This is a genomic window from Pseudocolwellia antarctica, from assembly GCF_049933045.1.
GTDB lineage: Bacteria > Pseudomonadota > Gammaproteobacteria > Enterobacterales > Alteromonadaceae > Pseudocolwellia.
This window is the reverse complement of sequence record NZ_CP187926.1, coordinates 461,371-576,713: the sequence shown is the minus strand read 5'-3', so window position 1 is coordinate 576,713 and position 115,343 is coordinate 461,371. Positions and strand designations below refer to the sequence as shown.

Below are 115,343 nucleotides of genomic sequence, written 5' to 3'. Positions count from 1 at the left end.
ATAATCGTTATCATTTAGGTGTGCAACATATACTTTGTTTTAATTTTATTAGGTAAATACTCATGAATGGACTGTGGAATTATTGTTGGTTTAAATGTGAAGTTAAGTGATGATTTATTGGGTTATGGTATTACGTCATGATATTGGGGAATAGGGTTATTTCTTTTAGGTCTTATATCTAGTGCTATGGTATTTAATTTAATAAGTGGCTTTCTAGGAGCAAAAGTAACATTGATAATTAATGCTCTAGGTTTTATAGCTATACCTCTAAGTATCATTTATTTATTTATATTGAGTTAGCAATGTGTTGTGGATATTAATACGTACCCGTCCACTGCTTGTATTTAAAACAGGTTTCACTACCCTACTAGCATTAACTAAAAAGCACCCGAAGGTGCTTTTAAAATTTTCAAAGAGACATTATAAATTTAGTAAATAAGACTCTATAAACTGGCTTTGGTTTGGTGCTTTAGGCGCAGTTTTAAATGTTAACGTTTTACTGTTCTGACGCAGTTTTAACTTATCAGTAAATTGACATTCAATTGTATTAATATGGTCTATATCACTTTTAAAGCTTTTATCGCTTTTACACATAGAAGCTATTTCATTAGCAACTTGTGCGCAAAATGAACCTACAGCGTACTTTTGTAATGTTTTATCATCAATAGCTTTCCAATCAACAGTAGTTTCTATTTTTAATCCACACTGTTTATCTATTTCGCTATTAGCAGCCGTTATTTTTTTCTTTTGAAAGTCTAAATGCTTTTCACGATTAAACTTAGCTAATTTAGCTTGAGCACCGTTACTTAATTTTTGCTCATATTCAGCTTTTAATTCAGCAACTACCGAAGGGTTAGACTCTTCTTTCTTTGCTAAATAAGTACCATCTCGTGTCTCTGGTATATAAAGCGTATAAGTACAACAACGATATCCTTCACTAACACTTACTAAGCTACGTTCTGAGCCGTCGTAAGTATATTTATAAGCATTATTACTGCCATGAGGTTTGTAATCAGTTAAAAATGTAATTCCATCAATTTCATGGTTAATACCTGTTACTTTTACTAACGCTTGTTTTTTATCTGTTGTTGGGGCAATAACAACATGAACACCATCACCAGAACTGAGTTCGATTGGGTATTTGGCAAGCTCTAAAGCAGAGCTATTAAATGATAGAAGCACACAGGCCATAAAAATATTTTTTTCACAATAAGTCCTTTTAAGTATTTTGAATTTAAATTTTATCAGTTTGATTATAATGGATTAACAAGGCTATGTACTATGTGATTTTAAAGATTTAACATCATAAAACACAAAGTTACCCAGTAAACTATAAGTTAAACGGTTTATGGCTATCTTCAACTTTGTATCAATTCATTACGGCTAAATTATCTCAGCAATAAAACTCACTTTTTTTATGCCTGCTATTCAGGTAAATTACACAGTTATATAACTCAGGAAAGAATAATAGCGAATGGAATATTATATTGATGCTTTAAAAAAGTATACTGACTTTACGGGTAGAACGCCCCGTAAAGCTTATTGGATGTATATATTATTTTATTTTCTGATCATGCTTGTTTTAAGCCTTATTGATTATGCTTTAGGAACCATAGTTCTTGCTAATCTATTCAGCTTCGCCATGCTTATTCCATCAATAAGTATTACCGCAAGGCGCTTGCACGACACAACTCGTTCAGGTCGGTGGCAACTGTTATTTTTACTACCATTTATTGGTACTATCATTATGTTGTATTTTTTAATTCAAGACAGCCATGATGCAAATGACTATGGTCAAAACCCCAAGTTTAGTATTGATAAATAACCAGGGCCTGTTGATCTTTCAGGGTTAAATTTTATTCAATTTAAAACGGATTTAATCGCGATGTGAGCTTTGTCTAATAGTCATTCTCGGCTTTGTCTCCTGAGTCGCCCTACCTTCTGCATCCATGCAGTCTTATTAAAAAAGCGAACACGGGTTATACGTTCCAACATAACCCAAGTACGGACTCCATGTAGGCAGCAATGAGTAAATTCGTTTTAAATGAACCCAAAGGGCAGCCTGTGTTTGAAATTTATACCACGTTATCGTCTGTTCGAGTAGCCAGCTACACGTCACATACTCTGCCTTGTCTAAATATCAAACACCTTGCTGTAAAAACAATCTCGAAAGATCAACAGGCCCTAAACTCTGAATAAATAAGTTTCACCCTCTTTTGAGATTTCTATTGGTTTTTTTACTGACGATAAAGCGCTAAAAAATCACTTTTTAGCGTTAAATTCGAAAATCACTTTACCAAAGATTTTTTTGCTTGAGATCCATCCCATTTTCTCTGATGACACACTAGCTGAATTATTACCTGACAAAAGTACACCCTGCTCGGCTGATACTTGCACTATACGTTTAATAATAGATTTATATTCAGGATGTTCCGCAACAATAAGGTCACCCACCTTTAATGATTTATAAAACTTACTCACAATAACAAAATCACCATGAGCAAGTTCGGGTAGCATACTGTCGCCTTTCACCCGTATTAAATGAATCACAACACTATAATTAAGAAACAGCTTCTAGAGTAGGGTATACAACAGCTTGGCTTGGTGGATATGGGCAAATAGCAGTGTGAACAGCAACCCCTTTAGTTTCCCAAAATATAGTGGCAAATTCGTTAACTAAAGCAAGTAATTTAAGCCCCTCTGCCTGACTTACACCCTGCTTAACTTTAGAGCCTTGCATCATAATATTATGAACTAAACGATGAATATCAGGGTATTTGTCTATTTTCGGCTGTTTAAAGTAATCGCCCCAAATGATTCTAATTTCTTCTTTCAATTTAACGCCATGAGATTCTTTCTCAGCAATTAAGCGGACTAACTGAAAGCGATCTTCTACAGTGGCTTTTTCTTTAGCATTAATTTCTTCAATTAAATCTACCATGCGGATCATGGTTAATGCGCAGATTTGAGCTGTGCTTGGATCATAAATCTTACAAGGAATATCACAATGCGCTGAAGCAGTTTTAAAATGCATTTTTTTGTCTAGTGACGTTAATAATGAATGGATCATTTTATTCTCCTTTCTTAAATTTATTTTTACGACGTAATAAATACACACCTAAAGCAACAATGCTAACAGTAGATAAAGCTAAAATAAGGTGAGTTAAGTTACTCGACCAATGGCTATGGTCATGCCCACTATGAGCTAATGAAGCATTAGAGAATAAAACGATAAAAGTGGCTAAGAATATTTTTAACATATTGTTTCCTTGTTTAATAATGGACTAATGCACAACAGCAGACGGGCTTGTTAGTGTGTGTAAATTGGTTTGAAATGCGTTACCTAATATTGGATTTAATTCTGTTATTTTGTCTTGATGATCTTTAACGAATAAGCTCCACTCAATTTTTAGATGTGATATTCCATGAGATACAGCTCTGCTTATGACTAATTCTTCAGAATGTTCTTGATTTAGGGTTTGCAGAAAACTAAAGCTGAGTTGATACATGTTGTAAGCTTGTTTGAAATCTCGGATCGCAATATACGAGTCTGCCAAGCTGAAATAACTCACCATAACGGAAGCTACGGCTTTTTCTGCATCGCTGACCACATTCTCATTGAATCCTGATATGGCGATATCAACCGCATGCTTATTTAGAAAAATAGCCGCACTAAACACTTTGTCGTTAAAAGCTTGTTTAGCTTCAATCATTGTACTTTCCCATTCTTTCATAAAACACCAATACAAATAAGAATAATTATCACTTAGATTTATATTAAGGCGTTTGTGCAGAAAGATCTAGTATTAAAATGAAATTTTATTAATCATAAAAATAACCATAAATAATTATCACAAAAAGTTATCTAAAATAATTTGGCTTTAACGGTCGCTTAACGCTTTCAATGATAACTGAGTCATTATGAGAAACTACGTGTGAATAATGTTAACCATCTTAAGTTTGTTTTAAGTTTCATCTCATAAACTCTACTTTATTACTAATATGGAGAGACATATGAGCTTTATACCTATGGCTAAAAAGTTAAACATCAGCTTGATATTACTTTTGGTTTCAACGGTTTTTTCATCTATGGCTTACAGTGAAGAAAACGATTCAGCTAAATACAACGAATTCACCGCCTTGCTTGAACAACATAAAGGTAAAGTGATTTATATAGATTTTTGGGCATCATGGTGTGTGCCCTGCAGAAAGTCATTTCCTTGGATGAACAAGATCCAAAACAACTACAGCCCAGAAAAATTTACAGTGATTAGTATTAATCTTGATAGCGATAAAACCTTAGCCAACGAGTTTTTACAAACCTTACCAGCTAGCTTTCCTGTTATTTATGATCCTAAAGGCGAGCTCGCGAAGAAGTTCCATGTAAAAGGTATGCCGAGTAGTTACTTAGCTGATCAGCAAGGGAAAATAGTCAGTCACCAAACGGGATTTTTTACTGAAGAAAGTTCGATGTACGAAGCAGAAATAATGCAATTACTAAACTCTGCAGACCTTATAGAAAATATAGCGATGATAAGATCAAATAAAACATCTGGCTCTAAAGGCAACGATTTAACATCATCAGTTTTAACTAAAAAACATTAATAACTTAGGGGTTAACATGAAAAAGTATAAACAAGCCGTCATATTAATAAGCCTTGTGGCATTAACCTCGGCGTGCAGCAGTTTAGGTGTTCAGCCATGGGAAAGAGATTTATTAGCTAAAGACGAAATGGCACTTAATTCGTCACCTATCGATGCTTCGCTTGATGATCATATTTATTTTAGTAAAGAGTCTTCAAGCGGCGGTAGAGGTTTTGCTGGTGGAGGTTGCGGATGCAATTAATTGATAATAAAAAATCCAATAAAAATAAAGTAAATGTCGCGAAACTACTCACGTTAGCAACCTGTACGTTATTAGGAACAACAGCTCAAGCTGAAGAAGAAAAGCCATGGGAGTTTGATACCGCGTTAATGTATTACGGTGAAACCGATCGTGTAACAGCTTCTGAATTTATTCTTGCAGCAAGCAAAGAGTTTGAAGATGAACATGTTTTAAATTTAAAGGTTACGGTTGATGTTTTAACCGGAGCTTCAGCTAACGGTGCTGTACCACAACCTGAAGTACAAACATTTACACGCCCTTCTGGTAATGGTTCATTCCAAACGCCAGCAAAAGAAACACCTTTGGATGATACCTTTCACGATACCCGTGTTCAACTTAACGCCCAGTGGACTCAGCCAATTGCAAAAGATTATAGAGTCAGTGGCGGAGTACATTTATCAAAAGAATATGATTACTTATCGTTAGGTGTAAATGGCAATATTGCGCGTGATTTCAATTTAAAAAACACAACATTATCTGCTGGTTTTGCTTATACAAACGACACAATTAGCCCTGAAGGTGGAATTCCAATTGCATTCGAACCAATGCTTCCTCCTGTTGACGAAATCGGTGGCGGTTTAAATCGTGATAGCAATGATGAAGACAAAACCACAATAGATTTATTACTTGGTTTAACTCAAGTCATTAGTCGACAAACGATTATGCAGTTTAATTATTCATACTCGCAGGTTGATGGTTATCAAACTGACCCATTCAAAGTGGTAAGTGTTGTAGATGATAATGGTATTGCTCAACAACAGCTTTATGAAAATCGACCTGATACGCGTGAGAAAAATAGTATTTATTGGCAAACCAAGCATCACTTTTTGTCAGATTCGATTGTAGACTTTTCTTATCGCTATTTCTGGGATGATTGGGATATAAGCTCTCATACGGTTGATGCACGATATAGAATCCCTTTAGGTAACCACTACATCGAACCACATATTCGATTTTACACACAAGAAGCGGCTAACTTTTATCAGCCGTTTCAAAAAAGTGGCAATGCCTTACCTGAATACATGAGTGCCGATTATCGTGTAGGGAAAATGGATGGTATTACTTTAGGTGTGAAATATGGAATACCAATAAAAAACAATACTGAGCTATCATTCAGGTTAGAGTTTTTTCAACAATCGTCTAAAAGTAATGGTGACGAATTACCTGGCGTGCTGAACGAACTCGACTTATATCCGAGTGTAGATGCTATTATTGCTCAGGTTAACTACTCGTTTTAGTGAGTATTATTAACAACGGCTTTAACTAGGTTATTTTTTATAAAACAAGCCATCGTTTGCTAAAATACGATGGCTTGTTTACAAATACTATAAGATATAAAACATCAGCACCTCAAAGGCTTAAGGCTAAAGGCTAAAAATGAAAATTTTATTAGTAGAGGACGACATTCCTCTTGCTCAAGGTTTGAAAAAATCTTTACATAATGAAAGCTATACCATTGATTGGGTTGATAAAGGTAAAGACGCATTAACCGCGATACTCAGTAATGAGTTTGATGTAGTTATTTTAGATTTAGGCTTACCTGATATCGATGGCTTAGATGTATTGCGAGACATTAAAGAAAAGCACAAACAAGTACCTGTTCTAATTTTAACGGCAAGAGATGGCGTAGAAAACAAAGTAAAAGGTTTAGATCTTGGCGCTGAAGATTACCTCGCTAAACCATTTGATATTGCTGAACTTCTCGCTAGACTTAGAGTAATAGAAAGACGCTTAGGCACTAGCCAAGATAACCTCATTGTTATTAACAATATAAAATTAGACAGCAAAGCCCAGCTAGTTTCGTTAGATGATAAGCGTATTGATTTCTCTCGAAGAGAATACATGATAGTTAAAGCGCTGATGGAAAATGCAGGTAGGATAAATTCGAAAGCTTTACTTGAAAACAAACTCTACGAATGGGGAGATGAAGTGAGTAGCAATACCATAGAAGTGCACATCCATAACATTCGTAAAAAGCTGCCTAAAACATTTATTAGCACAGTAAGAGGTGTCGGCTATATTGTGAGAAAGGATTAAATGTCGATAAAAAAACAACTCATTACTCTGATTATTTCAGCAGTGGTGTTAGCTTCGTTTTTTTCTGCACTTTATGGCTATAAAAGCACAACAAAACAGCTCGATATTATATTCGATCAAGAATTACATTCAGTGGCGACCTTCGTTCTTGCCATGAGTAAATCGAACCAAACATTACCTTCTACCATTGATAACACATTTGCTTTTCAGGTATTTAAAAATGGTGTTCTCGTCAGTAAAAGTGTACAAATGCCTTCATCTAGATTTACCGCACCATCGCAATATAACAACGAAATATTCTTTAACGGTAAAAGATGGCGCACCCACTATTTAGTTGAAAAAGTGACACAAGATACTAACGAGCAAATCACGATTGAAGTACTAGTTGCACAACCTATGTCAGACAGAATAAAGTCTGCAGAATCTATCTTATTTGTTATTACCACTCCCCTACTTTTTGCCTTACCTTTTATTGGTTTACTCATCTTTTATATTATTAATAAAAGCTTAAAACCTTTGGTAACACTATCGCGCGAAATTAAAAACAAGAACACTGACGATTTATCAGAAATAAGTCTAAGTAAACAAACGGTGGAACTAGCGCCTGTTGTTAATCGCCTTAATCAATTGTTTGCCCGTTTATCTGACTCATTCGACCGAGAAAAACAACTTACCGCCAATACAGCCCACGAGCTTCGCACCCCAATTAGCGTACTAAAACTTAATGCCCATAACATTCAAAAGTCCTTTGAAAATAACAACCTAACAACTACAGAGTTTAAAGAGCTTCAACAAAATGTTGATCGTATGGCTCATGTTATTGAGCAAATTATTGCCCTTTACCGCTTTACCCCTGAAAATTTTAATCAAAAAACCAAGCTAGTTAATCTAGAAACCGTACTGCAAGATGTGATCAGTAATAACTTCGATAACCTTTTAGTTAACCAACAAAATATATCTTTAGAACCCGCTAATGAAAATACGCTATTAGGTGATTATTTTGCGCTATACACTCTTTTCGAAAACTTACTTAAAAACGCCATAAAGTACAGTGGTGATAAAGCTGAAATAAAAATATCGATAATCACTAACCCGCATTTAGAAGTTGTCTTTGAAGATTCAGGACCTGGAATAAGTGATGAAGAGTTACCACGAATTTATGAACGTTTTTATCGTGTAGATCCACAGCAGTCACGTATAAAAGGTTCGGGATTAGGTTTATCAATTGTTAAGCACATTACCACTTTACATAATGGTGAAATAAGTTGCTCGCGTTCATCGCTAGGTGGCTTATGTGTTGCGGTTAAATTTCCTTTAACACAAGTTGTTAACTCTTAATGTATTCACAATACAAAGGCTTATTAAACCAACTCAAAAAAGTATTAGTAAAAATACTAACCGCTTCGCTGTACGGCTTATTATTAATAGTAAGCACATGGGTAAATCTAGCAAATGCTAACGACGATAAAAAAATCTATTATCTCACCATTAAACATCATATTTTTATGCCGACAACACTCACGATACCAGCAAACGAGAAAGTTAAAATAATCATAGAGAATCATGACGATGTAGCTGAAGAATTTGAAAGTTTTGATCTGAATCGAGAAAAAGTAATTTTTGCAGGCAGAAAAGCCACCATTTATGTTGGTCCTCTTCCTGAGGGCACTTATGAATACTTTGGCGAATTTCATCCTAACACTGCCCGAGGAAAGATAATTGTTGTGGAGATGAAGCCATGATAATTAACACTATCATTCTATTTCTGCGTGATTTACTCCCCATTTTTATACTGTTTGGTTATTTACACGTATTTATAAAAAGAAATGAAATAGCCTTTTCATACCTATCGCCAGCACTTACTTTAGGTGTAATCAGCAGCTTATTATTTTTTGGCATTGTGCCCCATGTTAGTGAATTATTTGAAGGCACTGGCATAGAAAGAACCTACGTTGCTTTACTTTTGATAACTTACAGCGGCCTATTTTTTATCAATTCAACTACGTCAAAAAGCATATTCACATCAGTTAAAAGTAAAAGCCTTATTTTAGTCGCTGCTGGTACTTTTATTGTATTTAAAGCCAGTGCGTTTTTAATATTTTTTGATGTTTATTTTCAGCAGCAAGGAAATTCAACCAATATATTGATCGGCTGCATTATTGGTTTAGGCATATGTGCAAGTTTTACTACCCTATTCACCTTTATTTTAACTGAACTTTTAGAATCAAATAAAACCTTGGTGGTTAACATCTGTTGGGCTTTATTTTTGGCTGGACAGCTCAGCCAAATCACCATTTATTTATCTCAAGTTGACTTGATTAATATAGGTCCTGCCGTTATCAACTTTAGTACTTATATTAAAGACCAATCAGAATATGGACATGTTTTAAAAGCACTTATCGGCTTTGAAGAGTCACCTTCAAAACTCTTTATTTTTATTTATAGCTTAGCTTTTACTTTGCCGTTTTTGGCGCAACTCATTAACACCTTTTTACAGAGAATAAATCATGATGAATAAACCCATGATCACAATAAAACACCTACTCGCATTTATTATCATGTTGAGTAACGTTAACGTATTTGCCGACGGCATGGTGGTAGATAAGGTTTACCATCCCTATGTGATCGCCAACGAGCAAGAGTTTGAATGGCGTTTTATGTCGAGCCAAACACCCGACAGCAATGTGTTAGCGCAACGTTTAGGTTATGGACAATCGATACTAGAAAACTTCGCCGTTGAACTTTATGTGATTGGCGAAAGAGACGAAACAGGTGACTTTAAATTACAAGCTACTGAAGTAGAAGCCCGTTGGATGTTAACAGAGCAAGGTCAATATTGGGCTGATTGGGGAGTAGTTTTTGAATTTGAAAAACAACGAAATATAAGTCAATACGAAGCATCCGCAGGCTTAATAGTAGAAAAAGAGTTTAATAAAAATAGCTTAACCGTAAACCTTTTTGTCATTAAAGAGTGGGGAAATAATATAGAAAATGAATGGGAAGCAGAATTCAGGCTGCAATACCGTTATCGCTACTTACCGTCTCTACAACCTTCAATTGAAATTTACACAGGTGAAGATTTTATCGGCATAGGTCCAGGATTTATGGGTGTTAAACGCTTTGATGGGCAAAAACAATTAAAATGGGAAGCTGGATTTATTACCGAAGTGGCTCATTCAGGTAAAAACCATACTCTAAGATTTTCAATCGAATATGAATTTTAGTTTTGTATTACAGGCTATTCGTTATAGGTTAGCTACTATAGAGTAAATGAGTATTACTATGGCAGAATAATGACATACATTGACCAGGTGATTACATACTAACCTGAGATCGGCTTAATAGATTCTTCTCTAACAGCTACTTTTACTTGCTTCATCGTTAAATTTACTTGCAATAGACTAGCTATTGACGCGAAATTTGTCTTGAAGAAAGAAAAACTATCAAGCTAGCGTATAAGTTAAATTTTATTAGTCATAATTTCTATGAATTTAAAGCATCTTAAACCGTATATGGACTCCACCTGTTTAGCAACTGCTTTTACAAAAAGATTAGATGCGCACGTATATACGGTTTTTAATTGAAGAAGCTATCTTCTAACCAGTGATCTATTCGCACCCTCTGTCCTAATCGAAATAGTAGCGTTATTAACGCTGTCGGTTTAAACAGGTTTTCAGAAGGTTGGTCTTACTATTTGTTAATACATTTTGCTGAACTTTTTTGAAACTTTAACTTATACTGCTTGGATTTTATATTCTGTACCGTAATTGAGTAATGCCCACGCTGTGCGCACCGTTTTATTCATAAACGCAACACAGGCTCGTTTAATACCTACTCGCTTAACTAAAGCAATGAGCCATTGTTGTTTATACGTTTTGGGTTCGGATGGTAACCTGGAAATCACCGAAAGTGCACCTTGGTAGAGGATTGAACGAAGCAGTTTATCTCCCCCCATGTTTGTCTATGCCAACCATGACGACCTTACCACCACTACTATGTTGTTTTGGTGTCAAGCCAACATAAACTGAGGCATGACGACCCTTTTTGAAACTTTTACCATCACCTAAGCATGAAATTAAACCAGCAGCACCTATATAACTAACACCTTCGAGCTTCATCAATCGCTTACATGGCTCAGATTGATTAACTAATTGCTTTAGTTGTAATGTGATTGCTTGATAATGATTTTCTGTTGTTTGATATTGCTGCCACAAAATCATGAGTAATTGTTTTATAGGTATGGGTAAATGACTAGATTCTGGAGAGATAAAATAACTAATAGATTCTCTCAATGATTTTTTACCAAAAGGAATTGTTGCTCCGTATTCAAAGCATAAAGCTCGAATATGATTTCCTAGTGACGTTGTTGCTCGGTCAAACCATTTTCGACTAGTCTGAATTGCCTGAATGTTTTGTTGCGATAATGTTTTTACTTGGCAAAAGGTCATACCTAATTGAGCTGAGGCTACAGCAATTCCAACGGCATCATTGGCATCCGTCTTTTGATTGCTGATATAAGGTTTTACTTTTTTAGGGGCCATTCCTTTAACTTCGTGACCAAAAGACTCTGCTGTTCTGGCCCAATAGTGAAAACTAGCACAACCTTCCATTGCTACTACGCAGGGTAGTGAGTTAGCGAGTAGTTCTTTAGTCTTTTGCGGCGACATGACTTTATTGAATAAGATCTCACCGTGCTTGTTTACTTTACATACTTGAATTACTTTTTTGCTAAGTCGAGTGATATTATTGTACGCTTACTCATGTATGGACTCCTTTTGTTTTAGTCGACACCAATCTATAACTGTAGAGTGGTGGAGTCCATACATCGAGTTCAGGTTAACCAATAACACCAAAGTCATTCGATACTACATAATCAACATCATGGTTTTGAACCACAGTTAATATGAAATATTCGACTACTTCCCTCCTAAATCAGACATAAACTTATCGTATAGTTAACGTTCAATACAACTTTAAGATGAGATAAGAAAATACTTATAAATGCAGAAATACATCGACCTAAATTCAAATTAATTGAACCTTTTTAATAATCCGTATAAAACTATTTTTAGTAAACTTCCCCCATTTCATGGAAAATGTCTCATCAGTGCCACCGAATTACATTCAACTGTACCAACAATATTTTGACCTTATTAGAACTACCATCTTTGAATATATTGAACACTAATAAGGCACAACTTCACCACAAAACCGATAAAATTTAGATACGTATTTGTCACAATTAATAGTCGGTTTTACCACCAAAGCGGTCGTTGAGGTAATACCTAAATTGAAAAAGATTATATCGTTTGATTAATCTCAAAAGTATGTCTAAAAAAATTTTTTTGTTATTTCAGGAATAATATAAATAAGTTATTGATATTCATTTTTTTCAGACTTATAAACCCTCTATAGTGGATTCATAAATACGGAGCTATTTTTAAATTCTGTGCTTCTTAGATAATTTGGGCTTTAGCTATTCTAGTTGCATTAAGTTCTTACCGAGACTGATATGATTTTAAAACCTGAGATTACAAGCCTTTATCATTATCAAACCTTAACCTTAAATACTTCAATCCAAAAAGAAATCGACTCAAGAGCTATACGCTTAACTGATAACATTATCCTTGATAACTACAAAATTGATCCAATAAAAGAACGTACAGTGTTCTATTCATCTCCATGTGATTTTAACGACCTCTATGAGGGAGGCTACAAATTCATTATTAGTGATGATAGTGATAACAAAGCTTCACAGTTGTTTTTTGAACTAATTGATATGGGAAAACAATTGGGTCTTATGAATAATGAAATCCTTGAAAAGCTTAATACCCCATTTATCACTGCGGATACCTTTAAGCCTAGATGGCCTCAATTCGCCAGTGGTCTCATGGTCATGATGAAGAATATTATAGGTGTTTACTGCCTAACCCCATCTGCAAAAAACGCTACTATGTGGGCACATTACGCTGATAACAATCAAGGAGTTGTATTAGAATTTGAACGTAATGAAACAAACATCTGTGGATTAGAATCTTTTGAAATTAACTACTCTCAAACTCATCCGACAATTGACTTATGTACTTCCCTTAATGAAATGCTAATCATAGGCAGAGCAGAAGCAGATTTTGATCGAATGAATAAACTTAAAAGTAGTGAGTTTAGGAGGTTCATTTATTCAAAATCAACTGATTGGAAATACGAAGACGAATGGCGAACAGTTCATGGAAGTTCTGGCTTACACAAGATGCCCGGTAAACTAAAAAGTATAATATTTGGGTACAATACCCCACCAGAAGTTATTGAATACATAAAACAACATATTAAAGATGTAGAATTCAAATATATTAAATTTGATAAAGAAAAGTACGAGCTAAACGTGTGTACTGAAAAAGAATATGAGTGGCATAAATATTTAAATAACATTCAAAGTATAAATGTCCCTGATGTTGAAAAAGTAAAAAGCTTAATGACGAACCCCGCCAGATTGTAGTGGCATAGTGATTTTGGCCACTAGTTTGTAGAATAACTAATAATACTTTCTAGGGGGCTCAAACGAGATAGACCAATAAATATTTTTAATGACTAATAGGCTAATTATTAGAGTTCATAACATGATATGAATGTCAGCAATGAGTTTAAAGCAGACTAATCACTTGATGGCTCAGTGAAAGTTCACTGTCCTCTTTAGGTCAGAAGAAGCCCTTTCGTTTATAGCTTTCGCTTAACACACAAGGTAACCATATTTACCAATGGCAAACCTAATGTTATCTGATCTACGTTAAAAACCAATCATCACTTGCATTAAAAGCTAACCATGAACTACACTAAAAGCTAACAATCGACTTCAGCAAAAGCTAACGGTGTTAAGATGAATCAAGTATCAGATAAACTTGCACATTCGCTACAGCAATTAAAGCTATTACAAGATAGCGGGATTATTGCAGTGCAATCAAAAATGCTTGAACGCACCGATAGAGAGCGCTTGACCAAGCATGGCTTCATCAAGGAAGTGATGCGAGGTTGGTATATTTCTTCAAGCCCAGATGAACAACAAGGTGATAGTACCGCTTGGTATACGTCTTTTTGGGATTTTTGTGGTGCGTATTTAGATGAGCGTCTTGAACAAAACTGGTGTTTATCACCAGAGCAATCAATACAAATTCACATTGGTGATAAAACTGTTCCGCCTCAGTTATTAGTACGCTCACCTAAAGGTCGAAATAAACCAACGGCTTTACTTCATAATACTTCGGTATTCGATATTCGCTCTGCTATGTCAGAGCAAGCACAGTTAACTATAGTTGATGGTTTGAGAGTATATAGCTTGGCAGCAAGTTTAGTGCATTGTGCTAAAACTGCCTTTGCACAAAAGCCAATTCAAATGAGGACACTGCTTTCAATGGTGACAGATGCCTCAGAAGTGCTAAGTGTTTTACTTGATGGTGGCCATGTTGCCAGCGCAGGCCGTTTGGCTGGGGCATTTCGTAATATTGGCAGAGACTTAATTGCTAATAACATTATCAAAGGAATGATTGCTGCCGATTTTAAAGTAAAAGAAGTTGACCCATTTGAAGATGTAACTCAGATAACCTTTGGTCGCCGTGAGGTTTCACCCTATGTAAATCGACTGCGTTTATTGTGGCAAAGCATGCGAACAGATGTTATTACCCATTTTCCTGATGTACCTGACATTAAAATAAATGTTCAAGGCTACTTAAATGAAGTAGAAGACAAGTTTGTTACTGATGCTTATCACTCGCTATCGATTGAAGGCTACCGAGTAACACATGAGCTAATTGAACACGTGCGCTCAGGTAACTGGAACCCTGAACAACCTGATGATAGTAAAAAGCATTTAGATTCAATGGCGGCAAAAGGTTATTGGGATGCCTTTCAACAAGTAAAGCTAGCCGTTGAGCGTGTACTTAATGGTGAAAATGCTGGTGAAGTATTCGAATCTGCTCATGCTGATTGGTACTTAGCTTTATTCGGCCCAAGTGTTGCTGCTGGTATTATTAAACAATCTGATTTAGCAGGTTATCGAACAGGGCCCGTTTATATTAGAAAATCAAAACATACACCACCAACCAGAGCGTCAGTTAGAGATATGATGCCTGCACTTTTTGATTTGTTAATGGAAGAAGAAAGCCCTGCGGTTCGAGTGGTATTAGGTCATTTTATTTTTGTTTATATTCACCCTTATTTTGATGGTAATGGCCGTATGGGGCGTTTCATCATGAACTTGATGATGGCCGCAGGTGGTTATTCGTGGACGGTTGTACCAGTTGAGCGAAGAAGTGAGTACATGGAAGCATTAGAAGCGGCAAGTGTAGAGCAAAATATTGTCCCTTTTACAAAATTTTTAGCTTCGTTATTATAGCTATAGCTCTGAATAATTTATTGTTCAAACTATGGCTAATTTTACTCATTTTTATACTTTATGACTTACTCAATAGGCAATAAATTAACAAGGCACATTGTTACCTATACTTGGAACAAAAAAATTGGCAAACGATAGAAGTTTAATGGCGTTATATAGGATGTCTGATGAAAGTAATATTATTCAGTTTAATTATATGTTTATGGAGTACTGTTTCTATGTCTAAAGAGTGTGTGGTATTACTACATGGGATGGCTCGTTCCGATAACTCTATGAATAAAATGGAGAAGAAGCTTAATGAAGCAGGTTATTTTGTCATTAATTTTGATTACCCATCAACGCAGCATAATATAGAGAGTATAGCCAAAGATTACCTTCCTAACGCTATAGCTCAATGCAAACCTAACACGATCATAAATTTTGTAACTCATTCTCTTGGTGGAATTGTATTACGTAAATATTTAAAAGATAACAAGTTAGAACTCTTAGGTCGCGTGGTAATGTTAGGTCCACCAAATAAAGGCAGTGAGATAGTTGATAAACTTAAGAATGTTCCAGGATTTAAACTCATTAATGGCCCTGCGGGAATGGAGTTAGGTACGGATAAAGCAAGTGTTCCAAATTTACTTGGGGCTGTTACCTACCCTGTCGGAATAATCGCAGGCACCTCAACTATAAACCCAATACTTTCTCAAATGCTTCCAAATCCTGATGATGGTAAAGTTTCAGTCGAAAACACTAAGGTTGAAGGAATGACTGATCACATCATCTTACCTGTTTCTCATACATTTTTAATGCGAAATGACGAAGTGATAAAACACGTTATAAAGTTCTTAAAAACAGGAAAGTTTCAGCATAGTAACGCTTCTTTATAATAAAAACGAGATTAGTCGTTTCGGGTATTTTCACTTATATAGCTGTGTTCTTTTACTGCAATTTGGGCTGTTTATCCTAGCTCTAGGCTACTTGCGCCAGAAGTTAGAGGCTTTATTGATTACTTCGCTGAATATTTTGGCGATACTCCTTACTAGGAATAAAGTACCTATGAATCATCAAATAAAACATCAAGTTATAATTAAATACATGATAAGACTTTAGCGCATAAATTAAAAGATTTCATTGCGTACACAATAGTTCCTCAGTAGAATCCTCTTCGCGGTAATTAACCGCATACATAATGTTTTAATCTCAGGGCGGGGCGAAATTCCCCACCGGCGGTAACTTAACTTGTAAGTCAGTCCCGATTTACTTTAAGGTAGCCCGCGAGCGCTCTTATTTGTGTGATTTAGCAATAAGAGGTCAGCAGATCTGGTGTAACTCCAGAGCCGACGGTTAGAGTCCGGATGAGAGAGTTTAAAACAATAATTTTTTTAGTGCGCAGTTTATACGGCCTTTCGTATAACTGTGGCTAAACGAATCTTTTGTTTACAGGAATTTTTTCCTGTATCTCTTTACGCCCTGATTCTGGTAACTAAAGAGGAATTTACCATGAGTCAGTCACTACTTAGTCAATTTGGAACAGCCTTTCAAAGGGTCGAATCTGCAATACACGCAATTCAATCTGGCAAAGGAGTCTTGTTAGTTGACGATGAAGATCGCGAAAACGAAGGCGATCTTATATTTTCAACACAACATATTACTCAACAACAAATGGCAATGCTGATCCGTGAATGTAGCGGTATTATTTGTTTGGTTTTAGAGGATGATGATGTGCAGCGGCTTAAACTACCGCAAATGGTTCCTGTTAATACGAGCCGTAATAAAACAGCTTATACGGTTACAATTGAAGCGAAAGAAGGTGTTACAACAGGAGTTTCAGCTGCCGATAGGCTTCACACAGTTCAAACTGCTGCCAACCCAAATAGTACTTCAGATGATCTTAATACTCCTGGTCATGTATTTCCTTTACTAGCTGCCCCTGGTGGCGTGCTTGAAAGAAGAGGACATACAGAAGGAACTATAGATTTGATCAAACTTGCTGGTTTACATTCGAAAGGCGTTTTATGTGAGTTGACCAATCAAGATGGAACAATGGCAAGACTACCTGAAATATGTAAATTTGCTGTAGCGCATGAAATGATAGTTTTGAGTATTGAAGATATCGTTATGTATCGTACTGAGAACCTAAACTAGTAATGATGAATCAAGCCACTATTCAAGTGGCTTGATTGATTTAAGCTATCAATAACATGAATTTAAATATCTATATTTTCAGTAAATATTGAGTACAGTATTTAAATAAAAACGCCCTTAAAAACTCTTTCATAAAATTAATTTGCATAAAGACTTGACCAAAGTGAAAAATACAACCACTATAAATGATAATGATTACCATTTAGATATGAGGTGTTTTATGTTTTGTTCAACTTTCGCTGCTATGGAAACAGCAGTGAGAAGCGGTAATAGCCCATACCAATCAAATATTATTAACTTTTACATTGTAGCCGGACTCGACCGTGCAAAAGCGATGGATGATATTGAAGACACCAAGAGTGTACATTTAAGAATTTATAACACTTTACTTAATACCATGTGTGATACTTTTCTCCCTCTTTCTTGGCGTGAAAAGTGTCATATTTATCTCAAAAAAATGCTGCCGCTACTCAGCGCTATTTATTGTCCTAAAGAGTTTAATAGGCATAAAGATGAGCTTAATGTACTGCACCAATACTTCTGCGCCCCGCCACTACATAAAGTAAACACTTGTTATACCTTTGAAATAAAAAACGCACAGTGATGAGCTCAGTTTCAGCTTAACTTCAATTTAACGTTAACTTGGCTTTGGCTTTAAATAAAAAAGCAGCATCGAATTTATCGATACTGCTTTGATTATTTAATACATTATAAATGAGTTCTATAAACTAACGTCTATAAATTAACGGCTATAGGTTATCTACTACAAAAACCGTTACCATTACCTGCTGAAGCTACGTCGCCTTGTAATTGCATAGTCATGTGATCTACACGGTAATCCATAAACTCCGTTAATCCCCAGAAGTTACTAACACTTGAAGTTAAGTTCGTTTCAAAGTTAGATGCACCGTAAAAGCCTGATGGATCATTTTCTACATGTTCACGAATAAGGTCTGCAATGCTATTAACTCTGTCAGCAAAAGTTGTTGATACTAATGAACCGTTTATTAATTCCCATAAGTAATCATGGTATGTCGCTAAATAAGTGTCGTTACTGAAAACAGCATTAACAAGAGGTCTGTCTGCCATAGCGCCCATTACAGGTTCATCAATGTAAAGTTCTCTTACATCGTTACTACAGCCCATAGTAAACGTACCAAAAGATTCGTTAAAGTCCCAAGGTAACAAGCTGAAAGTGCCATCTTGCTCATATAAATAATAGTTATGAGCCAGTGTACCGTGATAGCTGTCTAGGTTAGACAACGCTACACTTACCGACATATATCTTAGCAGTAAATCAACATCTACAACGTCAGTTGAACCTTGATCTAGTTGCTCAACAAAGTTGATAAATGCGCCATTGTCTGTGCTGTCTTCATTGGTTTTTAGGTTTACTTCACTGTAACTACTAATGTCTGAATCTACATAAATTAAGTCACTACCTTCACCATCAGGCTTATATAAATCGCCATTAGCATTGTCAAAATGGTTTTCTACAAACTCACTATCTATAGTTTCTACCATTAAGTAAAAACCAAATAATTCATCGTTTATATAAAAATTAACATAAGAATGCTCAGGTGTTGGTACGCCCATTTCCTTAAGTAAGTCGTATGCAATAACCTCACGCATATAAGACGGATCGTTATATGAGTTTTGTAAAGTAAACTTCTTCAAACCAAAGAATTTTTGTCCATCAACATATTCGTTAATATCAACTTTAAAGCTGTAACGATCGCTAGACGATCTTGCCACGCTACTTAAGCTTGAACCGCCTTTGGTTCGAATAGCTACGCTGTCTAGCTCTACACCATTAAAGCTGATGCTTGCTTCGTGGTATTCTTCATCTAATGGGTTGTCTAAAATGTCTTGCCAATTTTCATCTGTAATTGTTATTGATAATGTTTTTACAACACTTGAGTCGAATGCACTAGCTAATACGTTTTCAGTACCAAAAGTTGGCGTAAGAAAGTCTTTATCCCAGCTACGTGTGTCGCTCGTTACTGAACTCAAACCATAACTGAAGCCAGAAATAACATCGCTTTCTTCCCAATCGATATAGTCCACAGTTTCATCGTCTAAACTCAAGGTTAGCTCGTCGCTTTTACCTAGTTTAAATGGTACATAGTAGTCACTGGGATTAGAGTCTGTTGCGTAAATACCAATATATTCGCCCGGTGATAATGAAACGTCAGGTAAAGTAACGGGATCAATATCGTCGCTCGCATCAATTATTTGATAATCAGATAGTTGAATATTTGTACTGCCATTGTTGTACAACTCAAACCAATCATTGCCGCCATCAATATCGCTAGCAACCACTTCATTAATCACTAAAGCACCGTGTTGGCCGATAACATTTGTAGCCAGTGGCGAAGGCGTTAATATTTGAGTTCCATCGCTACCATCAGGAAAACGACCATAACTAAAACCAATTAAAGCATCACCATTGCTCCATTCAAGCTTATCGACCAAATCGTCACCTAAAAATAAGCTAACTTCATCGCTAGAGCCTAACTTAAAAGCTACAGACTCAGCACTAGTATCACCCTCAACATCACCTGTTGTTGCATAAATTCGATAAAATTCGCCAGCGGCAAGCGTAATATCAGGTAATGAAATAAGCTCGCTATCTTCATCTTTTATAGTGTAATAACTTAAATTAACGGCTGATGAACCAGCGACATAAAATTCGATCCAGTCTGAATTTCCAGCAATGTCTTTTGCTACCACCTCATTAATGCGTAATGGGGCTTTTTCATTGAGAATTTCGTCATATGCAACAATCCCTTCTGCGACTTCGTTTGCTTCTCCTGGAGTTGGAGATAACAGTTGTGCATCACCGCTGCCATCAACAAACAAACCATAACTAAAACCTTCTGGAGCTTCACCGTCTAACCAAGCTAATTGATCAACTTGTACATCATTTTCAAATAGAGTTACCGAATCTTCACTGCCTAGTTTAAATGTAACGTAGTAGCCCGTTTCTGGCGGTGTATCGTCTTCGTCTATCGCTTGAATAACAATAAATTCGCCTTCAGCTAAGGTCACCTCTGGTAATGGTTGCGCTTCATGCTCATCATCGTCATCTACAATACTAAAGTTTGATAAGTCGACACTTCCATCAGTTGCATAAAGTTCTATCCAATCATTTCCACCATCACTTGCTTTAGCAACAATTTCATTAATAACTAAGTTTGAGGTTGCAGCAGGTGTTGATTCGGTAACTTCGGTGCTTCCAGTTTCTTCTTCTCCACTGTCGCTAGCTGATGTGTCTGAACTACCACAGCCATAAAGTGCTGTACTGCTGAGTATTAATAACGATGATAAAATATGATTTTTATACATAAAGCATTCTCAAATATATATGTAAAAGATAAAGTTATATTAAGAATATAAAGTGTAAACAATGTGCAAAAAATATGACTATTCTTCGTTGTTATATTCGTATTGAGGATATTTGAGGTGCTAACAAGGAGGTTCAGTTAAGTCGAAAATGAGTGAAAAAATGAGTGAATATAAAATGAAAAAAACATCAGCAATACTCTTACCGATGTTTTTATAAAGACCTAAAGTCGCGCTAAACTAAAATTAAGCTTTTAAGTCGATAATAGAATCATCGCTGTCAAAACCAAACTTTTCATTTATTTGTGCGTATATCGACTCTTTGTCTTCATCACTTAAAGAATCGTCAGCACTTTCAGCTAATTTCTCTTCAAGTAGTGTTGTTACAAAATCAACTAAATCACTAATTTCTTCAGTGCTTTGTTGCGGTGGTGGAGGCGGCGGTGGACGACTACCTTCAGATTCACTCACACCTGCTAATTCACCAATACTTTTAGCGTCGAAGCCTAATTCAGATAAGGCACTTTCGAGCCCTTGACCAGATTGAATACCCGCTTCTGATAAAGTTTCAATAATACTTAAGGCATCAGCTTCAGTTAAGTTTTCAGAATCAAATTGAGAGAGTGTGTCTGAAATAAGCTGTTGATTTTCTTCTGTTAACGCTTGCTCTGTTCGAGAATCGTTACGAGGCATACTCATTTGTACGCCTGAACTTACACCACTAATCATAATATTTCCTTAATGTTTATCTTCTACGAGGAGGTTTATGGCTATCAAATTCGTCTTCATCAATAGCGTTGTTACCATCGCTATCCATTTCTTCGAAAATAGTTTCATGATCGCCCATTGGAAGTTCGTGTTCTTTGAACTCATCCAAGCTGATCTCTCCGTCTTCATTTGTATCTATTGAAGAAAATGATGGACGTTGAGGTCTTTCACCTCTTTGATCTCCTTTAGCATAAACTTGGCCAATGGAAGTAAGAAGTAAAGTTGCGATAATAATTTTATGCGGTAAAAATTTCATAGCTAAATTCCTATTGTGGTTACAAGGTCTGACGCTCTTAATAGAAGCTAATATCAGTTAAGTTAAACAAAGAATAACAACGGAAAATGCAAACAATGTGCAAATAAAGAGAATTTTAGAGGGGGATTTAAAAAGAAGTGAGTAAAATAAGGAAAACAATAGTTAACGTTTTTAGCCCACTAAACAGCATTGTTTGCATCGTTAATTTAATGAGCTAAAACTATATTACGCTAAATAAGTTTATTGAGTACTATTATAGCTCTAGCTTTAAACCTTCAACGGCAATATTAAATCCTTGAGATTTAACAAATTTACTTTCTTTGCTTTGAAGGTCAAGTAATGGATTACTATGGTTCATATGAATAAACCACACTTTGTTTTTCTCAGACATGCTTACATGTTCAAGCTCTTTCATTGATTCAACAGCAAAAGGGTGTGGTATTTTAGACATATCTCTACCAGGTAATTCACCGTAATCATAAAATGCCGCATCAATAATAGCGTAATCAACCCCTTTAACTGCATCCTCAAGTTTTATTTCCCATTGTGGCCACTTGTTAATGTCAGGAATAAATAATGCCGATTTACTTGGCCCTTTGATTATGTAGCCTACCGTTTCAGAATATTCATCACGGTGAGGCACTAAAAAAGGCTTTATTTCAACTTGCCCTAAAACTTCTGGTTTATTGTGCTTTAGTGGCATTAGTTTAATGTTTTTATATCGAACTAATTGGTCCCAAGGGCCATTAGTTTTTAAGAACTCTGCCATTTTAGGCATTGCGTAAACAGGCATATCTTTCGCGCCAGCTGATTCATGCCCTAAAAACATTAAGCCCGTATAGTGACCGATATGTGCGTGCGTTAAAAAAATACCACTTAAAGAATAACGTGAAGACGGCGCCTCTTTTTCTAGTCGGTAAAGCTGATCAGGAAAGTTTGGTGTTGCATCAAACATGTATTTTTTATTATTACTTGGGTCGATTAAACCCAATGATACCGCACCACGTCTTAATAAAGGGTCTTCCCAACCAGGCATACAATGTTTTTCGTAACACCCCGTTTGAGGGTAACCTGCATCTTGTGCAACCCCTAAAACATAAATGTATGGTTTTTCTTCCGCAGCATTTGCAAACGAAAAAATTGATGAAAATAAAAGAGTAAAAATAACAGTTAATTTTTTCATATGAACAACTTAATTTAATAAAAATAAAATGAAGGAGTGTAGAGATAAAAATAGTTACTATCTCTACACTAAGGATTTAACGATTAAAATGAAAACCCTACACGAGCATAATAACTCATACCATCAAACCCATAAGGAACTGCACGTAAAGGGTATTGGAATGCTCCATTACTAATAAACTCAAGCGGTTCATCAGCTGTTAGTTCATCAGGTGTTACATCAAAAATATTATTAATACCTACTGATAAACTAAATGTAGAACTTAATTGATAATCAAAATTCAAATCAACTAACACTGCAGATTCAACAACACTTGTGTCTTGAAACTCCCCTGTAGGCGATAAGGAATCCGGTAAACCAATATGGTCATTACCAAAAATAGCAACTTCGGTTTCAGAAAAGTAGTTACCTTTAAGTGTAGCTTTCCAGTTATCTTTCGAGTAATTAAATGTTAGCGTACCACGTTCATGTGGCTGCCCATCAAGTAAGAGACTTTCTGATAAAGAACTTAATGCTACGCTTTCAGGTATAGCATCATTAGGTGTATTGATCTTATCAATTTCGGTATCATTAAAGTTAGCCGCAAAAGTTATTCCAAAATCACCTTCAGCGATTTCTGTGTTGTAGGTAACAATTAAGTCGACACCTTTTGTTGTCATATCGACTGCATTAGAGAAGTAATTAGCACTTACAGCTCCAGTCGCAGCAAGAGCTGCACTTGCTTCTGCATTAAAAGTAAGATCACTAGCTTCCAAGCCATTACCTAGCGTAATACGGTCTTTCATTTCAATATGGTAAGCATCAAGTGTGATTGTGATTTCTTCTGTTACATCAAAAACAAAACCAAGGCTTAGGTTATCTGACGTTTCAAGTGTTAACCCATCAACACCTAAAGCAGTTGGAAATTCAGACCCAACAGACGCTGTAAAGGATTGTACCAATACTCCTCCAGCTCCGACATTCGTAGTAAATGCTGTATAACCGCTTTGCTGTAATGACGGTGCTCTAAAGCCTGATGAAATTGCACCACGTATAGAGAAGTTATCAGTCACATTGAAACGAGATGATAACTTACCAACAAGATCGTTACCCGCATCAGAGTAATCTTCATACCTAAATGCAACACCCACTAACCAGTCTTCGGTAATTTGGTTTTCTAAATCAAGGTAGAGCGCATAACTATCACGACTAGTTGTACCAGCAGCTTCAGGCTGTAAACCGTTATAAGCTTGAAAGCCACACTCAGCAAAAACACTTGAGTCAATAACTGACGGGAATGAACTCCCACTATCAGAAGCACCACAAGCATAAGAAGCTAACTCACCAGCTACAATCTCATAGTTTTCTTTTCTATATTCTGCACCAAATGCAACATATAAAGTATCAGGAAGGCCAACGTCAAGTGCACCAGAAATATCAGCATTAAATGTTAGCTGGTCAAATCTAAAACCACCTGAATAGCCACCAGTAGGTCCAGCATTTGCCGCAATTTCGCTGTCTGAAGCGCTAGGGTTATTACTTAAATATTCAGCGGCATATGAGGCATTAATTGTATTTTCCGAATCAAAGTCATAAGTATTCTCACCATATACGGCTGATAGGTCGTATGACCAATCGTCATTAAAATCTCCACGTATTCCTAGAGAAGTTGAGATATCTTGAGCTTCATTATCGATTCGAGGTAGGAAACCATCAGCATATACCTGTTGAACATTTCTCTCTGCTTTATCATAGTCACGATAAAAACCATTACCTAATGCTGTACGGTTTGAGATCCCACCAAATGAATATAACTCGGCTTCTCCAACAGGGATCATCATGTTATAAAATAACGTAGTAAACTCTGACTCTGCGTTACCCTGACTCCAACGAATGTCTTCAGATAACGAACCATCGTCTAGAGCCGACGAACCACCTGTGTCACGTTGAGCTCGGTTAGTACCATCTGCATCTCGTAATTCTAATGTTAGGTTTAGGAAACCACCCTCATCACCTAAATCAATACCACCATTTATGCCAAAAGCAACAAAGTCACCATCACCCTCACCTGTACTACCCGCCTGTAAAAAGCCTGTCACTTTATCGGTTGTATTTTTTAATGATAAATTAATAACACCTGCTATGGCGTCTGAGCCATATTGTGCTGCAGCTCCGTCACGTAATACTTGTACATCTTGCAATGCCGTTAATGGTATAGCATTCATATCTGTACCGGCGGCCCCACCTCCAACAGTTGTACTAATACCAAAAATAGATTGTGTGTGCCTACGTTTACCGTTGACTAGCACTAAGGTTTGATCTGGCTGTAAACCACGTAAAGTAGCAGGTCGAAATAAATCAGCACCATCCGATACTTGCGTTCGGCTAAAGTTAAATGATGGTGCAGTTGCTTGAAGGCTTTGGCCTAACTCAGTAAAGCCCCCTTTGGTGAGTGACTCTGCAGTTATAATATCTACAGGTACCGCTGAGTCAGTAGCCGTACGGCTTGATACACGAGAGCCAAGTATACTTATTTTTTCAACATCTTGATTTGCATGAGTATCTGTTGAGTTGTTTTCTTCAGCTTGTACAGAAAAAACTGATGTTCCTAAAGCTAAGCCTATTGCTAGCGTTATTTTACAAAATTGATGTTTTTTTAGCATGTGTTCTCCCCTCAGTATTTTCATTTAAATTATAACGTTAACTCGTTATTCTTGTTGTTATTTATATTTAATTCACCCATTATTTAGTAACATATGTTACAAAACTCAACTTACACTAGTATTTTTTTTTGTTAATGTAAAGAAAAAATTGTTCATACTTCAACCTGTAATACTCATAAGTTTTAATTAACAGTTAGCTATTATAAGACGATTTTCATCTTGATTTTTACTGTATTGTAGTTTCATTTTTACGATCATAAAAATAAAACATTCATATGAATTAAAGTATCAATTAATAAAATTTTGATTAACTTTGACATTAGTAACTAATGATACTAACATAGTAAAAATATAGTAACCATTGTTACTAATTGCGTTAATAATTAATTTCCGGAGAGAAAAAATGTTCTGATTTATTCGAAAATCCTATGGGACTAGATGGCTTTGAATTTGTAGAGTTTACTGCACCTGAAAAAGGTATTTTAGAGCCAGCTTTTACAGCAATGGGTTTTACCATGGTTGCTACACATAAATCTAAAGATGTAGCGTTATGGAGACAAGGCGACATTAGTTTAATTACTAATTACGAAAAAAATAGTCATGCTTATCATTATGCTAGAGAACATGGTCCTTCGGCATGTGGGCTTGCTTTTCGTGTTAAAGATGCCCAGTTTGCCTATACTGAAGCATTAAAAAAAGGTGCTCAAGCAATAGATATTCCTACAGCTCCAATGGAGTTACGTTTACCAGCAATTAAAGGTATAGGTGGCGCAACACTATATTTAATTGATCGTTATGCTGAAGGTCAAACAATATATGACATCGACTTTAATTGGATTGAAGGCGTAGATAAACATCCTGAAGGTTGTGGTTTTCATACATTAGACCACCTTACACATAATGTGTATCGTGGCAGAATGGAGCATTGGGCTAAATATTATGAAGAACTTTTCAACTTCCGTGAAGTTCGTTACTTCGATATTAAAGGTGAATATACAGGTTTATTATCAAAAGCGATGTCTGCACCAGATGGAAAAATTCGTATTCCATTAAATGAAGAATCAAGTGCCGGTGGCGGTCAAATTGAAGAGTTTTTAATGCAATACAATGGTGAAGGTATTCAGCATATTGCTTTTTCTTGTGATGACTTGATTAGCTGTTGGGATCGCTTGAAAAAATCTGGCGTTAAGTTTATGAAAGCTCCTCCAGCAACTTATTACGCTATGCTAGAAGAGCGTTTACCTGGTCATGGTGAGCCGGTAGATCAACTTCAACCCCGTGGTATTTTATTAGACGGTACCACTGAAGGTGGAACACCTCGATTATTATTACAAATATTCTCAGAAACAACGTTAGGCCCTGTCTTTTTTGAATTTATTCAACGTAAAGAAGATGATGGCTTTGGTGAAGGTAACTTTAAAGCATTATTTGAATCTATAGAACGTGAACAGCTTGAACGTGGTGTTATCGGTAACGATTAATAGGCATATATTATAAGGGGATTATTTATCCCCATTATTTACCCCCTTATACACCATTACCTTAACCTTTGTTAAACACTAGGAAGTTATTGCGATGATAAAAGTAGATAGAATTCATCATGTTGCATATCGATGTATAGACGCAAAAGAAACAGCACAATGGTACAAAGATAAACTGAATATGGATCTTGTACTATCCATTGCAGAAAACGAGGTCCCTTCTACTAAAGAACCGGATCCTTACATGCACATATTTTTAAATGCAGGTAATGAGAATGTTTTAGCCTTTTTTGAAATACCAAACTCTCCCGATATGGGGCGAGATGAAAATACCCCTGAGTGGGTTCAACACCTTGCATTAAGAGTGAATAGTGTTGAAGACTTGCTTGAGGCTAAAGCTGAGCTTGAAAGTAAAGGTGTTGATGTATTAGGTCCTACGGATCATACAATTTTCAAATCTATTTACTTCTTTGATCCTAATGGACACCGTTTAGAGCTTGCTGCAAATACAGGTACGCCTGAACAATATAAAAAATTACATAATGTGGCTCAACTCATGATCGACGAGTGGGCAGAAACAAAAGTAGCTCCTAGCCATGCTGATTGGCTACATAAATAAGCACATAAATAATACATATTAATTATGGATATATATCATGACGTTAATAAATGAAACACACGACATTACTTTAAGTAGCTGGGTAACATCGGCGAATAATAACAGCGATTTCCCTATTCAAAATTTACCTTTTGCAACATTTCGCAAAACATATTCTGAAGAAGCAAACAGAGGTGCTGTTGCAATAGGCGACTATGTATTAGATATGGCAGCAGTTGCACAGCTAAACATATTTACAGGTGTTACCCAACAAGCAGCAGAAGCCGCTGCAAAACCTACCTTAAATACACTAATGGCATTAGGCAAAGAAGCTAATTCTGCATTACGTTTAGCCTTATCAAAAGCGTTACGAAGTGGTTCATCAACAGAAGAAAAACTTAAAGATTGTTTAGTTTTACAAAGTGAAGTTACCTATGGCATGCCTTGTCAAATTGGTGATTACACAGATTTTTACACATCTATACACCATGCTACGGCTGTTGGTTCTTTATTTCGACCAGACAACCCTTTACTTCCTAACTATAAATGGGTGCCGATCGGATACCACGGTAGATCTTCTACTATTGACGTATCAGGCCAAGAATTTCCACGTCCATACGGACAACTTAAAGCGCCAGATGCCGAAACACCTGTTTTAGCACCCTGTAAACGCTTAGATTATGAAGTAGAAATGGGAATTTTTATTGGCGAAAGCACTGGGCTAGGCGAACGAATAGACATTGAAAATGCTGAAGATCATATCTTTGGAATGTGTTTATTTAATGATTGGTCTGCAAGAGATATTCAAGCATGGGAATACCAACCATTAGGCCCTTTTTTGGCTAAAAACTTTGCTTCAACTATCTCACCTTGGATTGTTACTACAGAGGCACTAGCACCATACAGAATTAATTTTTCTCGACCAGAAGCTGACCCTCAACCTTTACCGTATTTAAGTAGTGATAAAAACAATGAATTGGGTGGTTTAGACATTAAGCTTGAATGTTTAATTCAAACCCAGCAAATGAAAAGTGCTAATGAAGAAGCCGTTAAAATTAGCGATTCTAACTTCAAATACTCTTATTGGACTATTGCTCAATTAGTGACGCATCACAGTGTAAATGGTTGCGCAATGCAAGCAGGAGATCTTTTAGGATCGGGAACACAATCAGGCCCTGATCACGAACAAGCGGGTTCAATGTTAGAGTTATCTCGTGGTGGTAAAGAAGCATTTACATTAACTAACGGAGAAAAACGCACTTTCTTAGAAGACGGTGATACCGTTGTAATGCGTGGCTATTGTGAAAAAGAAGGCGCTGCTCGAATTGGTTTTGGTGAAGTATTAGGTACTGTACTTTCGGCAGTTTAGTCAAATTTAGGTTTAAACCATGGAACTTTATACTTATTTTCGTTCATCAGCAGCATATCGAGTGCGCATAGCGCTTAATATTAAAGAGATAAAACACACGTTAACACCCGTTAATTTATTAACGGGTGATCACCTCCAATCAAATCATATGAAGATAAATCCTCAAGGGTTGGTGCCTAGCTTAGCCTTTAACGATGGCAGAATAATTAATCAATCAACGGCAATTATAGAATACCTTGAAGCAAAATATAGAAGTATTCCGCTATTGCCAAGCGACCACTTCGATGCTGCTATCATAAGAAATTGGTGTAATATTATTGCATGCGATATTCACCCTCTGGATAATTTACGTGTTTTAAAGTATCTGGTGAATGAACTTGAAGTTGAAGATGATGACAAGATGCAATGGTATCATCATTGGATTATTGAGGGATTTAAAGCCTTAGAGCCTCAACTATTAGCAAGCCCATACTGCTTTGGGAACATGATTACATTAGCTGATATTTACCTGATACCTATGGTATATAACGCTTTACGCTTTAATGTACCTATGGATAAGTTTCCTAAAATATTAAGTATTTATGAGGCGTGTAATACATTAAGTGCTTTTGATAAGGCTAAGCCAGAAAAGCAAATAGATTCAACAATATAAGAATAAGGTAATACCTTTAACTTTATACTGTTTATCAATCAAAAAACGCTACTATTATTAGTAGCGTTTTTTAGTTATTAGCGCTTACTTTTAAGGGCGACTTTATTATAAATAGCAGATTATTAGTTTTCAGCTTCCGCTAACTGGCTACTTAGTTTTACGGTTAACACTTTTAGTTGCTCACGTTCTTTAGCTGTTAAACCTTTAAGTAATTCTTTCTCTTGTTCTTTAACTAATGGGATGATTTTTTGATACAGTTCATCACCTTTTTCGGTTAAGTTCAGTAAGTTTTGTCTTCTATCTTCAGCGCTTGTTTGCTGAATTAAAAATTCAGATTTAATCAGTTTATTAATGGCTCGACTCACCTGCATTTTATCTAAATGCGTAAATTTGCATATATCTCGTGCTGATATTTCGTGATGATAACCAATAGTCGCTAAAACACGCCACTCCATTTTAGTAAGCCCAAACCTTTTATATATTTGTGCAATAAACCCTGTAACTTGTTGAGCTAATACCGAAAATTGATATGGAAAAAAAGTATTTAAATTTAACGCTGCATTGTCATCTTTATTTTTTATATTCATAAGTTTAAATAATCACCTCATAATCCTGTACTTTTCTATCATACCTATTATTGACCTTGGTAACAAATGATACTAGTATGCACTTAGTATCATTTGTTACTAATTAATTATACCAGTATAATAGGATTTGCCATGAATAAAAATAAAACATTAGGCAGTATGCTAATAATAGCAGGTACGTCAATAGGTGCAGGCATGTTAGCACTGCCAATAGCATCTGCAGGGATTGGTTTTTCTACTACTTTAGTCATTCTTTTAGCTGTATGGTTTTTAATGACATACACGGCTTTATTAATGTTAGAAGTACATCAATATGCAAATGCAGAAGCCACATTGAATACGTTAGCAAAGTCCCTTTTAGGTAAAAAAGGTCAATATGTTGCTAACTTTGCAGTACTCTTTTTATTCTATTCTTTATGTTCTGCCTATATTGCAGGAGGTGGATCTCAGTTACAAAGCAAAATAGTAAACCTAATAGACATTCAAGTAGCACCTCAAGTAGGTGCAATTATATTTGCTGTTATTATTGGCGGGATAGTAGCACTTGGAACAGAAGCTGTAGATAAGGTTAATCGTGTTTTATTTACCGTAAAAATAACTGTTCTTATAGCTGTTTTTTATCTACTAACACCAAGTATTCAATCTGGAAATTTACTTGCTATGCCATTAGAGCAAGGGTTAATTATTTCGGCCATCCCTATTATTTTTACGGCGTTTGGCTTTCATGGTTCCATACCATCAGTTGTTAGATATGTTGGGATTGATATTCAATCTTTACGTAAAGTTATGATTATTGGCGCTGCTTTGCCGTTATGTATTTATCTTTTGTGGCAAACATTAAGCCAAGGAGTTGTTAACCAAGAAACATTGAAAGACGTTGGTGGCTTAAGTCAATTTATTCATATTATTTCAATTAAGTTAAATAGCCCCAACTTTAGTCGCTTTATAAATACCTTTGCAGACTTAGCTTTAGCCACCTCATTTCTTGGCGTTAGTTTGGGCTTATTTGATTTTCTTAGAGACTCCCTCAAACGTGGTTTTTCTAAAAAAGATAGATTTGTTACCGCGTTAATCACCTTTGTACCTCCTCTTTGTTTTGCTATCTTTTACCCTAAGGGTTTTATATTGGCGCTAGGATTTGCTGCTATTGCTTTAGTTATTTTAGCCTTATTTCTTCCCGTTTCGATGGTTTGGAAACAGCGTAAAAATAACTTACAAAATCAAAAGGGCTATAAAGTAATAGGTGGTAAGCCGGCATTAATTATTGTTGTTACTTGTGGGACAATAATTATAACGGCTCAACTCATGCAGTTATTAGGTGTTGTACCTAAAATTGGATAAGTGAATAATTGGATTGAAATTTAGGTAGGGAAATAAAATATATAATTAAAGTTACCCAACACTTATTTTTAGGTAACTTTAATCAACTTTAAAAGTCATTATTTAACCAGCCGGTATCCCACGCCGTAAACAGATTCAATCCAGTCTTTATCGTCACTAATTTCGGCAAGTTTTTTACGTAATTTTTTAATATGGCTATCAATTGTTCGGTGATTAACAATTCGGCTGTCGTTATACATGTTCTGCATCAGTTGATCTCGAGAGAAAATACGATCAGGTTTATCTGCAAGCATTTTCAATAATTGAAATTCAACCGACGTTAAAACCGTATTTTGCTGCTGAAAACTCACCATAATTCTATGTTCATCAAGAACAAGTGCATGGCTTACATTAGTTACTGTTTGTGTACGTCTTAGTACCGCCCCTACTCTGGCAACAACTTCTCGCGCGCTGAAAGGTTTACAAATATAGTCATCAGCACCTAGCTCTAGCCCAAGCACCCTATCAATTTCATCTACTTTGGCGGTTATCATCAAAATAGGTACATTGGAAAATTGGCGAATTTCTTTACAAAGCTCAATACCATTTTTACCCGGTAGCATAATATCTAATAAAATAGCTTTTGGTTGATGCTCTTTAACCCATGAAATAACTTCATCACCGTGATTAATTTGATGAGGTGCATAATCAGACGCTTTAAAATAATCAACTAATAAGGTCGCAAGTTTAACTTCATCTTCTACGATTAATATTGAATGGGGCATTTACTTTCTCTTATTTTTAATATGAGTTTGTTATTTATTTTTACGTGTTTTACTTACAATTATGATGAATTACAACAAGTAAGCATTTAAGCTAAAGGTAGTTTAATTTTAATCGCTAAGCCACCTAAGTTTGATCTCACTGCGACAATCTCACCTTGATGCGCTATCACAATATTATTACAGATAGACAAACCTAAGCCTGCGCCACCTGTTTTTCGATTTCTCGATTCGTCTGTTCGGTAAAGATATTCAAACAAATGATCTAAATGCTCGTCATCAACACCCACACCGTCATCTTCAAAAGTTAATTCGACTAATGCTTTATCTTCGTGCTTTAACAAACGCGAACTAATTTTTACAGTAGAAGCTTCAGAATACTTAATACTGTTATTCAGTATATTTTCAAAAAGCTGTAACAAGCGTGTTTTATCGCTATAAATATTAATAGGATCGCTTATCAAATCTAACACTAACGTTATGCCTGCATCAGCCAAATAGCTTTGATATTTATTTTGTTCGCTAATTAATAGCAAGGTCAAATTTTCATTCTGCTTGCTGTATTGCATTCCATCTACATCAGCGACGGTAAGTTGATGTAAATCGTCTATCAACTTGGCTAAATGCTTTAACTCGTCGCTAGCAGAAGTTATATTTTCTTTTGTCATGGGTCTAATACCATCAAGCATAGCTTCAAGTTCTAAGCTTAAAATAGCGACGGGCGTACGTAGTTCGTGAGAAATATTAGCTAACCAGCGTTTTCGTGCACTCTCGTTTTCAGCCAACGTTAACGCAAGTTCATTATAATCACGACTTAACTCACCAAACTCATCGTTACGGCGAGAATCAATACTTTGTTTATAATCACCTTGAGTTAATCGATGCATGCCATTGGCAATTAATTTAATCGGTTCAACCACATGCCGAGCTAAAGGCAAAGTAATAAGCACAACAAATAGCATCATCACAAGTGCAATAACCCACAAGTATTCTTGTTGTTTTTCAATATAATCTAGCTCGTAACCTTCAGTTAATCTATTACGCTTTGAAACAGCAAAATAGCCAACAATCTCTTTGTTTACTAATATAGGTACTTTACTGTAAGTTAAATCTTCTACATATTTTCCAACAAGGTAGTTTTGCTTCACATCAAACAGCGCATAATAAACTTCAGGTACACCAATAGGCGGTCGCGAATTAGATGGAAAATCATCTTTTGGTCCAAATTCTGAACCGAAGTGATCGGATGGTGGAGGTCTGCGTAGACCACGCGGTGGCTTGTTACGATTTGGCTCTGAATGTCGAGGAACAAAGCTGTCGCTCGTTAATTGTGTTTGCAGCAGACGAATAAATCGCCCTTGATTGTCTTCAAAATCCGACCAATTCCCTGATCTTTTATATTCTTTTGAAAGCTCGGTTATAACAGGCGATAAGCTTTCAACTTCTTTACTATTTACATAATCAACCATGCCATTACGAATACTCCATTGTATAAGTAACACCAAAGTTGTTAGCAATACTAAGCTAAAGCAACACTGTATTAGAAAGAATTTTTGTTGGATCTTCATAGTTAATCTCTGAGCTGAACCTTGCAATGTCGGTCTGCGAATTAAAAGTGTTTGTAATACCCAAAGCACTTCTTATTCAAATGGATATAAGGTCATAATAACGTATGAATGTGCACTAAACGTGCAAAAGTAAAGAATCTTTATAAACAAAACATATCTGCTCATTACAATAAGAAAATTATTCATGCTTAAATGCTTTATCAACTGCTATGAATACACTAAACAACTGATCGTTAATAAAATTAAAAATAGAGGTATTTACACTTTAGCTAAATATTAGCTATTACCTTATGTGTTCTTAGCTCCATATTTTTTAAAGAGTTTTTTAATCTCTAAAATTCGTTCTTCATTTTCATTGTCGTGATGAATAGCACTAAATATCTCTCGTTCAAATACGGGTAAATTTTCCATAACATGCAACAGCCCTTTTTCAACAAAAGGTTTGATTAACATATCGGGTAAATAAGCACTGCCTCCACATTCAAGCATTAAGTCTAACGCTATCCGTGCAGTACTTGTTCGCATTGCTGGAATTGAAATACCTTTAAGTTCTTTAGCATGCCAATGAATAAAACTCGTGCCCCAATCAATCATCATATAACGTTTAACATCGGCTGGAGTTTCAACTTTACCTTTAAATGTAGTGACAGGAATTAAGGTAAACATATGTAAAGGATGTACTTTTAATTCTTTAACTTTTGGCGGGTCAAATAAAATAGCAACATCTAAGGTTCGCTCAAGTAACTGACGCGTTAATTGCTCTCTAGATAATATTTCAGCCACTAAGCTGATATGTGGTTGATTGTTATAAATTTTAGAAATGACATCATGTACGTAAACATCCCAAGTATTGGGAGTCCCTGCTATAGAAATTTGCGAAATTTGCTCTGACGACAACGAGACTTCTTGCTTTGCAACACGCATCGTATTAATAAGCATTTCAGCATGAGGAACTAACTTCTCGCCAGCTAATGTCAGCTGAATATTATTTCGGGTGCGCTCTAATAAAGACACGCCAAAATAACTCTCTAGCTGACGTATTCTAGTGCTTACAGCTGCTTGAGTAAGATATAAGTTTTCAGCCGCCTTACCAAAATGACGACACTTTTTAACTTCTAAAAAGGTTTTAAATAATTCGATATCCATTCAATATCTCTTATCGAAACGATAATTATTTTTTATTTTACAGGGTAATGAGTTAGTCGCATAATCTGCGAAAAGATGTCTACTGTCAACAAAGGTTATTATGACTTTAATGCACGGTTTTATTCAGGAAGGTTTATTTTACGATGACGTTAATTTTCCACGTGGGTTTAGGAAATCTGGCGACTTCAATATTTCAGAATCAGAGATGCTTACTGATATAGGAAGACGGTTATCAGCGTTAGAATCAGGCAGAAGTACTCCGCAGAATGAAACGGAGGAAGCATTTGTAGAAATGTGTCAATTTCAAACTCAAGCACAAACACGCGTTGAGATGTTATGGCAAAAATATAAAAAGCTTACCACTTATCGACCTTTCCATAGCTTAAACGGGAGCGCAAAAGTGCATCGTGTTGAACTTGCGATGGAAGAAGAGGAAGAGGAAGAAATAGTAGTAGAAGAAGAGTTAGACGGAACATTAATCATAGACGACGAATGACCGTAATCAGTCGTCTATATAAATTAGCCTGTAAATTAACTCTTCTTTATAAAAACTCGTTCCAAATAGTGCTAGAAACTGGACCCAAGGTATATTGCTTTCTTTTGATGATGCGGATCTCACCACTGATAGCGTATTCCAACGCGTCTGGTTTTAGCCTAACTAACTTACCTGTTTTGAGTTCGTCTGCAATAAAAAATTCGGGAATATAACCCCAACCTAAACCTTCAACCAGCATATTTTTTAGGGTGTAAGCGTCTTTTGTACGCCACTGTCTGCAACCTTTTAATAGCATAAGGTCGTGAGTATCAAAACTTAAGTCACTCTCTTTTATATTAAGGTGTACGGCTTTTTTTAAATCAGTGATATTGATGTTTTTATAGTTAGGAAATAAATCAGGTGTCGCCACTAAAATAATATTAAAATCAGTTATCGGTAACGATTCTAAATCACCCAAAGCATAAAGGGTTGGCCACCAAGGGTTAATCGCTAAATCAATTTCTTCTTTTGTGAGTAGCTCTAAAGCACCAAATCGTGTGGCGCCAATCAACTCAATTTCAGTGAACGGAAATTGCTCTTGGCATTGTTTTAATACTCTTAATATATGAGAGATTGGACAAGTAACATCGTAACCTATGCGAATTTTAGCTTCGTTACCTTTACCTAAATGTTCACCTAACGAGCTCAATTGTGATGCGGATTGTAGTAATTCTTTAGCTTTGTAATAAAAAGACTTTCCACCTTCTGTAAGTGTTAATCTATAGTTATCACGTGTGAGTAGTTGAAAGCCATATTCATCTTCTAACTTCTTTAACGACATAGATAGTGCAGGCTGAGTTTTATGGAGCTTTTCTGCGGCTTTTTTTAATGTGCCGCATTCAACAATGCAGCACAATGTTCTAATTTGATCTAATGTCATATTCTCTACCTAAATGATTGCTGTAGTGCTGTGCCTAACGCTGTGTTGACCTTAGCATTAATTGATTAAACTATATAAATTTAATTTAACAAGTTAATTAATTTATATAAATATTTTTATTTACTTACAGCGACTATAATTTAAAGATTGAGAATAACTTTATACTCGCTTAATCCTTGAGGTACCTATGTTTTTTACAGTTCATAAATCGCCCTTTATACTATTAACAATGGCTATTACGCTACTAGCAGGTTGTGATAATGCAGTGTCTGTTGAAAAGTCAGCAGATTTGATACGCCCAGCAAAAATTTTTACAGTAGAAGACCCTTCAACACAAGCTATTCGACACTTCCCTGGAGAAGTAGAGGCGAATGCTGATTCTAAATTAGCGTTCAGAGTGAGTGGGCAAGTTATCGACTTTAAAGTTAAACCTGGAACAAGCGTGAAAAAAGGCGATGTGATCGCACGCTTAGATCCTAAAGATTTCGAGCTACAAATTGATGATAAACAAGCAAGATACGACTTAGCTAAATCAAAGTTTAATCAAGCTAAGTTATTGTTAGATCGCCAGCTAGGTTCTCAATCAGGATACGACGAAGCAAAAGCTAACTTAGGGGTTGCCCTTTCGTCATTAAAAGTGGCTAAAAGCGATTTAGAATATACAAATTTACGTGCACCATTTACAGGTAACGTTTCAAAAGTATTTATCGAAAACTTTGATCATATTCAAGCCAAGCAAGCTATCGTGCATTTACAAACACGCGATTTAGTTGATATATCTATTCAAATACCTGAAAACATTTTTTCACGTATTGATAGAGATGCGACTCATAACCCTACCGTTATTTTTGACTCTCATCCTGATGAGGAGTTTTTAGCAACAATTAAAGAGTTTGATACGCAAGCAGACCCTTCTACTCTTACTTACAAAGTAGTTTTTACTTTACCAACACCTGAAAGCTTTAATGTATTGCCTGGTATGTCAGCCAACATTCGAATTGACCTATCTAAAATTATAAAATTTAGCGTAAAACAGTATCTAGTTCCTGTGAGCTCAGTATTCTCCCCAGAAGATAAAACCTTAGAAAGCCATAAAAAGTTTGTTTGGAGACTCGACCCAAATACCAATAAAGTAACCCGTATAGAAGTTGAAGTGGGTGAATTGAAAAGCCATGGCATTCAAGTACTTTCAGGCATAACTTCAGGCGACCAAATAGTTTCAGCAGGTAGTCACTTTTTAACTGAAGGCATGGAAGTTCGCCCTTGGAATCGTGAAAAGGGCTTATAAATGAAACTTACAGAGTATTCTATAAACAATAGTGTAACCAGTTGGATGTTTGCCATTATTCTGCTTTTTGGCGGAATTGTTGCTTATAACGGTTTAGGACGTTTAGAAGATCCTGAATTTACCTTAAAAATGGCAATGGTAACAACCACCTATCCTGGAGCCTCGCCAAGCCAAGTAGAAGAAGAAGTTAGCTACCCTATCGAAAATGCGATTCAGCAGCTGCCTTATGTGAAATATGTTACCTCGATTTCAAGTGCTGGTTTTTCTCAAATCGTTGTTGAAATGAAACCCAATTATCGAAAAGACGATTTAAAACAGATTTGGGATGAATTAAGACGAAAAATTAATGACCTTAAACCACAACTGCCACCAGGCGTAAACACACCCACCGTAATCGATGACTTTGGTGATGTATTTGGTGTGTTACTCGCCATAAGCGGTGATGGTTATACCTATGAAGAGTTGAAAGATTATTCTGATTATTTACGCCGTGAACTGGTGTTAATGAAAGGCGTAGGTAAAGTTAGTGTTGCTGGTGAACAACAAGAACAAATTGTGGTTGAAATTACCCGCAACAAACTTGCTGCTTTAGGTATTTCATCAAGCCGAATATATCAATTATTACAAACTCAAAACCAAGTATCTAATTCCGGTCGCGTTAAAATTGGCACTGAATATATTCGCTTGCACCCTACTGGCGAGTTTCAAACAGTAAAAGAATTAGAAGGTTTGATCATCTCGAATCCTGGCGCATCTGAGCTAGTGTATTTAGGTGATGTGGCCACCATTAGTCGTGACTATGCCGAAGTTCCATACAACATAACTAATTACAATAATAAGCAAGCTTTACTGCTAGGCGTATCTTTTGCTTCAGGTGTGAATGTGGTTGAAATAGGTCAACACATTGAAGAGCGTATTAAAGAGTTAGAAAGCTTTCGCCCTATTGGATTAGAAGTGGCTAACGTTTATAACCAACCCGCTGAAGTTGATAATTCAATGCAAAACTTCATGATAAGTTTGGTAGAAGCTATTGCTATTGTTATAGCGGTTTTACTTATCTTTATGGGTGTAAAAACAGGTTTATTAATCGGTATTATATTATTACTGACGGTATTAGGTACGTTCATTTTTATGAACTTATTCGGTATCGATTTACAACGAATATCATTAGGTGCGTTAATTATTGCGCTGGGGATGCTGGTGGATAATGCCATTGTTGTAACCGAAGGTATTCTCATCGGCATGAAAAAAGGCCAAACCAAGCTCCAAGCTTCGTTAAGTATTACTTCGCAAACCAACTTACCGCTTTTAGGCGCTACAGTTATTGCCATTGCAGCTTTTGCACCAATTGGTTTATCGTCTGACGCGACAGGTGAATTTGCTGGTAGCCTATTCTGGGTTCTGCTTATTTCGTTGTTATTAAGTTGGGTAACCGCTATTACCCTTACCCCTTTCTTTGCCAACATCATGTTTAAAGAAACGGTGCAAAAGAATAACAATACTGATTCTACATCTGAACAAAATCAGTCAGATGACGACCCATACAAAGGCGCTATATTTACAGGTTACAAAGCCATATTAACCCTTTCAATGAAACATAGAGCCATCACATTACTAATGATGCTAGCTTTATTTATTGTATCGGTTATTGGTTTTGGGCAAGTAAAACAATCTTTCTTCCCTAAATCGAATACACCTATGTTCTATTTAGATTACTGGCGCTTTCAAGGCTCAGACATTAGAGAAACCCAAAAAGATATTGAGTCGATTCAAGCGTATTTATTACAGCAAAATAATGTGACTCAAATAACCTCTACGGTAGGCCGTGGCGCACCTCGCTTTATGCTAACTTACGCGCCAGAAAAGTCGTATGCTGCTTTTGGACAACTTATTATACGAGTTGAAAACAGAGAAGCCTTGCCAGAAGTCATGGCAAACATTCGCACTTATGTCAGTAACAACTATCCACAAGCTCAGTTTAAAGTTAAGGCGATGGAAATAGGCCCAACAACTGACGCTAAAATTGAAGCTAGATTCTCTGGTCCAAATCCTGATGTACTGAGAAACTTGGCGATGCAAGCCTCTGAAGTGCTAAAAGCTGACGGAAAAGCTTATAATATTCGACATGATTGGCGCGAACGTACCAAGGTTATTCGTCCGCAGTTTAACGAAGCTATGGGACGTCGTGTTGGAGTAAGTAAGCACGATATCGACGAGCTTTTACTGACCAACTTCTCAGGGCAGCAAGTGGGCTTATACCGTGAAGGCACTAAGTTACTTCCTATTGTTGCCCGTGCACCGAATGAAGAACGCTTAAACATAGACACCCTGCCTGAGCTGCAAGTATATAGCGCTTCATCAGGTAAACATGTACCTATTACCCAAGTCATTAATGGTTTTGAAACCGATTGGGAAGATTCACTAATAATGAGACGTGATAGAAAGCGTACCATCACAGTGATGGGCGATCACGATGTATTAGGCGATGAAACCGCAGCTAGTTTGTTCAGCCGAGTTAAAGCACCTATCGAAGCAATAACTTTACCTCAAGGTTATTCTTTTGAATGGGGTGGAGAATATGAATCATCTAAAAATGCTCAAGCCGCACTATTTGGTGGCTTACCTTTAGGTTACTTAGTGATGTTTGCTATTACGGTATTACTGTTTAACTCAATTAAAGCACCACTGGTTATTTGGGCAACTGTCCCGCTGGCATTAATTGGTGTATCGACGGGTTTATTAGTGATGGGCGCACCGTTTAGCTTTATGGCGCTACTCGGCTTATTAAGCTTGTCAGGAATGTTAATTAAAAACGGAATTGTGCTTGTTGACCAAATCAACTTAGAACTGTCTGAAGGTAAAGAACCTTACAACGCAGTATTTGACTCAGCAGTAAGCCGTGTACGACCTGTTGCTATGGCAGCAATAACGACTATTTTAGGTATGATACCGCTATTGTTTGATGTATTTTTTGAATCAATGGCAGTAACCATAATGTTTGGTTTAGGCTTTGCCACAGTATTAACCCTAATTGTTGTACCTGTGTTGTTCACAGTGTTGTATAAAATTAAGTTTATTCCTAAAACGTAAGGATTTTATTAACCTGAACTCGGGTTAAGAAGTATCGTATAAATTAAATTTACACCAAAAATTTAAATAGTTATAAATTCAGTGCTATTTTGATTTATATCAATGCTTACTCGATGACGAAATTTTAGTGGATAGCAAGGCGGATTTTCGTACACAATAGCGAGCTATTGTTAGAAGATCCAACGTTGCTAGGCGCAATAAGAGCGTTATTGAGAGGCTCGGCTTATCCCGAGCTCAGGTTTATTACTTTATGTAAGAGAATTCATACCAATTTAGATCAAATAACAAAGCCTGTGTTTATATAACACAGGCTTTTTTTATGATGCACAAGACGGTTTTATTATTCCCGATAAAAACTAAGTACCTGCATCCATGCTGGCAACGTAGATAGATGGATAAAATTCTCGGCCGCAAGCGACCGAGTTTCAAAACAAGTTCAGTTGATCGCTATTAATTTCTTTACCATCTAATTCGATTAACTGTTCTTGAACATATTTCCTGATAACTTCTTCTGTTGCGTTACCAATCGTTTCAACAAAAAAGCTTTGTGTCCATAATTTACCGCCCCAGAAATACTGCTTTTTAATTTCAGGATAAATTCTAAAAAACTCACGAGCAGTTATACTTTTAATTATTTGCATAACATCGCTTGGCGACTGTTTAGGGATCCCTCTAATAACCATATGAATATGGTCACTCGGAATTTCTAACTCTACGATATCAATATCGTAGTCATATCCTACTTTTTGAATAATTGCTTTCATTGTTGAACGATAAGGTTCAATGAAGACTTTGTGTCGATACTTTGGTATCCACACAAAGTGGTACATTAATCTAAAGACATGATGTGTATTTCTTTGAAGTTCCATATGAAGAATAGCATTTACTGGGGTCCCCCCAGTATACACTATCCAGCACGGGGGCAAGCCCCCGAGATTTACGCTTCGCTAGTTAAATAACAATATTAGGCATAATTACTTATCTAGAGTTCAGGTTATTTAATCTGAACTCTAGATAATGAATTTTGTAATTTATTGATTCATATGACTTTAAAATAAGACTATATGATTTCACTAAAAAATATCATTTACTTTTCTCCTAATGTTGGGATTTAGTCCGTATAACAAGACGGTTTACTAATAGCTGGCTATTAGTAATAAAGGCAACGCAGATAGACGGTTAAATAACAATATTAGGAATAATTGCTTATCTAGAGTTCAGGTTATTTAGGTAATACGTGAAAATTATCAGCTTAACGAACATCTAAATAATCATAGAAACATGATTATGGTTGTGGTTGTGAAAACTAAAGCTAGTTAGTAGAACATTTCACATTTGGTGTGTGGCATGTTCTACATTTTACGAGGCTATCTAGAAGGGGAAAGTTTTAAGATCTTGTCTTCTTTCTTTCAGTTGGTGACTCAACAGCTGTTTCTGATGCAATAATACGTGCTTTGCCTTTAGCTATTCTTTTCTTTTTTGCGCTTACATTGGCTGAAACTATTGTGCTAATAATCTTTGCTGATTTTTGCGTAGGATTATAAGCAAGTTCAATAACTTTACCGTTATGTTCAATAATATCTCCACGGCGCACTTTTTTACGCTTTTGAACGGTAACTTTTGTATTTACTAAAACCTGACCTTCACTGATCATGGTTTTTGCTTCGCCAGCGCTGTCAGCCAGATTGGAGATTTTAAGTAATTTAAATAGTTCTATAGGTTCAACACAAATTTCGAAAGTTGAGTGTTCAGACATGAAATACGCCTAGTAATTTTAAATAATATTATCGGTAGATTATAACATATCTCAAATAAAACTCATATTAAGAGTGCTTTAAAATACTGAGCTAGGATGGATGATACGGATATAACATGGGCACACATAAAGCTTTAACGATTAGATCATGTGACTGACCACTTTACGCTTAAGTAAACTCGAAAATAAAGGGTCTATTTATACGCTAAAAATACCAAACGGATTAGATAATATAGCTAAGGGATAAGTCATAAGGTTTAGTGAGAGGAATGAACGAATACCGCCAAAATATATTATATTCTGGCGGTTAACGATTAAATACCCATATTAGGCATAATCGTTTATATCTAGGGTCTGTTGATCTTTCAAGCTTATTTATAAACTCAACATCTTCTTTTTCAATCTTGCTAAATCAATCGCGCTTGAGCGAACGGTAAGCTTAATGTGAGTTGCTTCATAATCTTCTTTAGTCACACTCATGCTCGAGCGAATTTCACCTATGATGCCTTTAGCGGTATAAGGCACAATGATCTCATCTTCAATCATCTCATCTTGCGCAATTGAAATGATATATTTATGTAATTTACTCACATCAGCCGGATTACGGGTTGATGTCATCATGGCATCAGGAAACTCTTCCATCAGGGCTTTTTGTTGCTCAGGTTCAAGTTGATCTGATTTATTCAGTACCAATAATTTTTTGCTATCTTCAACGCCAACTTCTCCAAGTACTTCATGCACCACATCGAGTTGTGCACGAAAAGAAGGATCTGAAGCATCTACAACATATAACAATAATGAAGCATCTTTAGCTTCTGCTAAGGTTGAATGGAATGAAGCAACTAAATCATGCGGTAACTTTTTAATAAAACCTACGGTATCTGATACAAGTATTCTTGGTTGAGTAGCAGGATATAAAGCGCGAACCGTAGTATCAAGAGTCGCAAACAGTTTGTTTTCGCCCTCAACATCACTACCTGTAATCGCTCGCATCATAGATGATTTACCTGCATTGGTATAACCAACTAGCGCGACACAAAAAAGCTCTGAACGTTGGGTGCGTCGGCCTTTCATTTCATGTTGAACGCTAACTAATTCGCGCTTAAGGTCTGCAAGTTGATCACGAACAGCTCGGCGGTTTAGCTCTAGGTTCGTTTCGCCTGCACCTTTACCCATTTGACGATCTCTATCGCCAGACGATGTCTCACGAAGGCGCGGTGCGACATAATTAAGACGAGCAATTTCAACTTGTAACTTTGCGGTTTTGGTACGGGCATGACGGCTAAATATTTCAATAATAATACCCGTACGATCAAATACCTCTACACCCAATTGGTTCTCTACATTACGAAGTTGGGATGGAGTTAAATCGCAATCAAATACAACAACATCTGCACAGGCAAACGGTAAGTTGTCTGATTGAATATCAAAAGATCCAGCTTCATCCGCTATTTCTTCAGGTGATTCTTCATCAATTTCTATTTCTTCAACTAAACCTTTGTTCCCCGTGAGATGCGCTATTTCTGACAGTTTCCCTAAACCGAGTACGTTCACTCTTTTAGTCGAACTTTGCTTTTGCGATTGGGTACCTACAACTTTAAAGCCTAGAGTCGTAACTAAGCGAGCAAGTTCTTTAAGGGACTCTTCCGCTTCTTCGCCTTTAAAATCAGGCGTACAAATAGAAATAAGTAAAGCGTTTGTCAGTGATGGTTTTTCAGTTAGTTGCATATTTTTTATGTTGATGCACCTGATGTGCAAACCTAGGTTATATCTGAATTAGTTTGATCCTACGCTGTTATAGCTTTGCTTTATAGGGCAATAGCAGACTAATGCAGATATTAGGGTGTTTAATCGGCTTTTAGGTTCAATTAGGTAGGTTTTATGATGATTTTTATAAAATTAATGCCAGCTTTGTTCAGAAGCTGACATTAAGTATTAATACCAAACGGGTTAATTTATTGAGCAACTTAGAACTACATTAGCAAGCTTAGAACAAGCAAAATTGATTAAACATAGTTATTCTATATTTTTTTAATTTTGTGATGTTATCAGTTTGCTAATGAGCTCCCGAAGGGCGAGAATTTAAAGGCTCATATGCCGCGTTATTGATTTTGACAAGGTTCCTACATGGATGTAGGACATTAGGGTAACGCAGGAGCAGTTACCGAGAATAACCATTCTCTTCAATCAATGCCTCGCCTACATGGATGTAGGTGCTTAGGCTCAGTCTGGAACTATGAACCTGTGCCTCTAAGCCTTTAAATTCTCGCTAAGTGAGCAATAAATTAATCCGTTTGGTATAACTTATCTTGGTCGCTAAACTTAACCACCAAACTTAATTCTAACGCCAGCGTTAGCTATAAATCCGTCGTTGCGAGACCAAATATCTGTTGTCCATTGTCCGTTTGGTGATCTGGCTGGCAGTAACAGTGGATGCTCATCGGTTTGTTGCACGTCTAATAAGTTTTCCAAATTAATAAACCAGCTGAATCTACCGAAGGTCATCTCGCCCATTAAGCCTAAGTGCCAATATGGGTTAGATTCATTAATGTAGGGATTATCATTAACTCGTTGAGTGCCTGTATAATACGCTTCAAAACCCGCTCTGAAATTACCGTGCTGTTCCCACATGGCAACAAAGCCAGCTGAATGCTTGGGTGTTAATGCGATCTGTCTTCTACTATTTCCTGTTGGTGATTCTTCCGTTGTATCTAAGTACAAGTAGCTTGCTGTAAGTTTTATATCTTGCCAGCGGTAACGTAGTAAAACTTCCGAACCACGAATCTTAGTTTCGCCTTCGGTATTGACTAATTTAATTCGATCAAAAGTCGCATCGTTGTTAGAAGAAAAGGCTTCTACTCGTGTCACGTTATCAACATTAGAACCAAATAAGGTCAGGCTAGTTTCAATGTTTTCAAAGGTATAAGTAAAATCAAGTGAAGCGGTTTCTGCTTGCTCTTCTTGTAAGTTTTCAAGTGTTTCAAGTCTTGATAAACCCACGGCTTCAATTTCTTCTACAAAAGGAGTGGTAGCAAAAAAACCTTGCCCATAAGAACCTCTGATCGTTAAATCTGACGGACGATAAAGCACTGACACTCTTGGACTAAATTGTGTCCCATATTCACTGTGTTCATCAACACGTGCACTATATGAAGTGGTTACTTCATCAGTTAATTCATAATCTAGCTGAGCGAAAACACCAGGCACTTCATAAGAATAATCAAACTGAGGGAAAGTTTCAGAAGCGTAAATTTCTGATTGATAAGCAATACCAGCTACCCAATCACTTTTATCGCTATAGCCCGCAACGCTAGTTTCAAGAAGATAGCTTTCGTGTTGATCTTCTTCAATTATTTCACCATAACCATGGGTATGATCTTGCACCATACTTGATGCTCTTGCGTTTAAAGTTAAGCTGTCTAATAACGGCATGTTAAACACAAGTCCACTGTCGATACGTTGTGATTCTTGTGACTGCTTGAAGAATGTTCCATCGGCGACTGTGCCATTTTGTGTATTGCCACCAACACGTTGTTCGGTCATAAATCCTATCGTTGCATAAAGGGTTTCACCCTCTTCACCTTCCCAAAAAATTCGAGGTCGAGCGGTATAACGCTCATAATCAGCGAGATCTATCCAGCCATCTTTATCAATATCTTGCTCTTCTTGGTAGTGAGCACCAACAGTTAGTGAACCTTTTAAAGACTCTGTAAGAGGACTTTCAATATATGAAGTAATATCTTGTCCATTTCGTGTGGTTGCATTAAGTAGCACCTCACCGTTTAGCTCATCGTCGGGTGTTCTCGATACAAGGTTGATTACACCACCCAATGCTGAACCTCCGTAAAGCGATGAGGCTGAGCCTTTAATGATTTCAACTCGTCCTAAATCTGTAGGTGGTATTTGCATGAGGCCGATAGAAGACGCTTGGTTACCATAAAGAGGTAAACCGTCTGCTAGCAATTGTGTATAACGACCATACAAACCTTGTAATCGAATATTCGCACTGCCCAAAGCTGGTGATGTGGTTTGCATACGCACTCCGCCAGTTTCAGCTACAAGCATAGAAATATTACCTGGTCGCATAGCGGCTTTTTCTTCAATTTCTTCTCGATTAATTAGCTCTACACGAATAGGTTGTTCATTAGCTACGCGTCCTGAACGAGTTGCTTGAACAATAATCCTTTCTGTTTTTTCTTCGTGTTCATGTGAATGTTCATCCTCATGTTCGTCGCCATCTTCTTGATGCTCATCAGCTTGGTGTTCATCATGATGCTGTTTCTTTTGAGTGTTTTCTGTCGTTTGATAAGCACTATTTGACGACTTATCGGCACTAGCATTCTCAGAGTTAAGTTCATTGGCATAACTAAACGGAATAATACTAAAGGTAAAAATAAACATTGCTGGAGATTTGAAATTAAACATAAAAGGCATTTCTTACAAGATATTTGAATAAATGATAGACTCCATTTTAAAGGTTAGAGCTACTGGAAGGTCAAGGTGAAAATAGGTGAATTAGCAAGTAAATCGCAGGTATCTGCAAAGACGGTTCGCTATTATGAAAATATTGGTTTGTTAACCCCTGCACGCAGAGAGGATAATGGCTATAGGTATTATGAAAAAGAAAATGTTGATACGTTAATTTTTATTAGACGATGCCGAGAACTAAACATTGCCATTAGTGATATAAAGCGGCTTATTGACGTACAACAAGACCCAAAAGGATCCTGCTCTTCAGTCGATAACATTATTGCAGATCAGTTAGCTCGCATTCAACAAACTCAGCGAGAACTGGCTTTACTAGAGCAGTCGCTATCTTCATTAGCGTCTTCATGTAAAAATCATCAAGTTGAAGATTGTGGTATTTTACACCAGTTAAAGTCAGTGTAAGTGAGCTTAAATCGTTATCGTTTTGATGAGAATATTAACGTAGAGTATTGATGCAGAATATTAAGGTTGAGCTTTAACTGCCCTACAAAATAAAAAGGAACGATTATTAACAGTTCCTTTTAGTCTTGGCTAGTTGTCGCTAGTGGCATGAATTATTTACCACTAGGTTTTCAATAATGAATAAAGCTGATTGCTCTAATTAAAATCAGAATGCTTTATTTCAGTTTGAATAAATTATTTTTAAATTAAGTCTTTAAGTTATTTCTTTCAACTATGCCCATCAACTTATAGGTTAATAATGCTGCTGAGAAGTCGTAGGCATGAAAACCTTCAATCGGTGCATATTCCATAATATCGAAGCCAATAATATTACGCTGCTTAGCTACTGACTCAAATAAGTTAAGAGTTTGATACCAAGATAAACCACCTGGTACAGGCGTACCTGTTGATGGAAATACCGAAGGATCGATACCATCAATATCTACCGTAAAAAATACATTTTTAGGGAAGCTTTCAGGTAATGTAATACTTTGAATATTGTTAGGCACTAACTCGTCTGCATCTTGAAAGTAAACACCATGTTTTTCGCGTGTTGCGATCTCTTCTTCACAAAAAGCGCGGATCCCTAATTGGTATAAAGGAATGTCTAAATCCACTAAACGCTTCATTACTGAAGCATGGCTTAACTTGTCGCCTTCGTAAGCGTCGCGTAAGTCAGCATGTGCATCTATTTGAACAACACCAAAGTCAGTAATACCTGCATCTAAATAGCCTTTAATAACACCGTAAGTTACGGTGTGCTCGCCACCTAAAACCACAGGCATACTGCCAGCTTTAAGTATTTTAGTTACTGCATTCGCTATATTCTCAATAACTTGCTCAGCTTCAACAGTACAATCAACCACGTCGCAAGTATGAATACCTAACGCTGATGGATTAGATTTTCCATCCCAAGTTTCAAGCTGTTCAGACGCTTCTAATATAGTTAATGGTCCTTTTGCTGTGCCGCCACTGTACGAAACCGTTTTTTCATAAGGCACAGGTAAAACAGAAAACGCTGATTGTTCAATAGGCATTTGTTTTATTTCTGAAGCAAGAAAAATAGGGTATTTATTTGTCATAATATTATCGTAAGTTTATCTAATTAATGTATGACCTTAAGATCATACGGAGTAACGGGTGTTAGGTTTGTAGCCTTAAGATAAACGTTGTTTAAAGTCTTCATAACCAAAAGATTTAACAACTTTTAACGTACCTGTTTCTGAATTCCAAATAGCGATTGATGGTAACTTAGTGCCATTAAACGTACTGGTTTTTACCATAGTGTAATGGGCCATATCTTCAAAAGCTAAGCGTTGCCCTACTTCAACTTCTGTATCAAAACTGTAGTCGTTAATCACATCGCCAGCTAAACACGTTAAGCCACCTAAACGATAGGTATGCGCTTTTTCGTTAGCTTCGCCAGCACCTGTAATATCTGCTCGATACGGCATTTCTAACGTATCAGGCATATGACACGTTGCTGAAGTGTCTAGAATCAGTTGTGGGAAGTCGTTATGAATAACATCAAGGACTTCGCAACTTAATATGCCACTGCCAATAGCAACAGCTTCGCCTGGTTCGATATAAACCTGTAGCGAGTATTTACTCATAAACTGTGCGATACAATTAACTAAGCCATCAGTGTCGTAACCTGGAGCAGTAATATGATGACCACCACCAAAGTTGATCCATTTCAGTTGCTCAAATAAATGCGAAAACTGCGCTTCAACACTGGCTAAAGTACGTTGTAACGGTAAAAAGCCTTGTTCGCATAAGGTATGAAAATGCAACCCTGTTATCAAGGTAAACGCACGCTGAAAATCTGCTTGAGCAAGATACTTTTCTAACTCTGACGCTGGAGTACCTAAACGAGATCCTTTTGCACATGGGTCGTAAAGCTCAACATAGCCTTCAGAATGCTGTGGGTTAACACGCAAACCAAAAGATAAGTCGCTACGTTTTGATAATGCTTCGCGGCATATCTCTTCAAAACGTAGTAACTGGCTTGGGCTGTTAAAAACAATATGATGCGCAAACGTTACTAGCTCGCGTACATCCGCTTCGCAAAAAGCGGCTGAGTACACATGTATTTCGCCCGTGTAAAATTCTTTTGCTAATTTGGCTTCGTGTAAACCACTTGAACAAGTACCACTAAGGTACTTGTTTGTTAAGGGTGCCAACGACCACATAGAAAAAGCTTTTAACGCGTGAAGTACTTTCGCCCCACTTTGCTGCTGTACGCTATTTAATATTTTTAAATTACGTTCAATAGCAATTTCATCTACCACAAAACATGGTGATGGTAAGCAAGCTAAATCAAGCTGTGTAAAATCTGTAAATTGCATCGTATTATTTTCTTAGCACTTATAAAGTTTGTTAATTGCTATTACTTATCAAGGTCGAATTGATCAAGTTCAATTACTTTCCAAGGTAAACCACATTCGTTCATATCAGCCATAAACAAGTCAGGATCGAATTGCTCAATGTTGAATACACCTGGTTGTAACCAGTTTTTCTCTACCATCATTTTTGCGCCAATCATTGCTGGAACACCTGTAGTGTATGAAATAGCTTGAGAAGCCACTTCTTTATAACACGCTTCATGGTCACAAATTTGGTAACAGTAAACGATTTTTTCTTTGCCGTCTTTTATGCCGCGAACAACAGTACCAATACAGGTTTTACCTTTTGTTCTTGGACCTAAGCTAGACGGATCAGGTAATAATTTAGCTAATAATTGAATAGGTACAATTTGCTGACCTTCAAATTCAATTGGCTTGATACCTGTCATGCCTACGTTACCTAATACTTCTAAGTGTTTTAGGTAGTTGTCTGAAAAACTCATCCAGAACTGCGCACGCTTCAACGTTGGAAAATGAACCGATAACGATTCTAATTCTTCGTGATACATACGGTAAATATCAAAATCACCTACGCCATCAGGGCAAGTAAATTTAGCTTTTTTACTCATTGCTGGTGTCGTAACAAACTCACCATCTTCAAAGTGACGACATTCAGCCGTAACTTCACGAATATTAATCTCTGGGTTAAAGTTCGTAGCAAATGGGTAACCATGATCGCCACCATTAACATCAATAATGTCTAGGTAATGAATTTCGTCAAAGTAATGTTTAGCTACATAAGCAGTAAACATATTGGTTGCACCCGGATCAAAACCACTACCTAAAAGCGCAGTTAAACCTGCCTTTTTAAATTTGTCTTGGTAAGCCCACTGCCACTTATATTCAAACTTAGCTGTGTCTAACGGCTCATAGTTTGCTGTATCCATGTAATGTACGCCAGCTTCTAAACAAGCGTCCATAATAGTTAAATCCTGATACGGTAAAGCCACGTTAATGACCATAAGCGGTTGTTCTTTTTTAAGAAGAGCAACTAGCTCAGGAACGTTATCAGCATTAACTTGGGCGGTACTAATAGTTACACCCGTTTTTTCTTTAACGCTATTAGCAATAGCTTTACATTTAGCTTCGGTTTTACTTGCTAATACAATTTCAGTAAATACGTTTTTTTGTTGAGCACATTTTTGTGCAACTACATTACCAACACCACCAGCGCCAATTATCATAACTTTAGTCATGAGTGATCCTCTTTCTCAAAATAGGTATAACCATTAAGGCTCGCTTTAAAAGCCTTCATCATTTCTGTACGTTTTAATGCAGTAATTTTACCGCTGCGTACCGCTTTTTCTGAACGTGTTCGAAACTGCTCAGTAAGAAAATCTGTGTTGTATTCAACATAAGACAACACGTCGGCGATACTGTCACCGTGAAATTCTCTAATAAAATCAAACGTACCATCGTTATTAATGTGTACGCTAACTACGTTGGTATCACCAAATAGGTTATGTAAATCACCTAATGTTTCTTGGTAAGCACCTACTAGAAAAACACCTAAATAGTATTCTTCGTTTTCTTTTAACGGATGTAATCTTAATGTAGGTTTTATACCTTCATTCGTTACAAAGTTGTCAATTTTACCGTCACAATCACAGGTAATATCAGCAATAATCGCTTGTCTATTAGGTTCTTCATCTAAACGATGAATTGGCATAATAGGGAAAACTTGGTCAATCGCCCAAATATCAGGTAACGACTGAAATAAGCTAAAGTTGCCATAATAAACGTCGGCTAAAAGCTCAGGCAAGTTTTCTAATTCTGGCGGACAACGATCAAGTGTTTTGATAATAGTCGCAACGGTATCAAGTACTGCTAACGTTAAGTTGTCGGCTAATGCACGGTCACTTAAGTTTGCTTGACCACGGCGAAATAATTCTCTAATTTCATCGCGGTAGTACATAGCATCGTTGTAACATTCTTGAAAGTTATCAGCTGTTACTGCTTTATTTACTGCCCATAAGTTGTGTACTAACTCGTGGCTACCTTCTGGTAATTCTTGAGGTAATGGTGATGGTCTATGATCACGTACATCAAGAACGTTAAATAACAACATAGATGAATATGAAACTGTTGCTCTGCCCGACTCAGTTACAATAACTGGATGACTCACATCAAGTGGGTCTAAACATTCGCAAATGGTTTCAACAATATTTAAGCAATATTCATCTAACTGGTAGTTTTTACTATGGGTGTTGTTGGTACGCGCACCTTCGTAATCTACCGCTAACCCGCCGCCTAAATCTAAGTAACCCATTGGGGCACCTTCATTTATAAGGCCCGTATAAAAACGACAAGCTTCAAGTACACCGCTGCGAATATTACGAATATTAGGAATTTGCGACCCTAAATGACAATGTAATAACTGCAAACAATGAAGCATGTTAGCTGCTTTTAATTGGTTTAAAACTTCAACTAATGAAGCTGTAGATAAACCAAAAATAGAGCGATCACCGCTGTCTTCATTCCAATGTCCATCAACCACTACGCTAGGCTTAATACGAACACCTAATAATGGTTCTATACCTAATGCTGCGCTACGTTCTAAAATAGTCGGTAATTCAGTTGGTGTTTCTAAAACAAAAAAGCACGGAATGCCCATCTCTTTTGCGTATAAACCTAACTCAATAAATTCTGCATCTTTGTAGCCATTACAAATAATAAGGCTCTTATTGTCTTTTTGTTTAGACAAAGCGATCAATAATTCAGCTTTACTACCGGCTTCAAAACCATGATTGAAGTCTTGACCAAAGCTGGCAATCTCTTCAATTACATGACATTGCTGATTCACCTTAATAGGGAATACACCACGGTAATGGTTTTGATAGTTGTATTCTTTAATTGCTCGAGCAAATGCTGTATTTAATGATTCAATACGATCATCTAATAAGTTATCAATCCTTAAAATGCTTGGCATTTCAAGACCTCTGTCTTTCATACCTGCAATAATATCAATAAGCTCTACGCTTACTTTTTTACCTGCATCATTTTGTACATTAACAACAGCATTACCTTTGTCAGAAATATCGAAATATCCTGAACACCAGTTTTTAACGCCGTAGTAGTTTGCGCTGTCTGCTACCGACCAAGATGTGTTTTCTTTGTCAGCAGGTTGTTCACAAGATGATTGGTTAGAAGTCATCAGTTTTAGGTCTCACAATGATAAAAATTACGTTTATATTCAGTCAAAAAGTAGAATATAAAAGTTACATACTCCAAAAAAAGTTGGTGAATTTTAGTGCTAAAAATAAATTTAGCAAGAAAATTTTAACCCTATTTTAAAATTTATTTTACTGCCTAAAAAACCACACCGTAATCATTTGATTTTTAATGATTTAAATTAACTTTTTACTTATAAATAAATATCTTAAATTACATAAAAACACGTAACTTTATCGATAAAGTGATAATTATAAATTTATATCACCATTTATTGTTTAATTAACACTCAAAGAAACAGCTAATATAAACGTATTTTTGGAGGGGAAATAAATAAGAAAAGCTTAGGGTCTGTTGAATAAATAACAGCATAGTTAAACGGCAAAGATTATCAAATAATGAACAGAAAAAAACAGACTGAAAATAGGGTAAAAAAGGCATGATAGAATGGATGAATTTAGAGGTGAATGGTAAAAAAAATAAAGGTTACCTAATGGCTTTAATAATGAAACAGTTAAGTAACCTCAAATAAATATTCACAAAGAGATCAGATTGTTTATGCTTCGCTTGGTTCAACTTCTTTAGCAGCGATCCATCTAAATAATAATAAAGATAAAATAGCGGCAACCATAAAACCTAAGGTTAATGGATACGTTGTTTCATTATAAAAACGACCAATAATTACCGCGATAATTACTGATAATAACGTAGAAAGAAATCCTGTTATAGCAGCACCAATTCCTGCCATTTTACCTAATGGTTGCATAGACAAAGACGTTAAGTTTCCGCTAGTCAGTCCAATACATACAAACAAAATAACCATATAAACCGTTATCAACCACAATGGCGGTAAACCATTAAAGTAAAAAGCAATACACGAAAATACGAATGATGCTGCAGCTAAGGTAATTAATGCACGTGATGCTATTTTACGCATACCGTGTTTCATCACTTTTTTGCCATTAAATAAAGCGGCTCCACCCAATACCGATGAAATACCTGCAAAATAATATGGGAAGTTTTCAGCGAGTTCATACTTCACTTGAAACAGTTGCGGTGATGAGCTTAAAAAGAATAAGAACGGTCCAAATATCAAACCCGAAGCCAATGTATAACCAATAACAACTCGGTCTTTAAATACAGCCGTTAAACCTTTTTTTACTCTGCCCCAGGTAAAATTTGTTCTATCGGTAGGGTTAAGGGTTTCAGCTTGTCTGATCAAGTACCAACTCAATAAAACAAAACCAAATAAGCCAGTAAATATAAAAATAGCGCGCCAGTTAAATAAGGTTAATATCGCCTGCCCCATCATAGGTGCAAGCATAGGAACAAATACAAAAATCATTGATACAAAAGACATAACCTTCGCCATAGGTCTGCCCTGAAAAAGATCTCTGATAATAGTCATTGATAAGACTCTTGGGGCTGATACACCTATACCTTGTAAAAAGCGGCTAAATAATATGGTGTTATAATCGGTTGAATATATTGCGAGCAAACTTCCGATAAAGAATATCGACAAGCCCACTAACATAGCTTTACGTCGACCTACAGAGTCAGACCAAGGGCCAAACACTAGCTGCCCGCAAGCTAAACCCACCATGAAAAAGGCGATCATAAACTGATTATCGTTGCTGTTAGTATTTCCCATTGAAGCGCCAATAGATTCAAGGGCAGGCAATATAGAGTCGATAGACAATGCCACTAACGACATCATCATTGCCATTAAAGCAATAAACTCTTTAAAAGGAAGTGTTTGTTTTCGGTATTGATTAAGCAATTAAACCTCGGTATTTAATAGTAAAACATGATCAATTCTTGTTTTATCTAGACTTACTGCTTTTGGCTGAGCTTACGAAAAACATGTGTTCTTTATCGAAAGATGACATTTCAATTACGCGGTAAGAAAATCATCAGAAGATCGTTAGCCTAAAGTAAAAGTAACTAGATTTAAAACGGAAATATAGCGAAAAGAAAAACATGATAGACAATTCTTATTAAATGATAAATACTATAAAAATGAATTCACTTATCACATTTTAAGCACAATGAATTTACTCAAATCTATCGAAGTATTTCAGGTCGTTTGTAAATACAAAAGCTTCAGTAAAGCAGCTACCCAATTGAACTTAGTGCCTTCTGCAGTTAGCAGACAAATAAACGAATTAGAGAAGCACCTCAACATACGTTTACTTAATAGAACCACGCGTTCAATAAGTTTAACCACAGATGGCAGACGTTACCTGCAAAAGATGGATATTATCAGCCAGAATGTAAATGATTTAGTGAGTTTAACTACCGACGAAAAAGTGATTAAAGACCATATAAACCTCACTGTAGCGCCCTCTTTAGGAGAATATATACTTTTAGAACCCATAAACGAATATTCTATTAAATACCCGAGGGTTTCATTAACATTAAACTTAATAAATCGAGAAGTTAACCTAGTAGAGGAAGGTTACGACCTAGCCGTAAGAGTGGGAGACTTAGAAGACTCAAGCCTGATTTCTCGGCAAATACACAGTTTTCCTTTTGTTGTAGTTGCCAGCCCTAGCTATTTAAAAGAACACGGTACGCCACTTCACCCTAAAGACTTAAGCCAACATAACTGTATTATTAACACGATAATGAAAACGCCTTACCGATGGAAGTTTGTTGAAGGAAAAAACAAAATAAAAATCAAAGTTAAAGGCAGCTTAGAAGCAAACAACGATGTAATGCAGAAAGGTTTTTCAACAGCAGGCATAGGTATTTCATACATCCCCAACTTTCTTGTGAAAGAGCAAATAGCCAATGGGCAGTTAGTCCCTATTTTAGCTGAATACACACCAGAACCTGTTCCAATTTCAATTATTTATCCGAGTAGAAAACATTTAAGTACCGCTAAAAGAAAGTTTATAGATACTTTAGCTGAATACTTTTTAGTGAAAAGCTCTAATAAAAAAGATTATTGAGTATTAAGGTATTGTTGCGTATAAGATATTGTTAGTTATATCGTCTATAATGTAAAAGACTCACTATGATCTCATAGAAGTTATGTTCAAATTTTTCAAATGAATGACAAGGAGGCAATATGAATATTATTACCAAAGTCAGCTTATTTAGTATAGCGATCACTTATTCACTGAGTATGAGTGTATTTAATACCTTGCAGGCTGAAGAGGTTTGCAGTGTTGAAACTTGCATTCAACTCAACAACATCCAATTAAACCTTCCTCCTGAATATGTACTCGATGGCAACTTTAAAGAATATGCAAAATATATAAAGTCAGTAGATAATATTCCAACGTCTTCATTGCATGTGAAAAATAGAAATTTATGTTTGAATTTTTGTGACGAGTCTTATAAAGGTGAAATTTTTGCCGGTGGCGATGGAAGTAAAAAATTAAGAGCTTTTCATGAAGATGATTACTCCACCTCTCTTTGGGATATACAATTTACAAGAGAAAAAGAAACAACAAACACCACGCTAGGTATCATTTATAATGAAAAGACCATGCTGCAAATTACAGATGATAAAGATCTTTGGCTGGCTTTGATTGACCAGATGAAAAATAAAAGCTTAAAAAACGAAGAACTCAAAAAAGAATTAGAAACTGAGGTATTAGAAAAAAAAGAATTAAAAAAAGTACTAGAAAATGAAGTATCAGAGAAACAAGAACTACAAAAAGTAATAGAAAATGAAGCGTTAGAAAAACAAGAACTACAAAAAGTATTAGAAAACGAAGCGTTAGAAAAACAAAAACTACAAAAAGTATTAGAAAACGAAGCGTTAGAAAAACAAAAACTACAAAAAGTATTAGAAAATGAAGCGTTAGAAAAACAAGAACTACAGAAAGTATTAGAAAATGAAGCGTTAGAAAAGCAAGAACTCAAAAAAGAAGTAGAAAATGAAGCGTTAGAAAAACAAGAACTCATAAAAGAAGTAAAAAATGAAGCGTTAGAAAAACAAGAATTACAAAAAGAAGTAGAAAGTAAATCATTAGAAAACCACAAACTAAAAAATGAAGTAGAAAGTAAATCGTTAGAAAACCAAGAGCTAAAAACAGAAGTAGAAAGTAAATCGCTAGAAAACCAGGAACTCAAAAAAGCATTAAAAAATGAAATGTTAAAAAGCCAAAAACTGCAAAAAGAAGTAGAAAGAGAAGCGTTAAAAAGCCAGAAGCTACCAAAAGAAGTAGAAAATACAGTATTAGAAAGCCAATAAAGAAACGTTAACATTTTGCATAACAAAGATTATGATCTCTAAGGAATTATGCGTCTCGTAATTATTTTATTGATATTTATAACGCCAATCTTTACAGCAACAAGTGCTACAACGTTTGTTGCTGGCTTGCAAAAAGATGTTTTAATTGGTGAAGTAGAAGGAGTTTCATTAAACCTCAATCTCGCCCTACCTGAAAACAGCTCAACTAAGCCTAAACCTGCACTTGTTTATATTCATGGTGGTGGTTTAATCCAAGGCGATAAGAATAAGTTTAATAAGCAAATAACTAAAATGGCTATACGTGGTGTTATAGCAGCAAGTGTTATGTACCGCTTAGCCCCTGAGCATCGTTTTCCCTCAGCTATAGAAGATGTTAAAGCCGCTATTCGTTTTTTAAAGGCTCATTCCAAAGAATTAAACCTAGACCCTGATCGTATTGTTATTTTAGGCGTTTCTGCAGGTGCTTATTTAGCAACTATGGTAGGCGTTACAGGTAACTCCAAAGAATTTTCTCAACATAATCTTTATCCTAAGTTTGATTCAACGGTAGCCGCTGTTATTTCCTTCTCAGGTAGCCTTGCCGATTTCACCAAAGCTGAATATCAAAATTTCATATTAGTTAAACGTTTTCTTAACCTTAACGAGCACGATAAAAATAAAGCCTTAGCAGCAATATCGCCAGCAAGTTATTTAGATAAAAACGACCCACCATTCTTTTTAACTCATGGTAGTGCAGATGAAGTAGTGCCGGTAGAAATGACACGAGACTTTGTACTTGAATTACAAAAACGCAATCATCCGTTTGAATATATAGAAGTCGAGGGAGGAAAACACAGCTTAAGCTCAACACGTCCTAAAAAAGCATCTGAAGTTTTTAGTGCATCAATGGCATTTTTTCAAAAACATGCTTATGAATAAAGTGTACTAAAAAGTTATTAGATAATCTCATCAGTTATAGCACCCAATGGCATGAAAACGGTCTGTTATTAATACCCCACACTGCCACTAAATAACATTAACTTTAGCCTCAAAACAGATTATTGATAAATAGTCATATAACAAAGTATTGCTAGTGGCTACGGTGCCAGTCTTAATGATTAACCCCTTGAAAGGGAATGTATTCTCATTATTAAGTATCACTATTTTTCTAGGGGACGTTTATCTTTACTGTATTAAACAGATGCTAATATATAATTTACGTAGTGCTATCTAAAGGCGGTTTTTTCTGCCTTGTAACAAGAAAACAAATAAGGGAGCCTAAAGCAACTAAACCAACACCCAGCCAAAATGAACCGGTTAATGAGATAGATAAATATACTGAGGTAAATAAAGTAGAAAATACCGGTGTAAAATATGACAGTGTTCCTAACAATATAATATCTCCACCAATTACTGCTTGATTCCACAACGCATATCCAGAGCCTATTACAATTCCTGCAAGTAACAATGTTAATGTTGAGGGTAAAGTAAAGTGCAAACTAGGCTCATTACTAAAAATAAATTGCACCCACAATGTTATAGCCGTGGCGCTAAAAAATAGCGTTGTCGCGTTTTTCCCATTACTGATCTTTATTGTTACCACACAATATATAGCCCAAATTATTGCCGCCGAAAAAGCCATTAAATAAGTTAATGGATTATCTGAAATATTACTTAATAGAATACTTATAGATATACCTTGATCGCCCGAAATACACCAAGCTACACCTGTAAAAGCTAAAAGAATACTAGGATAAACTAAAATGTTAACTTTTTTACGACTTGTTATAACACTTAACAATATGGTCAGTGCTGGCCATAAGTAATTTATTATAGCCATTTCCATTGCTTGCTTACGGCTATTAGCCATTCCTAAAGATAAAGCTAAACATATTTCATACGTAACAAATAATCCTCCACCGATCAGTAAATAGCGCTTGGGATAGTCTTTAAGTTTTGGTAGACCCATCACCGACATTAAAAATAACGCGCTCACGGTATACATCATTGCTGCGCCGCCAATCGGGCTAAATAATTCAGATAAATCTCTAATTAATGCAGTGATCGAACTCCACAATAAAATGGCGATAACACCATAAAATGTATACTTATTTTCGCTAATAAAAGACATGGATAATTAAGTTTAATAATGTGTTTAAATTTGCCATTACTATCCTCTTTAAAAAACGATGACGCAATAGCCTTTCATGGTAATAAACCAAGTATTATCATGATTAATATGTAAATTAATGTTAACGGAATGATTATCTAAAATAATAGCCTGTTTATTTAGGCTCAAGCTTTTTCTTTGGCATTAAGCTGATGCTAGGGAGAAAAGCTTGTAGCTTAAACTAAGAACACAAAGTAATCATACATTTGAATATATGGAAGTCGAGGGAGGAAAACACAGCTTAAGCTCAACACGTCCTAAAAAAGCATCTGAAGTTTCTAGTGCATCAATGGCATTTTTTCAAAGGTATGCTTTTAAATAATACTTAATACAAAAGAAAGCCAATTAAAACACTTGGTTTTTACCCCTACCTTGCATATCCTCCTTACATTATTGAAATACAAAACTTTATCAAACTATGAACTTACCTCTCGTTATTGGATTATTATTTTTATCATTAAGTACCTATGCAAGTGCTCAATGTTCACATTACTTAACAGATGAAGAGTTTAGAGTCGCTACGCGAGATTTTAAAGATCCTCTATTTGAAGAACTTCCTATTTTGAATGACTTAACGACTTTTGATACATCCGAAAACATTATTAAAAGCTTAACGGACTTTAGTCATGAGATGCTCAGCTTTAAAGTAGATTGTTCAAATTCATCAGATATTTACTTTTCTTTTTACGTAGAAGATAAACAAGTTGGATATATGAACGGCGTTATAATTTTGCAAGAAGGTAAATATCATAGCGGCCCTTATGCATTAATTCATAAGAAACCTGAAGTGCTTATCATAAAAGCAGATAAGAAATAGATGCTACTGCTCGTTAAACACCATCAAGTTTGAAAAGTGAATCATATAGAGTACAAACAGAATAAATAAGAAATGTAGGTCTGCTTTTGACCTAAAGCGGATGTTGAAAATAATTATTATGGCGCTAAATAATAGTCTTTATTTTGTTGCTAAAATGGATTGATTATTCAGATTGGAGGTCATAGTCACTTGTTAGCAGCTTATTCTACTAGTAATTTAATAATAACCCCTGCAATAATAGCTGTAATAATAGGAGCAAAATATAATTGTTGAAACTGAGTGAATAAATTTGAATTAGGCACTTCGATTGAATCTTCTATTTCTTGTCTTGAACGTGCACCGCCTCCACTTAGAAACTCTTTAATTAATTGATCTTCTATTTGGTCGCGTATTTTAGCGAGCCTAACACTCATTTTATTACCTGAAGCTTTCAAGGCTAAACCAACAAAAAGTATTACGTAGGTAAACAAAAAGTATATATTAGCTGGCTCAGAAATATCTAAATGATTAGGAACTGGTGAATTTTCCCAAAACACGTTGAGAAATTGCGTATTCTCTGCAATTAATGATACTGCATTTTTAAATGGTTTTGCTATTATGGCACCAAATTTACTACCATCATCAATTCTGTAATATAAAAACTTTAATAGTGAAACAACTAAAGATATTAAAGCTAAGATGCCGATAAAAAATCCAACTATTCTTTTAATTCTTGAACGATGTAACGCATTTCTATAATTCATTGAGTATTCCTTTAGCTCAATATTGCTGCTAACGCCTCACTAAGAGGCAAAATATAGTTGGTTTAAATAAGCGACGAAGGAGCAAAAACCAACTGTTATTTGTCCTTTTGAGTGACTTATAGTTCGACCAAGCCACCTAATCTTATAAAGTAACTTACTATTAGATTAGGTGGAACATGCTCCTGTTGGTTACGAATATTGAATGACAAACATCCAATGTTTCTAACAAGACGTTCGAACCAACAGAGCAACTCGATTTCAAAACGCATACTCAGGGATCGCCGACCACGACTATCTATAAGACCTGCGAGAAACGAGATTTAAGCATATTCCACCTGTCACTTTACTAGCAGGAGCTCAAAAATGAAAGTCTATAGCGTTGATAATTTCGCTGCGTTAATCGGTATCGATTGGGCAGATAAAAAACATGATATCTGTGAACATCCCAACCCATCAGAAAAATACTACTACAGCATTATTAAAAATAAACCTGAGGCGCTTCACGAATGGGCGATGAGTCTTAAACAGCGTTACCCGAACCAAAAAGTTGCTGTGGTTTGTGAGCTAAAAAAAGGGCCGCTCATTTATGCGTTAGCAAAATATGACCATCTTGTTTTGTTTACTATCAACCCTTCTACCGTTGCTAAATATAGAAAAGCCTTTACCCCAAGTGGGGCTAAAGATGACCCATCTGATGCACTGATACAAGTTGAAATTTTGACCTTGCATATGCAAAAGCTAAACGTTATTGAACCCGAATCAGCGGCGATGCGTTCACTCTCACAGTTAGTTGAATATCGACGAAGCTTGGTACAAGACAGTGTGAATTTATCGAATAAAATAACCGCCACATTAAAAAATTACTACCCACAAGCTCTTGAATGGTTTAAAGAAAAAGACACGTTCATCTTCTGTGACTTCATCAGTAAATGGCCTTGCCTTGCTCGCGTTAAGAGAGCAAAAAAACAAACACTCTTGGACTTTTTTAACAGTCACAACTCCCATTATGCTCATGTGAACGAGGCACGTATTTTAAGTATAAAAAATGCAATGTCATTAACGGATGACCTAGGTGTGATAGAGCCGAACCAACAATTAATCGAAGTACTCATTGCACAATTCAAAGTGTTACTCAAAGGCATTGAAACCCTAGATAAAGCAATAAAAAAAGCCTATAAAGCGCAAGGTGATAAAGTAATATTTGATAGTTTACCTGGCGCAGGGCCACAACTTGCCCCACGTTTATTGGTGGCCTTTGGTAATAACAGAAACCGTTATAATGACGCATCCGAACTACAAAAATACGCAGGTATCGCACCCGTGATTGAACGAAGCGGTAAGAAAATGTGGACGCATTGGCGGTACAGTTGCCCGACCTTTTTAAGACAAACCTTTGTAGAATGGGCGGGATTTTCTATACGTTATTCATTTTGGGCAAAGGCTTATTATGACCAGCAAAAAAGCAAAGGAAAACCACATAATAGTATCATCAGGTCGCTCGCTTTCAAATGGATCAGGATCGTATTTAAGTGTTGGAAGACAAATACACCCTACGACGAATCAAAGTATTTAGAAGCCCTAAAACGAAGAGGTTCGCCACTGTTAAAATTTGCATTAAATGGTTAATTTAAACTTGTTGTCCACCTCAGGGCGTGTTGTTAGCCGTGGAAGATAAACGTTTGCGGTTTACCGCCATAACTATTTAATAAGACAACGCATTATTACAAATACACTTTACTTAAAAATTAACACCAAGAAAACAACACTAAGTGTATAGTTTTAAATAAACTTTAATTAGAAAGAGGTTAATAGAAACGTGAAACCTTTTCACTAAAAACCAATCCCTGATTTATACAAATTGAATAAGACTGCTAACGCCTCACTAAGAGGCTAAAAATTGTTGGCTAAAATAGTGAGCGCAGCGAACCTAGCCAACTGTTTTTAGTCCTTTTGAGTGACTTGTTATAAAGCTATTGGTACGTTTTACCTTTGTGCTTTAGCCAACCACCAACATGATACCCCTTTGGATCTTTATGAGTCCAGTGAACAACACCACCTTTTTTGTTCCACTCATATTCACCATAAAATTGGATTTGATCACCATTTGAAATTGAATTAATCCTTGGAGCAAGATCAATATTATGAGCAATTAAGATACTTTGACCTGATGAAAGTTTAAGAATGAATTTTTGATGACGAGAGCCTTTATTGTCGTCACTTAATATACGGACAACAGTACCAACACCTTGAACCTGAACATCACTTTTATGATTGTTGTATGCATCCTGAAGAGTCGAAGCTTCAGCAAAGCTTGCCCATTGGAATAGCATGAAGCTAACAAAAATTAATGCTGATAGTTTTCTCATGTGCCAAACCTTTCCTAGCTTTATAACGCCTACTTAAGCGGAAAAATATAGTTGGCTATAATGTGAACGAAGTGAAACAGCCAACTGTATTTTTTCCGTTTGAAGTTCTTGTTAGGGCTGCGTTTAAACCGAACCTGATTTACATTGTCGTTTTCGTAAAGAATCGTCAATTATTAAAGGATTTTTTAAATCAGAAATTAATACGTCCGAAACACCTATGCCAGTATCAACCTCTTGTATCCAAAGAGATATTTTATCATCTACTATTTTACGATTTAGCATATAGCTTTTATTTGATTCTAGTTTTACTTTGAAATTGACAAAAGCCTCTTTGGTACTATTCGGAATGTCTCGCTCTGAAATACTAGCTTTAACCCATAAACCATGCTCGCCACTCAAATATTGTTTAGGCTCAACCCAGGAAATAGGCTTTTTGTGAAAACACATTAAGTGAACATATTCTAATTTTGAACTATTATCTCTTTTAAAGTTTTCAAATCGAAAATGGTTATCTTTAATTTCGGCCTTTAAAGGCAAAGTGCTACAACTTATCGAAACTACACTTAAAGTAGATATTAGTAGTAATTTTAAATTCTTCATTTACATTTCCTTTTGATAATTAAAATTTAACAAGGCTACACTGTAGCCCTAACGCCCAAATAACAGGCTAAAAATAGTGGGCCAAAATAGCGAGGCACGAGCAATGGCCAGCTGTTTTTAGTCCTTGTTGAATTGCCTTGTTAGCTGTAAAACCACCGCACGTTAAAAACGTACCTAACTTTGAGCAACCCATTTACCTTAATTTTGTACCTGCGTTTAAATGCCTTTTGATCAACACGTAAAACGCCAAGCAACAAATACAAATCGCCTAGCTAGCAAATTTAATGCGAGAGCGTGAAAAACCTAAAAACACATATAAGATGTATAGTGAGTTATTACAATTTGCGTATTACGAGTGCTCTACTTTTAGCTAACTCGAAAGAAATTAAACCCACGAATAAAAATACAGCTAACGCCTCACTAAGAGGCAAAAAATAGTTGGTTAAAATAAGCGACGCAGGAGCAAAAACCAACTGTTTTTTGTCCTTTTAAGTGACTTGTTAGATTTCGTTTGAACCTATATGTAAATCTTATCACAATATAGACAATACTCATTTTCCGTAAAGTTAAACTCAAACTCATTTTTAAACATTGAATAATTTCCAAGAGTTATGTCAAAACTATGATTTCCAGTATGTTCAACAGAAAGCCCTAAACCTTGCTTTATTTTTTCCCTAGTCATAGTTTTAAGGAGTATTTCTTCTTCAACTAAGCTATCCCCATCTTCGTCGGTACGACAAGTTTGAATATAAAAGTCACAGCGTTTCATATCGTAAAGGGATTCAAGTAGTTCAACAAATAATCCCGTTTTACTAATTTTTTTAATCGTGCTCTCATTTAAATTAATGCAACAGATATACATGTAGTAATCCCAACCAAACCTAAGACTAAATTGCTCATTAATCTCTAGTCGGCACCACATAAAACCTCTTAAAATCATCTTGATTACAATTTTAATATCATCTTTTTCCAGTTTCTTATCTTCAAAGAGGTCAATCGCCTTAAACTCCTCGCTAACTAACCACTGATTATCCTTATCAGAAAGGTTATCTTGTAAAAACCTAGACTCAAGGTCTACTACTCGAAGGTGTTTCATAGGTTCGTAATGGAGGCATTCTATTACAGCATTTATATATTTTTCTTCAACCTCAAAATAATCCGATGCTTTAAACTCAATTCCGTTAAATGTTTCCCCGACTTCTGACGGACACGTCCATTCATCAACTTTGTAATGACCCTCGGAATTTCTATTTTTAGGATCGTATTTTGTAATTCTGAAATTCAACATTAAAAAGTTTACCGATGGTGGATTGGTAATCCCCCCATTTTTAATGGAGTTCAAAAGTAGACGTTTTTCTCTGTGTTAGTTTGCGTTTTTGAATTGGTGTTATACCACCAATTCCCATGTTAGGTCGCTCATGGTTATAAGTCCATAACCATTGTGTGGCCCTGTTCTGTAATTCTTCAATATCACGATAAATATAATGGCTTAGCCAATCATATCTCACCGTTCGATTAAAACGTTCAATGTAAGCATTTTGCTGTGGGTTGCCTGGCTGAATGAAACATAATTCAATATCGTGTTTTGATGCCCAAGCTGCAAGTTTATGACTAATATATTCGGGTCCGTTATCAGAACGTATACGTTTAGGTTTACCACGCCATTCGATGATCCTATCAAGTGATTGGATCACACGTTCTGCGGGCAATGATATATCAGCATCTATTGCCAAACCTTCCCGGTTAAAGTCATCAATCACATTAAACAAGCGACAACTCCTTCCATCTGATAATTGGTCATGCATGAAGTCCATCGACCAACATTCATTCATCGCTTCGGGCACTGCTAATGGCTCAGGAACTTCACGTTTCAGCCGTTTATGAGGCTTTATTCGCATATTCAGTTCGAGTTCACGATAGATACGATAAACGCGCTTATGATTCCAGTGATAGCCTTTTACGTTTCTCAAATATAAAAAGCATAAGCCAAACCCCCAGTTTCGTTGATTCTGCACTAAACCTAACAGCAAGTCGGCGATAAGCTCATTATCGTCATTAAGTTTAGGCTGATAACGATAACAGGTTTCGCTGATTAAGAATGCACGGCATGCTTGGCTAATACTGACGTCATGGCTTTGAATTGCTACTTTAGCCATCGCTTTGCGCTCAGAAGCCTTTACCACTTTTTTGCCATGGCCTCCGTAATGATTTCAGCCTTTAAACGCTCTTCGGCATACATCTTTTTTAAGCGCCGATTTTCATCTTCTAGCTCTTTCATTCTTGCCATAAGTGAGGCATCCATGCCGCCATACTTAGAGCGCCATTTATAAAACGATGAGTTACTCATACCGTGTTCACGACATAGTTCGGGAATAGGTACGCCATTTTCGGCTTGCTTTAAAATGGCTAAAATTTGACTGTCACTAAAATGTGCTTTTTTCATGAATGATCTCCTGCGGTTAAGCATACGAGAAAATTCTACTTTTGACTTCGATTATTTTTCGGGGGGATTACCGATTGGATGAAAGAAATCTAACGCCCAATTAACAGGCTAAAAATAGTGGGCTAAAATGGAGCGAAGCGAACAGCCCGCTGTTTTTAGTCCTTGTTGAATTTCTTGTTAGAAATACTTTACACTAAACTAAGAAGCATTCCTTTGAAAAGTAACTACAAAATAATCGTCATTACTCATACAGTATGCTGATGTTTTAACATTATTACGCTGATCTAAATATGATGAAAAATAAAAACTATGGTTACGAGTCTTTAATAAAACTAAATCATCGACATTAATATCCAATTTTTCATATAGAAAACGTGCAGGTACAGGTTTTTGTGTAGAACAATTTTTATAAGTTTTAAATAATATTTGAACAAATGAAACGTGTATCTGATTTGATGACTCCAACAACACGTGATATTCGTAATTATCAAATACAATGTTATTTACAGAGTTCGGATTAGTATTGAAAAGCATTGCTGCTTTATCATTTGTCATTCCGATATATCTTTGTGGTTGACTAGTATTCTTTAGGGAAAGTACCTTTTTGTTATCTTTTATTGGAGCTGCCACCCTCATATTTTTAGGCTCTAATGCCTCTTCAGGGAGATTGATACCAAAATCAGAATAACATTTCTTTTTCGCCTCTACATTTGTATGTGCATTACATACTATTTCATTAATACTTTCTTTTGATATAACCGAAAAATTAATTAACAATAAAAATAAGGCTGATACTTTCACTAAACCTCCATGTATTTCTAACGCCCAATTAACGGGCTAAAAATAGTGGGCTAAAATGGAGCGAAGCGAACAGCCCGCTGTTTTTAGTCCTGTTGAATTACTTGTTATGTTTTTAATTAGTAAAAGCTGACTTTAGGTTTTTTGGGAGGATTAAAATCTATACGAATATTGGTCCTTTGACGCACTTTTTGGCCATTTAATTCTGCTGGTTTGTATGCCCAACGTTTAAGAGCTTTTTTCTGTTATTTTTTTATCAAAAGCTCCAGCTGGTACAGACTCAATAATATTAAAATCCATAACACCTCCCAATCCATTAATAGTAAACTCGGCGATTATATAACCAGTAATATTTTCAAAAGTCTCTTTAGAATATTGTGGTTTAAATCGAACAACCGTCTCAGCTGGCACAGTAACTTCTGATAATTGAAATACTTTACAATACCCATTTTCATCCACTATACCATCTTCAAATTTTTGACAATATCTTAAATCAGCTTCTGAATTCCCTTTATTCTCTTTTGTTTTGTTTGAAATCGCTTTCTGTGAAGCTACTATTTGTTCTAGCTTCTTTTGAAATTCTGATTTAGCTTGAACTGTTTGCCCCATCATGAGCACAAGAACCAAGCTAAGAATAGTTAAGGAATACATGTAACCTCTCCATAAAAACATAACGCCTAAATAACAGGCTAAGTAATGGTTGGCTAAAATTGTGTAGCGAAGCGAAACGTAGCCAACTGTTACGTGTCCTTGTTTATTTTCTTGTTATGTTTACAAGCAACCGAACGTCCTACGAATACTTTTTGCAACGCCATCTAAATCAGGAAACATTGATACATCGGTAACACCTAAACGACTCAATTGGTCTCTTAAAGTACTTTTAGACTCTTTAGATATGATCACTTTATTCACCTTCAGTAGATCATTTTGAGGACAAAAGCCATCCTTCATAGGTTCGAAAGTATCTTGTGTTATTTTTCTTGAAAAAGGGAATAAACTAAAACAACCATCCTGAGATGCAACACGGTCATTAATAAAATGAGGATGAAATGCCGTTATCACCTTTTCGTCATCTCCATCTACGTCATGGGATGATGTTCTCCAAACTCTCGGTGAAAACAAGTATACAATTCCATCAAAGTCATCATGGGCGGGGTTTTCTACTGCAAAATAAAGAGCTTTCAATGGATTGGTTGACCAATCTAAAAGCCTAGTAGGAACACCATGATGTTGAGCTTGAATCATCCATTCTATTTTGCTTTTAGGCTCTTTTTCAAGAAATCGAACTGCATGCTTTTTAAAGCTATTCAATAAATCTCTTTCAATTCCGCGCCAACCATCAGAATAATTTGAAGATAATTCCTCAACATCGATACGTGCTATTGAAGGCAATAAGTCCCAATTGTGTCTAGCTTGCCCGCGATACATATCTTGCTCTTCGTAGCTACCTATATTCTCGAGAAATTGTACTATTGAATTAAATTCCACACTCGACTCTCAATTTGTAAACATAACGCCCAATTAACGGGCTAAAAATAGTTGGCTATAATGTGTGAGGCACGAACGCAGCCAGCTGTTTGTGTCCCGTTGAATTTCTTGTTATATGGTTGATAAACTTAAACTAAAAACACTAAAGTTACGAGTAAAAGTTGGTAGCTTTAAATGCATTATAATTTGAGCTATTTACAAACAGTAACTAAAAACAGATTAACTTAATTCTTTAAGCTTTACCAAAAAGTACAAAGCTAGTTAACAATTTTAGATAAACGAATTTAGCGAAAACTCGTAGCAACGTTTATAAGTAATTAAGTTTATAACCACCCTTTCCACAAAACTACACATCAATCGGAATATACATATAACGCCACGTTAAGCGGCAAATAATAGCTGGCTAAAATGTGTGAGGCACGAACAACAGCCAGCTGTTATTTGTCCGTTTGAACGCCTTGTTAGCAGTTTTTTAGTTAAATCATGAACTTGAATACATAATGAGTTGCTTACGCTCTAATTTTTTGAATAACTCGACTCTCTGCTTAATAAGCTTAATTTCATTCTCAATATTGTCTTTGAGTTGCGAACTTTCAGGACTAGTGGTAGTGAAATTAGACTTAATTTCTTTTAATTCAGCTTCAAGTACAACTATTGTTTTTTGAGCATCAATATAATATTGAGTGCTTGGCACTACAGCATAAACATTACAACACATTAAAATGAACGTTAAAATAATAGTTTTCATCAGAACCTTTGAAACTGCTAACGCCTCATTCAGAGGCTAAAAATTGTTGGCCAAAATAGCGAGGCACGAGCAACGGCCAGCTGTTTTTAGTCCTTTGCAATGCCTTGTTAGCCGTGGAAGATAAACGTTTGCGGTTTACCGCCATAACTATTTAATAAGACAACGCATTATTAAAAATACACTTTACTTAAAAATTAACACCAAGAAAAGAACACTACGATATTAACGTTAAGTAAATTTTAATTAGGGAGAGGTAAATAGAAACGTGAAACCTTTTCACTAAAAACTAATCCCTGATTTATACAAATTGAATAAGACTGCTAACGCTTTGCTAAGGGGAAAATTATGGTTGGCTATAATGCGCGAAGCGCAGCCAACTGTAATTTTTCCGTTTGAGCAACTTGTTATATGCAACGATGGTAGAACCAAAACACTGCACGAACTTAAGTCACCCGTAATATATAAACCTAACCGTGAACTTTGAAGCTACACGCGAAAGGTTCAACAAAATTAATAGCGTTGCCACCTTTGAAAAAGGTAAAAGAGGCAATGCTTATTAATGCTGATGCGATCTAGTTTTAGCTAAAAACTACGAACTAGAAAGCACTTCATTTAAAGCTAATTTTTATTAGCATATAACGCCCCAAACAGAGGCTAAAAATTGTTGGCCAAAATGGCGAGGCACGAGCAACGGCCAGCTGTTTTTAGTCCTGCTGCTTTGCCTTGTTAGCAGTGTAATATGAGCTTTCGCGGTTTACCGCTATAACTCTTTAATTTTACAACTAACTATTTAAATACAATTTACTTAAAAACGACACTAAGAAAACAACACTTTGTTAATAACTTTAAGTAAATTTTAATTAGGAGTTGTTAAGTGAAACGTAAAACCTTTTTACTAAAAACCAATCCCTGATTTATACAAACTGAATAAGACTGCTAACGCCTCAAACAGAGGCTAAAAATTGTTGGCCAAAATGGCGAGGCACGAGCAACGGCCAGCTGTTTTTTAGTCCTGCTGCTTTGCCTTGTTAGCAGTGTAAGATAAGCTTTGGCGGCTTACCGCTATAACTTTTTAATATTACAACTAACGCTATTTAATACACTTTACTCAAAAATTAACACCAAGAAAAGAACACTACGATATTAACGATTAGTTAAGTTTAAGTAGGGAGAGGTTAAGTGAAACGTGAAACCTTTTCACTAAAAACCAACCCTTGATTTATACAAATTGAATAAGACTGCTAACGCCGTTTTAAGCGGCAAATAATAGTTGGTTAAAATAAGCGACGAAGGAGCAAAAACCAACTGTTATTTGTCCGCCTTGAAAACCCTTGTTAGGTATTACCTACTTCGATACGTTGAACTGCGACTTTTTGATTGTTTTCGTTTTTAAAAATTACATAGCTACCGCTATCAAAATCAACCAAATACTTTGTATTAGGTTCAAAATCAAACTCAAAATTAACACTGGTATGTTGTTCGTTCCAAAATTCACCTCTTAATTCCGTCCACGCTAATGTTAATTTATGTACACCTGGGGTGAACTCAGCAGCACTAATATACTTACCTGATCCTACTAGATTACCATCAAAACTTTTGATACGAACCAAGGCTGGTTTTTTTGTATTAATTTTGGACGAGAAAACCATCATTGATTGTCCTTGCTGAGGAGCAGGTATACCCACAAAGCCTTTAGTATGAATACTAGAAAAATAAGACGGTTGTTCTACATTCGGCCTTGTTGCTGCACAGCTAATGAGAAAAAAACTTAACAAAAAAACAAAATACTTCATGAGATTCTCCATGTTACGAAGTAATACCTAACGCCCCATTAAGAGGCAAATAATGGTTGGCTAAAATAAGCGACGAAGGAGCAAATAGCCAACTGTTATTTGTCCTGCTTGAATGGCTTGTTATAACGAACTTTATGCAAAGGTCTCAGGAAAAACAATTGCCAAAACAACCAATATTATAAAATAAGAAATGACTGCACCCAAAGTAATTAAAGAGGTAAATAAATATTTTTTACCTGTTGATAATTCCTTTGAGAAAACACTAATATTTAGGGCGAATGCTAGACCACCACACAAACCACCAACTGCACCTCCAATTGATATTAATGCAATTGGTAACCCACAAAATAATTGCTCATACCACTTCATGTTATTTTCTTCTTCGCTCATGAGTACTCCATAGCTGAATTAAGCACATTCGTTATAACGCCGCAATAAGCGGAAAATTACTGTTGGCTATAATGTTTGAGGAACGAAAAACAGCCAACTGTTATTTTTCCGTTTGATTGCCTTGTTATATGCAACGTACATGGCAAGCACTGGCGTTACCAAAAACACCAAAGTTTGTAGCGTAGAATGAGTAGAATTTAAACCCGATCACCACTTTGCCACTCACCATGAATTTGAGCCGTTTATGCCAAACTTAATAAAGCGAAACTATTAAACAGTATTGAGATAACCTAGGGGAAGTTGAGCGAGATGCACTAAATCCTTTTAGGCGAAAACTGTGTGACCAAAAATACAAACTAATTTATGCCGCTAAAGTTACCACAAAAGAGAACGGAAACAAGTACAACGCGATAAATTAAATGCCTAAACCACCAAAATATAATCTTGAACAAGTGGTGACATATAACGCTGCGTTAAGCGGCTTTAAATTGTTGGCTAAAATGTTGAACGGAGTGAAAACAGCCAACTGTTTAAAGTCCGTTTGAACGCCTTGTTATATGCAGTTTACATGGCAAGCACTGTCGTTACCAAAAACACCAAAGTTAATAGCGTGGAATGAGTAGAATTAAAACCCGATCACCACTTTGCCACCTACCGTGAATTTGAGCCGTTTACGCCAAATTTAATAAAGCGAAACCAGTAAACAGAATTTAGATAACCTAGGGGAAGTTGAGCGAGATGCACTAAATCCTTTTAGGCGAAAACTGTGTAACCAAAAATACAAAAAATTTTATGCCGCTAAAGTTACCACAAAAGAGAACGGAAACAAGCACAACGCTATAAATTAAACACCTAAACCACCAAAAGATAATCTTGAACAAGTGGTGACATATAACGCCTCAAACAGAGGCTAAAAATTGTTGGCCAAAATGGCGAGGTACGAGCAACGGCCAGCTGTTTTTAGTCCTGCTGCTTTGCCTTGTTAGCAGTGGAAGATAAACGTTTGCGGTTTACCGCCATAACTTTTTAATAATACAACTAACGCTATTTAACTACACTTTACTCAAAAATTAACACCAAGAAAACAACACTAAGTGTTTAATAGTAAATAAACTTTAATTAGGGATAGGTAGATAGAAACGTGAAACCTTTTTACTAAAAACCAATCCCTGATTTATACAAACTGAATAAAGACTGCTAACGCCTACTTAAGCGGAAAAATATAGTTGGCTAAAATGTTGAACGGAGTGAAAACAGCCAACTGTATTTTTTCCGTTTGAAGTTCTTGTTAGCTCTATTTACCATTAGCTTTAAGAATTTCACCACTTAATAACACTACAATTTCAAATTCATCAGAGTTAAATTTGTAAGGTAAAGTAGTAAGAGTGACAAGGTAATACCAAATAATTGTTCCCTCTCGACTAAAAGCAGGTTTAAATTCGACCTCTTTAACGCCAAGCTCTAACTCTGTTTTGTTAAAATATTTATATGCTTGGTCGATAGCCTTACCGATAGCTAACTTAGGCTCATCTTTACCATCCCAAGTAGCCTTTTCCATATCAAATTGCCAAGACTTAATTGTGTAGCTACCCTCCTGCGTTCCAGTCAAAAAGAATTGTTCTTGACCAGATCGTGATTCACTTGAATAATTTATAACTTTATTTTCATTCGCGGTTGCCAAAGAACAAAATAATGAGACTGCTAAAATAAAACCTTTTTTCATGTGACCACCCTTGTGATAGAGCTAACGCCTCATTCAGAGGCTAAAAATTGTTGGCCAAAATAGCGAGGCACGAGCAACGGCCAGCTGTTTTTAGTCCTTTGCAATGCCTTGTTAGCCGTGGAAGATAAGCTTTGGCGGTTTACCGCTATAACTTTCTAATAATACAACTAACGCTATTTAATACACTTTACTTAAAAACTAACACCAAGAAAAGAACACTACGATATTAGCGTTAAGTAAATTTTAATTAGGGAGAGGTAAATAGAAACGTGAAACCTTTTCACTAAAAACTAATCCTTGATTTATACAAACTGAATAAGACTGCTAACGCCTTGCTAAGAGGCAAAATATAGTTGGTTAAAATAAGCGAGGCACGAGCAAAAAACCAACTGTATTTTGTCCTGCTTGAGCAACTTGTTAGGTGTTTTTTTGATTAGACACCAGTTTAAGTAATAATGCTTCTTTTTTAGGTGTTGTCCAATTACGTATTAAATAACCCAAAATAAGACCTATTGGAACACTAACCAAACCTGAAAATTTGCCATAACCTTGATTGGTGATTAGAAAGTAGCAAAAAGATATAAGTATAATCATCGTTGCGACTAGAACGTATTTGTACCAATGCCACCGGTCGATAAATTTAATCGACTCATTGATTATTTTAACCTCTGGTTGACTGAATTCCATAAACACCTAACGCCCCAAACAGAGGCTAAAAATTGTTGGCCAAAATGGCGAGGCACGAGCAACGGCCAGCTGTTTTTAGTCCTGCTGCTTTGCCTTGTTAGCCGTGGAAGATAAGCTTTGGCGGTTTACCGCTATAACTTTCTAATAATACAACTAACGCTTTTTAATACACTTTACTTAAAAATAAACACTAAGAAAAGAACACTGAATGTTTAGTTTTAAATAAGCATTAATTAGGAGTGGTTAATTGAAACGTAAAACCTTTTTACTAAAAACCAATCCCTGATTTATACAAACTGAATAAGACTGCTAACGCCACGTTAAGCGGCAAATAATAGCTGGCTAAAATGTGTGAGGCACGAACAACAGCCAGCTGTTATTTGTCCGTTTGAACGCCTTGTTAGCAGTTTTTTAGTTAAATCATGAACTTGAATACATAATGAGTTGCTTACGCTCTAATTTTTTGAATAACTCGACTCTCTGCTTAATAAGCTTAATTTCATTCTCAATATTGTCTTTGAGTTGCGAACTTTCAGGACTAGTGGTAGTGAAATTAGACTTAATTTCTTTTAATTCAGCTTCAAGTACAACTATTGTTTTTTGAGCATCAATATAATATTGAGTGCTTGGCACTACAGCATAAACATTACAACACATTAAAATGAACGTTAAAATAATAGTTTTCATCAGAACCTTTGAAACTGCTAACGCCCAAATAACGGGCTTTTATTGCTGGCTTAAAATTTGCGAGGAACGAGCACAGCCAGCTGTAAAAGTCCTGTTGATTTGCCTTGTTATGAGTAAAACTCGTTAACTCAAAACGCGACTCTAATAGTAAACACCTAATTTGTAAATGAAGCTTAACTTGAGCTACTTAATAAACCTTTACGAACCGATGTATTTGCAACAAAAGTCTCTTCAAAAGCAAATACTATTGGTGACCTTTGATAAACCTTAACTAGCGAAACTCGAATAAAGCGAAGACAAAAGCTAGCTTGATAAAATAAACTAATTTATCAAAATAAACAGACAAAAAGCAGCAGACTCATAACGCCTCAAACAGAGGCTAAAATTGTTGGCCAAAATGGCGAGGCACGAGCAACGGCCAGCTGTTTTTAGTCCTGCTGCTTTGCCTTGTTAGGTGTACTTTAACGCAAAACCAGATATATAAATAATGTTGAAAATAAACCTTTTGAAAACAATATTAACCCAAACGACTTGGGATTTTTTGTACGGTGTACCATAAAGCCTTTAATATCTATTTGATCAAATTTAAAAGCAATAACATTATGAATAATCCAATGACCTGACAGAGCAAGTATTGCAACACTTGCCACTGAATCCCCATAACCTTCGACTTGCGGTGTTACAAATACAGCTATAAGAATAATCATTAAAAAGAAAATGAGTGATATTTTATACGCTTTCTCGTAACTCAATTTTGTACACCTAACGCCACGTTAAGCGGCAAAAAATTGTTGGCTAAAATGTTGAACGGAGTGAAAACAGCCAACTGTTTTTTGTCCGTTTGAACGCCTTGTTAGCAGTACCTGCCACTTAATACTTTGGCTGACCTTGCGAATTATTACTAGCTGAATCTGTCCAGTGGAACTCAGACAGAGACAAAAATATAGCATTTTTTAAATTGAGAATTTCGACTGCCTCAGAGCTGAAACAACCACCGACAACAACCAAATTTGAGTCGGTTAATTCACCTAATGTATTTAATGCTTTATCAACGATGGAGCTTTTCACGATATCTTTTCTATTATGAGGAAAGATGATCAATGTACAAAATTCACCAAGTTGTGACTCACAACTTACGGCAAGGCTTTTATATTCTGTTGGAAGCCTTTCTTTTATTAAATGGGACTCCAAACTTTTAGTTATGCGATATTTCATAAGTACTGCTAACGCCTCAAACAGAGGCTAAAAATTGTTGGCCAAAATGGCGAGGCACGAGCAACGGCCAGCTGTTTTTAGTCCTGCTGCTTTGCCTTGTTAGCAGTGTAAGATAAGCTTTGGCGGTTTACCGCTATAACTTTTTAATATTACAACTAACGCTATTTAATACACTTTACTCAAAAATTAACACCAAGAAAAGAACACTACGATATTAACGATTAGTTAAGTTTAAGTAGGGAGAGGTTAAGTGAAACGTGAAACCTTTTCACTAAAAACCAACCCTTGATTTATACAAACTGAATAAGACTGCTAACACCTAATTAACAGGCTAAAAATAGTGGGCTAAAATGGAGCGAAGCGAACAGCCCGCTGTTTTTAGTCCTTGTTGAATTTCTTGTTATGTGGTTGATAAACCTACCACAATTACTAAAGGTAATTGTAAACACAGTAAGCTTTAAATGAAATATAAATTTGAGCTACTCACCACACTGAGTACGAATTAATGATTTTGCTACAAAGTGTTTTAAATAAGCAAAATCTATTAGTGACCATTACAAAACTTAGAATAGCGAAAACTGGCAGTAGCGTTTACAAAATCACGCAATTATAAAAACACTTTTAGCTAACACAAACAATCAAACTGGAAAATACACATAACGCCCATATTAACAGGCTAAAAATAGTAGGCCAAAATAAGCGAGGCACGAGCAATGGCCAGCTGTTTTTAGTCCTTGTTGAATTGCCTTGTATGGATAATACATCCATCTTTTTAGTTCTTTTTAAACCAGTTTAGGTAAAGTGAGGCCCAAGCTTTGGCTGCAACCAAAGCCTTTTATATGGTAGTTCGATTAATTGCAGGCTCCTCTGTTGAGAGACCGATAACAAGAAAGAACGCCGTATAAAACTCCAAGCACTAAACTCGGATAGTCAACTGGGCCTCGAGCCCGAATAGCAAGGCAGAGTCAGCTTAATATGAATACCATAAATAATCAAAATGAAATTAACGTCGGTGTCGATACAGGTAAAACTCAACTCGATATTTATATACGCCCTTTAGATATTTATTTTGTCGTGAGCAACGATGAAGTTGGTATTAAAGAAGCCATCATGAGAATCAAAAAACACAAGGTGACTCGTGTAGTCATTGAAGCAACCGGACGGTTAGAGCAGCCCTTTATTTTGGCGTGTGCTAAAGCAAAGATCCCTTTTGTTGTGGCTAACCCTGTAAGAATAAAACGTTTTGCTGGAGTAATTAATCAAAAAGCCAAAACAGATAAGCTCGATGCTAAATTAATTGCACATTATGCCGAGATGGTTAAGCCTGACCTATCTAAGTTAAAAGCAGATGATATAAGGCTAATGAGTGATTTACTATCACGTCGTCGTCAGCTTATGGGTATACAAACAATGGAAAAAAACCGTCTTCAAATCATGCCCAAAGAAATCCTATCTTCTATCAGTCCAGTGTTAACGGTACTCAAAAATCAGTTAGAAAAAATAGACAATAAATTGCATAAGCTTATTGAAAGTTGTGATGATTACAAAATAAAAAATGACATTGTTCAGAGTGTTCCTGGAGTAGGTAATGTCGTTGCTTTCAACTTGATTAGTGAAATGCCGGAACTTGGGTATATAACTAATAAAGAAGCGTCATCATTGGTGGGGGTTGCGCCTTTTAATCGGGAGAGTGGAACCTATAAAGGTAAACGCATGATACGAGGTGGACGTTCACAAATTCGAACCGCGATGTACATGGCAATGATGTCAGCAATCCAATGTAATCCAGTTTTTAAGGCAACATATCAACGATTAGTTGCGGCAGGAAAACCTAAGAAAGTAGCAATAATCGCGTGTATTAGAAAGCTAGTTATTACACTCAATTCGATGGTAAGAGATGGTGTCTATTGGGATCCTAAAATGAATTAAACATTAAGGTTTGACACCATAGTCACTTGTTATGAGTAACTTACATTAACTCAAAACACGACGCTATTAGTAAACACCTAATGTGTAAATGAAGTTTAACTTGAGCTACCCAATCAACTTTTACGAACCGATGTATTTGCTACAAAAGTCTCTTCAAAAGCAAATACTATTGGTGACCTTTGATAAACTTTAACTAGCGATACTCGTTTGAAACAAGCACAAATTCCACTTGTTAAAGCCAACCTATTTTACAAAAAATAACAGACAAAAAGCAGTAGACTCATAACGCCTAAATAACAGGCTAAAAATAGTGGGCTAAAATGGAGCGGAGCGAACAGCCCGCTGTTTTTAGTCCTTGTTGATTTTCTTGTTAGGCTTTTATGTTAACCAATGGATTTATACTAACATCACATCTCTTCTATGCTATTAAGAAAGTCACTTACTTTATCCAGTAAACAAAAAGTATTTTTTAAATTAAATAGTTCTTCGCGACCTATTATTTTTTCACCCCTTTTATTTTTGGAATATCTAAACCCCTGCGAATCAGAATCAAATTTTGAGATTTCTGTTATTAAGTTTTTTAAATTATTTAAATGACTTTCATCTCCTGTATCTGTGATATTTTTTATAGATTTAACATTTTCATAATGTTCTATGAAAGCCTCATGAATTTTTACTAGGCGATGCGCTGTATTTAATTTATTTATTAAGTTATTACACGAAGAAATTTCGTTTAACTTATTTATATTGTGCTTAAGAATAAGCTCTAAATATTGCCTTATTAAAAAAAGAGTAGGTAAGACTATTTCGTCTTGGTAGGCATTAGAATTATATAAAATTTTTGCTGCATCTTCATAATGTAATGCAATTCTTAAATCATTATCACTAGCTAGCCCAACAGAGCTTTCTGTTCTTGAATTCATATTTATATCTCAATATCGCATATGCCGAAAGAAGCCTAACGCCCCAATAAGAGGCTAAAAATTGTTGGCTAAAATAGCGAGGCACGAGCATGGCCAACTGTTTTTAGTCCTTTTGATTGCCTTGTATGGATAATACATCCATCTTTTTAGTTCTTTTTAAACCAGTTTAGGTAAAGTGAGGCCCAAGCTTTGGCTGCAACCAAAGCCTTTTATATGGTAGTTCGATTAATTGCAGGCTCCTCTGTTGAGAGACCGATAACAAGAAAGAACGCCGTATAAAACTCCAAGCACTAAACTCGGATAGTCAACTGGGCCTCGAGCCCGAATAGCAAGGCAGAGTCAGCTTAATATGAATACCATAAATAATCAAAATGAAATTAACGTCGGTGTCGATACAGGTAAAACTCAACTCGATATTTATATACGCCCTTTAGATATTTATTTTGTCGTGAGCAACGATGAAGTTGGTATTAAAGAAGCCATCATGAGAATCAAAAAACACAAGGTGACTCGTGTAGTCATTGAAGCAACCGGACGGTTAGAGCAGCCCTTTATTTTGGCGTGTGCTAAAGCAAAGATCCCTTTTGTTGTGGCTAACCCTGTAAGAATAAAACGTTTTGCTGGAGTAATTAATCAAAAAGCCAAAACAGATAAGCTCGATGCTAAATTAATTGCACATTATGCCGAGATGGTTAAGCCTGACCTATCTAAGTTAAAAGCAGATGATATAAGGCTAATGAGTGATTTACTATCACGTCGTCGTCAGCTTATGGGTATACAAACAATGGAAAAAAACCGTCTTCAAATCATGCCCAAAGAAATCCTATCTTCTATCAGTCCAGTGTTAACGGTACTCAAAAATCAGTTAGAAAAAATAGACAATAAATTGCATAAGCTTATTGAAAGTTGTGATGATTACAAAATAAAAAATGACATTGTTCAGAGTGTTCCTGGAGTAGGTAATGTCGTTGCTTTCAACTTGATTAGTGAAATGCCGGAACTTGGGTATATAACTAATAAAGAAGCGTCATCATTGGTGGGGGTTGCGCCTTTTAATCGGGAGAGTGGAACCTATAAAGGTAAACGCATGATACGAGGTGGACGTTCACAAATTCGAACCGCGATGTACATGGCAATGATGTCAGCAATCCAATGTAATCCAGTTTTTAAGGCAACATATCAACGATTAGTTGCGGCAGGAAAACCTAAGAAAGTAGCAATAATCGCGTGTATTAGAAAGCTAGTTATTACACTCAATTCGATGGTAAGAGATGGTGTCTATTGGGATCCTAAAATGAATTAAACATTAAGGTTTGACACCATAGTCACTTGTTAGGTTTCGAGCCTCGTGACTCCCCAATAGTTACGACTTTGTTCTTTTAAGTGCCATCCATTTTTTGATAAATGACGTCTGATAAAGAAATTAATATAACCGTGGCTAACTAATACTACTTTATTATGCTTATTCGCCAACTTGATTAATTGCTCACTTGCAGCCGCAGCTCTTTTTTTAGCTGATTGATATGATTCTGATGAGCATTTAACACCTAGCGTCCATAAAATTCTGTTTAAATAAAGCCAATTTGAAGCTTTTAATGTAAAAGGTAACTTATAACGTGGAATTTCTAATTCCCGAAATATATTAGATGTTTCAGATGGCATTTTTTTAAAACAAATTTGAGTAGATTCTATTGCTCTTTTAAGAGAGCTAGAGACTATGTAATGTCCTTTAAAAGTACTGAGTATATCACTTTCAGGGAAACTTCCAGTTACAATACCAGATTGGTCATATTTTCTGACCCAATTGGCAAAACCACTTGCGTTAACACGAGGATAAATTGCCCCAGTTGGTTTTCCATGCCTGATTAAGATTATTTCCATTAGAAACCTAACGCCTACTTAAGCGGAAAAATATAGTTGGCTATAATGTGAACGAAGTGAAACAGCCAACTGTATTTTTTCCGTTTGAAGTTCTTGTTAGGGCTGCGTTTAAACCGAACCTGATTTACATTGTCGTTTTCGTAAAGAATCGTCAATTATTAAAGGATTTTTTAAATCAGAAATTAATACGTCCGAAACACCTATGCCAGTATCAACCTCTTGTATCCAAAGAGATATTTTATCATCTACTATTTTACGATTTAGCATATAGCTTTTATTTGATTCTAGTTTTACTTTGAAATTGACAAAAGCCTCTTTGGTACTATTCGGAATGTCTCGCTCTGAAATACTAGCTTTAACCCATAAATCATGCTCGCCACTCAAATATTGTTTAGGCTCAACCCAGGAAATAGGCTTTTTGTGAAAACACATTAAGTGAACATATTCTAATTTTGAACTATTATCTCTTTTAAAGTTTTCAAATCGAAAATGGTTATCTTTAATTTCGGCCTTTAAAGGCAAAGTGCTACAACTTATCGAAACTACACTTAAAGTAGATATTAGTAGTAATTTTAAATTCTTCATTTACATTTCCTTTTGATAATTAAAATTTAACAAGGCTACACTGTAGCCCTAACGCCTCATTCAGAGGCTAAAAATTGTTGGCCAAAATAGCGAGGCACGAGCAACGGCCAGCTGTTTTTAGTCCTTTGCAATGCCTTGTTAGCCGTGGAAGATAAACGTTTGCGGTTTACCGCCATAACTAGTTAATAATACAACGCATTATTAAAAATACACTTTACTTAAAAATAAACACTAAGAAAAGAACACTGAATATTTAGTTTTAAATAAACTTTAATTAGGAAGAGGTAAATAGAAACGTGAAACCTTTCACTAAAAACCAATCCCTGATTTATACAAATTGAATAAGACTGCTAACGCCTTGCTAAGAGGCAAATAATTGTTGGCTAAAATAAGTGACGAAGGAACAAAAGCCAACTGTTATTTGTCCTTTTAAGCAACTTGTTAGGCAATATTCAGCGCCAATATTATAATTTGATTTTCATTTAGTTTCCGACTCTAATATTTTATTTAACTCAGCGCATTCATTTTTGGTTGGTTTAGTCCAGCCATTTGGTTTAGTTTTCCATGGATTAATTCCTTCGCACTCCAGCAGACGGATTTTCCTTGGGTCTTTCATCGCATTATCAAGCTGCTGTAATGCCTTTTGAACTTGATCAGCGCTTGCTACTGACTCAGAAGTAACATCATTTGTGGCGTTGCATTTGACTAAGCCAAAAAACATGAAGAAACCTATAACTATAAAAGAAAACTTTTGTGCCTTACTAAGAAGAATTTTTCCACCTGCTTTTTGAAAAGCTCTCCTTTGCTTATAGGTCATACTTGCCGATTGTGCTGGTGTTATGGACTCACCCTTTCTGCTTTTAGGTGGCGGTGCCCCACACTTAGGGCAAGCAGTAGCTTCAGTACTAACCTTTTTTCCACACTCAAAGCATTCTAATAGTGCCACTTGATTTTCCTTATTGCCTAACGCCTCAAACAGAGGCTAAAAATTGTTGGCCAAAATGGCGAGGCACAAGCAACGGCCAGCTGTTTTTAGTCCTGCTGCTTTGCCTTGTTAGCAGTGTAAGATAAGCTTTGGCGGTTTACCGCTGTAACTCTTTAATTTTACAACTAACTTCTTTAAATACACTTTACTTAAAAATTAACACCAAGAAAACAACACGAAGAAATTAACGATAAGTAATTTTTAATTAGGAAGAGGTAAAGTGAAACGTAAAACCTTTTTACAAAACCAATACTTGATTTATACAAACTGAATAAGACTGCTAACGCTGTTTTAAGCGGCAAATTGTAGTTGGCTAAAATAAGTGAGGCACGAACAAAAAGCCAACTGTAATTTGTCCGTCTTGAAAACCCTTGTTAGGCCGAATAGTTAACCACCTTAAGCTCGCTTTGATTACTGCAAATTATAATCTCTTTATATTTCATATCTGAAGGTAGACGATCTATTATATAATTTCTTGTATCTTGACCCATACGATACCCAAAAACAATAGACTTAACCCACTCAGGCTGCGCTTGAACCAGTGCAATATTCCCCATATCTTCCACAATTAAAGACTCCATAGAATTGCTTAACTGGAAACGATACTCTTGCTCATATTCCCACTCATCTAATTTGATATTTAATTTTGCCCATGCTTCCTCCAAAAGAGAAGTATCATTCAATAATCCAAAAATTTTTTTTATGAATTGAAGTAAATCAAATTCAGGTATCGACTGTTGATACTTAATTTTTTGAGGCTTAACGAAGTTACCGTCCCACTCAATACAAAAACCATTGTGAGAGCTAGCATAATGAGACCACATTAGATTGCTTCGAGGATTATCTGTTAAGCAATAAAATAAATAACTATCCAATATGCCATTAATTCTAGACTTCAAATTATCTACACCAGCAGAACCAGAGCCTTTAATAAACATATGTTTGAAATCTAATTTCGATTTTCCTGAGAGACTTTTATATGTTTGCTTTATTTCATGTTTATTAGGAATAATAAATTTAACTTGAGAATCGAATAAATCGTTAAAACTTTTCCTACGAGAAAATGCAACGCGGCTAGAAAATAGATTATTTAAAGAATGTTCGTCTTCAAGATTTTTAAGATTTTTTATTGGAGAATATTTATAAAAACTACTCAAAATTGACACCTGAACTTAGTTTATATTCGGCCTAACGCCCAATTAACAGGCAAAAAATTGTTGGCTAAAATAAGTGAACGTAGTGAACAAAAAGCCAACTGTTTTTTGTCCTTGTTTAATTTCTTGTTAGGTGTTTTTTTGATTAGACACCAGTTTAAGTAATAGGGCTTCTTTTTTAGGAGTTGTCCAATTTCGAATTAAGTAACCAAAGATAAGACCAATTGGCACACCAACCAAACCTGCAAATTTCCCATAACCTTGATTGATGATTAGAAAGTAACAAAAAAATATAAGCGCAATCATCGTTGCAACTAGAACGTATTTGTACCATTGCCACCGATTAATAAATTTAATCGACTCATTGATTATTTTAACCTCTGGTTGACTGAATTCCATAAACACCTAACGCCCACTTAAGGGGCAAAATAGAGTTGGCTAAAATAAGTGAACGGAGTGAACAAAACAGCCAACTTTATTTTGTCCCTCTTTAAGTTCTTGTTAGCTAGCTTTTACACTGCGCCAATTAGAAACTAAAGCATATAAACTATAAAAGTAAATTAGAGGCCAAATTACAGCGATTACAACTGAAAGCATTTTGCTTGTTTTTTTAAAGCAATGAATCACCGAACAAACCCACAAGTAGAAAGTTGCTGAAAACGAAAGATATAAAAAGGCTTTCTCCAAGAAGTGCATTTCATCACCATCAAGACCTGAGTCAGCGACTCTGGGATCACCTATATAGTTTAGTAAAATGAAGTAACCCCAAATAGAAAGGCTCAAGGTTAAAATTAATAATAATGATTTAGAGTTTACGTAAAGCTTCATGATGCTCGCTAACGCCCAATTAACAGGCAAAAAATTGTTGGCTAAAATAAGTGAACGTAGTGAACAAAAAGCCAACTGTTTTTTGTCCTTGTTTAATTTCTTGTTATATTGCGATTACAACGAAGCCTTAATTAAATTAGAAAACTCATTTGATGCCGTTTCAATGACATACTTATTTAACGTTGTAGCATAGCCTTGTGTATTTGAGTTATCATTTTTTGTTGAGCCATCTATGTAGTACATACGAAAATCGTTTTGATCCATTTTTGACTGCCATATACCGCCAATTAATTGAGATGTACACCCGCCAGATTTACCTTCAGTACCCATACATGATGAATGATTTGAACCCTCAAAATAGTAACCGCTATCGTCTTGGTATTTGGCTATATATTCACCTTTATTTACACCAAAATACCAAGTAACCATACCTTTGTTTACTTTATATATAGCATCGCTATCCAAAATTATTTTCATATTCGTTGAATATGCTGATAGGTTATCTTTAGATTGAAACGATGGGATCGAGGCACAAGCGCTCAATAAAATAGAAAAAACTAAAATAACTCTATACTTCATTTAAAACTCCATGATTTGATTAGCAATATAACGCCTCATTCAGAGGCTAAAAATTGTTGGCCAAAATAGCGAGGCACGAGCAACGGCCAGCTGTTTTTAGTCCTTTGCAATGCCTTGTTAGCCGTGGAAGATAAACGTTTGCGGTTTACCGCCATAACTATTTAATAAGACAACGCATTATTACAAATACACTTTACTTAAAAATTAACACCAAGAAAACAACACTAAGTGTATAGTTTTAAATAAACTTTAATTAGAAAGAGGTTAATAGAAACGTGAAACCTTTTCACTAAAAACCAATCCCTGATTTATACAAATTGAATAAGACTGCTAACGCCCCAAACAGAGGCTAAAAATTGTTGGCCAAAATGGCGAGGCACGAGCAACGGCCAGCTGTTTTTAGTCCTGCTGCTTTGCCTTGTTAGCAGTGTAAGATAAGCTTTGGCGGTTTACCGCTATAACTTTTTAATATTACAACTAACGCTATTTAATACACTTTACTCAAAAATTAACACCAAGAAAAGAACACTACGATATTAACGATTAGTTAAGTTTAAGTAGGGAGAGGTTAAGTGAAACGTGAAACCTTTTCACTAAAAACCAACCCTTGATTTATACAAATTGAATAAGACTGCTAACGCCCAAATAATGGGCAAAAAATAGTTGGTTAAAATGGCGACGCAGGAGCAAAAACCAACTGTTATTTGTCCTGATTAATTTGCTTGTTATATTTTGCTTACTTCAATTCTTACTTTTCAGGATTGATTCTATTTCTTTTGCTGCATTTTGAACGGCGCTTTCATCAAGTGGAAGCTCAAATGCTTCTGACAAAACTCTATCAATGACATCTGCGGTTGAACCTATTCCTGAAAATAATGAAAGCGTAGAAATAATATCTATTGCCTCAGTATGGTAGCCATCGAGATCAGTTATTTTAACAGAATTATCACCCAATGGATTCCAATGTTCCAGTGAAAACGCAACTGCTTTTATTTCCGATTCTTTCATTTGACACCCATGCCTGAAAAAAATATAACGCCTCAAACAGAGGCTAAAAATTGTTGGCCAAAATGGCGAGGCACGAGCAACGGCCAGCTGTTTTTAGTCCTGCTGCTTTGCCTTGTTAGCAGTGTAAGATAAGCTTTGGCGGCTTACCGCTATAACTTTTTAATATTACAACTAACGCTATTTAATACACTTTACTCAAAAATTAACACCAAGAAAAGAACACTACGATATTAACGATTAGTTAAGTTTAAGTAGGGAGAGGTTAAGTGAAACGTGAAACCTTTTCACTAAAAACCAACCCTTGATTTATACAAATTGAATAAGACTGCTAACGCCTCAAACAGAGGCTAAAGATTGTTGGCCAAAATGGCGAGGCACGAGCAACGGCCAGCTGTTTTTAGTCCTGCTGCTTTGCCTTGTTAGCAGTGTAAGATAAGCTTTGGCGGTTTACCGCTATAACTCTCTAATAATACAACTAACGTTTTTTAATACACTTTACTTAAAAAATTACACTGAGAAAACAACGCAAAGCAATTAACAATAAGTAAATTTTAATTGGGGAGAGGTAAAGTGAAACGTAAAACCTTTTTACTTAAAACCAATCCCTGATTTATACAAATTGAATAAGACTGCTAACGCCCTGTTAAGGGGCAAAAAATGGTTTGCTATAATGTTGAGGGACGAAACAGCAAACTGTTTTTTGTCCCTCTTGAACAGCTTGTTATGTGTAAATTTTGAGCTGAACTTTACCGTTTATAACGTCTAAGTTACCAAACTCACCGACAACCTTAAAGCCTTGATTTGTTTTAATTAACGAATCGATATTGCCATAATCAAATGAGCCATCTATATCTTTGTTTGGTTGAACGCTACTTTGTTCGATAAGCCCTGAATATGAAGTAAAACCTGTAAATTGAATTTTACATTTACGGTAGCAAGTATATTCATCGGGTTTTGGGTTTAGATAATGAGGCGAATCAGGCCAAATGCTAGCCTCAATTTTGAATGTGATTTCAGTTGCACTTGAACTCCAACCGAGAACAAACGAGTCATTGAAATCTATACCTTTGAAAATATCCATATATTCGACGATATCCGTTTACACATAACGCCTTGCTAAGCGGCAATAAAATAGTTGGCTAAAATTAGCGAGGAACGAGCAAAAGCCAACTGTTTTTTGTCCGTTTGAGCAACTTGTTATACGTTTTTGTGATGCAAACTACAATTGTCTGCAAGCTGTTCCCAAAGCGAATTTTTACCATGCGCTAAAGGATCTATGTTTTTTAACTGCGCTTTAAACAACGTTACCAATAAAGGATTAACTCGCTGTTCTAGAAAAGCGTTGCTATCTTTTGAATGTACTTTATCTACCATATCTAAAAACGCATCAAGCGTTAAGAATAATTTATCCAAGTTTTCGTTAAGGAATTTTAATGACTTCCCGTCCATATTTACTTGATAAAGACTGCTTTCATTGGGCTTGATTATTATAGGCTCAGATTCTTGTCCTGCACCTATAACTAAACAATCAGGAAACTGTTGCATAGCAATATCTATATTTCCTTCCCATTCACTTGCCCATGACCAATTAGATAATAATGGGAGAAATTGTTCTTCTTCAAAATCTCCGAAGTACAAATGAGGTGAAACAAATCCCGGCAATCCTATTTTAGTAATTACATCAGCATTCTCATCAGTAACGCTTTTACCTTTCAATAAGTGCTTTGGATAAATGTTGAACTCAAAGTCAGGATGCACACTCTACCTCGAAACGTATAACGCCCAAATAACAGGCGAAAAATTGTTGGCCAAAATAAGCGAGGCACGAGCAATGGCCAGCTGTTTTTAGTCCTTGTTGATTTGCTTGTTATGTGTAATTTGGTACACAGCGAAATACCAGAAAACTGTAGCAGAAACCACACCAACTAAGCTACAAAATAATGCTTGAGTAAACAAGTCTCCAGCTGAGTCCTCCCCAAATGGTTTTAGTATGTAAATAAATCCAAGTGATGGAATAACAGCAATTAAAGCATACCAACCTAAACTAACTTTATTATGCTTTTTAAGATATAAGTGTATAGGTAATGACCAACAGATTGTAATTATCAAGCTTACAAAAGCTGCCACACTAGACATTAACAATGCCACTCTAAAATCATAATACTCTGAATTAAGCGTACCAATATAAGTAACAACAAACGTAATAAAAAATGCTGTGAATATAGTTGCTAAAATTGCGACAAATGTTGATTTCATAGTTTACACATAACGCCTCAAACAGAGGCTAAAAATTGTTGGCCAAAATGGCGAGGCACGAGCAACGGCCAGCTGTTTTTAGTCCTGCTGCTTTGCCTTGTTAGCAGTGTAAGATAAGCTTTGGCGGTTTACCGCTATAACTTTTTAATATTACAACTAACGCTATTTAATACACTTTACTCAAAAATTAACACCGAGAAAACAACACAAAGCAATTAACGATAAGTAAATTTTAATTAGGAAGAGGTAAAGTGAAACGTAAAACCTTTTTACTAAAAACCAATCCCTGATTTATACAAACTGAATAAGACTGCTAACGCCCCAAACAGAGGCTAAAAATTGTTGGCCAAAATGGCGAGGCACGAGCAACGGCCAGCTGTTTTTAGTCCTGCTGCTTTGCCTTGTTATATGGTACTTACCACAAATGCTTTTCCAGTAATTTACCTGCATACGATTGAATTGCAAGCCAATTCGAATTACTTTGCAAACCAGATACGCCATTATTCATTGGTACATCTTTACCATATTTGTCAAAGTGGTCATTAAATAATGATAAATCTTTTAGCTCGTTAATATTAAATGACGATACAAACTTAGCCGAGTTAGGATGATAATAATCGTCGAACCAGGTACAAAACAATTCAGCAGGAACTTGAGCAATCGGTACATTTTTTTCGTACTCGAACTGACTTTCAGGAGATGAGATTAATTGTAATATTTCGATAATGTTTTTTTTGTGCACCAAACTTCCTTGTACCATATAACGCCCTCGTTAAGGGGCAAAATTTAGTTGGCTAAAATGTTGAGGAACGAAAACAGCCAACTGTATTTTGTCCTGCTTAAACAGCTTGTTATATGCCATTTCTATCGTTTATCAACTTTACCTTAATTTTTGACAATTGAAATAAAAATATAAAAAATGTAAAAATTAACGGCATGAAACTTAAGATAAAACCCTCATTTGAGTTCCAAAAATAAGTAAACCAGCACTGCATTATAAAGAATGCTATCACTTTCATCGCATGTGTAAATATTAGGAAGCTAAATAAAATTGAAAGAAGCGATGAAAGAATAATAGCTCCAACAGTTGGGAGCAATGCATTTAATAGGTCTAACTCAAATCCCTCACCCGGAGTATAGATTGTATAAAAGTACGTTATTAAAACGGGCACCAGAGATATCGCGACAAACAAATTATTGCCATTTTCTTTAGCGGTATGATTACTATGAATGCGGTTTCTTTCCGCTAGTTTTTCGAGAGCATCCATTGCTGAAGATTCCTTGGCATATAACGCCCTAATAATGGGCAAAAAATTGTTGGCTAAAATGTTGAGGAACGAAAACAGCCAACTGTTTTTTGTCCTTATTAATTAGCTTGTTATAAGGTCATTACTCTTCCATTTTATAGAAAGTATAACCTTTACCTCCAAGCCTCTTCCACCACTTTAACTTGTAAATGCTATCCAAATAAATTTCAGGAATAGCTTCATGTTCCTTATCCAAATTAGACATTAAATCAGGATCTTTTTTGATTAACTCTACAGCCTTTAATTCAGCTTCTTCTAAGTCGTTAGCCTTAACTTTACGAGTTGTCATGAAACCTAAAACCTCTGTATTACCATTTGACAATACTGGAAAATTCTTACCTTCTAGAACTACAGAATACTTCGGCATGACAGACCTTATAACGCCCAATTAACGGGCTAAAAATTGTGGGCTAAAATGGAGCGAAGCGAACAGCCCACTGTTTTTAGTCCTGTTGAATTGGCTTGTTAAGTGACTGATTTAAAACACCAGACAACACAAGCATCGCTATTACAATTCCGACTAAATCAATTCTAACTTGTGGCCACTGAATATAACCTCTTGGACCTTTACCATATACATCAATCAGAGGTTGATGTATTAATTCCCAATATCCAGAAATAAACAGCATAGAAATAAAAACCATAAGCTTGAAATGAAATTGTGTTTTGACTCTCGGTATTTTTTTGAAAGCTGCGAAAGAGAATACCAAGTAATAAATAGATAATATTGCTACTAGCATTACTGCTCCAATAGGTATGAAGCTAGGCTTTAGGCTAGGAAATAACAGAAATATATAAGAAAATAAAATGATTGGTAAATGAATAGAAAATTTTACTTTGAAAACCTTAGAGTCAAAACAAGATACTGAATAAAAGTACATCATAAAAGACATACCTATAAATCCAATTAAATGCCCTAACTCCCTAGGTCCAATAAACCACATAGGTACAAAATCCAGGGTTTCAGACAAATACGCAGCAAAAATAATGATAAATAAACCAACAAAAAATAGCTTGATTGTTAATTTGTACTCTTGATTTTCCATGTGAGCCTTACTTAAGTCACTTAACGCCCAAATAACGGGCTTTTATTGCTGGCTTATAATTTGCGAGGAACGAGCACAGCCAGCTGTAAAAGTCCTGTTGATTTGCCTTGTTATGAGTAACTTAGGTTAACTCAAAACACGACTCTATTAGTAAACACCTAATTTGTAAATGAAGCTCAACTTGCGCTACTAAATACACATTGACGAACCGATGTATTTGCTACAAAAGTCACTTCAAAAGCAAATACTATTGGTGACCTTTGATAAACCTTAACTAGCGAAACTCGTATGAAACAAGCACAAAGTTTACTTGTTAAAACCGCTCTGTTTTACAAAAAAATAACAGACAAAAAGTAGTAAACTCATAACGCTTTGCTAAGGGGCAAATGACCGTTGGCTATAATGCGCGAAGCGCAGCCGACTGTTATTTGTCCGTTTGAGCAACTTGTTATATGCAGCGGAGGTTGTAGCCAAACACTGCACGAGTTTAAGTCACCCGTAATAATAAAACCTAACCGTGAACTTTTACGCTACACGCGAAAGGTTAAACTGAAATAATGTCATTGCCACCTTTGAAAAAGGTATAAAAGGCAATATCTATTAGTGCTAACGCCAAACCAAGTTTAGCGAAAAACACGTAGTAATTTATACGCTGAAATTTTTATTAAAATACCGAAAAACGACATTTTAAAGAACTAATTTTTAAAAGCATATAACGCCTTGCTCAGCGGAAAAATGCGAGCGCGAGCGAGTAGTTTTTCCGATGAAGCAACTTGTTATGTGATTTCATAATTATGATGATAACAAATAATTACCTGTAGAGATTCTCCTCCTCGTCAACAGACACAAAGAAGAGCCTATACTCGTTTACGGAATAGTCATCTACCACCATCATACGGTTTTTACCTTCAGTTTCAGGTAAACGTACTAAATACTTCATATTTTCTCGTTTGGGGTTCTCGTACATTTTCTCCCAGTAGTCTTTCCCCCAACCATCCGACGCTTTTCCATATTCAAGAAATATTTTTTTGAATTCTTCTTTTGAAACTTGATTCATAATTCAGCTATCCATACTTTTAGGCACTTTTTATTCTTTTGAAACATAACGCCTCATTCAGAGGCTAAAAATTGTTGGCCAAAATAGCGAGGCACGAGCAACGGCCAGCTGTTTTTAGTCCTTTGCAATGCCTTGTTAGCCGTGGAAGATAAACGTTTGCGGTTTACCGCCATAACTAGTTAATAATACAACGCATTATTAAAAATACACTTTACTTAAAAATAAACACTAAGAAAAGAACACTGAATATTTAGTTTTAAATAAACTTTAATTAGGAAGAGGTAAATAGAAACGTGAAACCTTTCACTAAAAACCAATCCCTGATTTATACAAATTGAATAAGACTGCTAACGCCTACTTAAGCGGAAAAATATAGTTGGCTATAATGTGAACGAAGTGAAACAGCCAACTGTATTTTTTCCGTTTGAAGTTCTTGTTAGGGCTGCGTTTAAACCGAACCTGATTTACATTGTCGTTTTCGTAAAGAATCGTCAATTATTAAAGGATTTTTTAAATCAGAAATTAATACGTCCGAAACACCTATGCCAGTATCAACCTCTTGTATCCAAAGAGATATTTTATCATCTACTATTTTACGATTTAGCATATAGCTTTTATTTGATTCTAGTTTTACTTTGAAATTGACAAAAGCCTCTTTGGTACTATTCGGAATGTCTCGCTCTGAAATACTAGCTTTAACCCATAAATCATGCTCGCCACTCAAATATTGTTTAGGCTCAACCCAGGAAATAGGCTTTTTGTGAAAACACATTAAGTGAACATATTCTAATTTTGAACTATTATCTCTTTTAAAGTTTTCAAATCGAAAATGGTTATCTTTAATTTCGGCCTTTAAAGGCAAAGTGCTACAACTTATCGAAACTACACTTAAAGTAGATATTAGTAGTAATTTTAAATTCTTCATTTACATTTCCTTTTGATAATTAAAATTTAACAAGGCTACACTGTAGCCCTAACGCCTAAATAACAGGCTAAAAATAGTGGGCTAAAATGGAGCGGAGCGAACAGCCCGCTGTTTTTAGTCCTTGTTGATTTTCTTGTTAGGCTTTTATGTTAACCAATGGATTTATACTAACATCACATCTCTTCTATGCTATTAAGAAAGTCACTTACTTTATCCAGTAAACAAAAAGTATTTTTTAAATTAAATAGTTCTTCGCGACCTATTATTTTTTCACCCCTTTTATTTTTGGAATATCTAAACCCCTGCGAATCAGAATCAAATTTTGAGATTTCTGTTATTAAGTTTTTTAAATTATTTAAATGACTTTCATCTCCTGTATCTGTGATATTTTTTATAGATTTAACATTTTCATAATGTTCTATGAAAGCCTCATGAATTTTTACTAGGCGATGCGCTGTATTTAATTTATTTATTAAGTTATTACACGAAGAAATTTCGTTTAACTTATTTATATTGTGCTTAAGAATAAGCTCTAAATATTGCCTTATTAAAAAAAGAGTAGGTAAGACTATTTCGTCTTGGTAGGCATTAGAATTATATAAAATTTTTGCTGCATCTTCATAATGTAATGCAATTCTTAAATCATTATCACTAGCTAGCCCAACAGAGCTTTCTGTTCTTGAATTCATATTTATATCTCAATATCGCATATGCCGAAAGAAGCCTAACGCCTCAAACAGAGGCTAAAAATTGTTGGCCAAAATGGCGAGGCACGAGCAACGGCCAGCTGTTTTTAGTCCTGCTGCTTTGCCTTGTTAGCAGTGTAAGATAAGCTTTGGCGGTTTACCGCTATAACTTTTTAATATTACAACTAACGCTATTTAATACACTTTACTCAAAAATTAACACCGAGAAAACAACACAAAGCAATTAACGATAAGTAAATTTTAATTAGGAAGAGGTAAAGTGAAACGTAAAACCTTTTTACTAAAAACCAATCCCTGATTTATACAAACTGAATAAAGACTGCTAACGCTTTGCTAAGCGGCTAAAAATGGCTGGCTATAATAGCGAGGAACGAGCACAGCCAGCTGTTTGTGTCCGTTTGAGCAACTTGTTAGGGCTAAACCTTACGCACACGTATATTCCTTTCACTCTTTTTAGATTCTCTCCATATCTCAACTCTGTATTGCTCAGGACGTATCACGTGCACTTTAGGTTTTCGAGAAGGAGGCTCTCTATCATTATCTTTTGGAAGAATAATCGATTGTTCCTCAGGCTCTTCGATAGGTAGTGATAATTGTGATGGTGTTTTCTCCAACGAGTCTTTTAGTTGATCCATAAATTCAGGAACATCATCACCAAAGATATTTCTTGCTAATATCATAGCTTCTTCGGGAGAGAGAGTTCCCTTTGCAACTCGAACAAAAAGCGACTGGAGTTTAGAGAGAGCCTCTCCTCTATTACGAATTTTCGGTTTAACATTCGCATCAGGAAAAGGAGCCGAGGCTCTGATACCTAAGTAATTACCAGCAGCGGTTATGTCGGTATAAAGGTTTTTAGCTCCAGAAGATATAGAGCCGTATGTTGCTAAAAAACCACAAATAGCTGTAGCACCAACAAGTATTTTACTTTTAGCACTGATAGATCCTTCTTGAACATCTAGCACCAAGCAGTAATCGGGTAATTTTAATATATCTCCGACATACTCTTCCCACTCCTCAAAAAGCTTGGTCGAATATGACTCAAACTCATCTACAGGAAGGCTTGGTACGCCTAAATAAAAATCCGTTGTTCCTATATTAATCATGATCCATCATTTGATTCGATTGAGCCCTAACGCCGTTTTAAGCGGCAAATTGCAGTTGGCTAAAATAAGTGAGGCACGAACAAAAAGCCAACTGTAATTTGTCCGACTTGAAAACCCTTGTTATGAGTACATTAGCGCGAAACTTGATATTGTTGCAATGATGGAAGTTCGCAATCTATTGTTTTGATATAAATATTCCGTTCCATCCACATTATTTCTAAGTCGTATAAGCAAAATGAATATTTGGTAGGATCTTCTTCCCATACGTTTTCTGTTTTTACAGATACAGAGGTGAATATCTCGTTATCATTTCCCCACCAAACTAAAACCAAGTAATCGCAGCTAGAACCATCATGAAAAATAACAAAAGCAGGAGTATTTAACCAATTGATGTCGCGAGCTGATTTTACGTGCTTAAGGCGCTGAAAATATTTAGATTGATCAACGATACAATCTGTCGATGAAACAGTATAAATTTTAGTGCCTGTTTCATCTAGCCAGTCAGCTTGACCTTCAATACTTCGAGGATGATACATAACGTTCCTTGTACTCATAACGCCCCAATAAGAGGCTAAAAATTGTTGGCTAAAATAGCGAGGCACGAGCACGGCCAACTGTTTTTAGTCCTTTTGATTGCCTTGTTAGTTGCTGATTGTTAAAAGCACTAACTTTACAATAAGTTACCATGTTTACGGGATAAGCGGAAGATGCAATAAGCGCTTCCGCACGACACACCAAAACATGAATTTTGAGCCTTAAAAGCTAAAGCTATTTGTACTGTTAAACTAGAAAGGCGAAAACTTGGTTGGGCAAAGAAGAAGTGAATATTTGAAGGCACTTCCATTGCCAAACCAAAGATTGAACCAAACTAAAGACATAAGTTATGCACTCAACTATAAAAATAAAATAGTTTATTTAGTGCGGACAACTAACGCCTCAAACAGAGGCTAAAAATTGTTGGCCAAAATGGCGAGGTACGAGCAACGGCCAGCTGTTTTTAGTCCTGCTGCTTTGCCTTGTTAGCAGTGTAAGATAAGCTTTAGCGGTTTACCGCAATAACTCTCTAATAATACAACTAACGCTTTCTAATACACTTTACTTAAAAATTAACACCAAGAAAAGAACACTACGATATTAACGTTAAGTAAATTTTAATTAGGGAGAGGTAAAGTGAAACGTGAAACCTTTTCACTAAAAACCAATCCCTGATTTATACAAACTGAATAAAGACTGCTAACGCTTTGCTAAGCGGCAATAAAATAGTTGGCTAAAATTAGCGAGGAACGAGCAAAAGCCAACTGTTTTTTGTCCGTTTGAGCAACTTGTTAGCTATTTTTTACGCCGTTCATCCCAAGTTTCAAGAACAAAAAGCGCAACTGTATGCGCGGAGTTGATTGCTAAGCGAGCATGCCTTGGCTGAAGGTTATAAACTTTGCGACCTTCACCATGAGCTGAACTTGCATGCGTGCGGAATGCACCAATTCCATCGACTATTGAAATAATACCACTTAGTACTCTTTTAAGGTCATCATCTTGAACTAATTTAGTATCGAAACCTAAATCTCCGCGGACGATTTTCCAGACGTTTTGTAGATCTTGTTTTTGTGGTTTACTTAACCCTTCATCAGCTATGTAAACTTTAAAAATTGACTCTAATATATTACATGCAGCTGAAACGGCTTCTCTTGGTTCAGAATTAACGTTAGCCAAAGCTCTGTTAAATTCAGCGTCAATTGATGGAATATCACGCCCTTTAATAAGTTCGGATAAAGCTTTACTTGGCGCAGAACTCCCATCGGATAAATGTCCTCCAGAAGTATACGTAAGATTGCATTGTTTAAAAATTGATAATAATTTTTGTTTAAACTCTTTTTTATGATTAGTTACATTATGTCCCCACAAAATTTGCTCTTGCTCATCTTGCTCGGGTAACTCCATGTGAGTCTCAATTAATTTCCCTAATACCTTTAACGGGTAATCACATTCTTTATTGATTATTCTAAGCCACGATTGAACCTTTACTGGTTTTGAGCCTTCAGGTGGATCGCCAGGGGCATCCGCATATAAAAACAGATTATCGAGGCTCGCGTGCGTTTCTATATCAGGAAGGTTTTGAGAAATAACTGCGATAATTGGAGCTGGGATTTCTTTTTTCATCATACCTCGAAAGTTTGACTAAATAGCTAACGCCCATATTAACAGGCTAAAAATAGTAGGCCAAAATAAGCGAGGCACGAGCAATGGCCAGCTGTTTTTAGTCCTTGTTGAATTGCCTTGTTATGAGTAACTTACATTAACTCAAAACACGACGCTATTAGTAAACACCTAATGTGTAAATGAAGTTTAACTTGAGCTACCCAATCAACTTTTACGAACCGATGTATTTGCTACAAAAGTCTCTTCAAAAGCAAATACTATTGGTGACCTTTGATAAACTTTAACTAGCGATACTCGTTTGAAACAAGCACAAATTCCACTTGTTAAAGCCAACCTATTTTACAAAAAATAACAGACAAAAAGCAGTAGACTCATAACGCCCAAATAATGGGATTTTATAGCTGGCTTAAAATGTTGAGGAACGAAACAGCCAGCTGTAAAATTCCTATTAATTTGCTTGTTATGAGTAACTTAGGTTAACCCAAAACACTACACTATTAGTAAACACCTAATTTGTAAATGAAGCCTAACTTGAGCTATTAAACACACATTTACGAACTGATGGATTTGCCACAAAAGTCTCTTTATAAAGGCAAAGCCAATTAGTGACTATTGATAAATTTTAACTAGCGAAACTCGTATGAAATAAGCACAAAGTTTACTTGTTAAAACCACTCTGACTTACAAAAAAATAACAAACAAAAAGCAGCAGACTCATAACGCCTCGCTAAGAGGCAAAAAATAGTTGGTTAAAATAAGCGACGCAGGAGCAAAAACCAACTGTTTTTTGTCCTTTTGAGCGACTTGTTAGATTTTTTTGATACTGTTAACTTTTTCTATTTGTTCAACAGTCCTTTTAATCATGCCTTCTATTTGACGATATTTATTAGTTAAATCATCTTTTATTATTGATTGATTTTCAGCTGATACATTTGAATCAAAAGTCATAAAAAAATATTTTTCAGCCGAAGATATTCCTGAATTTAAAATTTCAATACGAGTTTTTAATTCGAATATCTCTGATTGAAGCTCGGTTGAAAATAAAGAAAAATCTGATAGATGCATATTTATAAACAGTAAAGGAAATTTTTGTAATGTTAGTCCTGAGTCAGGCGATGTGTGTAAAGTTGATTTTATTTTTTTAAAATCATTATCGTTAGCTTTAAGCTGTATTCGATACACTTTTATTCTTTGTGGATTTGTAATCTCTAATTGTTCGTAATGTTCTAATAACCAAGCGACAAGTTCACGATCAAAAGATCCTGTTCGGTGAGAGATTAATTGTAACGTCAAAATTAATCTCTCTGTTACATGGTTTATCTCTTTAGATATTCCCACATGTAAGTCTTTCTTTTTATAATGTCTGTAGATTCTACTAACAATTACAGGGCTTAACATACCTAAAAGCCAACCCAAAAGAATTGATAATATATCCATATTCACTAAACTCTCCTAAAAATCTAACAGTTTAATATGAGGATGTAATTCGCCTTTCCACAAAGACCATTAATCCCCTTTAATTTATAATTAACATCGACATTACGTGATTGTTATCATTAGATCAATTACTTAAAAACATAGTTCTAACTGGTCGATGTGTAAAAGGAGGATCTAATCCCGCTTTCTTGTAGAAAGAAGGATCACTCACCTCTTGTATATAAAAACAGTGTTAATTGAGTTTTTAAATATTTTAGCAATAGTCGTGTTTTATCTAAATTTCTAGCAACTTTACTTACTAACCAGACTTTAAATTGATTTATTATATTAAGTAATTTGTAAGTAGTGAGGAAAATCAACCGCACACAAAGGCTATCTCCAAATAAATTATCCCTTGGTCTTGATACAACTCAAGGGAAATTAAATCTTTACCGATAGTGCGGTGATTTGTTCGTAACTTAATGTTTAGTAACTCTTAGCTTTCATCGCTTCTGCAATAGCGGGAATATCTTCAGCATTGGTTAAATAATGCGGTTCAATTTTTCGTTGTGATTGCTGCTCATAGGCAAAGGCAAAAGCGAGAATGTTAGCGTCGGTATTTTTAGTTCCTATAAATGATAAACCCACCGACAATGAATGGATTCCTCCCATAGGTACGGTTACATGAGGGTAACCTGCCTGTGCTGCGTAGGAGCCGAATCCAGGCCAACTTGCAGGCCAAACATCGCCATTAATAGGGTCTACTCTTGGCACTATAGGACCTGAAGGTGCAACAAGAACATCAACATTATGTCCATTTAAAAGCTTGTCTATACCGTCTTCGCGTGTTGCTTTCTGTAAAGTAGAAACCGCTGTTTGGTATTTAGTACTGTTAAGTGGTTCCATGGATTGTGATGCAATAAAAATACTTTGGTCAAACAAAGCTAGTTCTATATCTGCATTGGCTTGGTTATAGTCAATAAGTTCTTGAAGTGTTCGCACCCGTACTTGCTTAGCTGACGTTGAAGAAAGGTAATTATTTATGCCATCCTTAAATTCATATTTTAGTACGTCATAACTCATCTTCCCTAAACCATCTGGAGCTTTTGGGCGCTCGTCAATATTAACTAAAATTGCGCCAGCAACAACTAAATCGTCTAAGGCAGTGGCAAAATGTTGTTTTATTTGATTTGAGCTTCCTTGGGCAAAATTAAGTACACCCACGCGTACTCCTTTAAGTGCCTTAGCATTTAAACCTGCCGTGTAGTCAATGTCAGGCGTAGTGGTAGCCATGGCATTCATCATCATGGCAGCACCTTTAACTGTTTTAGTCATAGGTCCAGCCGTGTCTTGTGATACAGAAATAGGGATAATGTACTGTTGTGGAACTATACCCACTGTAGGTTTAAAACCAACTATGCCATTCGCATTTGAGGGACAAATAATAGAGCCGTTAGTTTCAGTTCCCACAGTAGCTGCTGCTAATGATGCAGCTGTTGCAGCACCAGAACCTGAACTAGAACCACAAGGATTTCTGTCAAGCATATGTGGATTTCTAACTTGACCACCTAATGCCGACCAACCGCTCATAGCTCCTTCAGAACGAAAATTAGCCCACTGACTTAAGTTGGTCTTACCGAGAATTATCGCTCCTTGGGCACGTAAACCTGCCACAAAAGGGCTATCCCGATGAGTTATATTATATTTTAACGCTAAAGCACCTGCAGTTGTTGGCATGTTATCTAACGATTCAATATTATCTTTTAGTAAAACGGGCACACCATGTAAAGGCCCTTTAATTAAACCATCTTTACGCATAACATCTAACGCTTTAGCCTGAGTTAAAGCGTCAGGGTTAACATTAAGCACTGCCTGCAAGCGTGGCCCTTGTTTGTCGATAGCTTTAATACGATCTAGATAGAGTGTTACAAGAGCTTCAGAACTAATATCTCCGCTATTTAAGGCTTCTACAATCTCAGGTAAGGATTTAGAGATGATGCCCTTAGCTTGATAATCAGCAGCCACTGGCGATATTTGTGCACTTTGAACGTTTTCATCAGATAATGAGCAAGCACTCAGTGAAAGCCCAATAGCTAAGGCGAGTATAGGATGTTTTTTCATTGTTTTTATTCACATTAGATCAAACTAAAAGAGCGACTACATTATTGAGATATCAATATCATTGCAAGGTGTATAAGTAGAATATCTCACTTATTTTAAACTATGGTTTCCTCTGCACATCAATCTTTTATTTGACCTAAAAAATACTCTATCTTTTATTAATAAATAACCTCATAAACACCTCTCAATCACTTGATTTATAAAAAATAATGTCATTCTGCAGCATCTGTATTACTTTGTACCGAAAGATCAAAGGTTTTTACATCACAATTACTAAAGGCATCACAACCTTTTACAATAAACGTTAAGCTGGATAAATCTTTATCCTGAAAATTCTCACTACCTACAAAGTCACTTCCAATCGAGCAAGTTAAATTGTTGTTAGCAACTTCACATTGAACTTCACCTGTCGCGTTAGGGCATAGAGATAAAGAGTCGCTACCACATTTAAGTCCTACTATTTTATTATTGTCAGAATGAGCTTGGTCGTTACTCGATAAATAAAAATCTATTATGTAGGCTGCTGAAGTGGGAGAAACCCACTGAACATCAAAGGTAGTGCCTTCTGTAATCGTAACCAACTCCCCTTCATAATAATCTTTTGAATCAAATCGAATATTATGTAAGGTAAAGCTCCCATCTCCAGTCTGTGTTCCAGTTCCTGCATCAACTTGAGGTTCATCGGTTGCAGAAGATTTTTCATTATCATTACCGCCGCCTCCACAAGCACTCAGCATTAAGATACTTATGATGAAAAAAATATGTTTCATTGATGTCCTTACTATTAAATTTATGAGTTGTTCTGTAGCTTAAATAAGAAAACAGACCCTATTAGAAAGGATAACGGTAACATCATTAAATGCAAATAATTACCCTAGCTAGATGTTATTTTACGGTTCTGTTTGGCGTTATTTTCAACCTCAACACCTTTCAAAATAATCAGTCATACTCTCTTACAGATCAACCGTGGGATTTAATTGCAAACATTTTGATTAATCGTCAGACTTATTTCCGTTATGGCTATATTAGCCATGTAACGAAAGTTTCTGCTGTTTAAGTTGGTCTGCTCACTTGTATGAACAAATGTAATGTTACTTACAAGGTTAAAACACAAGCTTACTTATAAATTTGAATTCGACATAAACAGTTCACCCAAGCATTGTTAATAAATAACGTTGGATGAGTTAAATCGTATTACATGATTCATAAAATATTTTTAAACAATGGCTAAAAAACATTATCACGAGTTCAGGTTACTTAATTGATTCAATCACATATTTACAGAGGTATTATGAAAACCCCAATATTAAAAACATTTTTTACTTTAGTTTTATTACTTAATTGCCATCAGCTTTTTGCTGGTGAGGTAGCAAAATCAACTAAACCATTAACTAAACCTAAAGTTATTATTTTTGATGTTAACGAAACACTACTCGACTTAACAAGCATGCGTAAATCTGTAGGCGATGCTATTGGTGGGCGTGAAGACTTATTGCCTTTATGGTTCTCAACTATGTTGCATCACTCTTTAGTTGTTTCAGCTACTGGCGAATACGAAAGCTTTGGTAATATTGGTGTAGCTGCACTACAAATGGTTGCTGAAATTAATGGCATAGATATTTCTAAAGAAGATGCTAAAAAATCTATTTTAACGCCATTACGTTCTTTACCTGCACATCCTGATGTTGCTGAAGGTTTAGCTGCACTTAAAGCGCAAGGTTATAAGCTAGTAACATTAACTAACTCTTCGTTAGCGGGTGTAAAGCTACAACTTAAAAACTCGGGTTTAAGCCAATATTTTGATGCGAATTTAAGCATTGAATCTGTAGGTGTATTTAAACCTCATCTTGCAACTTACCAATGGGCAATTAAAGACTTAGGCGTTGATGCTGATGAAGCGTTAATGGTTGCTGCTCATGGTTGGGATATTGCGGGTGCTGATAAAGCAGGTTTACAAACAGCCTTTATCCGTCGAACAGGCAAGGTATTATTTCCAATTGCTGCACAACCTGATTACAGTGTGTTAGACGTTAATGAACTGGCTAAAACGTTAGCTAAGTTTAAATAACCTCTATCGACTATTTACCCTGCGTTGCAGTATTTTACTCAACGCATGGTTTTATTCTTTCAATATCAACTCAATAAGTTAACGCTTCAACTTGGTATAACACCTGTTTTAATTCATAATCCTGCAAAACAAATCAACTAACATCTTATTTCGATTTCCCCTGTTATTAATCCCAAATAATATCGAATTTTATTTAAAGGTAATTTTTTATGACACAAACAATTCAAAACATTGGTGGTATCGCACTTGTTGTAGACAACTACGATGACGCTATTGAATTTTATACAACTAAACTGCAATTCACTTTAATCGACAATATAGATTTAGGCGAAGGTAAACGTTGGGTACAAGTATCACCACCAAATTCTAATGGCTCAAATTTAGTGTTATCTCAGGCCAGCAATGAACAACAAAAACAAGCGGTAGGTAACCAAAGTGGCGGCGGTGTATTCTTGTTCCTTAAAACCAATGACTTTTGGCGCGATTACGAGCTAATGAAGGCTAACGGCGTGGTATTTAACGAAGAACCAAGAGTTGAAGAATATGGCGTGGTTGTTATTTTCCAAGATCTTTATGGTAATAAATGGGATCTATTACAGCTAACTGAATAACCAGTTAGCTGATAATTAACAGCCCACAGGCTTTAATTTGATAGTATTTTCAAACAGTCTTGGGTCGTTGATTTGTTCTAGCATAAGCGTATCAGGTAAACAGTCGTCATCAACGTAATCAGCAAAGTCGGCTGATGAATCAAAAACTAATATGTCTAAAGCTAAGCGGTCTAAACCGTATAAGCCACGGTGGATCATATCAGCAGAAAACACTAATAAGTCACCTGCCGCTAAGGGGATTTCTTTTCCACTTGAAAGGCTTTCACTGCTCAGCCTTTTATTGTTTTCTAAACGAACATCAAACTCTTCTTCGTTATCCCAACGTTTATGTGTGCCAGGCACTAACTCCATACCCAACTCATCAAATAAAGGGACTCGCAAGTGAATAACTTGAGTTTCTTGAATCGCTTTTTTCTGCTCTTCCACTTCATGGTCGTATTGACAATCACGATGCCAGAAGTTTTCTTGTTTCGTATTAAACGGATTGAAAAACAGCTGAGTATTCATAAAGGCAGGTTTGTTGGTGACAACTGATTCAACAATCTTCATGATTTTTTCTGAGCTAATAAAGTTAAACAGCTTCACCCTATCATCAGGTTTTAAATACACGCTTCCCGTTATTAACGATGAGTTAAAAGCTTCTTCTTCGTAGAAGGTTCTGTTGTCTTTTTTCCATAATTCATGAAAGGTTAAAATTACTTTTCTTAGAGCAGAAATCTCAGCTGCATTAAAATAATCTCTTATTATAAAATAGCCTTTCTCGTCGTAATTACCGCTTAACTGTTTTAAATCTTCTACCATTTACTGCTATCACCTTTACTTTATTTACTGTGTTTTCAAGTACGTTTCGCTGTGAATTTTTGGTCAATTATTAACAAAAACATGAGCTAAATTCACAAGTCGTAAATTTTAACTTATTACAGCTAATGAAAGAGATATTTATTTTGTATTTTTACTTGGTAGTTCAATACTTGTTCTATTTTGTTAGCGCTAATAATGAAACAAAAAATAATATTTCAATCTTTATTTTTCTTTACTTTTCAGTAACCTAAAGTGTCAGTTATTTTTACAACAAGCTAAACTCCTTCAAATATAAATATATTCAAACTACTGATTAAAAAGGAAAATAAAAATAAAAAAAATTCAGGAACATTTTTTGCTTTAAATTACAAAAAACAACTCATCGGATGATTTAACATTATGAATTTAAATAAAAAAACACTTAGTTTCACCATTGCTTGTTTATTAGGCACTAGTGCTCTTCAAGCTAACGCTGCAATAATTGACTTACAAATTGATGCTCAAGGAACTGCATCCGCTTACGGTAGCTCGCCATTAACGAATACAGACTCTGGTACTACAGATGTATCTGTATATACGAGTGTAAATGGTGAAGTTGCTTCTGCTTATTCAAGTGCTAGTGGCGAGAGTGATGGATCGTTTTATTCTTCATCTGCTTCTTATGATTACGCTTCAGCTACATCAAGTGTTAAGCAAACTTACACAGTAACAAATGATACAAGTGAAGATCAGTTTTTTGATTTTTCATTCGATGTAGTTGCTGGTAGTCTTGAATCTATGTGTGGTAATAGTTCTGATGATAACCCATACGGTATAAATGAAAATGGCTACGGTAGTGATACTTGTGAAGACACTGGTTTTGCTTCAGCAAGTTATATGGCTGAAATTTTATTCAATGGTTTGAGCGTATGGGATAGTGCTGTTTCAATGTCTCTAGATTCTACTGGTTTAACTTATGTAACATCAGGAACTGAGTTAAGCCCGGTTGATACTGATTCAAATACTTATTATTGGAGCGATAGCTCATTCAATATTGATTTAGGTCTTGTAGCTGCTGGTTCTGATTTTACCGTTGAATATATATTAACAACTCAAGCTGAAAGCTTCACTAGTGAAGAATTCAATATTTACACTCAAGGTCGTGCACAATTTGGCGATCCAAGTGGTTTCGGAACAACTAATGTGTCATTTGATACAACGGCAGCAACAACACCGACAAGTGTGCCTGTTCCAGCTACATTAGCATTACTTGGTTTAGGTTTAGTTGGCTTTAGAATTTCTAAAAGAAAAGCTCAGTAATAACTAGCTGATAATATTTTCACAGGATTTAACCATATTTTCTAATTGATCAGATGAGTTAAATCCTGCATATTTCTGTTTAAACATTTCAATATTCTTACCCAACTCTGCATTCGTACAAGTAAATTGAATAGCGGCGGCGTAATTAATTTTTTCATTACGCGGATTAACAGCCGTGACTAATCGACGTTTAGCCAGTAAATATACCAGTATTGACTGTTCTAGTTGCGATGGTACCAACAAAAGCCTTTTCCCGTGTAATAACGCAGCAGACACAACACCATGACCTGCGTGAGAAACAATCATATCTGCCTCATTTAACACTTGCCTCATGTTCGCTGGTTTGTTTAGCAAAACTGCATTTTTACTCTTTTTACAAATTTCTATTACTTTGGCATTAGCCTGAGGAATATAAAGTACAAGATTATTATTACTTTGAATTAATGCCGCTAATAGCAATTCGAACCCTGGTGTATTTTGTTTTATATAAGCAAAAACTTTAGTGCTTTTGCTTTTACCCCAAACAAAAGAGCTGCCAACATCAATATCAAAACAAGGTCCACAATAATCAGCTCCGTTACGTGTTGAGTAATGATCTAGCTCAGCGAAAGTGCATAAGAAATTATCGTCAACATTAAATAACTGATGTAAATGTTCAAACGACAAAGTGTTGTATTTTGTTAACACGCCATTTATCGAACTAAGTACTTGGCTTTCATGCTGGAGAAAAGCTTTCTGATCTGGAACCTTCATACTTTCCAGACTTGGTAATGGAGCAACTTGTGGTGGAGTTGAAAATCCAGTGCCCATGATGATATTTTTGAGTTTAAGTATTTTACAGGCGACTAAAGCTGTAGGGCTGTGATCAGCAATCACTAAATCAGGCTTTAATAACTCAAATAGATTTTTCCAAGTATCAACAAGCGGACATAGTGTAGCTGTAGATTTATATCCCCAATCAAAAATTATTTCAGCGTATGAATAAGTAACTTTTAGGTTATCAGTGCTTTGTAAAATAAGAGGCGACTGATATACCTTTATTGGTAAATGCCCCAAAACATCAGCAACTAGTGAAACATTTTTTGAGATAACAGATACTTGATAACCTTTATCGAGTAATGCTTTTGCTAAAAGTGAAAAGCTTGTGATATGCCCTAAACCACCGCCTAATTCCCAAGTAAAAACTACATGTTTATTTAGCAAAATAAAGTATCCATTTAAAAGATTAAATTAACGAAAATTATTGATAACTTATTAAACAAGAGAATGAAATATAAGTGTTTATCTTATATTCAAGTTATCTCGCTCATTGTTACGTAAATAGAAGGGTTTTCCAAGTTTCTTTAGAATATTCATTTCTATTAGGTAGTTACAATGAATGCTTAAATATTAGCTATGTGAATCATTGTTTACCTCTCATTTTCTGAATATGTCAGCATATTTTACAACTTAAGAAAAATGATAATTAGGCTACTTCGTAAATGATTAATTATCATACAAAAAATACAGTTGGCTTAATTTATGCGCCAATATACTCAACTCAAGGTTTTGTCTTGAGTCGAAATACTAATAACAGTATTTCAAAATGCAGATCAGAGAGGATTAAGCATGACTATACATAATAAACTTAGAATAATTAAAAGTATAAACCTTGCCCTATTGACAGCAGTTATCGCATTAGGTGCATCAACTACCACCTATGCCGGTATATTAAATGGTACAGGAAACGTAACACCCGATATTATATTTGGCTCAGGAAACGCCAATGGGAGTTTTACAGGGGAAACACGTAACAACATAGAAGTAGGATTAAGAGCTAAGCAACGTTATCCAGCAGCAAATATTTTTAATTACGATGGCGTAGATACTTATACCTTTGACTCAAACGTTTTAACCACTAATCCAGCGAATCGGTCGGTATTCAACTTTGAGTGGTCTATCAACATAGATCAAAGTGATACCGATACACTTCAGCTTAGCGATTTTTCATATTTATTTTCGTTTGATACAGATGCTTCAGCGGCAGTCTCTTATTCAACTTTCGACCCATTCAATACTTTAGGTTTTTTTGATCATGCGCTGGGCGACAATTCAACACTCAATGGAGGAGGAACTGTATCAACGAGTAACTCAGATTTACTTACGAATATGAACTCTTTTAGTATCGCGCAACAATCAGCTAATTTAGGTTTTGGTTATTCAGCAGACCCTGATTTACCTGGCGCTTATGATTTCAAAATGGAAGTATTTCAAGCTGGTTCACAAATACTATTATCATCAGCTGAGATATCAGTTCTTGTAACGCCATTAGCTGTTCCTACTACAACCACTTTACCTCTGATGTTAGGCGGAATAGGCTTATTAGGTTTTATGGCGCGTAAACGTAAGCTGAAAAGCTAAAGAAAGAATTAAAATGAAAGCTAGCACTAAACGCTAGGTTAAAGACAAGGGCGGCGATAAACGCCCTTTTATTTGGTTTAAATATCGAACTTTAAAGCTGCGAATGATTAAGCTTTATAAGGATGTTCTTTGTGCCAATGCTCAGCTATCTCAACTCTTCGAGCAAACCACACATCATCAAATGATTGCACATATTGAAAAAACTTCTCTAAGGCTTTAATTCTTCCAGGACGTCCAATTAAGCGACAATGTAATCCAATAGAAAGCATTTTCGGGCTATCTAAACCATCAGGATCGCCCTCTTCATATAAAGCATCAAACGCATCTTTTAAATAATTAAAAAACTGGTCGCCAGCATTAAAGCCTTGAACAGCAGCAAAACGCATGTCGTTTGTGTCTAAGGTGTAAGGCACAATTAACTGAGGCTTACCTTGGTGTTCACGCCAAAAAGGTAGGTCGTCACTGTAGTCATCTGCATCGTAAAGAAAGTTACCATTCTCAGCCACTAAGCTTGCGGTATTGGGGCTCGTTCTACCTGTGTACCAACCTTTAGGTTTCTCACCCGTAATTTCTTCGATTATAGCGACAGCTTCTTCCATGTGTTGGCGTTCAGTTTCAATATCAACATTTTGATAGTTGATCCAACGCAGTCCATGGCTACAAATTTCATGTCCTGCCTCTTTAAAAACTTTAGCCACTTCTGGATAACGCTTTAACGCCATTGCTACAGCAAACACAGTAACAGGCACATCGTATTTTTCGAACAAACGTAATAAGCGCCAAACACCTGAACGACTGCCGTATTCATAGATAGATTCCATGCTCATATGGCGATCTTCTACATGGGGAGCACTTACAATTTCAGACAAAAAGGTTTCAGCAGCAGCATCACCATGCAGCACACAGTTTTCACCGCCCTCTTCATAATTCATTACCACTTGCACAGCAATACGCGCTTTATTAGGCCAGTTAGCATGTGGAGGCTTAGCGCCATACCCAACAAGGTCTCGCGGATAATTCTGATAAGTATCTTGGCTATTTGAATCACTCGACATTTTACTGCTCCTTACTTGCTGCTAATAACCAACTTGATAATAACTCGCGCTCTTCATCGGTCATATGGGTTAGGTTAGCCAGTGGCATGTCTTTACTGATAATGGCACGTGTATAAATGGATTGGCTGAACTTTTTAGCTTCATCAATCGAGTCAATTACAAAACCTGATGGCGCTGTTTTAAACATTTCTGATGTAGGTGTTTTACTATGACACTCAGTACAACGTGTTTCTATGATTGTCCATGCTTCAGCATCAGTGATAACTGCTGCTTGCGGAGAACCGTCATTCGACGTTTGTACATTTAGCGTGTGCCAAGGTGCAATCGCTAGCATTAAAACAAAAAAGGCAGCAATACCACTGACTAATACACTAGGTTTATTAACCCCTTGATGTTTTAAGTTGAAGAAGTGGCGTATCCACATACCAATAACAAATAACGCTATTAATATTAACCAACCGTAATCATGGCTATAAGTATAAGGAAAGTGATTACTCGTCATAATAAAAATAATAGGTAGCGTAGCGTAGTTATTGTGTATTGAACAAAGCTTAGCTTTTAAGCCCGGAGCTGAGTCTGGAATTCTACCCGCTTCAACTTCTGCCACCATATAACGTTGGCCAGGCATAATAATATGATAAACATTACCCGCCATACAGGTACCAATTAACGCACCAATATGAATATACACAGCGCGATCGGTAAATAGCTGATCTAAGCCCCATGTCCAAAGTGCTAATAAAATCACACTAACAACGGCGAAAACCAGTCCTTTTTCGGCGATAACGCTATTACATAAAGCACGATAAACCACATAACCTAAAGCAATAACACCAATTGATGTTGCTATTGCCGTTACTTTATCTAGCGTCATTTTGCTGTTATCTAATAAGTAAATATCAGCACCAACATAATAAAGCAAGGTGAAAAGTAAGGTACCTGTGATCCACGTTGTATAAGCTTCCCACTTAAACCAATGCAAGGTAGATGGCATTTTTTCAGGGCCATTTTGATACTTAGCAATTTCGTAAAATCCACCACCGTGTACTGCCCACAAATCACCACGAATGCCTTTGTCTTTTTTCCACTGTGGTGGTTCTTCTAAATTGTTATCGAGCCACGCAAAATAAAACGACGCGCCAATCCATGCTATACCTGTGATAACATGAAAATATCTTAATACTAAATGTATCAACTCAAAAAAATAACTTTCCATTATTCACTCACTTCCTATAAATTTTTATTAGATGGTTCAGAAGAAAACGTAGAACTAAATTGAACATCTGCATCACGTTGATAAGCGCTTTTACCCAAAATAAAGGTTTCTTCAATACAACGATCGTCACCTAGCATCATGATGGCAAATAGCTTTTCATGAAGTGTTTTAGCAAACGTCAAACGAAACTCCATAAAAGGCGTAGGTTTAGGATCGAGTACAACAAAATCAGCCTCACAACCTGTATTGAAATTACCAATAACGCCTTCTAAATCTAATGATCTGGCTCCGCCAAGTGTTGCTAAGTACAAACCTTTAAATGCAGAGAACTTTTCATTTTGTAATTGTTGAATTTTGTAAGCTTCGTTCGCCGTTTGTAACATTGAAAAGCTTGTACCTGCTCCAATATCGGTGCCCATACCTACGTTGATGCCATGTTTTTCGCAGCTTTTTAGATCAAATAAGCCAGAGCCTAAAAATAAGTTAGAGGTTGAACAATGAGAAATAGCTGCATCATTATCAGCTAAACAACAAAGTTCACGTTCAGACAAATGAATGCTATGTGCAAACACAGAACGTTTTCTAACCAGCCCTGCATCTTCATAAACACCTAAATAATCGGTAGATTTAGGAAATAAATTTTGTACCCAAGCACATTCGTCTTTGTTTTCAGATAAATGAGTATGCAGATAAGTATCAGGAAACTCCTTTAACAACTCACCACATTTAGCCAGTTGTTCGGGTGTTGAAGTAGGTGCGAAACGTGGTGTTACTGCATAACTTAAACGATCAACATTGTGCCATTTTTCGATTAATGCTTTTGATTGCTCATAGCTTGACTGCGCACAATCTGATAAGTCGTCAGGACAATTTGTATCCATCATTACTTTACCTGCGATCATACGAAGATGACGCGCTTGTGCTTCAGTGAAAAAAGCATTAACGGATTCAGGATGCACAGTACCGAACACTAAAGCGGTAGTTGTACCATTACGTAACAGTTCATCTAAAAAGCGTTTAGAAATGTCTTTTGCGTAAGCTTCATCAGCAAATTTCTTTTCCGTAGGGAAAGCGTATTCGGTTAGCCAAGTTAATAATTGCTCGCCATAAGCACCTACCATTTCTGTTTGTGGTAAATGTATGTGGGTATCGATCATACCTGGAATAATAAAACGGTTATCGTAGCGTTTAACTTCAATACTTTTATCTAGAGTTGGCAGTATGTCTTTCTCGTAGCCAATTTGTGCTACCTTACCGTTTTTAATAACAAGCGCACCTTTTTCAAAATAACGGTGGGCGTTGTCGCCAGCAATAGCTGGATCATCAACAAAATCAAAAATGTCACCACAAATAACTACATTTTCTTGGTTAGAAATATTTGTCAAAGCTAGCTACCTCTGTAAGTTGAATAGCCGAAAGGCGACAACAATAAAGGAATATGATGATGTTTAGTGTCTTGCACACGAAAGCAGATTTCAGCTAAAGGATAGAATGCTGGTTTATCACTATCAGTAAAATAAGCATCTAAATCAAAAGTTAACTTATAAGTAGCAAATTCTACTTCGGTAAGTGGCGTTAACCAGTTGGCAATACGTCCGTCTGCATCGGTTAATCCATCAGTTAAAAACAACCATTGGTCATCAACTAATTTAAACATTTTCACTGGAACATTAGCTGCAGGTAGGCCTTTTGCTGTATCTAATATGTGTGTAGTTATTGGGCTTCGGCTCATAGTAATTTCTCCAGTCTAATTTTAGTAATTTTAGCTTGTTCGCCTGCCGCTATAGCAAGTTCTGTGTCGCGATCGTTATTAATTCGTTCTTTAATCAGAGCTAACATTTGCTCTGCGCTTTTACCTGTTGCACACACAATAAAAATAAAACCAAAATTTTCTAAATATGCTTTATTAGTTGTCATCATGTCTTGCAAAACGTTTTCGTCTGCCGCTGACATACCTGATTGTTCGTGACCTGCTTTTTCAGCAGTTGAAGCAAATTTAGCGCGTAATGTTGATACATCACCAATTTGTGGATGCCCTTCAAATGCAGCTAAATAATCGTCTTCGTTAAGTTCGTCCCATATTTTCTGAGCCGTTTGATAAACTTCTTCATGTGATGAAAAAGGACGAGCAGCTACCATAGCTTCTACCCAACGTGGCGCAACGCAACAGCTTTCTAATGCTTGGTAAGCATCGCTTTTCGATTGTTCATTCAGTTGTGTAAGTTGTGTTAAATTCATTCGCTAATAACCTGTACTTTATGGGTTTGCTCTTGCTCGCTTGTTGATTCTGCTGATTTTTTTTCTGACATTTCGACAGTTTCTGATTCACCTTTAGCATCATCTAAAACCAACGCATTTTTTAAGGTTTTCCATTGCAAGCCTTCGCGGCTTCCTTGTTTAGCAGGATGACCTTTATCAAGATTATACTGCTGATATAATTGGATTATTTGACCTGATATAGATACAGCAACTTCCATCGGGAGTTTGCCATTAATACTTGAAACACCGACAGGACAAATCATTTTTTCGATGTCAGATTCAGAAGATTCACGATGCATTAAACGATGTTTAAAGCGTTTAGCTTTAGTGTCTGAGCCAATAACGCCCAACCAAAGTGAATCGTTACGTTTTAAAATAGCTTCGGTTAATTCAAAATCTAATTGATGGTTATGGGTTAAAATTAAAAATGCACTGTTAGCCGTTGCTTGCTTGGCTTGTTCAACAGGAAATTCATCAACCACTTTAGTAACATTGTTTGGAATGTACTCAGGGAAAACATCTTCTCGGTTATCAATCCAACGCACTTGTACAGGTAATTTAGCTAAAATAGGTATGAGAGCTTGCGCCACATGACCTGCGCCATAAACGTCTAGCTTCATGTGTTCGCTAGCGATAACTTCAAATAATATAACCGCACCACCACCACAACATTGACCTAAATTTGCCGCTAAATGAAACTGTTCAATAACTTGTGCTGACTTACCTTGAGCAATGAGTTCTCGAGCTTTTTCAATCACAACAAATTCAAGATGGCCACCACCTAAAGTATCGTAAATATGCTCACCACAAATTACCATTTTGGTACCTGAAGCTCTTGGTGTAGAGCCAGAAGTACCTAAAACAGTAGCGATAACATAGTTAGTACCAGCATCTTCTAGCTGAGCAATACTTTGCGACCACGTTTGCGTATGAAAGCCTTGAAAGGAATCATTCAATCCGCTGGTTTTAGACATGAGAAGAACCTTCTTCGTTCGTGTCTAGTTCAGAGTTAGAGCCTAGGTCAGAAACTAAGTTATCAGCAGCCCATTGTTTAGTGACTACAACAGCATTAAGCACAGTTTCAGGCGTTGCTGGTGTATTCAAATCAGGTGCGTATTTGTAATCAGCTAAACTGCTGATTGCGTTTCTAATTGCACTCCATACACTAAAGCCCAACATGAATGGCGGCTCGCCCACAGCTTTAGAACGAAATACTGAAGTTTCAGGATTTGCTGAATCAAATAACGAAACGTTAAATTCTGTTGGCGTATCACCAATGGCTGGAATTTTATAGGTAGCAGGACCTGAACTGGCTAGTTCTCCGCTATCTTTCCATTGTAATTCTTCTGTCGTTAACCAACCCATGCCTTGAATAAATGCGCCTTCAATTTGGCCAATATCTAATGCTGGGTTTAGTGAGTTCCCTACGTCATGTAAAATGTCAGCACGAGTTACAGTGTTTTCGCCGGTTAAAATATCAATTTCAACTTCACTTAATGCCACACCATGAGAAAAGTAGAAGAATGGTCTACCTTCAGCTTTAGCACGATCATAATGAATTTTTGGTGTTGCGTAATAACCTGTCGATGAAAGTGAAATACGATTCATGTAAGCTAATTCAGCTAACTCAGAAAAACTCATTTCGCCTTTAGCATGAATGATTTTACTATCGTTAAACTCTACACTTTCAGCTTCAACACTAAAGTGCGACGCTACAAATTCGATTAATCTATCTTTTATGGTATTCGCTGCATTCAATGCCGCCATACCATTTAAATCGGTACCGCTTGATGCAGCCGTAGGCGAAGTATTAGGTACTTTATCGGTACGTGTAGCAGTAACACCCACGGTTTCAAAATCAACACCAAAAGCATGAGCAACAATTTGCGCAACCTTAGTATTAAGACCTTGCCCCATTTCGGTACCACCATGATTAAGATGAATAGAACCATCTGAATACACATGAATTAACGCACCCGCTTGATTTAAATGCTGCACGGTAAATGAGATACCGAACTTAACTGGCGTCATCGCTAAACCTTTTTTAACAAAAGGTGAGGTTTTGTTGAATGCTTTTATAGCTTCTTTACGTTCCCAGTATTGCGCATCTTTTTCTAATGTTTCGATCATTCCAGCAAGCACATGTTGCTCTACTTTTTGGTGATAAGGCGTAACATCTCGACCTGGGCGATATAAGTTAGCTTTACGAATAGTAAGTGGATCTTGTCCTAATTTGGCAGCAATATCGTCCATGATCAGTTCAGCCATGATCATACCTTGTGGACCACCAAAACCGCGAAATGCTGTATGACTTACAGTATTTAACTTACAACGATTACCGACAATTTTTGCGGCTGGATAATAATAAGCATTGTCGGCATGAAACATAGCCCTATCAACAATAGCGTCTGATAAATCAGGTGAGTAACCACAGTTACCATTAACTTCGATGTGTACACCTTCAATTAAACCGTTCTCATCAAAGCCTGCGGTATAATTATTATAAAATGGATGACGTTTACCCGTTAATCGAAAATCATCAGCTCGGGCTAACCTTACTTTAACAGGGCTTTCTAAATGATATGTTGCTAAGGCTGCTAAACATGCCCACGGTGCTGCTTGAGTTTCTTTACCACCAAAGCCACCACCCATACGTCGCATTTCTACGGTAACGAAGTTAAAAGGTTTCTTTAAAATTTTAGCGACTAAATGCTGAACTTCAGTTGGATGTTGCGATGAAGATTGAACAAAAATACCGCCATCTTCATTTAGCTGAGTCATAGCAACTTGACCTTCTAAATAAAAATGCTCTTGTCCGCCAACCATCAACTCGCCACTGATTTGATGTTTAGCACTTTTAATTGCGCTAGCAGCATCGCCTCGTTGTAATGAATGTGGTGGACGAACCCAGTGTTGTTTTTCAATCGCTTCATGAATATCTAAAACAGCTTCTGTTTCTTCACAATTAATTTTAACTAAGCGTGCTGCTGTACGAGCCGTATCATAAGAGTCGGCAACAACAAACAGTACCGGCTGATGAAAATATTCAATTTCATGATCGGTTAATAAAATATCGCCCGGAAATACAGGACCAATATCAATTTTACCAGGGACGTCTTTCGCTGAAAAAATGCGTATCACACCTTTTAAACTTTCAGCTTCTTTTGTATCAATTGAGGTAATAAAACCTGCAGCGACTGGCGCTAATACAGGATAACCATGTAAGCAGCCTGCTGGCTCTGCAAAGTCATCTACGTAATTTGCTTTACCACAAACTTGTTTAATAGCACTTTCATGATGTTTTGATTGACCAACACTACCACCACGCGCTTGCAGTTTATCCATTTCAAAGTGACGCATGAGAAATCCTCGCTGATGGTGTTGTAATATTGTTTACCGGAATCGCTTGAGAAAATTCATAACCAATTCGTTGCATTAAGTTTTGAGTCGTGATCAAACGGTAGTTAGCAGTTGCACGAACATCTGACATAGGAGAAAAGTCTTTTTCAACCACTGCCCCTGCTTTCATAAATGTTTTGGTATCTAAACGACCACCAATTAATTGTGCTTCCATTTTCGGTGCTCGTGCAGGAATAGCAGCCATGCCACCTAAAGCAAAACGTG

Annotated in this window: 112 protein-coding genes, 1 pseudogene and 1 riboswitch (1 of these 114 running past the window's edge); of the genes and pseudogenes, 35 read left to right on the top strand and 78 right to left on the bottom strand. The window is 36.0% G+C overall.

Features of this window, described 5'->3' with window-relative positions; all coding sequences use genetic code 11:
- Positions 1–420: 420 nt before the first annotated feature.
- On the bottom strand, positions 421–1,191 hold the full coding sequence (locus ACPUVN_RS02540) for a hypothetical protein (RefSeq protein WP_426358168.1): 771 nt from the start codon (positions 1,189–1,191) through the stop codon (positions 421–423).
- 283 nt (positions 1,192–1,474) lie between these two features.
- Between ACPUVN_RS02540 and ACPUVN_RS02535 the strand changes: the two genes are divergently transcribed.
- Entirely contained in the window at positions 1,475–1,825 is a 351-nt protein-coding gene (locus tag ACPUVN_RS02535) for a DUF805 domain-containing protein (RefSeq protein WP_426358169.1), read from the top strand.
- Between the two features lie 437 nt (positions 1,826–2,262).
- On the opposite strand, the gene sodX is transcribed toward ACPUVN_RS02535, so the two are convergent.
- The 4 genes from sodX to ACPUVN_RS02515 are packed head-to-tail and all read right to left on the bottom strand — an operon-like array spanning position 2,263 to position 3,734.
- Positions 2,263–2,550 carry a nickel-type superoxide dismutase maturation protease gene (gene sodX, locus ACPUVN_RS02530; RefSeq protein WP_426369903.1) on the bottom strand — a complete coding sequence of 96 codons (288 nt, stop codon included), beginning with the start codon at positions 2,548–2,550 and terminating at the stop codon, positions 2,263–2,265.
- Positions 2,551–2,560: 10 nt separating this feature from the next.
- Entirely contained in the window at positions 2,561–3,070 is a 510-nt protein-coding gene (sodN, locus tag ACPUVN_RS02525) for a superoxide dismutase, Ni (protein ID WP_426358171.1), read from the bottom strand.
- Position 3,071: 1 nt separating this feature from the next.
- Complete coding sequence (locus ACPUVN_RS02520; protein WP_426358172.1) at positions 3,072–3,260, bottom strand: hypothetical protein; 189 nt, start codon at positions 3,258–3,260, stop codon at positions 3,072–3,074.
- Between the two features lie 24 nt (positions 3,261–3,284).
- On the bottom strand, positions 3,285–3,734 hold the full coding sequence (locus ACPUVN_RS02515; protein ID WP_426358173.1) for a hypothetical protein: 450 nt from the start codon (positions 3,732–3,734) through the stop codon (positions 3,285–3,287).
- Positions 3,735–4,014: 280 nt separating this feature from the next.
- Between ACPUVN_RS02515 and ACPUVN_RS02510 the strand changes: the two genes are divergently transcribed.
- From ACPUVN_RS02510 to ACPUVN_RS02475, 8 genes are all read left to right on the top strand, one after another.
- The gene (locus ACPUVN_RS02510) at positions 4,015–4,605 is read left to right on the top strand and encodes a TlpA family protein disulfide reductase (protein WP_426358174.1); all 591 of its coding nucleotides are present in this window, start codon (positions 4,015–4,017) and stop codon (positions 4,603–4,605) included.
- Between the two features lie 16 nt (positions 4,606–4,621).
- A complete protein-coding gene (locus tag ACPUVN_RS02505) occupies positions 4,622–4,846 on the top strand; it encodes a DUF4266 domain-containing protein (RefSeq protein WP_304370252.1) in 225 nt (74 codons plus the stop codon).
- On the top strand, positions 4,837–6,123 hold the full coding sequence (locus tag ACPUVN_RS02500; protein ID WP_426358175.1) for a DUF3570 domain-containing protein: 1,287 nt from the start codon (positions 4,837–4,839) through the stop codon (positions 6,121–6,123). The genes ACPUVN_RS02505 and ACPUVN_RS02500 overlap by 10 nt, the downstream gene beginning before the upstream one ends.
- A 139-nt stretch (positions 6,124–6,262) precedes the next feature.
- Positions 6,263–6,922, top strand: a complete 660-nt coding sequence (locus tag ACPUVN_RS02495) for a response regulator (protein WP_426358176.1) — start codon at positions 6,263–6,265, stop codon at positions 6,920–6,922.
- A complete protein-coding gene (locus ACPUVN_RS02490; protein WP_426358177.1) occupies positions 6,923–8,260 on the top strand; it encodes an ATP-binding protein in 1,338 nt (445 codons plus the stop codon).
- Entirely contained in the window at positions 8,260–8,664 is a 405-nt protein-coding gene (locus ACPUVN_RS02485; protein ID WP_426358178.1) for a cupredoxin domain-containing protein, read from the top strand. The genes ACPUVN_RS02490 and ACPUVN_RS02485 overlap by 1 nt, the downstream gene beginning before the upstream one ends.
- Positions 8,661–9,440 (top strand): hypothetical protein, encoded by a 780-nt coding sequence (locus ACPUVN_RS02480; protein ID WP_426358179.1) that lies wholly within the window; start codon positions 8,661–8,663, stop codon positions 9,438–9,440. Before ACPUVN_RS02485 ends, ACPUVN_RS02480 begins: the two co-directional genes overlap by 4 nt.
- Complete coding sequence (locus tag ACPUVN_RS02475; RefSeq protein WP_426358180.1) at positions 9,430–10,146, top strand: hypothetical protein; 717 nt, start codon at positions 9,430–9,432, stop codon at positions 10,144–10,146. The genes ACPUVN_RS02480 and ACPUVN_RS02475 overlap by 11 nt, the downstream gene beginning before the upstream one ends.
- A 509-nt stretch (positions 10,147–10,655) precedes the next feature.
- Here ACPUVN_RS02475 and ACPUVN_RS02470 read toward each other — a convergent pair.
- Together ACPUVN_RS02470 and ACPUVN_RS02465 are read right to left on the bottom strand one after the other, a co-directional pair.
- Entirely contained in the window at positions 10,656–10,877 is a 222-nt protein-coding gene (locus ACPUVN_RS02470) for a hypothetical protein (RefSeq protein ID WP_426369835.1), read from the bottom strand.
- Positions 10,864–11,607, bottom strand: a complete 744-nt coding sequence (locus ACPUVN_RS02465; RefSeq protein ID WP_426370544.1) for an IS110 family transposase — start codon at positions 11,605–11,607, stop codon at positions 10,864–10,866. Before ACPUVN_RS02465 ends, ACPUVN_RS02470 begins: the two co-directional genes overlap by 14 nt.
- 827 nt (positions 11,608–12,434) lie before the next feature.
- Here ACPUVN_RS02465 and ACPUVN_RS02460 point away from each other — a divergent pair.
- From ACPUVN_RS02460 to ACPUVN_RS02435, 6 genes and pseudogenes are all read left to right on the top strand, one after another.
- Complete coding sequence (locus tag ACPUVN_RS02460) at positions 12,435–13,415, top strand: DUF2971 domain-containing protein (protein WP_426358183.1); 981 nt, start codon at positions 12,435–12,437, stop codon at positions 13,413–13,415.
- A 378-nt stretch (positions 13,416–13,793) separates the two neighbouring features.
- Positions 13,794–15,305: a Fic family protein gene (locus ACPUVN_RS02455; RefSeq protein WP_426358184.1), complete on the top strand. Its 1,512-nt coding sequence runs from the start codon at positions 13,794–13,796 to the stop codon at positions 15,303–15,305.
- Positions 15,306–15,523: 218 nt separating this feature from the next.
- Positions 15,524–16,180 (top strand): esterase/lipase family protein, encoded by a 657-nt coding sequence (locus ACPUVN_RS02450; RefSeq protein WP_426369902.1) that lies wholly within the window; start codon positions 15,524–15,526, stop codon positions 16,178–16,180.
- Positions 16,181–16,222: 42 nt separating this feature from the next.
- Positions 16,223–16,336, top strand: a pseudogene (locus tag ACPUVN_RS02445) (LysR family transcriptional regulator); the annotation flags it as partial.
- 149 nt (positions 16,337–16,485) lie between these two features.
- Positions 16,486–16,664, top strand: a riboswitch (FMN riboswitch).
- A 129-nt stretch (positions 16,665–16,793) separates the two neighbouring features.
- On the top strand, positions 16,794–17,438 hold the full coding sequence (ribB, locus tag ACPUVN_RS02440; RefSeq protein ID WP_426358188.1) for a 3,4-dihydroxy-2-butanone-4-phosphate synthase: 645 nt from the start codon (positions 16,794–16,796) through the stop codon (positions 17,436–17,438).
- A gap of 220 nt (positions 17,439–17,658) precedes the next feature.
- Positions 17,659–18,042, top strand: a complete 384-nt coding sequence (locus tag ACPUVN_RS02435; RefSeq protein ID WP_426358189.1) for a hypothetical protein — start codon at positions 17,659–17,661, stop codon at positions 18,040–18,042.
- Positions 18,043–18,194: 152 nt separating this feature from the next.
- Here the strand turns inward: ACPUVN_RS02435 and ACPUVN_RS02430 are convergent, their stop codons facing one another.
- The 5 genes from ACPUVN_RS02430 to ACPUVN_RS02410 form a co-directional block, all read right to left on the bottom strand.
- Positions 18,195–20,786: a CotH kinase family protein gene (locus tag ACPUVN_RS02430; protein WP_426369901.1), complete on the bottom strand. Its 2,592-nt coding sequence runs from the start codon at positions 20,784–20,786 to the stop codon at positions 18,195–18,197.
- A 243-nt stretch (positions 20,787–21,029) separates the two neighbouring features.
- A complete protein-coding gene (locus ACPUVN_RS02425; RefSeq protein ID WP_426369900.1) occupies positions 21,030–21,512 on the bottom strand; it encodes a hypothetical protein in 483 nt (160 codons plus the stop codon).
- A 16-nt stretch (positions 21,513–21,528) separates the two neighbouring features.
- Positions 21,529–21,807, bottom strand: a complete 279-nt coding sequence (locus ACPUVN_RS02420; RefSeq protein ID WP_426358192.1) for an EF-hand domain-containing protein — start codon at positions 21,805–21,807, stop codon at positions 21,529–21,531.
- A 253-nt stretch (positions 21,808–22,060) separates the two neighbouring features.
- Entirely contained in the window at positions 22,061–22,990 is a 930-nt protein-coding gene (locus ACPUVN_RS02415; RefSeq protein ID WP_426358193.1) for an MBL fold metallo-hydrolase, read from the bottom strand.
- Positions 22,991–23,073: 83 nt separating this feature from the next.
- Positions 23,074–25,632 carry a TonB-dependent receptor plug domain-containing protein gene (locus ACPUVN_RS02410; protein ID WP_426358194.1) on the bottom strand — a complete coding sequence of 853 codons (2,559 nt, stop codon included), beginning with the start codon at positions 25,630–25,632 and terminating at the stop codon, positions 23,074–23,076.
- A gap of 428 nt (positions 25,633–26,060) precedes the next feature.
- Between ACPUVN_RS02410 and hppD the strand changes: the two genes are divergently transcribed.
- From hppD to maiA, 4 genes are all read left to right on the top strand, one after another.
- Positions 26,061–27,113: a 4-hydroxyphenylpyruvate dioxygenase gene (gene hppD / locus ACPUVN_RS02405; RefSeq protein WP_426369899.1), complete on the top strand. Its 1,053-nt coding sequence runs from the start codon at positions 26,061–26,063 to the stop codon at positions 27,111–27,113.
- 94 nt (positions 27,114–27,207) lie between these two features.
- Complete coding sequence (locus ACPUVN_RS02400; protein WP_426358196.1) at positions 27,208–27,732, top strand: VOC family protein; 525 nt, start codon at positions 27,208–27,210, stop codon at positions 27,730–27,732.
- A gap of 37 nt (positions 27,733–27,769) precedes the next feature.
- The gene (gene fahA / locus ACPUVN_RS02395) at positions 27,770–29,080 is read left to right on the top strand and encodes a fumarylacetoacetase (RefSeq protein ID WP_426369898.1); all 1,311 of its coding nucleotides are present in this window, start codon (positions 27,770–27,772) and stop codon (positions 29,078–29,080) included.
- A gap of 19 nt (positions 29,081–29,099) precedes the next feature.
- Positions 29,100–29,732 carry a maleylacetoacetate isomerase gene (gene maiA / locus ACPUVN_RS02390; RefSeq protein ID WP_426358198.1) on the top strand — a complete coding sequence of 211 codons (633 nt, stop codon included), beginning with the start codon at positions 29,100–29,102 and terminating at the stop codon, positions 29,730–29,732.
- A gap of 122 nt (positions 29,733–29,854) precedes the next feature.
- On the opposite strand, the gene ACPUVN_RS02385 is transcribed toward maiA, so the two are convergent.
- On the bottom strand, positions 29,855–30,319 hold the full coding sequence (locus ACPUVN_RS02385) for a MarR family winged helix-turn-helix transcriptional regulator (protein ID WP_426358199.1): 465 nt from the start codon (positions 30,317–30,319) through the stop codon (positions 29,855–29,857).
- 132 nt (positions 30,320–30,451) lie between these two features.
- Here ACPUVN_RS02385 and ACPUVN_RS02380 point away from each other — a divergent pair, with 132 nt between their 5' ends.
- A complete protein-coding gene (locus ACPUVN_RS02380; protein ID WP_426358200.1) occupies positions 30,452–31,660 on the top strand; it encodes an aromatic amino acid transport family protein in 1,209 nt (402 codons plus the stop codon).
- Positions 31,661–31,758: 98 nt separating this feature from the next.
- Here the strand turns inward: ACPUVN_RS02380 and ACPUVN_RS02375 are convergent, their stop codons facing one another.
- The 3 genes from ACPUVN_RS02375 to ACPUVN_RS02365 form a co-directional block, all read right to left on the bottom strand.
- Entirely contained in the window at positions 31,759–32,424 is a 666-nt protein-coding gene (locus ACPUVN_RS02375; protein WP_426369897.1) for a response regulator, read from the bottom strand.
- An 86-nt stretch (positions 32,425–32,510) separates the two neighbouring features.
- Complete coding sequence (locus tag ACPUVN_RS02370; protein WP_426369896.1) at positions 32,511–33,989, bottom strand: ATP-binding protein; 1,479 nt, start codon at positions 33,987–33,989, stop codon at positions 32,511–32,513.
- A 288-nt stretch (positions 33,990–34,277) separates the two neighbouring features.
- Entirely contained in the window at positions 34,278–35,135 is an 858-nt protein-coding gene (locus ACPUVN_RS02365; protein ID WP_426369895.1) for a LysR family transcriptional regulator, read from the bottom strand.
- A 100-nt stretch (positions 35,136–35,235) separates the two neighbouring features.
- On the opposite strand from ACPUVN_RS02365, the gene maoP reads away from it, so the two are divergent.
- Positions 35,236–35,631, top strand: coding sequence for a DUF413 domain-containing protein (maoP, locus tag ACPUVN_RS02360; RefSeq protein ID WP_426369894.1), 396 nt, complete (start codon positions 35,236–35,238; stop codon positions 35,629–35,631).
- 46 nt (positions 35,632–35,677) lie between these two features.
- On the opposite strand, the gene ACPUVN_RS02355 is transcribed toward maoP, so the two are convergent.
- Positions 35,678–36,550, bottom strand: coding sequence for a LysR family transcriptional regulator (locus ACPUVN_RS02355; RefSeq protein WP_426358205.1), 873 nt, complete (start codon positions 36,548–36,550; stop codon positions 35,678–35,680).
- A gap of 187 nt (positions 36,551–36,737) precedes the next feature.
- Between ACPUVN_RS02355 and ACPUVN_RS02350 the strand changes: the two genes are divergently transcribed.
- Together ACPUVN_RS02350 and ACPUVN_RS02345 are read left to right on the top strand one after the other, a co-directional pair.
- Entirely contained in the window at positions 36,738–37,838 is a 1,101-nt protein-coding gene (locus tag ACPUVN_RS02350; RefSeq protein ID WP_426358206.1) for an efflux RND transporter periplasmic adaptor subunit, read from the top strand.
- Positions 37,839–40,928 (top strand): efflux RND transporter permease subunit, encoded by a 3,090-nt coding sequence (locus tag ACPUVN_RS02345; protein WP_426369893.1) that lies wholly within the window; start codon positions 37,839–37,841, stop codon positions 40,926–40,928.
- A gap of 425 nt (positions 40,929–41,353) precedes the next feature.
- Here the strand turns inward: ACPUVN_RS02345 and tnpA are convergent, their stop codons facing one another.
- The 4 genes from tnpA to ACPUVN_RS02325 all read right to left on the bottom strand — a co-directional run bounded on the left by tnpA (position 41,354) and on the right by ACPUVN_RS02325 (position 47,118).
- Entirely contained in the window at positions 41,354–41,797 is a 444-nt protein-coding gene (gene tnpA / locus ACPUVN_RS02340) for an IS200/IS605 family transposase (protein WP_426357338.1), read from the bottom strand.
- Positions 41,798–42,315: 518 nt separating this feature from the next.
- The gene (locus ACPUVN_RS02335; RefSeq protein ID WP_426358208.1) at positions 42,316–42,684 is read right to left on the bottom strand and encodes an RNA-binding S4 domain-containing protein; all 369 of its coding nucleotides are present in this window, start codon (positions 42,682–42,684) and stop codon (positions 42,316–42,318) included.
- 375 nt (positions 42,685–43,059) lie between these two features.
- A complete protein-coding gene (gene hflX / locus ACPUVN_RS02330) occupies positions 43,060–44,412 on the bottom strand; it encodes a GTPase HflX (protein ID WP_426358209.1) in 1,353 nt (450 codons plus the stop codon).
- 594 nt (positions 44,413–45,006) lie between these two features.
- The gene (locus ACPUVN_RS02325) at positions 45,007–47,118 is read right to left on the bottom strand and encodes a TonB-dependent receptor plug domain-containing protein (RefSeq protein ID WP_426369892.1); all 2,112 of its coding nucleotides are present in this window, start codon (positions 47,116–47,118) and stop codon (positions 45,007–45,009) included.
- A 66-nt stretch (positions 47,119–47,184) separates the two neighbouring features.
- Here ACPUVN_RS02325 and ACPUVN_RS02320 point away from each other — a divergent pair, with 66 nt between their 5' ends.
- A complete protein-coding gene (locus tag ACPUVN_RS02320; RefSeq protein ID WP_426358211.1) occupies positions 47,185–47,574 on the top strand; it encodes a MerR family transcriptional regulator in 390 nt (129 codons plus the stop codon).
- A 245-nt stretch (positions 47,575–47,819) separates the two neighbouring features.
- Here ACPUVN_RS02320 and speB read toward each other — a convergent pair whose 3' ends face one another.
- From speB to ACPUVN_RS02295, 5 genes are all read right to left on the bottom strand, one after another.
- Positions 47,820–48,695 (bottom strand): agmatinase, encoded by an 876-nt coding sequence (gene speB, locus ACPUVN_RS02315; protein ID WP_426358212.1) that lies wholly within the window; start codon positions 48,693–48,695, stop codon positions 47,820–47,822.
- A 75-nt stretch (positions 48,696–48,770) separates the two neighbouring features.
- On the bottom strand, positions 48,771–49,961 hold the full coding sequence (gene nspC, locus ACPUVN_RS02310) for a carboxynorspermidine decarboxylase (protein ID WP_426358213.1): 1,191 nt from the start codon (positions 49,959–49,961) through the stop codon (positions 48,771–48,773).
- A 41-nt stretch (positions 49,962–50,002) separates the two neighbouring features.
- Positions 50,003–51,214, bottom strand: coding sequence for a saccharopine dehydrogenase family protein (locus tag ACPUVN_RS02305; protein ID WP_426369891.1), 1,212 nt, complete (start codon positions 51,212–51,214; stop codon positions 50,003–50,005).
- Positions 51,211–53,172 (bottom strand): biosynthetic arginine decarboxylase, encoded by a 1,962-nt coding sequence (speA, locus tag ACPUVN_RS02300; protein WP_426358215.1) that lies wholly within the window; start codon positions 53,170–53,172, stop codon positions 51,211–51,213. The genes ACPUVN_RS02305 and speA overlap by 4 nt, the downstream gene beginning before the upstream one ends.
- A gap of 573 nt (positions 53,173–53,745) precedes the next feature.
- Entirely contained in the window at positions 53,746–54,969 is a 1,224-nt protein-coding gene (locus ACPUVN_RS02295) for a multidrug effflux MFS transporter (RefSeq protein WP_426358216.1), read from the bottom strand.
- Between the two features lie 268 nt (positions 54,970–55,237).
- Between ACPUVN_RS02295 and ACPUVN_RS02290 the strand changes: the two genes are divergently transcribed.
- The 3 genes from ACPUVN_RS02290 to ACPUVN_RS02280 all read left to right on the top strand — a co-directional run bounded on the left by ACPUVN_RS02290 (position 55,238) and on the right by ACPUVN_RS02280 (position 58,314).
- Positions 55,238–56,143, top strand: coding sequence for a LysR family transcriptional regulator (locus tag ACPUVN_RS02290; protein WP_426358217.1), 906 nt, complete (start codon positions 55,238–55,240; stop codon positions 56,141–56,143).
- A 119-nt stretch (positions 56,144–56,262) separates the two neighbouring features.
- Positions 56,263–57,396, top strand: coding sequence for a hypothetical protein (locus tag ACPUVN_RS02285; RefSeq protein WP_426369890.1), 1,134 nt, complete (start codon positions 56,263–56,265; stop codon positions 57,394–57,396).
- Between the two features lie 48 nt (positions 57,397–57,444).
- A complete protein-coding gene (locus ACPUVN_RS02280) occupies positions 57,445–58,314 on the top strand; it encodes an alpha/beta hydrolase fold domain-containing protein (protein ID WP_426369889.1) in 870 nt (289 codons plus the stop codon).
- 277 nt (positions 58,315–58,591) lie between these two features.
- On the opposite strand, the gene yddG is transcribed toward ACPUVN_RS02280, so the two are convergent.
- Entirely contained in the window at positions 58,592–59,506 is a 915-nt protein-coding gene (gene yddG, locus ACPUVN_RS02275; protein ID WP_426358220.1) for an aromatic amino acid DMT transporter YddG, read from the bottom strand.
- Positions 59,507–59,963: 457 nt separating this feature from the next.
- Between yddG and ACPUVN_RS02270 the strand changes: the two genes are divergently transcribed.
- On the top strand, positions 59,964–60,362 hold the full coding sequence (locus tag ACPUVN_RS02270) for a hypothetical protein (RefSeq protein WP_426358221.1): 399 nt from the start codon (positions 59,964–59,966) through the stop codon (positions 60,360–60,362).
- A 200-nt stretch (positions 60,363–60,562) separates the two neighbouring features.
- Here ACPUVN_RS02270 and ACPUVN_RS02265 read toward each other — a convergent pair whose 3' ends face one another.
- Positions 60,563–61,105, bottom strand: a complete 543-nt coding sequence (locus ACPUVN_RS02265; protein ID WP_426369888.1) for a YniB family protein — start codon at positions 61,103–61,105, stop codon at positions 60,563–60,565.
- Between the two features lie 363 nt (positions 61,106–61,468).
- Between ACPUVN_RS02265 and ACPUVN_RS02260 the strand changes: the two genes are divergently transcribed.
- Entirely contained in the window at positions 61,469–62,731 is a 1,263-nt protein-coding gene (locus ACPUVN_RS02260) for an IS110 family transposase (protein ID WP_426357874.1), read from the top strand.
- Between the two features lie 344 nt (positions 62,732–63,075).
- On the opposite strand, the gene ACPUVN_RS02255 is transcribed toward ACPUVN_RS02260, so the two are convergent.
- The 15 genes from ACPUVN_RS02255 to ACPUVN_RS02185 all read right to left on the bottom strand — a co-directional run bounded on the left by ACPUVN_RS02255 (position 63,076) and on the right by ACPUVN_RS02185 (position 76,043).
- Positions 63,076–63,471, bottom strand: coding sequence for a DUF3465 domain-containing protein (locus tag ACPUVN_RS02255; RefSeq protein ID WP_426369887.1), 396 nt, complete (start codon positions 63,469–63,471; stop codon positions 63,076–63,078).
- A 123-nt stretch (positions 63,472–63,594) separates the two neighbouring features.
- Entirely contained in the window at positions 63,595–64,071 is a 477-nt protein-coding gene (locus ACPUVN_RS02250; protein WP_426369886.1) for a hypothetical protein, read from the bottom strand.
- Positions 64,072–64,588: 517 nt separating this feature from the next.
- Positions 64,589–65,413 (bottom strand): hypothetical protein, encoded by an 825-nt coding sequence (locus ACPUVN_RS02245; protein ID WP_426369885.1) that lies wholly within the window; start codon positions 65,411–65,413, stop codon positions 64,589–64,591.
- Positions 65,400–66,514, bottom strand: a protein-coding gene (locus tag ACPUVN_RS02240) for an IS3 family transposase (protein WP_426358342.1) whose coding sequence is annotated in 2 segments (ribosomal slippage) — positions 65,400–66,262 and positions 66,262–66,514 — 1,116 coding nt in all. Because the reading frame shifts where the segments join, the coding sequence is not laid out codon by codon here. Before ACPUVN_RS02240 ends, ACPUVN_RS02245 begins: the two co-directional genes overlap by 14 nt.
- Positions 66,515–66,712: 198 nt before the next feature.
- Positions 66,713–67,315 carry a hypothetical protein gene (locus tag ACPUVN_RS02235; RefSeq protein ID WP_426369884.1) on the bottom strand — a complete coding sequence of 201 codons (603 nt, stop codon included), beginning with the start codon at positions 67,313–67,315 and terminating at the stop codon, positions 66,713–66,715.
- A gap of 225 nt (positions 67,316–67,540) precedes the next feature.
- Positions 67,541–67,924, bottom strand: coding sequence for a hypothetical protein (locus tag ACPUVN_RS02230; RefSeq protein WP_426369883.1), 384 nt, complete (start codon positions 67,922–67,924; stop codon positions 67,541–67,543).
- 159 nt (positions 67,925–68,083) lie between these two features.
- The gene (locus tag ACPUVN_RS02225; RefSeq protein WP_426369882.1) at positions 68,084–68,800 is read right to left on the bottom strand and encodes an FRG domain-containing protein; all 717 of its coding nucleotides are present in this window, start codon (positions 68,798–68,800) and stop codon (positions 68,084–68,086) included.
- Between the two features lie 481 nt (positions 68,801–69,281).
- The gene (locus ACPUVN_RS02220; RefSeq protein WP_426369406.1) at positions 69,282–69,548 is read right to left on the bottom strand and encodes a hypothetical protein; all 267 of its coding nucleotides are present in this window, start codon (positions 69,546–69,548) and stop codon (positions 69,282–69,284) included.
- 1,334 nt (positions 69,549–70,882) lie between these two features.
- On the bottom strand, positions 70,883–71,341 hold the full coding sequence (locus ACPUVN_RS02215) for a hypothetical protein (RefSeq protein ID WP_426358232.1): 459 nt from the start codon (positions 71,339–71,341) through the stop codon (positions 70,883–70,885).
- Between the two features lie 132 nt (positions 71,342–71,473).
- Positions 71,474–71,731, bottom strand: coding sequence for a hypothetical protein (locus tag ACPUVN_RS02210; RefSeq protein ID WP_426369881.1), 258 nt, complete (start codon positions 71,729–71,731; stop codon positions 71,474–71,476).
- A gap of 1,294 nt (positions 71,732–73,025) precedes the next feature.
- A complete protein-coding gene (locus ACPUVN_RS02205; protein WP_426357403.1) occupies positions 73,026–73,454 on the bottom strand; it encodes a hypothetical protein in 429 nt (142 codons plus the stop codon).
- 417 nt (positions 73,455–73,871) lie between these two features.
- Positions 73,872–74,048, bottom strand: coding sequence for a hypothetical protein (locus ACPUVN_RS02200; protein ID WP_426369880.1), 177 nt, complete (start codon positions 74,046–74,048; stop codon positions 73,872–73,874).
- 513 nt (positions 74,049–74,561) lie between these two features.
- Positions 74,562–74,828 carry a hypothetical protein gene (locus ACPUVN_RS02195; RefSeq protein ID WP_426369406.1) on the bottom strand — a complete coding sequence of 89 codons (267 nt, stop codon included), beginning with the start codon at positions 74,826–74,828 and terminating at the stop codon, positions 74,562–74,564.
- Between the two features lie 461 nt (positions 74,829–75,289).
- The gene (locus ACPUVN_RS02190; RefSeq protein ID WP_426357864.1) at positions 75,290–75,580 is read right to left on the bottom strand and encodes a hypothetical protein; all 291 of its coding nucleotides are present in this window, start codon (positions 75,578–75,580) and stop codon (positions 75,290–75,292) included.
- 118 nt (positions 75,581–75,698) lie between these two features.
- Positions 75,699–76,043, bottom strand: a complete 345-nt coding sequence (locus ACPUVN_RS02185) for a hypothetical protein (protein ID WP_426369879.1) — start codon at positions 76,041–76,043, stop codon at positions 75,699–75,701.
- A gap of 975 nt (positions 76,044–77,018) precedes the next feature.
- On the opposite strand from ACPUVN_RS02185, the gene ACPUVN_RS02180 reads away from it, so the two are divergent.
- Positions 77,019–77,972, top strand: coding sequence for an IS110 family transposase (locus ACPUVN_RS02180; RefSeq protein ID WP_426357271.1), 954 nt, complete (start codon positions 77,019–77,021; stop codon positions 77,970–77,972).
- A gap of 407 nt (positions 77,973–78,379) precedes the next feature.
- Here the strand turns inward: ACPUVN_RS02180 and ACPUVN_RS02175 are convergent, their stop codons facing one another.
- Entirely contained in the window at positions 78,380–78,895 is a 516-nt protein-coding gene (locus ACPUVN_RS02175) for a hypothetical protein (protein WP_426369865.1), read from the bottom strand.
- 349 nt (positions 78,896–79,244) lie between these two features.
- Between ACPUVN_RS02175 and ACPUVN_RS02170 the strand changes: the two genes are divergently transcribed.
- Positions 79,245–80,198 carry an IS110 family transposase gene (locus tag ACPUVN_RS02170; protein WP_426357271.1) on the top strand — a complete coding sequence of 318 codons (954 nt, stop codon included), beginning with the start codon at positions 79,245–79,247 and terminating at the stop codon, positions 80,196–80,198.
- A gap of 29 nt (positions 80,199–80,227) precedes the next feature.
- Here the strand turns inward: ACPUVN_RS02170 and ACPUVN_RS02165 are convergent, their stop codons facing one another.
- From ACPUVN_RS02165 to ACPUVN_RS02050, 24 genes are all read right to left on the bottom strand, one after another.
- Entirely contained in the window at positions 80,228–80,776 is a 549-nt protein-coding gene (locus tag ACPUVN_RS02165) for a histidine phosphatase family protein (RefSeq protein ID WP_426369878.1), read from the bottom strand.
- A gap of 108 nt (positions 80,777–80,884) precedes the next feature.
- Positions 80,885–81,361, bottom strand: coding sequence for a hypothetical protein (locus ACPUVN_RS02160; protein WP_426357400.1), 477 nt, complete (start codon positions 81,359–81,361; stop codon positions 80,885–80,887).
- A gap of 478 nt (positions 81,362–81,839) precedes the next feature.
- Positions 81,840–82,307, bottom strand: coding sequence for a hypothetical protein (locus ACPUVN_RS02155; RefSeq protein ID WP_426369877.1), 468 nt, complete (start codon positions 82,305–82,307; stop codon positions 81,840–81,842).
- 413 nt (positions 82,308–82,720) lie between these two features.
- Positions 82,721–83,503 (bottom strand): DUF2971 domain-containing protein, encoded by a 783-nt coding sequence (locus ACPUVN_RS02150; protein WP_426369876.1) that lies wholly within the window; start codon positions 83,501–83,503, stop codon positions 82,721–82,723.
- Between the two features lie 126 nt (positions 83,504–83,629).
- On the bottom strand, positions 83,630–83,899 hold the full coding sequence (locus ACPUVN_RS02145; RefSeq protein ID WP_426357876.1) for a hypothetical protein: 270 nt from the start codon (positions 83,897–83,899) through the stop codon (positions 83,630–83,632).
- Positions 83,900–84,001: 102 nt separating this feature from the next.
- Complete coding sequence (locus ACPUVN_RS02140) at positions 84,002–84,328, bottom strand: hypothetical protein (protein ID WP_426369875.1); 327 nt, start codon at positions 84,326–84,328, stop codon at positions 84,002–84,004.
- 114 nt (positions 84,329–84,442) lie between these two features.
- Positions 84,443–84,907, bottom strand: a complete 465-nt coding sequence (locus tag ACPUVN_RS02135; protein WP_426369874.1) for a hypothetical protein — start codon at positions 84,905–84,907, stop codon at positions 84,443–84,445.
- Between the two features lie 741 nt (positions 84,908–85,648).
- Positions 85,649–85,915 carry a hypothetical protein gene (locus tag ACPUVN_RS02130; RefSeq protein ID WP_426369873.1) on the bottom strand — a complete coding sequence of 89 codons (267 nt, stop codon included), beginning with the start codon at positions 85,913–85,915 and terminating at the stop codon, positions 85,649–85,651.
- A gap of 721 nt (positions 85,916–86,636) precedes the next feature.
- Positions 86,637–86,996 (bottom strand): hypothetical protein, encoded by a 360-nt coding sequence (locus ACPUVN_RS02125; protein WP_426358231.1) that lies wholly within the window; start codon positions 86,994–86,996, stop codon positions 86,637–86,639.
- Positions 86,997–87,112: 116 nt separating this feature from the next.
- Positions 87,113–87,673 carry an SUKH-4 family immunity protein gene (locus tag ACPUVN_RS02120; RefSeq protein WP_426369872.1) on the bottom strand — a complete coding sequence of 187 codons (561 nt, stop codon included), beginning with the start codon at positions 87,671–87,673 and terminating at the stop codon, positions 87,113–87,115.
- Positions 87,674–87,760: 87 nt separating this feature from the next.
- Complete coding sequence (locus ACPUVN_RS02115) at positions 87,761–88,171, bottom strand: hypothetical protein (RefSeq protein WP_426369871.1); 411 nt, start codon at positions 88,169–88,171, stop codon at positions 87,761–87,763.
- A 415-nt stretch (positions 88,172–88,586) separates the two neighbouring features.
- A complete protein-coding gene (locus ACPUVN_RS02110; RefSeq protein WP_426369870.1) occupies positions 88,587–88,913 on the bottom strand; it encodes a hypothetical protein in 327 nt (108 codons plus the stop codon).
- A 109-nt stretch (positions 88,914–89,022) separates the two neighbouring features.
- Positions 89,023–89,439: a hypothetical protein gene (locus ACPUVN_RS02105; protein WP_426369869.1), complete on the bottom strand. Its 417-nt coding sequence runs from the start codon at positions 89,437–89,439 to the stop codon at positions 89,023–89,025.
- 121 nt (positions 89,440–89,560) lie between these two features.
- On the bottom strand, positions 89,561–89,845 hold the full coding sequence (locus ACPUVN_RS02100) for a hypothetical protein (RefSeq protein WP_426369868.1): 285 nt from the start codon (positions 89,843–89,845) through the stop codon (positions 89,561–89,563).
- Between the two features lie 76 nt (positions 89,846–89,921).
- Positions 89,922–90,524 carry a hypothetical protein gene (locus ACPUVN_RS02095; RefSeq protein WP_426369867.1) on the bottom strand — a complete coding sequence of 201 codons (603 nt, stop codon included), beginning with the start codon at positions 90,522–90,524 and terminating at the stop codon, positions 89,922–89,924.
- Positions 90,525–91,335: 811 nt separating this feature from the next.
- The gene (locus ACPUVN_RS02090; RefSeq protein ID WP_426369866.1) at positions 91,336–91,581 is read right to left on the bottom strand and encodes a hypothetical protein; all 246 of its coding nucleotides are present in this window, start codon (positions 91,579–91,581) and stop codon (positions 91,336–91,338) included.
- 448 nt (positions 91,582–92,029) lie between these two features.
- A complete protein-coding gene (locus ACPUVN_RS02085; protein ID WP_426357400.1) occupies positions 92,030–92,506 on the bottom strand; it encodes a hypothetical protein in 477 nt (158 codons plus the stop codon).
- Between the two features lie 173 nt (positions 92,507–92,679).
- Positions 92,680–93,195, bottom strand: coding sequence for a hypothetical protein (locus tag ACPUVN_RS02080; RefSeq protein WP_426369865.1), 516 nt, complete (start codon positions 93,193–93,195; stop codon positions 92,680–92,682).
- 434 nt (positions 93,196–93,629) lie between these two features.
- Positions 93,630–94,316, bottom strand: coding sequence for a hypothetical protein (locus ACPUVN_RS02075; protein WP_426369864.1), 687 nt, complete (start codon positions 94,314–94,316; stop codon positions 93,630–93,632).
- Between the two features lie 131 nt (positions 94,317–94,447).
- A complete protein-coding gene (locus ACPUVN_RS02070) occupies positions 94,448–94,852 on the bottom strand; it encodes a hypothetical protein (RefSeq protein WP_426369863.1) in 405 nt (134 codons plus the stop codon).
- Positions 94,853–95,645: 793 nt separating this feature from the next.
- Positions 95,646–96,473 carry an abortive infection family protein gene (locus ACPUVN_RS02065; protein ID WP_426369862.1) on the bottom strand — a complete coding sequence of 276 codons (828 nt, stop codon included), beginning with the start codon at positions 96,471–96,473 and terminating at the stop codon, positions 95,646–95,648.
- A gap of 807 nt (positions 96,474–97,280) precedes the next feature.
- On the bottom strand, positions 97,281–97,910 hold the full coding sequence (locus ACPUVN_RS02060) for a hypothetical protein (RefSeq protein WP_426369861.1): 630 nt from the start codon (positions 97,908–97,910) through the stop codon (positions 97,281–97,283).
- A gap of 465 nt (positions 97,911–98,375) precedes the next feature.
- On the bottom strand, positions 98,376–100,010 hold the full coding sequence (locus tag ACPUVN_RS02055) for an amidase (RefSeq protein ID WP_426369860.1): 1,635 nt from the start codon (positions 100,008–100,010) through the stop codon (positions 98,376–98,378).
- A gap of 212 nt (positions 100,011–100,222) precedes the next feature.
- Positions 100,223–100,780, bottom strand: coding sequence for a hypothetical protein (locus ACPUVN_RS02050; protein ID WP_426369859.1), 558 nt, complete (start codon positions 100,778–100,780; stop codon positions 100,223–100,225).
- A 521-nt stretch (positions 100,781–101,301) separates the two neighbouring features.
- Here ACPUVN_RS02050 and ACPUVN_RS02045 point away from each other — a divergent pair.
- Together ACPUVN_RS02045 and ACPUVN_RS02040 are read left to right on the top strand one after the other, a co-directional pair.
- On the top strand, positions 101,302–102,078 hold the full coding sequence (locus ACPUVN_RS02045) for a haloacid dehalogenase type II (RefSeq protein ID WP_426358236.1): 777 nt from the start codon (positions 101,302–101,304) through the stop codon (positions 102,076–102,078).
- Positions 102,079–102,287: 209 nt separating this feature from the next.
- Entirely contained in the window at positions 102,288–102,689 is a 402-nt protein-coding gene (locus ACPUVN_RS02040) for a VOC family protein (RefSeq protein WP_426358237.1), read from the top strand.
- Positions 102,690–102,704: 15 nt separating this feature from the next.
- Here ACPUVN_RS02040 and ACPUVN_RS02035 read toward each other — a convergent pair whose 3' ends face one another.
- A complete protein-coding gene (locus tag ACPUVN_RS02035) occupies positions 102,705–103,490 on the bottom strand; it encodes a phytanoyl-CoA dioxygenase family protein (RefSeq protein WP_426358238.1) in 786 nt (261 codons plus the stop codon).
- A gap of 399 nt (positions 103,491–103,889) precedes the next feature.
- Between ACPUVN_RS02035 and ACPUVN_RS02030 the strand changes: the two genes are divergently transcribed.
- The gene (locus ACPUVN_RS02030; protein ID WP_426358239.1) at positions 103,890–104,789 is read left to right on the top strand and encodes a PEP-CTERM sorting domain-containing protein; all 900 of its coding nucleotides are present in this window, start codon (positions 103,890–103,892) and stop codon (positions 104,787–104,789) included.
- Positions 104,790–104,792: 3 nt separating this feature from the next.
- Here the strand turns inward: ACPUVN_RS02030 and ACPUVN_RS02025 are convergent, their stop codons facing one another.
- A complete protein-coding gene (locus ACPUVN_RS02025) occupies positions 104,793–105,992 on the bottom strand; it encodes a glycosyltransferase (protein WP_426369858.1) in 1,200 nt (399 codons plus the stop codon).
- Between the two features lie 405 nt (positions 105,993–106,397).
- On the opposite strand from ACPUVN_RS02025, the gene ACPUVN_RS02020 reads away from it, so the two are divergent.
- Entirely contained in the window at positions 106,398–107,189 is a 792-nt protein-coding gene (locus ACPUVN_RS02020) for a PEP-CTERM sorting domain-containing protein (RefSeq protein ID WP_426369857.1), read from the top strand.
- 107 nt (positions 107,190–107,296) lie between these two features.
- Here ACPUVN_RS02020 and puuE read toward each other — a convergent pair whose 3' ends face one another.
- The 8 genes in view from puuE to xdhA are tightly spaced (at most 14 nt apart) and all read right to left on the bottom strand, a layout consistent with a single transcriptional unit that may run on beyond the window.
- Positions 107,297–108,244: an allantoinase PuuE gene (gene puuE, locus ACPUVN_RS02015; protein WP_426358242.1), complete on the bottom strand. Its 948-nt coding sequence runs from the start codon at positions 108,242–108,244 to the stop codon at positions 107,297–107,299.
- A gap of 1 nt (position 108,245) precedes the next feature.
- Complete coding sequence (locus ACPUVN_RS02010) at positions 108,246–109,460, bottom strand: urate hydroxylase PuuD (protein ID WP_426369856.1); 1,215 nt, start codon at positions 109,458–109,460, stop codon at positions 108,246–108,248.
- Positions 109,461–109,474: 14 nt separating this feature from the next.
- Positions 109,475–110,845 carry a guanine deaminase gene (gene guaD, locus ACPUVN_RS02005; RefSeq protein ID WP_426369855.1) on the bottom strand — a complete coding sequence of 457 codons (1,371 nt, stop codon included), beginning with the start codon at positions 110,843–110,845 and terminating at the stop codon, positions 109,475–109,477.
- Between the two features lie 2 nt (positions 110,846–110,847).
- Complete coding sequence (gene uraH / locus ACPUVN_RS02000) at positions 110,848–111,192, bottom strand: hydroxyisourate hydrolase (RefSeq protein ID WP_304369961.1); 345 nt, start codon at positions 111,190–111,192, stop codon at positions 110,848–110,850.
- The gene (gene uraD / locus ACPUVN_RS01995) at positions 111,189–111,698 is read right to left on the bottom strand and encodes a 2-oxo-4-hydroxy-4-carboxy-5-ureidoimidazoline decarboxylase (RefSeq protein WP_426369854.1); all 510 of its coding nucleotides are present in this window, start codon (positions 111,696–111,698) and stop codon (positions 111,189–111,191) included. The genes uraH and uraD overlap by 4 nt, the downstream gene beginning before the upstream one ends.
- A complete protein-coding gene (xdhC, locus tag ACPUVN_RS01990) occupies positions 111,695–112,693 on the bottom strand; it encodes a xanthine dehydrogenase accessory protein XdhC (RefSeq protein ID WP_426369853.1) in 999 nt (332 codons plus the stop codon). The genes uraD and xdhC overlap by 4 nt, the downstream gene beginning before the upstream one ends.
- Positions 112,686–115,079 carry a xanthine dehydrogenase molybdopterin binding subunit gene (gene xdhB / locus ACPUVN_RS01985; RefSeq protein WP_426369852.1) on the bottom strand — a complete coding sequence of 798 codons (2,394 nt, stop codon included), beginning with the start codon at positions 115,077–115,079 and terminating at the stop codon, positions 112,686–112,688. The genes xdhC and xdhB overlap by 8 nt, the downstream gene beginning before the upstream one ends.
- On the bottom strand, positions 115,066–115,343 hold the end of the coding sequence (gene xdhA / locus ACPUVN_RS01980; protein WP_426369851.1) for a xanthine dehydrogenase small subunit. Its footprint extends 1,225 nt past the window's final position; the window shows 278 of its 1,503 coding nt (coding positions 1,226–1,503); the start codon falls outside the window, past its right edge; its stop codon occupies positions 115,066–115,068. The genes xdhB and xdhA overlap by 14 nt, the downstream gene beginning before the upstream one ends.

Bases quoted from the DNA above. Each gene is read 5' to 3' on its own strand.
- ACPUVN_RS02540 (WP_426358168.1), bottom strand. From the start codon at position 1,191: ATGGCCTGTGTGCTTCTATCATTTAATAGCTCTGCTTTAGAGCTTGCC.
- ACPUVN_RS02535 (WP_426358169.1), top strand. From the start codon at position 1,475: ATGGAATATTATATTGATGCTTTAAAAAAGTATACTGACTTTACGGGT.
- sodN (WP_426358171.1), bottom strand. From the start codon at position 3,070: ATGATCCATTCATTATTAACGTCACTAGACAAAAAAATGCATTTTAAA.
- ACPUVN_RS02520 (WP_426358172.1), bottom strand. From the start codon at position 3,260: ATGTTAAAAATATTCTTAGCCACTTTTATCGTTTTATTCTCTAATGCT.
- ACPUVN_RS02515 (WP_426358173.1), bottom strand. From the start codon at position 3,734: ATGAAAGAATGGGAAAGTACAATGATTGAAGCTAAACAAGCTTTTAAC.
- ACPUVN_RS02510 (WP_426358174.1), top strand. From the start codon at position 4,015: ATGAGCTTTATACCTATGGCTAAAAAGTTAAACATCAGCTTGATATTA.
- ACPUVN_RS02505 (WP_304370252.1), top strand. From the start codon at position 4,622: ATGAAAAAGTATAAACAAGCCGTCATATTAATAAGCCTTGTGGCATTA.
- ACPUVN_RS02500 (WP_426358175.1), top strand. From the start codon at position 4,837: ATGCAATTAATTGATAATAAAAAATCCAATAAAAATAAAGTAAATGTC.
- ACPUVN_RS02495 (WP_426358176.1), top strand. From the start codon at position 6,263: ATGAAAATTTTATTAGTAGAGGACGACATTCCTCTTGCTCAAGGTTTG.
- ACPUVN_RS02490 (WP_426358177.1), top strand. From the start codon at position 6,923: ATGTCGATAAAAAAACAACTCATTACTCTGATTATTTCAGCAGTGGTG.
- ACPUVN_RS02485 (WP_426358178.1), top strand. From the start codon at position 8,260: ATGTATTCACAATACAAAGGCTTATTAAACCAACTCAAAAAAGTATTA.
- ACPUVN_RS02480 (WP_426358179.1), top strand. From the start codon at position 8,661: ATGATAATTAACACTATCATTCTATTTCTGCGTGATTTACTCCCCATT.
- ACPUVN_RS02475 (WP_426358180.1), top strand. From the start codon at position 9,430: ATGATGAATAAACCCATGATCACAATAAAACACCTACTCGCATTTATT.
- ACPUVN_RS02470 (WP_426369835.1), bottom strand. From the start codon at position 10,877: ATGGGGGGAGATAAACTGCTTCGTTCAATCCTCTACCAAGGTGCACTT.
- ACPUVN_RS02460 (WP_426358183.1), top strand. From the start codon at position 12,435: ATGATTTTAAAACCTGAGATTACAAGCCTTTATCATTATCAAACCTTA.
- ACPUVN_RS02455 (WP_426358184.1), top strand. From the start codon at position 13,794: ATGAATCAAGTATCAGATAAACTTGCACATTCGCTACAGCAATTAAAG.
- ACPUVN_RS02450 (WP_426369902.1), top strand. From the start codon at position 15,524: ATGTCTAAAGAGTGTGTGGTATTACTACATGGGATGGCTCGTTCCGAT.
- ribB (WP_426358188.1), top strand. From the start codon at position 16,794: ATGAGTCAGTCACTACTTAGTCAATTTGGAACAGCCTTTCAAAGGGTC.
- ACPUVN_RS02435 (WP_426358189.1), top strand. From the start codon at position 17,659: ATGTTTTGTTCAACTTTCGCTGCTATGGAAACAGCAGTGAGAAGCGGT.
- ACPUVN_RS02430 (WP_426369901.1), bottom strand. From the start codon at position 20,786: ATGTATAAAAATCATATTTTATCATCGTTATTAATACTCAGCAGTACA.
- ACPUVN_RS02425 (WP_426369900.1), bottom strand. From the start codon at position 21,512: ATGATTAGTGGTGTAAGTTCAGGCGTACAAATGAGTATGCCTCGTAAC.
- ACPUVN_RS02420 (WP_426358192.1), bottom strand. From the start codon at position 21,807: ATGAAATTTTTACCGCATAAAATTATTATCGCAACTTTACTTCTTACT.
- ACPUVN_RS02415 (WP_426358193.1), bottom strand. From the start codon at position 22,990: ATGAAAAAATTAACTGTTATTTTTACTCTTTTATTTTCATCAATTTTT.
- ACPUVN_RS02410 (WP_426358194.1), bottom strand. From the start codon at position 25,632: ATGCTAAAAAAACATCAATTTTGTAAAATAACGCTAGCAATAGGCTTA.
- hppD (WP_426369899.1), top strand. From the start codon at position 26,061: ATGGGACTAGATGGCTTTGAATTTGTAGAGTTTACTGCACCTGAAAAA.
- ACPUVN_RS02400 (WP_426358196.1), top strand. From the start codon at position 27,208: ATGATAAAAGTAGATAGAATTCATCATGTTGCATATCGATGTATAGAC.
- fahA (WP_426369898.1), top strand. From the start codon at position 27,770: ATGACGTTAATAAATGAAACACACGACATTACTTTAAGTAGCTGGGTA.
- maiA (WP_426358198.1), top strand. From the start codon at position 29,100: ATGGAACTTTATACTTATTTTCGTTCATCAGCAGCATATCGAGTGCGC.
- ACPUVN_RS02385 (WP_426358199.1), bottom strand. From the start codon at position 30,319: ATGAATATAAAAAATAAAGATGACAATGCAGCGTTAAATTTAAATACT.
- ACPUVN_RS02380 (WP_426358200.1), top strand. From the start codon at position 30,452: ATGAATAAAAATAAAACATTAGGCAGTATGCTAATAATAGCAGGTACG.
- ACPUVN_RS02375 (WP_426369897.1), bottom strand. From the start codon at position 32,424: ATGCCCCATTCAATATTAATCGTAGAAGATGAAGTTAAACTTGCGACC.
- ACPUVN_RS02370 (WP_426369896.1), bottom strand. From the start codon at position 33,989: ATGAAGATCCAACAAAAATTCTTTCTAATACAGTGTTGCTTTAGCTTA.
- ACPUVN_RS02365 (WP_426369895.1), bottom strand. From the start codon at position 35,135: ATGGATATCGAATTATTTAAAACCTTTTTAGAAGTTAAAAAGTGTCGT.
- maoP (WP_426369894.1), top strand. From the start codon at position 35,236: ATGACTTTAATGCACGGTTTTATTCAGGAAGGTTTATTTTACGATGAC.
- ACPUVN_RS02355 (WP_426358205.1), bottom strand. From the start codon at position 36,550: ATGACATTAGATCAAATTAGAACATTGTGCTGCATTGTTGAATGCGGC.
- ACPUVN_RS02350 (WP_426358206.1), top strand. From the start codon at position 36,738: ATGTTTTTTACAGTTCATAAATCGCCCTTTATACTATTAACAATGGCT.
- ACPUVN_RS02345 (WP_426369893.1), top strand. From the start codon at position 37,839: ATGAAACTTACAGAGTATTCTATAAACAATAGTGTAACCAGTTGGATG.
- tnpA (WP_426357338.1), bottom strand. From the start codon at position 41,797: ATGGAACTTCAAAGAAATACACATCATGTCTTTAGATTAATGTACCAC.
- ACPUVN_RS02335 (WP_426358208.1), bottom strand. From the start codon at position 42,684: ATGTCTGAACACTCAACTTTCGAAATTTGTGTTGAACCTATAGAACTA.
- hflX (WP_426358209.1), bottom strand. From the start codon at position 44,412: ATGCAACTAACTGAAAAACCATCACTGACAAACGCTTTACTTATTTCT.
- ACPUVN_RS02325 (WP_426369892.1), bottom strand. From the start codon at position 47,118: ATGCCTTTTATGTTTAATTTCAAATCTCCAGCAATGTTTATTTTTACC.
- speB (WP_426358212.1), bottom strand. From the start codon at position 48,695: ATGACAAATAAATACCCTATTTTTCTTGCTTCAGAAATAAAACAAATG.
- nspC (WP_426358213.1), bottom strand. From the start codon at position 49,961: ATGCAATTTACAGATTTTACACAGCTTGATTTAGCTTGCTTACCATCA.
- ACPUVN_RS02305 (WP_426369891.1), bottom strand. From the start codon at position 51,214: ATGACTAAAGTTATGATAATTGGCGCTGGTGGTGTTGGTAATGTAGTT.
- speA (WP_426358215.1), bottom strand. From the start codon at position 53,172: ATGACTTCTAACCAATCATCTTGTGAACAACCTGCTGACAAAGAAAAC.
- ACPUVN_RS02290 (WP_426358217.1), top strand. From the start codon at position 55,238: ATGAATTTACTCAAATCTATCGAAGTATTTCAGGTCGTTTGTAAATAC.
- ACPUVN_RS02285 (WP_426369890.1), top strand. From the start codon at position 56,263: ATGAATATTATTACCAAAGTCAGCTTATTTAGTATAGCGATCACTTAT.
- ACPUVN_RS02280 (WP_426369889.1), top strand. From the start codon at position 57,445: ATGCGTCTCGTAATTATTTTATTGATATTTATAACGCCAATCTTTACA.
- yddG (WP_426358220.1), bottom strand. From the start codon at position 59,506: ATGTCTTTTATTAGCGAAAATAAGTATACATTTTATGGTGTTATCGCC.
- ACPUVN_RS02270 (WP_426358221.1), top strand. From the start codon at position 59,964: ATGAACTTACCTCTCGTTATTGGATTATTATTTTTATCATTAAGTACC.
- ACPUVN_RS02265 (WP_426369888.1), bottom strand. From the start codon at position 61,105: ATGAATTATAGAAATGCGTTACATCGTTCAAGAATTAAAAGAATAGTT.
- ACPUVN_RS02260 (WP_426357874.1), top strand. From the start codon at position 61,469: ATGAAAGTCTATAGCGTTGATAATTTCGCTGCGTTAATCGGTATCGAT.
- ACPUVN_RS02255 (WP_426369887.1), bottom strand. From the start codon at position 63,471: ATGAGAAAACTATCAGCATTAATTTTTGTTAGCTTCATGCTATTCCAA.
- ACPUVN_RS02250 (WP_426369886.1), bottom strand. From the start codon at position 64,071: ATGAAGAATTTAAAATTACTACTAATATCTACTTTAAGTGTAGTTTCG.
- ACPUVN_RS02230 (WP_426369883.1), bottom strand. From the start codon at position 67,924: ATGATGGGGCAAACAGTTCAAGCTAAATCAGAATTTCAAAAGAAGCTA.
- ACPUVN_RS02220 (WP_426369406.1), bottom strand. From the start codon at position 69,548: ATGAAAACTATTATTTTAACGTTCATTTTAATGTGTTGTAATGTTTAT.
- ACPUVN_RS02215 (WP_426358232.1), bottom strand. From the start codon at position 71,341: ATGAAGTATTTTGTTTTTTTGTTAAGTTTTTTTCTCATTAGCTGTGCA.
- ACPUVN_RS02210 (WP_426369881.1), bottom strand. From the start codon at position 71,731: ATGAGCGAAGAAGAAAATAACATGAAGTGGTATGAGCAATTATTTTGT.
- ACPUVN_RS02205 (WP_426357403.1), bottom strand. From the start codon at position 73,454: ATGAAAAAAGGTTTTATTTTAGCAGTCTCATTATTTTGTTCTTTGGCA.
- ACPUVN_RS02200 (WP_426369880.1), bottom strand. From the start codon at position 74,048: ATGATTATACTTATATCTTTTTGCTACTTTCTAATCACCAATCAAGGT.
- ACPUVN_RS02195 (WP_426369406.1), bottom strand. From the start codon at position 74,828: ATGAAAACTATTATTTTAACGTTCATTTTAATGTGTTGTAATGTTTAT.
- ACPUVN_RS02185 (WP_426369879.1), bottom strand. From the start codon at position 76,043: ATGAAATATCGCATAACTAAAAGTTTGGAGTCCCATTTAATAAAAGAA.
- ACPUVN_RS02180 (WP_426357271.1), top strand. From the start codon at position 77,019: ATGAATACCATAAATAATCAAAATGAAATTAACGTCGGTGTCGATACA.
- ACPUVN_RS02175 (WP_426369865.1), bottom strand. From the start codon at position 78,895: ATGAATTCAAGAACAGAAAGCTCTGTTGGGCTAGCTAGTGATAATGAT.
- ACPUVN_RS02170 (WP_426357271.1), top strand. From the start codon at position 79,245: ATGAATACCATAAATAATCAAAATGAAATTAACGTCGGTGTCGATACA.
- ACPUVN_RS02165 (WP_426369878.1), bottom strand. From the start codon at position 80,776: ATGGAAATAATCTTAATCAGGCATGGAAAACCAACTGGGGCAATTTAT.
- ACPUVN_RS02160 (WP_426357400.1), bottom strand. From the start codon at position 81,361: ATGAAGAATTTAAAATTACTACTAATATCTACTTTAAGTGTAGTTTCG.
- ACPUVN_RS02145 (WP_426357876.1), bottom strand. From the start codon at position 83,899: ATGGAATTCAGTCAACCAGAGGTTAAAATAATCAATGAGTCGATTAAA.
- ACPUVN_RS02140 (WP_426369875.1), bottom strand. From the start codon at position 84,328: ATGAAGCTTTACGTAAACTCTAAATCATTATTATTAATTTTAACCTTG.
- ACPUVN_RS02135 (WP_426369874.1), bottom strand. From the start codon at position 84,907: ATGAAGTATAGAGTTATTTTAGTTTTTTCTATTTTATTGAGCGCTTGT.
- ACPUVN_RS02130 (WP_426369873.1), bottom strand. From the start codon at position 85,915: ATGAAAGAATCGGAAATAAAAGCAGTTGCGTTTTCACTGGAACATTGG.
- ACPUVN_RS02125 (WP_426358231.1), bottom strand. From the start codon at position 86,996: ATGGATATTTTCAAAGGTATAGATTTCAATGACTCGTTTGTTCTCGGT.
- ACPUVN_RS02115 (WP_426369871.1), bottom strand. From the start codon at position 88,171: ATGAAATCAACATTTGTCGCAATTTTAGCAACTATATTCACAGCATTT.
- ACPUVN_RS02105 (WP_426369869.1), bottom strand. From the start codon at position 89,439: ATGGATGCTCTCGAAAAACTAGCGGAAAGAAACCGCATTCATAGTAAT.
- ACPUVN_RS02100 (WP_426369868.1), bottom strand. From the start codon at position 89,845: ATGCCGAAGTATTCTGTAGTTCTAGAAGGTAAGAATTTTCCAGTATTG.
- ACPUVN_RS02095 (WP_426369867.1), bottom strand. From the start codon at position 90,524: ATGGAAAATCAAGAGTACAAATTAACAATCAAGCTATTTTTTGTTGGT.
- ACPUVN_RS02090 (WP_426369866.1), bottom strand. From the start codon at position 91,581: ATGAATCAAGTTTCAAAAGAAGAATTCAAAAAAATATTTCTTGAATAT.
- ACPUVN_RS02085 (WP_426357400.1), bottom strand. From the start codon at position 92,506: ATGAAGAATTTAAAATTACTACTAATATCTACTTTAAGTGTAGTTTCG.
- ACPUVN_RS02080 (WP_426369865.1), bottom strand. From the start codon at position 93,195: ATGAATTCAAGAACAGAAAGCTCTGTTGGGCTAGCTAGTGATAATGAT.
- ACPUVN_RS02075 (WP_426369864.1), bottom strand. From the start codon at position 94,316: ATGATTAATATAGGAACAACGGATTTTTATTTAGGCGTACCAAGCCTT.
- ACPUVN_RS02070 (WP_426369863.1), bottom strand. From the start codon at position 94,852: ATGTATCATCCTCGAAGTATTGAAGGTCAAGCTGACTGGCTAGATGAA.
- ACPUVN_RS02065 (WP_426369862.1), bottom strand. From the start codon at position 96,473: ATGAAAAAAGAAATCCCAGCTCCAATTATCGCAGTTATTTCTCAAAAC.
- ACPUVN_RS02060 (WP_426369861.1), bottom strand. From the start codon at position 97,910: ATGGATATATTATCAATTCTTTTGGGTTGGCTTTTAGGTATGTTAAGC.
- ACPUVN_RS02055 (WP_426369860.1), bottom strand. From the start codon at position 100,010: ATGAAAAAACATCCTATACTCGCCTTAGCTATTGGGCTTTCACTGAGT.
- ACPUVN_RS02050 (WP_426369859.1), bottom strand. From the start codon at position 100,780: ATGAAACATATTTTTTTCATCATAAGTATCTTAATGCTGAGTGCTTGT.
- ACPUVN_RS02045 (WP_426358236.1), top strand. From the start codon at position 101,302: ATGAAAACCCCAATATTAAAAACATTTTTTACTTTAGTTTTATTACTT.
- ACPUVN_RS02040 (WP_426358237.1), top strand. From the start codon at position 102,288: ATGACACAAACAATTCAAAACATTGGTGGTATCGCACTTGTTGTAGAC.
- ACPUVN_RS02035 (WP_426358238.1), bottom strand. From the start codon at position 103,490: ATGGTAGAAGATTTAAAACAGTTAAGCGGTAATTACGACGAGAAAGGC.
- ACPUVN_RS02030 (WP_426358239.1), top strand. From the start codon at position 103,890: ATGAATTTAAATAAAAAAACACTTAGTTTCACCATTGCTTGTTTATTA.
- ACPUVN_RS02020 (WP_426369857.1), top strand. From the start codon at position 106,398: ATGACTATACATAATAAACTTAGAATAATTAAAAGTATAAACCTTGCC.
- puuE (WP_426358242.1), bottom strand. From the start codon at position 108,244: ATGTCGAGTGATTCAAATAGCCAAGATACTTATCAGAATTATCCGCGA.
- ACPUVN_RS02010 (WP_426369856.1), bottom strand. From the start codon at position 109,460: ATGGAAAGTTATTTTTTTGAGTTGATACATTTAGTATTAAGATATTTT.
- uraH (WP_304369961.1), bottom strand. From the start codon at position 111,192: ATGAGCCGAAGCCCAATAACTACACACATATTAGATACAGCAAAAGGC.
- uraD (WP_426369854.1), bottom strand. From the start codon at position 111,698: ATGAATTTAACACAACTTACACAACTGAATGAACAATCGAAAAGCGAT.
- xdhC (WP_426369853.1), bottom strand. From the start codon at position 112,693: ATGTCTAAAACCAGCGGATTGAATGATTCCTTTCAAGGCTTTCATACG.
- xdhB (WP_426369852.1), bottom strand. From the start codon at position 115,079: ATGCGTCACTTTGAAATGGATAAACTGCAAGCGCGTGGTGGTAGTGTT.